The following is a 114078-nucleotide window of genomic DNA, read 5'->3' as shown; positions in this document are numbered from 1 at the left end:
ACCGGCCTCACGCGAGGGGGCGTAGCGCTGTCCCGCGCTGGCAGGCATGGAGAGGGCAGCTGGTGCTTTGCGGTTGACGAGGAGATTCTCCATGTGGCCGGCCCGGGCCCGTAGGCCCTGCCTGCACGTTCCGATCGCGTGCCTGCTGGCGGCGAGGTCGCCGGGAGAGAGGACACCATGCCGATCACCGATACCGACATCTCCTCGGTCGGGCCCCGGCTGCGGGCGGCATCTGCGGCCGGGCCGCCGAACTGGCCGCCCTTGATGTTGCTGACGGGGTTGCCGCAGCACCGGAAGTGCGCCCGGCCCGGTCCCGGATCGGGCCGAGGCTGAGAGGATGGGGGCATGAGCGCGCAGACAGTGCATCCCGCCGACGCCGGCCCCCCGCCGCTGCCCCGCACGCAGAACGCTGTGGCCCAGGCCCTGCCTCCGGCAGACCGGATGGAGTTCTACCGGGAGATGGGCGAGGCCGACGAAACCGAGCTGCTGGGCGTCCTGCGCCGCTGGTGGCTGCGGGCCCAGATGTACGCCGACCCGCTGCCGGAGGAGACCCGCACCGCCGTCGAAACCGACCGTGCGCCGGGCCGCTCGGCCTCGGCACTGGTCCGCGAGGGCCTCGCTGCACGTGAGACGAGGGGCCGTTGATCGACGACCAGCTCGGGCCGGATGAGGAAGACGAAGGTGAGGACCGCATCCGGCTCTCGCCGGCCGTCTACCCACTCCTTGGACCCGATGCCTCACCCTCGGTGTTCTCCGCCGTGGCCAACCTGCTCGTCGAGCTCCGCGCCAACCCCGTCCCGCCGCTGGCACAGCCGGTTCCCAGCCGGCCGGGCTGGTTCTCCACGCCGCTGGCCCGCGATATCGGGCTGGCCGAGTACTACGTCGGCGGCACCGAGCCGGAAGCCGACGGGCCAAACATCTACGTGGCCCGGATCGTGATCTCGGACGACTGGCCCGACCTCTGACACAGCCCACAAGGCCAGGCGAGTGGGCAGCACTCCTTTGGGAGCGTCACCGGTCTGGCCTCGACGGCATGACGGTTCAACCGCCGCGGCGTTGCCACAGCATGACCGCACGAAGCCTCACTCAGCTCCACCGCACCGCCCGTACCACAGCCGTGCGGGCGCAGGCCCGGCGCGAGGCCGAAGCCGAGGAAGCACGGCTGCGAGCAGCCCGCCAGCGGCCCCGGCGCCTGGGCAGACCGCGCGGGCCCCGACGCATCCCGCTGTCGGTGCGCATCCTGCCGGATACCGACGCCCAGCTCACCGCTGCCTGCGAGCAAACAGGCCGCCCACCCCAATACCTCGTCGAGGATGCCCTTGGGATCCTGTTCAAAAAGCTCCGGGTACCGAAGGCCCCCGGGGCCAGGAGTTCCGCCGAGCACGCTGCAGCCCCAACCATCTCACGTCAATCGTCCAAGCCGTCCTCACCCTCGAGAGACACCGCCAAAGAAGCTCGCTCATAAGATCATGTAAGCGACTCTCGACCGACCGGTACACAGTCAACCGATCGGGCGGTTGAGCCATCGGGAATCGAGCGAGAACGGGAGTGCGGTGTGAGCGGGGCTAGGGGGCAGGACGGTTCGTCCGTGCCTGAAGAGGAGTGGGAGCGGTTCCTGCGTGAATCGGTGACGGGTGCGGCCGGGGCCCCCGTGGAGCCGTCGGCGCGCGCCCGTGGGGTGGAGCGGCGGCTGCGGGAGGGCTCCGGGCAGCCGGAGAGTTGGCGTACGTATGCACCGGCCCGGCCCCGGCGCAGGAAAGGCTGGTACGTGACTGGGTGGGTGGCGGGCGCCGTCCTCCTGGTCGTGGGGCTCTTCCCGCAGCAGGTCGTCGGCTGGTTCGGTGGCAACGACGGCGGGCAGGACGGGGCGCCGTTGGCCGCCGAGTCGGAGAGTCCACGGGAGGCTCCCGGCGCCGTGCCGACTCTGCGCCCTACCCTCGCTGAACCCTTCCGGGGCTCGCCTGCCGGTCGCTGGGCCGACGGAGCAGCAGGGATCACGGTGCCAGCGGCCGAGGCGACCGGCTGGATGGATGCCGCCCAGGTCGAGCGGGCACTGCGGCAGAGCCGGGACTTCCTGGTGGCTGCGGGGCTCGACTCTCACGTGCTGCGCGGCGAGCGCCCCACGAAGGCGATTGCGCTGCTGAACCCGCACCAGAAGGACGTCCAGGAGTACCTCCGCACCGCACTGTCGTCGACAGCTCCTGCTCCCGAGACCAACCCGCTGCTGTTGTTCAGCCGCTTCCGGCCGGAGCAGACCCGGTTGGTCGGTGACACGGTCAAGACGCGCGGCCGGCTGACGTACCAGGAGGGGAAACGAGGGGCGGTCGAAGTAAGTGCGGACGTCACCTTTGTGTACCCGGTCACCCCAGCAGGCAACGGTGGGCGTGACGCCGAGGTCGTCCGTACGATCGTGCGGCGCAAGATGGTGATGAGCTGGGATAACCCGGCCAAGGTCATCACCGAACCGGGCACGATGTCCCTCGTCTCGTACGCGCTCGACATGACCAACGGCGGCTGCTCCGCCCCGACTGGCTACTTCGTGCCGCCCTTCGGCACGGCCAAGGAGCAGCCCGCCAACGAGGCCCACCAAGTCGATCCGTACGACCGCAGCAAGCCGATCGACGCGGGTAACGGTACGACGGCCACGGGCAGCGACTGTGCGACCGCCACTCGCTCCTAGTAGATCGTCGCGGCTAATGCTTGGGGTAGAGGTGGCGCAGTTTGATGCGTGCATCGTGGGTGGTGAACTGCCAATTCACCTGGCGTTGGTCGGTGTTGGTGGCGTTCTGCCAGGCTGTGAGTTCGGTGTTGAGTGTGTTGAGGTCGTCGATGCGGCGGTCGAGGCATTGCCGGGTGAGTGCGGAGAGTTCGATCTCGGCGATGTTGAGCCATGAGCCGTGTTTGGGTGTGTGGTGGATCTCGAGGCGTTGGGCCAGGGTGAAGGCTTCTTGCGGTTCGAATGCCTCATACAGTGAGGCGATGTTGTGGGTGTTGAGGTTGTCCATCACCAGAACCACGGTCTCGGCGTTGGGGTAGTCCACGTTCAGCAGCTGCTTGACCTGGCCGGCCCAGTCCATGCGAGTCCGTCGGGACAGTGCCTGGGTGCGACGCCATCCGCGTAAGGGCTCGGTCCACACGAAGATGGAGCAGGTGCCGCAGCGGATGTATTCACTGTCCTGGCAGGCGTCGTGACCGGGCCGGGCCGGGAGTGGGTCGCGGACGTGGCCGAGGAGTTGGTAGGGCTTCTCGTCCATGCACACCACCGGACGTGCCGGGTCATAGGGCCGGGCGTAGACGGCCAGGACGTCTTCCATCCGGGCTGCGAACTGTGCGTTCGCCCGTGGCGGGATGGTCCAGCACTTCTTCAGGTGAGGGCGCAGTTCCGTTTTTTAAGATCCGCCCGATGGTGGAGTGGTCCAGGCTGGGGATGTCCTCGACCAGTGCGACGTGCTTCTCCAGCAGTCGCAGCGACCACCGCGCATGACCCTGGGGCGGCTGGGAGCACGCCATCGCGATCAGCCGGGCTTCGACCTCACCCGTCACCGGAGAGGGAACCGGCGGCAGGTCACGCTTCTTCCGCGCGATCGTGGCGTGAACATCGCCACCGGTCTCGGCAAAACGCTTGGCGACCAACCGCAATGTCTCACCGGAGACGCCGAGCCGAGTCGCGATCACCTCTTTGGAATCCACCTCACCCACTGAGGTGTCCAGCGCAAGCAGCACCCGCGCACGCATGATCATCGAGGCCCCACGAACACCCGTCGTGGTCACCCGAACCAATTCCTCACGATCTTGCGTGGTCAACCTGACTGGCCGCTTCTTCTGCGAACCCATGACAACAGTCCTGTCTGGCAAAAGGGTTGAAACTTTTCAGATGTCAGTCTCCCAATCAGTCATGCCACAACTAAGCAGCGACGCGCCACTAGCTGGTACGTGCGAGGGGGTTGAGGAGTGGTCGGTTGCGCCATAGGACGAGTGCGCATCCTGCGGCGAAGAGGAAGGCGGCCTCGCTGATGCCGAGGAAGGACGTCGCGTCCTGGATGGGCCATGCCCACGGTTGGGCGGAGCCGCCGGGTCGCCGGCCGGCGGCCGCGCAGGCCAGTGGCAAGGCGGCGACGCTGATCATGGCGATGCCTGGGCCGAGCAGGGTGCGCACGATGAGGGCGCAGCCGAGGAATCCGGCACAGTTGCGCGCCAGCGAGACCGCTTCGGGGCGGTCCCAGATGAGATGGACCGTGGTCGCCAACACGATGGTGAGGGTGGCGAAGGCAAGGCACAGCGCGAGGTTGCGGCGTCCCGCGTGGCGCAGGGCGACCTCCTCGGCGAAGGCGTCGCCGCGGTCGATGCCGTGCAAGAGCAGGGCGACGGGCAGAACTCCCAGGATCTGGGTGACCAACAGTTGCCCGGAGGGGCCGACGACAGCCGGGACGGGGATGGCTTCCTGCCGCACCAAGATCGCCACGACGTAGGCGGTCAGAGTGGCCGCCGCTACCGCGGGAGCGCTCTTCGTCTTGAGCCACCAGATCACCGTGCGGCCTCCTGGGTCTGGGGCGAAGGGATCGGAGCTGGGTGGGTTGTGCAGTCGTTCAGGGCCCGGTTGTTGTGCTTGAACCACGCCAGTTGTTGGCCCAGCGGTGCTTTACGTACTCGGGTGGCGACCGCGCTGTCCTCGGGCCCGAAGCGTCCGGCGACATCCTGGGCGTCGGCGCCGGCGGTCAACGACAGCCATGCCGCCGTCGGTGCGTAGGCGTCGCCACCGGGGAATTGTTGGGATTCAGCACAGGCCGGCGAGTTGGAGGTCAACAACGCCCCGGCAACTGCCGTACGCACCTGCGACGGTGAGGCGTTGACCCACGCGCCCATGAACACGGCTCCGCGTCGGGGGCTGTTGCTGTCCATGGTCAGTTCGGTGGGGACGGTGAGGCCGGTCTGCTGCAGGCGGTGCAGGGCGTCCGAGGCGTTCTCGCGGACCATGGTGGTGTCGCTGGCCTCGGGCCACAGGCAGATCCGCGGTTGTTCTCCGGCGCAGCGCAGTTGCTCGGCAGAGCGTGCGTTGACAGGGTCAGCGGGCAGTCCGTAGGCCAGCCATCCGCTGGTGATCAATCCAACTGCCGCTGCTGAACTGGCGAGGATGATCCGTGCGCGTCGCGTCAGGGCGGTCAGTGCTGCCACGGCGGCGGCGATCACACCGAGGGCCAGAACGAGGGTACTTGAGGCGGCTTGCCAGCTGGGTGTCTGGTCCAAGGTGCAGCAGGCGGTCATGCCGCCAGTGACCATGTGCCGCAGCCACAAAGGCTCCAGTGCTGCCGGGTACGCGGTGAGCACGAAGCTCAGCAGGAGGGCCAGCGGCGCGCCGATGACCAGGGGCAGCCGCTTGCCGAGGAGGAAGCCCGCGAAGGAGTGGGCGGCCAGGACGATCAGCCAGACCGCGACCATGCCGACGGGTGGCATCCCGCCTGAAGGGTGGCCTTCGGAGATGGTCAGGGCCGAGGCGACGGCCATGCCGATGGCGCCCAGGGCGAAGACCGGCACGAGCAGTGGTAGGGCTACGCCGAGCCCGGAGCGGGTGGGTGCCCAGTGCGTCACTGCACCGCGTGTGCAACGGGCGCCTTCCCAGGCGCCGGCGGTGGCGCATGCCGGGGCGACGAAGTGCAGCGCGAAGGTGGCCGATCCCAGGGCGCTGGGCCAGTAGCCCGAAGTCACGTTGGCGGTGAGGTCCTTCGACAGCAGTACCGCGATGAATGCTGCTAGGAGGGGCGCCAGCCATGTGGCGGAGGAAGAGCGGAGGATGGATCGCCACAGCACGGTTCACACCTCCTTGGCGATGAGCCGTGTGTAGGCGGCTTCCGCGCGCCGTCCTTCGGGGGTGCCGGGGTCGGCCAGTGCGAGGAAGCCGTCGGTGTCGCCCTGGAACCGGACCTGCCCCTGATCGAGGATGACGACGTGCTCGTACAGGGCGTCGAGGTCTTCGGTCTGGTGGGTGGAGATGACGACGTGGATGTCGCAGAGAAGCTGTGTGACGAGATCCCGGAAGATCTGGCGCTGTGAGGGGTCCAGTCCCGCAGTGGGTTCGTCGAGCAGCACGATTTCGCTGCTATGGGCGAGAGTTCCGGCGATGCCCATCCGCCGAAGCTGTCCGCCGGAGAGCTGGTGGCTCTTCCGTTCTGCCAGGCTGCCGAGCTTCACACGCTCAAGCGCGCCTTTGGAGGCGTCCCAAGCGTCGGTTCGGGACATGCCCTTCAACCAGGCGATGTACGCGACGTTTTCGCGCACGGTGAGGCCGGGCATCGGCTTGACGTTCTGCGGGAGCCATCCAACCGCCTTGCGGTAGCTGGCCCGTGTCTTCGCGCGGGAGGGGTTGATGCCGCGCCAGGTGACCGAACCTCGGGTTGGGGATATCCAAGAGGCGGCGATGCCCATGAGGGTGGATTTCCCTGCACCATTGGGTCCAAGAAGGACGGTTGCTCGGTGGTCGACGGTGAGGTTGAGCCGGTTGAGGACAGGCACCTTCCGACCGTATTGGAAGGAGCATTGGGTGAATTGCAGAGACATGCCATCCTTGCTTCTACGGGCCGCATGAAAATGGCCGGGAGCAGAGTTCGCTCCCGGCCGACTTCATTGTTGCATTACCAAGTCATGGTGACGGGCTTGGCGTCGAGGAGGTGGCGCTGACTCCTCGCTCACGTAGAGGCGGCCGTAGCGGTCGGCGCGGAAGACACGGACCTTTGGGTATGCCGTCCTGCTTGCTCCGGAGACGCTCGGGGTAGTAACAGGCAACGATCTCGCGGGAAGGCGCGGCCCCGGGGCGTCACGCGGTCCGGCCGCAGGAGGAACAGCATTCACAGCGCATCTCTCCTCATCGGGGGTGGGAGGAGCCCTGTCCGCCCTCTCGGGGGATAGCGACGGTCAGGGCCGTACGCCGATCGGGGCACATGCGGATGGCGACCGACCCGGCGGGAAACCACTCCCAAGGCCGGGCGCCGGCCTGGAAGTTGCCCCATCCCGAACGTAGGGTCGCGACAAGCGCGGTAGGACTGACTACCAGTACGTGTTAGGTGGCAGAGCGCACCCGGGGGCCCTCATGACTGCCAGACCAACCAGCAGCAATCGCGCAGCTTCAGGCGCCGTCGCCGGCTTCGTGCTGCGCCTGACCAGGGAATCCATCTCCCTCACCCAGACAGCCATGGCCGAAGCCCTCAGCGTCGACCTCGGCACGGTGCAGGGCCGCGAGTCCGGACGCCGCCCGCTGGCCAATATGAAGGCCGGCGCGTTCCTCGACCTCAAGCGGCGACTGCTCGCCCTCGGCGCTGACCACGCTGCCCTGGGACTGCTGGGCGCTGCCATGGACGCCGACCGCATCATCGACGCAGGCCTTGCCCCGCCCGAGAAACTCGATCTCCACCCTCTCGCCGCGTGGGTCCACACCCGCAACACCGCCCACATGATCGCCTGGACGGTCAACGGCACCCCGCCAACGGCCTTACGCGGCCGGAGCCCCTCCCGCCGCGGCCCGGTGGCCACGGCACCCCTGATGGGCGCCCAGGACCGCGCCGCCTTCTTCGCGAATCTGCGGGAAGCCGTCGACGCCGCCGACGGCGGGGACAGCCGCGCGCTGCTCCGCCGCCAGGCGCTCTACCTCACCTCCTACGACCGCAGCCCCGAAGTCAACTCCTGGACCGCCCACGCCCTCCACGCCCGCCGAGGAATCACCTCCGCCCAGGGCGGCTCCCCGGGCTGGGCCGAGGCCCGCTCCACCGCGACCGCCCTCGCCCGCCGCGGCGACCCGGTCCCGCTCCTGGACTTCATCGACCGCGCCATGGCCGACGACGACGCGGCCGAGGCCGCCAACCTCAACTACTGGGCCTACTGGATGGGCGCCCTGCGCGAACCGCAGGCCAACGACCGCTTCATGGCCGACCGCGCCCTGACCGGCTGGGACCCGGTCACCCTCCACCGCGGTCTCGCCCGCGGCTTCGTCGAATCACCCGGCTACGTGGACCTCTACGCCCACTCCTTGTGGGCACTGCTCACCGCCCATCCCTGGTTGCCGCAGGCATCGCCAGCACTCGCCCACTCCCTCGCCGGCCGAGTGGCGCGGATACTCGATGACGGAGTGATCTCCTCACGATCCCGCCGCGAACTCGGCGCCGTGCACTACGTTCTACGCGATCAGCAGCATTGAAACCGGAGGGCACCATGGCGGACGAGACGACCAACGCGCGGGGCACGGCTGGATACCTTCTGGAAATGGGCATGCTCAAGCGCGCCAAGCGCACCGGCTGGTGGATCGCCGGCGTCAAGGACCCCGAGAGCATCGCCGAACACAGCTTCCGCGTCGGCGTCATCGGTGCCGTCCTGGCGATGATGGAAGGCGCCGACCCTGCCAAGGTCGCCCTGATGTGCCTCTTCCACGACACCCAGGAGACCCGCGTCGGCGACATCCCCCACATCGGCCGCCGCTACGTCGAAGCCGCCTCCAACGAGAAGGTCACCGCCGACCAGGTCTCCGCCGCCCACCCCGCGGTCGCCGCCGGCGTCCAGCGCGTGGTCGAGGAGTACGAGAACGGCGACTCCCTCGAAGTCGTCGTCGCCCACGACGCCGACAAGCTCGAATGCCTCGTCCAGGCCGTCGAATACCGCGAACAGGGCTGCGCCAACGTCCAGAACTGGATCGACACCAGCGTCGCCAAGCTCAAGACCGCCTCCGCGCAAGCCCTCGCCGAGGCCGCGCTGAACATGTCGTCGATCGAGTGGCAGAAGACGTACCTGGCCTGACTTGAGCCTGCTCTCCTGTGGCGGTTCACGTAAAGGACCGTTGCGGTCACGACCACACCCGCCCTGCATGCTCGGCGCTGTCTGGAATGTCGGGTTCTGGGCGCAGCCCGAACCCGACACATTCCAAGGGGAGTTCGGGTGGTTGACGCGCGGCCGAGCCAGCAGATGTGAGACCTCGGCGTCTTCCAGCACGGCACCGGCATCCTCGCTGAACCGGCCCGCGCCTTCGACCTGCCCGCGGAGCGCGACGAGGCTGAGCACGTCGGTGGTCCGGCCCGCTGCCTTTCCCGCCTCGTTGCGGGAGTGTCCGTAGCCGGTGTCGTGCTCGGGGAAGGGGAGTCCGAACGCTTCGTACCACTCGTCGGCGGTCCAGATCTGTTCGGTGCCGGCCACCCCGGCGATGTGGTCGTCCTGTACCCGGGTGAGGTGCCAGACCAGCCAGGCAAGGATCTGGCTCGTGTCAATCGTCGACGTTTTCCAGCCAGAACCCACTGTGCCGCAGCCATCCTGTCTGTCCCATAGCGGTGATCATGTGATTATTTCGCCGACGAGTTCGATCAACACGGGGAATACAGGGTTATGTCCAACGGCAGTATCTCGGTCTCACCCGAGGAACTGAGAGCGGCGGCCGGCGCGGCCGATGCCATCAGTCAGGATCTGCAGGGGCCCATAGCGGCGGCCAAGCGTGATATCGAAGCGGCCGGTACGGCGCTGAAGACCTGGCACATCGGCCCGGACATGGAGCGGGTGGGCCATGACTGGGGTACAGCGCTGGATGAGCTGAGCAAGCGGATCGGCGGCGGTGACCCCAAGAGCGCGGCGTCCCGGCTGCGGCGCACCGCCGACGGGCACGAGTACAACGAAGACCTCACGGCTCAGTCGTTCCGGGTGCGGTGACCGGTGCCCGAGAACTTCAAGGAACTCCTCAAGCAGGACTTCTCCGATTTGGAAGCCGCCGTCAGATCCTGGCGGAAGTTGGCCAAGGCGCTGGAGGAAGCCCAAGCCCGCCACCGACACAAGGTGACCGGACCCCTGCATGCCGGCGAATGGCAGGGGGCGGACGCCGGCAACGCCTTCATACAGATGGAGGCGAGCGAGACCCAACTCGGGACCGCGCAGTCCGATGTCACCTCCATCGCCACCATCTTGGACACCGTTCACACCAAGATGAAGGAAGCGCAGGAGGACTTGCGTCGGTGCGTGCGCACCACGGAACTGGACGGGTACGTCGTCGACGACCAGGGCAACGTTTCGGACGGCAGGCCTTGCCCCACCGGCGGCGCCGACGCGGCTGAGCAGGAAGAGCATCAGCTGCGCGTCGCCAAGCTGGAGGGCTACAAGAACGACATCCAGTTCTCCCTGGACGAGGCCGGCACCGCTGAGTGGGATGGGATGCAGCTCCTTCAGCAGATCGACGCCTTCAACCTCGACAAGGACTACGGGGCATCGAAGGCCAAAGAAGGCGCCCGCAAGGCCGCGGAGTTCGCCCATCTCGATGAGGATGACATCCCTTCGAAGAAGGACCCGAAAGAGAACGCCAAGTGGTGGTCCGGTCTCACCGAGCAGGAGCGGCAGGAATACCTCGATGCCTACCCCGAGAAGATCGGCTGGCTCGACGGCATTCCCAGTGCCGACCGCGACGAGGCGAACCGCAAGGTGGTGGATCTCCAGCTCGCGGAGTACGACATGAAGAAGCAGAGAGGCGAACTGAGCATCCGCGACCAGAAGCCGTACGAGGGCTTGCAGAAGCTGAAGGACGAGCTCGACAAGGGCGACGGTAATGACGCGAGCAAGCGGCTTTACGTGCTGGGGATCGATACCAAGACCTACGACGGGCGGGCCGTGGTGTCACAAGGAAATCCGGACACCGCACGCAACGTCGCCGTGCAAGTTCCGGGCACCGACAACGACTTGACCAACGTTGACGAGCAGATCGAGCGGGTGCGCCGTCTACAGGAGGCAGCCGGCTCCACGAGCAGAGAAAGCACGGCGGTCGTTTCCTGGCTCGGATACGACGCCCCCGAGCTCGACGGCACCATGGCCACGACCGGGCGCGCCGACGCAGCCGCCGGCGACCTGAGGAACTTCACCCACGGCTTGCGCGAGTCGCACAACGGCGAGCGTGCCCACATGACCGTGCTCGGGCACAGCTACGGCTCGACGGTGGTGGGTGACGCGGCATCCCACAGCAACGGCATCGACGCTGACGATGTCGTCGTGGTCGGCAGCCCGGGAATGGCGGTGGGCCGCGCCAAGGAGTTGCAGATGGATCCGGACCATGTCTGGGCCGGCTGGGCGCCGGACGACATCGTCTCCACTGTCGCCTCGAACAAGACCCTTGGCCAGAATCCCGCGGAAAAGGAGTTCGGAGGCAAGGTCTTCGACGTGGACACCTCGGGACACGGCGGCTATTGGGACAAGGGCAGTGAAAGTCTCGCCAACCAGGGGCGCATCATCGCGGGGAAGCGTCCCTCCGATGGGGAGTATCGCGAGCGGCCGCAGTACAACCCTCCCGGGACCACGGGACCGAAGTGGTGACCGACCGGAGCCGGCGATCCGGCCGTATCAGCGTGCTCGTACTCCTCACCTTGCTCGCATCTGGAGGATGCATGACCGACTCCGGTATGAACGATCCGCTGCCCGTCAAGAGCAGAGAAGGGGCGGAAGACGCGGCCCGTGCACTGATCGAGTCACTGGCCAGTCAGTATGGCCTGCAGGTTGACGGCAAAACGGTGCGCAAGGAATTCTTCGAATGCTTCGGTAAGAACCACGAACACGCCAGCGACGGGCGCTTCGACCTGTCCTACTCCATGCGGGCTCACCTTCCGGGGGACGAGCACGGAAAGGCTCTGCGCCCCATGCGCAAGAAGCTCGAAGCCGAGGGGTACAAGATCAGTGGTTACCGTGAGGACCCCTCGCAAGCCCTCATGGACGCCAAGGGCGGAAGTGACAACTTCTTTGTGTCCGTGGAAAGTTACCTGCCACCCACCGACCTCGTGTTCTCCGTGAACACACCCTGCTTCCTGCCTCCCGGTGTAAAGCAGGAACAGGTGTCGGCTCCCGCACCTGAGTCCGTCCCCGTCACGCCGAAGGACCCCCGCCTCGCACTGATGGCGCCCACCGGGCCCGCGCACCCCGATAGCCCTTTCGGATAGACGCCTCTCGGTGAAACGGTCGAGGGTCGGCCTGTGCCCGGAGCCTGTAAGGGGGCAGGCCGACCTGTCCGACGAAGGGGCCGCTGTGGCTCATCCGGCAATCGACGGCACAGCAGATCTCCGGGCCCCGTGCAGCTCACCCGGCCCTGCTCATTGGATGTCGAAGCAGCCCACGAACCGCCCGCCCCACAGCCCCCGCCAGTCATCCGACCGAAGCTCCGCCCCGCTGTCAGCGCCTCACCTCCCCAACAACCCCCGTACGTAGGCAGCCTGGCCCGCGTGCTGGAGGTCGTCGGTGAGGACGCTGATCAGGCGGACGCCCAGGGTGACTGGTGGGGTCCAGGAGGGGTCGACGATCTGGGTGAGGTCCTTTACCGCGAGTGAGCCGAGGAAGTGGACCGTGTTCTCGTGTACGGCGGCGTGGTAGCCCGTCAGGAGTTCGGCGGTCAGGCCGGTTACCTTTCCGACCTCGTTGCGGGAGTGTCCGTAGCCGGTGTCGTGCTCGGGGAAGGGGAGTCCGAACGCTTCGTACCACTCGTCGGCGGTCCAGATCTGTTCGGTGCCGGCCACCCCGGCGATGTGGTCGTCCTGTACCCGGGTGAGGTGCCAGACCAGCCAGGCGATGGAGTTGCCGTGCCCGTCGGGGCGGCTGTCCAGCTCCTTGGGGTCGAGGCCGTCGACCGCCTCCTCGACGGCCTCGCGGATCCGGCCGAAGGCGTCGACGAGCAGTTCGGTGCTGGCGGACATGGCGGCTCCGTACGGTGGGGGAAGGGGGGAGGGGCTGAGGTCGGCCCATCGTCGCAAGCCGGGGTGGGGGCCGGTGCGCGGCGCACCCGGGGCGGCGGGCCGCTCCGCCGCATGGCGCAAGCGCGTCGGTCCCGGCCGGGAGCGGGTACCCGGCCCGCAGGTCATGCCGCGCGGGCGGGTGGTGCGCGGCCCGCGGGCGTGCCACGCGGTGTGCGGGCGCGTGGTGTGCGGGCGGGTGGTGCCGTACGGGCGGGGGGCGCGCGGGTTGGTGGTGCGCGTGGGCGGTGCGTCAGGAGCGTGCGGACCGTGCGGAGCGTACGGCGAGGGTGTCGAGGAGGGCCTGGACGGGGCGCAGGGCGCGGTCGCCGGCGCCGACGATGCCGAGGATGCGGGGCAGCGGTTCGACCACGCGGACCAGGCGGCCGGCCCGGAGGTACGGATTGGGGTCGCGCAGTGCGACCTCCAGTGCGGGCCGGGTCCAGTACGTCCGGGCCAGGCCCAGCGCCCAGTGGTGCTCGTCCTCGTAGGGCAGCCAGCGGCCGGCGGTGTAGGCGTCCGCGAGGTCGTGGGCCTGACGGGACATCGCCTGCCAGCTGATGTCCTCCTCGATCAGCTCGCGGCGCCGGCGGCCCGGGCGGTCCTCGCTGCACGGTGCGCACAGCCGCACCTGCCGCTGCGGGGCGATCGGGGGCCGTACCGCCACGGTGGGTGCGTCGGCGGTGGGGCGTCGGTAATGGCACAGGTCGCAGGTGGCCGCGCCGGTGGTCGCGGGGTCCGGATAGGAGATCACGAAGGGCTCAACGACGCAGACGTGACCGGGTGGCGTGGCTCAGGGGTGACGGACTCCGGCAACGGCGAGGCGTTGAGGTACGGCATGCGAACAACCCTACCCGGCACAGGAGTTGGCCAACGCTTGACCATGCGGTGGTCACGATTGGGCATGTACACACCTTGTTCATCCGGGGGCGCTACCCGCATAGAGTGCTCGGTGGTGCCATGGCGTCACCCGCTCGGCATCAGCCGGGCCCACATCCCGGAGCCTCCATGCGATCGACACGTCGATGCGCCTCCGCGGCCACCGCGCTCGCCCTCGCCTCGGCCGGCCTCTTCCTGACCACCGGCAGCGCCCACGCCACCGGCAGCGCCCACGCCGTCGGCAGCGCCTACGCCGCCACCTGCTCGCAGTCCCGCCTCCCCCTCCCCGACCCGGTGTGCACCCCCGGCGCCGCCAACCCCGACGTCACCCAGTCCACCATCGACTCGACCATCTGCGTCCCCGGCTGGACCACGACCGTGCGCCCGCCGGTCTCCTACACCAATCCGCTGAAGATCCAGCAGATCGGTGAGTACGGCTACAGCGACACCGACACCGCCGACTACGAGGAGGACCACCTCATCCCCCTCGAACTCGGCGGCGCTCCCCGCGACCCCAAGAACCTCTGGCCCGAGCCTCGTTACGGCGACGAGACGGCCGCCAGCAAGGACAGCGTCGAGAACAAGCTGAAGACCGCCGTGTGCAACGGCAGCGTGCAACTCGACGACGCCCGCGACGCCATCGCCACCGACTGGACCACCGCACTATCCAGCCTGGGCCTCAGCTGACCGTCGGACGTCGGCGGCAGCTGCTACGGAAGCGGGATGTCTTCCGTCCGCAGACCTGGGGCGGCGGGCCACCTCGGCGGCCCGCCGCCCCCTCGCTCAGGCAGTGGGGGAGCCCGGCCGCGTCGCCACCACCAGACGGCACCGCGGACTGCCGTCCGCGCGCCGCCCCAGCTCCGGCAGCGCCCGCAACTCCACCGCGAACCCGGCCCGCTCCAACTCGGCGCGTACCTCGGTCAGTCGGAAGCCCCGGTAATACATCACGAACCGCGGATGCCACAGCGCGTTGCGCACCCGCATCGCGGCGTCGAAACCCAGCAGCGCCCAGTACAGCGGCGATCCGGGACGCGCCGGTGCCAGAACCGGGAACACGAACCGCCCACCGGGCCGCAGTACCGCAGCCACCTGACCGAACAACCCCGGACGCTCCCGCGGTAGGAAGTGTCCGAACGCCCCGAAGCTCACCACGACATCGAAGACCGGACCGAACGGCAGTGCTCGGGCATCCGCCCGAACCCACTCCCACCGCGGTCCGGCATCACCGGTCCCTCGGCTGTCTGCCGTCCCCTGCGCACGGGCCCGCGCCACCGCCAGCATCCCGGCACTGACGTCCACCCCGGTCACCCGCTCTCGGCAGACCTGCCCCAGCACCTCCATCCCCGCGCCGGTACCGCAGCACAGATCCAGGCCGTCGGCGAACGGTCCGAGGTCCCGCAACTCCCGCAGCACCGGCCCCAGCACCGCATCCGGCGTCCGGAACGGCGTGCGGTCGAACTTCGGCGCCAGCAGGTCGTAGCCCCGCTCCACCGACGACAGTGCCTGTACGGCGAGCTCACGCAACGTAGGACCTTCGGGTGCGAACATCGCGTCAGGATAAGGGCGTCGACGTGATCTAGGACCCCGCGATGTACGCGTGGATCGCGGGATCGCTGACCTTCGTGTACACCCCCGGGTGCCCCGCCGCGGCGCAGCCCGTTCCCCATGACGCGATCCCGGTCAGACGTCCGTTCACGACCAGCGGGCCCCCGCTGTCGCCCTGGCATGCGTCCTTGCGGCCCGCCTCGTAGCCGTAGCAGGTCATCCGCGGAGTGATGGCGGACGGTCCGTACGCCTTCTTGCAGTACGTGTCACTGAGCTTGGGCACCTCGACCCGTCGCAGATGCTCCGGGAGCGCGCCGCCGTCCCGCGTCGCGCCCCAGCCGGTGACGGTGGCCGGTGTGCCCGCGGCCGGCTCCTTGCCCGGCGCCGCCAGGGGGACCGCCCGCACCCCGTCCCCGAACTCCAGTGGCGAGGCCAGCACCAGCACCGCCACGTCGTAGTCGATCGTGGTGGCGTTGTACTTCGGATGCCGGAGCACCCGTGCCACCTGCACGACCTGCCCGCCCGACTCCCGGGCGCTGCTCCCCGCGCGGACGCTCAGGGCGGTCGCCGGTGCCCCCGCGATGCAGTGGGCCGCCGTCACCACCGCGTCGGCACGGAGGATCGAACCGCCGCAGACATGCGCCCCGTGGCTGCGCAGTGAGACCTGCCACGGTGCCTCCCGCACATCGGCGTCCGTACCGCCCACGATGCGGGTCTCCGGTGCCGTCCTGCTCGCTGTCGCGGTCGCGGGCTCCACCGCGACCAGCAGTGCGCCCAACGCCGCGGCCGCCGCCCCACCCCGCAGCCATGACCGTGCCATTCCGCCTCCCGAATCCGGATCGGCCAGGACCCCTCCTCGTCCGGCGATCCTTCAGGTACCACCCGGCGGACCGGGGTGAAGAGCCCGTGCATTCCACCGAATTGGTGGTCTTCGGTGCGGTGGTGTTTGAACGCTCCCGGGTGTTCCACCGGGAGCGCTGCCCGGCGTTCGCGGGCCTCGGCCGACGTGGCGGCACCCTTCGAGACACGACTCCCACCGCTCTGCGAACACCACGGCGAAGAGCGCGGATGTGCGTACGCTGAGCCCGCCGCCGTAACGATGGCCGGATCCTTTCGGTGTACGACAGGAGCACACGATGGCCGCCTCCGCCCCTGCCGGTGCTGCCAGGACCACCGTGCGGCACCGCCTCCGTGCCTGGATGCTCCAGGGGCTCGCCGACATGGGTGCGCCGGAGCAGCGCACCACCCCTCAAACCGTCCACCGCGGGCAACGCTGGTGGCGTGTGATGTGCCTGACGGGCGTCGACTACTTCTCCACCCTCGGCTACCAGCCGGGCATCGCCGCCCTCGCCGCCGGTCTTCTCTCGCCCATCGCCACGCTCGTCCTCGTCGCGGTCACCCTCGCCGGTGCACTCCCCGTCTACCGCCGTGTCGCCACCGAGAGTCCCCACGGCCAGGGCTCCATCGCCATGCTCGAACGCCTGCTGTCCTTCTGGAAGGGCAAGCTGTTCGTCCTCACCCTGCTGGGCTTCGCGGCCACCGACTTCCTGATCACCATCACCCTCTCCGCCGCCGACGCCGCCACCCACCTCGTGGAGAACCCCCACGTCCACAGCGTGCTCCAGGGCCGTCAGATGGTCATCACGCTGGTTCTCATCGCGCTGCTCGGTGCGGTCTTCCTCAAAGGGTTCCTGGAAGCGATCGGTGTGGCGCTCGTCCTCGTCGGCATCTACCTCGCGCTCAACGCGGTCGTCGCGCTCGTCGGCGTCTGGCATGTCGTCACCGCCGAGCATGTCGTCACCGACTGGTCCAGTGCGTTGACGACCCAGCACGGGAGCATCGCGGGCATGATCGCGGTGGCCCTCCTGGTCTTCCCGAAACTGGCCCTCGGCCTCTCCGGGTTCGAAACCGGCGTCGCGGTCATGCCACACATCGAGGGCGACCCCGACGACACCGAGGCACATCCCACCGGCCGGATCCGGGGCGCGAAGAAGCTGCTGACCACCGCCGCCGTCATCATGAGCATCTTCCTCATCATCACCAGCTTCGTCACCACCCTCCTCATCCCGGCCGCGGCCTTCCGGCCCGGCGGAGCGGCCAACGGCCGCGCCCTGGCCTATCTGGCGCACCAGTACCTCGGCTCCGCCTTCGGCACCGTCTACGACGTCTCCACCATCGCCATCCTCTGGTTCGCCGGTGCCTCCGCCATGGCCGGGCTGCTCAACCTGATGCCGCAGTACCTGCCGCGCTACGGCATGGCGCCGCACTGGGCCCGTGCCGTCCGCCCCATGGTGCTGGTCTTCACGGCGGTCGCGTTCCTCGTCACCTGGATCTTCAACGCCGATGTCGACGCGCAGGGCGGCGCCTACGCCACCGGCGTCCTGGTCCTCATCAGTTCCGCCTCGATCGCCGTCACCATCGCCTCGCACCGGGCCGGGCAGCACCGCTGGACCGTCGGATTCGCGGTGATCTCGGTGGTGTTCCTCTACACCACCGTCACCAATGTCATCGAGCGGCCCGACGGGGTGAAGATCGGCGCCTGTTTCATCACCGGCATCATCCTGCTCTCCTTCACCTCGCGCCTTGCCCGTGCCTTCGAGCTCCGCGTCACCGATGTCTTCCTCGACACCACCGCCGAACGCTTCGTCCGCGACATCGCCCAACGCCGTATCCGTTTCATCGCCAACGAACCGCACCGCGGCGACCTCGCCGAATACCGCGACAAGGCCCATCAGGTCCGCGCCGACAACGACATCCCGGCCGAGGACGACCTGGTGTTCGTCGAGGTGACCATCCGCGACCCCTCGGAGTTCGAATGCGAACTCCATGTCCACGGCCACGTCGTGCACGACCGCTACCGCGTCCTCAGCCTGGAGAGCGCCGCGGTCTCCAACTCCCTTGCCGCGCTTCTGCTCCATGTACGCGACACCACCGGGCAACGTCCGCACATCTACTTCGAATGGACCGAGGGCAATCCGTTCGCCCAGTTCCTCCGTTACTTCCTCTTCGGTCAGGGTGAAGTCGCCCCGGTCACCCGGGAAGTGCTGCGCGAGGCCGAACCGGACCGCAGCCGACGCCCCCGCGTCCACGTCGGCTGACCGCCGGCCCTTCCGGCGACCGGTCCGTCAGCCCAGCCCCGGAATCCCCGAGATCACCAGGTCGATCAGCTTGATCCCGAGGAACGGTGCCACCAGGCCGCCCAGGCCGAAGAACGCCAGGTTCCGGCGCAACAGGTCGTGTGCGGAGGCCGGCCGGTACCGCACTCCGCGCAGTGCCAGCGGAATCAGCGCGACGATCACCAGCGCGTTGAAGATGATCGCCGAGGCGATCGCCGATGTCGGGCTGTGCAGCTGCATCACGTTCAGCGCGCCCAGTCCCGGATACACCCCTGCGAACATCGCCGGAATGATCGCGAAGTACTTCGCCACGTCATTCGTGATCGAGAAGGTCGTCAACGCCCCACGGGTGATGAGCAGTTGCTTGCCGACCTCGACGATCTCGATCAGCTTGGTGGGATTGGAGTCGAGATCGACCATGTTCCCGGCCTCCCGGGCGGCGGATGTGCCGGTGCTCATCGCCACTCCGACGTCCGCCTGTGCCAGCGCGGGCGCGTCGTTGGTCCCGTCGCCGGTCATCGCCACCAGCCGCCCGCCCGTCTGCTCCCGGACGATCAGCGCCAGCTTGTCCTCCGGGGTGGCCTCCGCCAGGTAGTCGTCCACCCCGGCCTCCTGGGCTATCGCCCGGGCGGTGAGCGGGTTGTCGCCCGTGACCATCACTGTCCGGATGCCCATCTGACGCAGTTCGGCGAACCGTTCCCGAATCCCCTCCTTGACCACGTCCTTCAGATGCACCACGCCCAACAGCCGCGGCCCCTGCCGGTCCTCCATCGCCACCAGCAGCGGCGTGCCGCCGGCCGCGCTGATCGCGTCGCTGAACAGCCGTGCCTCCGCGGGCACTTCGCCGCCCAGCTGCGTCATCCACTCGATGATCTGCGCGGCCGCGCCCTTGCGGATCACCACCTCACCCGGATATCCGGACCGGCCGCCCGGCCCGGTCCCCTGCGCGTCCGGCGGCTCCGAACCGTCCGCCCACCGCAGATCCACCCCGCTCATCCGCGTCCGCGCGCTGAACGCCACATACCGCACGAACGCCAGCTCCTCCTCCGCCGGCGCCTCCAACCCGTATTTCTCCCGGGCCAGCGCCACCACCGAACGCCCCTCCGGCGTGCCGTCCGCCAGCGACGACAGCTGCGCGGCATCCGCGAGCGCCAGCTCGTCGCGCCCCGGCATCGGCACGAACGCCACCGCCTCCCGGTGACCGAGTGTGATCGTCCCCGTCTTGTCGAGCAACAGGGTGTTGATGTCGCCCGCGGCCTCCACCGCGCGGCCGGACATGGCCACCACGTTCCGCTGGACCAGTCGGTCCATCCCCGCGATGCCGATCGCCGACAGCAGCGCGCCGATCGTCGTCGGGATCAACGTCACCAGCAGCGCCACCAGCACCGCCGTCTGCTGGGCCGCCCCCGCATACGAGGCCATCGGCTGGAGCGTCACCACCACCAGGATGAACACGATGGTGAGCGCGGCCAGCAGGATGTGCAGTGCGATCTCGTTCGGTGTCCGCTGTCGCGCGGCGCCCTCCACCAGGGCGATCATCCGGTCCAGGAACGAGTGCCCGGAGCGCGAGGTCACCCGCACCACGATCCGGTCCGAGAGCACCGTGGTGCCGCCGGTCACTCCGGAGCGGTCGCCGCCGGCCTCACGCAGCACCGGCGCCGACTCGCCCGTCACCGCCGACTCGTCGACGCTGGCCACGCCCTCGACCACCTCGCCGTCCGCCGGCACCGGCTCGCCCGCCGCGACCAGTACGAAGTCGAACGGCCGCAGATCGGACGCCGGCACCAGCTCGGTGACCGCACTGTCGAGGTGCACGCCCACCCGCCAGTTGTCCCGCAGCCGCCGTGCCATGAGATCCGTCCGGGCCCGGCGCAGCGAGGCCGCCTGGGCCCGGCCCCGCCCCTCGGCGACCGCCTCCGCGAGCTGCGCGAACAGCACCGTCAGCCACAGCCACCCACTGATCACCCAGCTGAACACCGACGGATAGAGCACCGCGGACAACGTCGTCAGCAGCGAACCGCAGGCGACGACGAACAGCACCGGATTGCGGGCCAGCGACCGCGGATGCAGTTTGCGCAGGGCCTCCGGCAGGGCCGTCAGCAGCACCCGCGGATCGAACAACCCGGCCGAGGCCCGGTGCCGTCGGCGGTGGCCACCGGACCCGGCGGCACCATGGACGGGGACGCCCTCTCTGCCGTGCTCCGGGAGGGGGACGCGGGACGGGGCAACAGGCATCGCAGGCTTCCTGGAGCAGTGGACACGGGGGAGGGGCCAGGGAGACGTCCGTCCCGGAACTCCAGGCACACAGGGCCCGGGCACGCAGGTACAGGGGCGTTGACATGGGGGCATGAGACCGCCGCCGACCTGCGCGTCCGCCGTCCACGGCCGTCTCCCGGCCGGCACCGAATCTAGGCCCTCGTCCCCTCGCGCGGCCCCGGCCGCCGACGGAATTTGCGCCTCTCTTACGGCCTGGCCAGGGCTTCCCCGTGCACGCCGATCGCGGACGGGCGACGGTGGGCCGCCCGGAGGTAGCCTGAATCCACTGCTCCTGCTCGTTCCCCCAGCGCAGGGGAGGTCCGATGACGATGCAACCGGGGCTCCAGACGGCGCCCGCCGTGAGCCTTCGCCCCAGCAGGGCCGACGCCCCCCGCTACGTCCCGATCGCCGAACACGGTCTGATCGGCGACATGCGCACCGCCGCCCTCGTCGGCACCAACGGCACCATCGACTGGTACTGCTGCGCCCGTTTCGACGCCCCCAGCGTCTTCGCCGCCATCCTGGACGCCGACCGCGGCGGGGCCTTCGAACTCGCCCCCGACGTGCCGGCCCGCACCAAGCAGTTCTACTTCCCGGACACCAACATCCTCATCACCCGTTTCTTCGCGGACAACGGCGTCGGCGAGGTCCAGGACTTCATGCCCATCGTCGGTGACTCCCGCGAAGCGGACCGGCACCGGCTGATCCGGCGCGTGCTCTGCGTCCGCGGTTCCCTCCCGTTCCACGTGCGCGTGGCACCCCGCTTCGACTACGGCCGGCAGACGCACACCGTCACCAGCCACGACCAGGGTCTGACCGTCTTCGACTCACCGGAACTCTCCCTCGCGCTCACCTCCAGCGTGCCCGTCGACCTCGACGGACCGGACGTGCACGCCTCCTTCACCCTCGCCGAGGGCGAGGCCGCCGTCTTCGCGCTGGACCGGGTCGGGCAGGGCCTCGAACCGCGGTTCTGCGCCGTCCGGGAGGCCGAGCAGCTCTTCGAGGCCACCGTGCGCTACTGGCGCCGCTGGCTCTCGCACTCCCGTTACCGCGGGCGTTGGCGGGAGATGGTGCACCGCTCCGCGCTCACCCTCAAACTGCTCACCTACGCGCCGACCGGCGCCATCGTCGCCGCGCCCACCACCAGCCTGCCCGAGCAGATCGGCGGCGAGCGCAATTGGGACTACCGCTATGCCTGGGTCCGGGACGCCGCCTTCTGCATCTACGCGCTGCTCCGCCTCGGCTTCACCGACGAAGCGGAGTCCTTCGTGCACTTCCTCTCCTCGAAGGTCTGCATGAAGGGGTGCGCCCACGGCCCGCTCCAGATCATGTACGGCATCGACGGCCGCAGCGAACTTCCCGAAGAGGAACTCTCGCATCTGGAAGGCCACTTGGGGTCGGCCCCGGTCCGCATCGGCAACAACGCCGTCAACCAGCTCCAACTCGACATCTACGGCGCCCTCATCGACTCCCTCTACCTCTACGACAAATGGGGTCAGCCGCTCTCCAGTGACTACTGGGACACCATCTGCGGTCTGGTGGACTGGGTGTGCGGCAACTGGGACCAGCCGGACGAAGGCATCTGGGAGACTCGCGGCAAGATCCAGAACTTCCTCTACTCGCAGCTGATGTGCTGGGTCGCCATCGAACGGGCGATGCGCATCGCCCGCCACCGCGGCCTGCCCGCCGACATGCCCCGCTGGTCGCAGGCGCGCGATGCGATCTACCGGCGGATCATGCAGCGCGGCTGGTCCAGCGAACGCCAGGCGTTCGTCCAACACGAAGGCGCCGACGTCCTGGACGCCGCCGTCCTGATGATGCCGCTCGCCAAGTTCATCTCGCCGACCGACCCGAAGTGGCTCTCCACTCTGGACGCGCTCGGCGGAGAACTCGTCTCCGACTCCCTGGTCTATCGCTACGACCCCAAGCACAGCCCCGACGGACTGCGCGGCGAGGAAGGCACCTTCTCCATCTGCTCGTTCTGGTACGTCGAGGCGCTCTCCCGCGCCGGCCGGGTGGACGAGGCCCGGCTCGCCTTCGAGAAGATGCTCACCTACGCCAACCACGTCGGCCTCTACGCCGAGGAGATCGGCCACACCGGCGAACAGATCGGCAACTTCCCCCAGGCATTCACCCACCTCGCCCTGATCAGCGCCGCGTTCAACCTGGACCGGGCTTTGGGGTGAGGCGGGGCTGTACATGACTCCTGCGGATGCCGCCCCTGGGGGAACGCAGGGTCTCAGTGCCCCAAACCGGCTGCCTTGACCGCGCGTTGGGCGAAGACATCCTCCCGGCGGTCTGCCATCTGCCGCAGTGCCTCCTTGCGGTCCCGCTTGGCGAGCCGATCGAGATACGTGTGGCCCATGAGGTGATCGGTCTCGTGCTGCAGACACCGGGCGAAGTACCCCTGCCCCTCGATGACAAGGGGGTTGCCGTCCTTGTCGAATCCACGGGCGACAGCGTGGTCGGTGCGGGGTACCGCCATGGCGGCACCGGGGACGGACAGGCAGCCCTCGACGTCGTCGACCAGGCGCCGACTGCCTGGTTCGGGCAGGTCCAGAACCGGGTTGATGAGGTGACCGACATGCCGGATCCCCTGGTCGTCCGGGCAGTCGTACACGAACAACCGCAGGTCGACGCCCACTTGGTTGGCGGCCAGGCCGGCACCGTCGGCCACCTGCATGGTCAGGAACATGTCGTCGATCAACGCCGACAATTCCGGAGTCCCGAACTCGGTCACCTCCCGGCACGGACGGCTCAGCACCTCCTCACCCACCACCGTGACCCTGCGGACCGAGCCCCTTTCCGCCTCCGTCGGCAGAGCCGGATAGGTGTCCACGGGGCGGCCTTGCACCCGGACTCGCCGGCCGACGGGACGGGATCGCTCGTGACGAACAGACATGGCTGACTCCCTCTTGCGCACGCCGCAGAGGCCGCGGAGGCCACCGCAGCTGATGACTTCGGCAAGGACGTCCTGCTTGCCAAGGGCTTTGCAAAGTAGCAGACTTTGCAAAGTGACTGAAGATGACGTCAACTCCCAGGACGAACAGGCAGCCGGCACCGGAGAAGCGCTGCGCGAGCACGAAGTCCGCACGGCCTTGCTGGATCTGCTCGCCGAAGTCGGTACCGTCACGGCGACCGAGGCCGCCTCCCGGCTGGGCTACAGCTCCGGCCTCTGCTCGTTCCACCTACGGCAGCTCGCACGTCACGGATACATCGAAGAGGCCCCCCACAACGGGGGCCGCGCGCGTCCCTGGCGTCTGACGCAGTGCACCCCTGGGGCCGACAGGTCTATGGAGACGCAGTTCGGCGAACTGGCCCGCGGGTTGGAGGACGAGAGTTGGCAGCGGTGGCTGGCCCGGCGGGATGCCGCGCCGTCCGCATGGCGCCACGACGAGGCGTTCAGCGCCGTCGCCTATCTGACACCTGAGGAGATGAGTCGGGTCGCGAACGTCATCCGACAGGCGCTCAAGCCCTACCAGGACCGCGAACAACGCCCCCTGGCCCGGCCCGATGACGCTCGACCGGTGGCTCTCATCACCCGGCTGTTCCCCCTGCTTCCGCACCCAGCAGACGGTGTGGACCAGGGCTGAGGGATCGTCGGCGCTTTCCTGCCCGGCTTGAGGAGCGGGTTGCCCCTCGGAGGCATTCCCAGGGGCACCCCGCCGCCCACCGACCACCCCGCGCCCCCGCCTCCCTCATCACGGGCGGGGAACCCCCGTGGCCATGGCGGCCGTTGGTCAGCCGTCACCGGTCGGGCGTGCGGTCCCGATGATCGAGGGGGATGCCGGAGTCGGTCGTCCGCCGGGGCAGAAGTCGAACCGCCGCACGGTCTCGATCGTGAAGCCCGCCGTCCGGAGGGCGGCTTCCGTGTCCCGAGTGACGTTGCATCCTCCTCCCAACAGTCGCCACAGCGGGTTGAGTATCCGCTGTCGCCGGTAGGCGTGCGGCTCCTGTGCCCGGACGTGTTCGTAGAAGCGCAGTTCGCCGGTCGGCTTCAGGACCCGTCGCGCCTCGGCGAGCGCGGCGGGGACGTCCGCGATGGTGCACAGCACGAGTGAGGCGACCGCCACGTCCACGCTCGCGTCGTCGAGCGGCAGCCGCTCCGCACGGCCCGGCCGCACGTCTACCGGTACCCGTGCCGTCGATGCCGCCCGCACGGCGAGGCTCCGCAGCCTGGGCTCGGGCTCCACCGCGATCACCTGCTCCACCTCCGTCGGATAGTGCCGGAAGTTCGTCCCGATCCCCGCGCCGATCTCCACCACGCTGCCCCGGGCGCCCGCGAGCAGTTCCCGGCGGTGTTCGCGCGAACCATGGGCGTCCGCATAGGCGCTGATGCGTGGGTAGAGCCGTGCGAAGAGTGGGTGTGACACCTTTTCCGACATACTGCGCTCCCCGTGGTGTGTGGTGGGTGTGCGAGGGAAGCCCCCGCTTCCTGTCGCTGTCTCTCCTCCCCAACAATCGTTGGACGTCCGCCGTCACGCACCGCGGCGAGCGCTTGTCTCCTCACCTGCGTGTGAGCCCGCCTCCGGGCCCCTCTCTGAGCCCGCCTTTGAGCCCACTCCTGAGACCGTCCTGATGCCTGTGGTGGTGTCTGTCGCCGCGGCCTTCTCTCTGTCGCGTCCGGATCGGGTGCCGGTGTAAGGACATTGCATCAGTCGGCGGCGGTGTCGGGCATCGGAGCGTGGGGGGAACGTCGGGCTCCACCCACGGGTTGAGAGGCGAAGGGGCGTCAACTCACCGTATGCGTAGGCCGGTACGCGGGGTCGGGGTCTTGTCAGGCGTCTCCGGGCAGGAGGTGCTCGTTGATCTTGTGGAAGGTCCAGGAGCCCTTGCTCTGGGTGAAGACCCACACCAGGTCGAAGCGGTCGGGCCACTTGTGGGGGACATCGGTGTCGGAGGCGCCGAGCGCGGAGACGATGTCGGGTATGCGGCTGTGCTGCCAGCAGATCAGCACGGGCCCGGTGGCGGCGAGGGCGGCCTTCGCGAGGGCGTCCTCCTCGGTCTCCGCGTGGTCGGTGTTGACCTTGAGACCCATGTGCTGGGCGAGCGGGGTGACGGTCTGCCGCATCCGGTGGGCGCCGGCGTTCGGGCCCTGGTCGGTGGCGGCGTAGATCGTCCGCGGACGCTCGATGCCGGCCGGGAGCGGCGTCCCCGCCGGCGGGTCGAAGAGCTTGGGCAGCGCGTTGGCCCGGTCCCAGCCCCGCTTCGTGAGCGACTTGTGGTCCTCGTGGCCGTGCTCATCGATGCCCGGGTGATGCTTGTCCGGCTTTTCGCCGTGACGGATGATCATGATGACGGGGGACTTCCCGGATGCGGCGTTCCGGAAGTCGTGCGAACTGAGGGCGGCGGCAGCTCCGTTGCGTCCGCCGCAGGCCGCGAGTACCGCCGGGGCCGCCGCGGCCAGTCCGGTCAGTAACCACCTACGGCTTGGTGCCGGGCGGTCGGGTTCGGCAGCGGGCCGGGTGGGGGAGGCGTCGGCGGACGTCCGGTGGTGCGGCATGGGCGCAGTCTCCTTCGTGCAACGGAAGGGCGGGGGTGGTGCTGCGGCAGTAGAGCACGCTTCCCTGAGGATGCCCGTCCGGTGGTGGCGCCGAGGTGCATACGGTGGGGAGGGGAAGTGGAGGGGTGGCGAAGCCGGGCGCCAGGGTGGCGGTCGGCCCGTTCCACCACGCGGTAGTGAGCCAACTCCGTTAAGAATCAACTACGTTGCTGACGGCGCCCGGATCTCCCGCTTTCCGTTTCGCGCGGCACAGCCCGGCACAGCCCGGCGCGGCACAGTCCTTCAGGTGCTCAGGCCCGTCGCCGGCCAGTCCTGGAGTGCGGTGCGGAGGTCGTCGGGGAGCGGGACCGACCGGTGGGAGTCGAGGGAGGCGCACACCAGGATGGCCTTGATGCGCACCCGGACATCCGAGGGGTCCGGGCCCGTGCCGACCAGCAGGAGGTGGCACGAGCTCTCGCCGGTCCGTTGCACGGACAACGTGAAGCGCAGGGTGTCGCCCAGTGTGCTCGGCGCGAGGAAGTCACATTCCACGCGGGCGGTCGGCATGCCGATGCGCCGCTCCAGGAGGAGTTCGGGGTAGTCGACGGTCAGGCCGGCCTCGAACCACTCCTGGACGATCTCGTTCATGAAGACCAGGTACTGCGCGAAGAAGACGACGCCCGCGGGGTCGCAGTGGTGGAGGTAGACCTTCTTCTCGCGGATGAACTGCCGTGGGGCACCGTCGGCCGGCGTGCGCTGCACGATCCTCGTCCACCTCTCCCGTTCGCCCGTCGGCCGTCCGACGGGGTTGGCCCCGCCCCCAACGTCGGTGCTCCCGTAGGCGCTGTCAAACGGGGCTGCTGCGTCCGGTTCATGCGCGTCTCCACCCGCTCTCCCCTCAGGGCGAGTTGTGGCCGTTTTGGGCGGGCGGCAGGTGGTGGTCGAGGCGTCGGGCGGTGCCTGGTTCGGGTCAGTGGTCGGCGAGTTGGCGCATGTGGTGGGCGATGTCGTGCCATGCGCGTTCCGGCAGTTCGTGGCCGACCCCGGGGAGCGGGACGAAGCGGGCGCCCGGGATGCGGGCGGCGGTCGCGCGGCCCGCCGACGGCTTGATGAGGGGGTCGTCCAGGCCGTGCAGGACGAGGGTCGGTGCGGTGATGCGGTCGATGGTCGGGCCGCGCCATTGGGCGCCGATCTGGCGGCTCTGGCTGCGGGCGTCGACGATGCCGGGGTCGGGGGCGTCGGCGAGTTGGGCACGGACGGCCTGCTCGTCGAAGGGGTGGGCGGGGGAGCAGAGGAGGCGGGCGAGCGCCACACCGGCGTCGATATGGCCCTCGCGGGTGCTCGGGTACCTCATGCGGGAGAGCCTGGCGAGGGTGCGGAGTCGGACGTGGCGCAGGGTGGCCGGGCCGGCGAGGTCCCCGGGGACGGCCGATGCGGTGGTCAGGGTGCGGACGCGCCGGGGGTGGCGCAGTGCGATGCGCTGGGCGACCGCGCCGCCGAGCGACTGGCCGTAGAGGTGCGCGGAGTCCCAGCCCAGTGCGTCCATCACGGCGATGGCGTCGTCGGCCATGTCCTCGGCGGTGTAGGCGTCGCCGCGTCTGCGGAGGAGGGAGGAGATGGGGTTGGTGGTGGCGGTGGGGGGCAGGTGGGTGGACTCGCCTCCGTCCCGCTGGTCGTAGCGGGCGACCGCGAAGCCCTGGGCGGCCAGGAGCCGGGCCAGCCCGGTGGGGAACCACCGCCGGGAGGCGCCCAGTCCGGTCACCAGCAGCAGGGGTTCTCCTTCGGGGTGGCCGGGTGGCAGTCCTTCGGGCGTCAACTCGTCGTAGGCGAGCTGGACTTCCCCGTTGGTGGCCCATCGGGTCGGGCCCCATCCCGTCGAGGGGGCCTCTTCGTGTGGCGGGTGCTGCTCCGTCTGCGGTGGGGTGTCCGGTCCGGTCATTGCGGTTCCTTCGTCTCGGTGCCGCTGCGGTCAAAATACTGCGAACGGTGTTCGCGGTTACGTGGTTATGCTTATCACCGAGGGAACGGATGACGGAAGGGGCAGGTGAGGCGCGTTGGCCGGCAAGCGGGATCCGGAGGCGGATGCGGGGGATGCGGTGCTGGTGTGGGAGCGGCCCGAGCGCGGTGCGCGGGGGCCCGCGCCCGAACGGAGCCGCGAGCAGCTCACCGAGGCCGCGATCGGGCTCGCCGACGCGGGCGGGCTGGCCGCGGTCTCCCTCCGGCAGGTCGCCCGCGAACTGGGCACCGGGCCCGCCTCGCTCTACCGCTACGTCGCCGGCCGGGACGACCTGGTGGACCTGATGGTGGACGCCGCCACCGGGGAGATCGACCTCGAAGTCGCGCTGACCGGGGACCCGGTGGCGGACCTGGTCGCGCTCGCCGTCCGGACGCAGGAGGTCCATCTGCGGCATCCCTGGCTGCTGGAGGTGGCGCCGGAGGCCCTACGGGTGGGGCCGCGGGGGCTGGACTACCTGGAGTTCGCCCTGCGCGCACTGGAGCCGGTGGAGGGGCTGACCGGGCCGGGCAAACTGGAGACGGTGGCCGTGCTCAACGCCCTGGTCGCCATGCTCTCCGGCGTCGAACTCCGCGCCCGCCGGTCGCCAACGGGCCGTCAGGCGGCCCAGGTTGCCTACCTGGGAACGGTCGCCCAACGGGGCACGCACCCGCTGCTGGCGCGGGCACTGGCGGCCGGGGCGGCGGACGGCCCGGCCGGCGGGGGCGCGCACACGGCCGGGACCGGGGCCCGCTTCGCACGCGTCGTTCGCCGCGTGCTGACGGGCCTGCTCGCCCCCGAGCGGTAGGGCCGGTGCCCGCGGCGCCCCGCCGAGGCGGACGAGGCGGCCGCGACCGGCGCCGGCGACGCGGGCGCCTCGTGACGCAGGGACGGGTGAGGTGCGCGGTGCCTAACCGCGGGGGTGCCGTGGCGCCGGGGCAGGGGTGCAGTACGGGAGGTCCCGTACGGATTGGTCGCGCAGGAAGCGCGTGACCAGGTCCGCGTACTCGGCCTCGCGCTCCAGATGGGCCATGTGGTCGGCGTCGCGGAGGAGGACGAAGACGCAGTCCTCGATGGTGGCGGCGACGGCCTGGTTCTCGGCCGGTGAACTGGCGCAGTCGTGTTCGCCGGTGAAGACCAGCGCGGGGACGCCGGTGATGCCGCCGGGCGGGTAGAGGTCGGTGTCCAACAGGCGCTCGTGGCAGGCGGCGTAGCGCAGCGCGGCGCTCTGCGACGTCCGCATCAGCTGGCGTTCCAGGAGTCGGGCGGCCGCCGGGCCCTGGGTGACCTCGTGCCGGGTGGCGCCGTTGACGAGCATGTCGACGATGGTGCGGGCGTATGCGCGGCAGGCGGATTCGTCGGTCGGTCGGGCGTCCGCGGCTCCCATCAGCGCGAGGCCGTGGCGGACCACCGCGGTCAGTCGGGGGCCGACCCGGGGGGTGGCGCCGGCGAGCAGGAGACGGGCGATCCGGTCCGGGTGCGACTGGGCCAGGCGGTAGGCGACGGGGGCGCCGTAGGAGGCGCCGAGGAGGTTGACGCGGTCCGCTTCGAGGTGGTCGATGGCGTGCAGCGCGGCCTCGGCCAGGACGTCGAAGCCGGCGGAGGAGGCCAGGTCGTCGGCGCTCCCGGTGCCCGGCAGGTCCATCAGCACCAGGGTGGTGTGCGCGGTGAGGCGGCGTTCCAGGCGGGGCCAGGAGTACATGTCCTGGAGGGCGCCGCCGACCAGGACGAGCGGTTCGGTGCCGTAGGGATGCCGGGGGGTGAGGACCCGGCAGGCGTAGGACATGTCCCGCAGGGACAGGGGGATGAGGCGTTCGTCGGCCTCCATGGTTGCCATGGCGTGCCTCCCGGCTACGCGGTGGACGGGAGGGGCGCGGCCGCGGCGCGGTCGGCGATGAGCGCGGCGAGCGCGGCGACGGACGGTGCCGCGGACAGCTCGTCCTCGTCGATCACCAGGCCCAGGTCGTCCTCCAGCACCATGGACAGCACGGTGACGGCCATGGAGTCGATGCCGGCGGCGGCCAGCGACGCCTCCGGGACGATCGGCCGGCCGGGCAGCCCGGCGCGGGTGGTGAGGATGTCCTTCAGCTGGTCGTACATGGCAACTCCCTTACGGGGACGGAGCGTTGGGGCGGTGCCCCTGGTGAGGGGCGGTGCGGTCAGCGTTCGGGGCGGAGGCCGGCGGGCCACACCAGTGTGGTGGCGGCCCAGGCCAGGCCGCTGCCGAAGGCGACCAGCAGGACGCGGTGGCCGGGGCGGAGAGTGCCGTGGGCGGCGGCGTCCGCCAGGAGCAGGGGGATCGAGGCGGCGGCGGTGTTCCCCACCGCCGCGATGTTCGACGGCACCCGCTCCGGCGGAATGCCCAGTGCCTCGGAGACGGCGGCGCTGATCCGGGCGTTGGCCTGATGGACGATCAGCCGGTCGATGTCCTTCGGGGCCCAACCGGCCGCCGCTGCGGCCTGGTTCGCGGCGGTGGTCATGCGGCGGACTGCGTGTCGGAGCACCTCGTTGCCGCGCATCCGGACGTGGCGTTCGCTCTTCGGTGCGGCGTCCCGGCCGTCGCGGTTCCGTGCGCCGCCGACCGGGATCACGATGGCGTCGGTGCGTGCGCCGTCACTGCCCCACACCACCTCGCCCAAGGAGCCGGCCTGCCCGGGGCGGCCGGCCTCCAGGACGGCGGCGCCCGCGCCGTCCCCGAAGATCGGCGCGGTGCTCCGGTCCTCGGGGTCGATGATGGCGGACATCGTCTCCGCGCCGATGACCAGCACCCGCCCGGCCGTACCCGATCGGATCAGTCCGGCCGCCACGGTCGTGGCGTACAGGAAGCCCGAGCAGCCGGCGGCGATGTCGAACGCCGCGACGTTGCCCAGTCCGAGCCGGGCGGCGACGTCCGGGGCGGTGGCCGGGCACGGGTGGTCCGGCGTGGTGGTGGCCAGCACCACCGCGTCCGCCCCCGTCACGCCGGCGGACCGCAGGGCCCGGGCGCCGGCCTCGGCCGCGAGGTCGCCGGTGGCTGTCTTCGGGTCCGCGCGGTGCCGCACGGAGATGCCGATCCGCTCGCGGATCCAGGTGTCCGAGGTGTCCAGGTGGGCGCAGAGTTCGTCGTTGGTGACCTCGTGGGGCGGCAGCCAGGCCCCCAGCCCGGTCAGTACCGCGGTCGCGGGCCCGGGGGCCGGCGCAGTGTCCTCCGACTGATACATGGGATAAATGTAATCAATCGGACACGGGGTGAGAGGGCCAAGGTGGCGTTGGGGTGGTGCCCGGTGCGGCGGTCCCGGGCTCGCCCACCGGGCGCCCCGTCAGGTCGACTGCCTGGCAGGGGTCCCGGACGTCGCGCTCGGCGGCTGCGCCGCTAATGGACAGTCACCACCTCCCCGGTGGAGGCGGCGCAGCGGAATCGACGGCATGGTGCGGCCGCCGCCCTCGGTGTCGGCCTGGGGGAGGGAGGCGTTCCCGCCGTGCGCGAACCGGGTCCGTTTCCCGGCCCGGCCGGTTTCGGTGATCCGCGGACGGCGTGCGCTGGTACCGGAGTTGGGCGGGTGGGGGCGGTGCCCGGAGGGAGGCGGGATGCCTGCCGGCGCGGTCGACCGGGGTCTCGGCTACGGGCGGTGGACGCAGTCCGCCAGCCCTGCGCGCCGCTGCCAGCCGAGCGTCTCGTAGAGGGCGCGGCCGGCGTCGGTCGCGCCCAGGACGCCCAGGTGTGCGCCCTCGGACACGGCGTGGTCGGCGAGCGTCCGCATCACGAGGCTGCCCAGGCCGCGTCGGCGGTGGGCCTCTTCGGTGACGACCTTGTCGATGACGGTGGCCGGGCCCAGGACGGCCATCTGGCCCCGCGCGGCGAGTCCGCCGTCGGTGTCGTGGACCCGGACGTAGGTGACGCCGTCGGCCTGTTCCACGGTCGTGCGGTAGCCGTCGGGCGTCGTCGGGTGGGTGGCTCGCAGGTCGGTGGCCATCAGGTGTCCCGTTTCGGCCCGGTCCGCCACCCAGCCCGCCGGGAGCCAGGGCTCCGCCGTCTCCACCTCCACGGGCAGCGTGAGCCAGGTGTGCGGGGTGGTGACGGACGAGGTGGCGGCCCGCACCGAGGATGCGTCGGGATCGGGCAGCACATGGCGGCCCACCCGGTCGGGGCGGCCCACGTCGATGTAGTACCCCCAGGGGTGCTTGACCGCCGGTGGGCGCTGACGGGAGACGACCCAGCCCGCGACCCAGATGCTGACGAGTTCCGGAACCATGGAATTCCCTCCCCGAGTAAGTGCCACTCAACGGTTGGGGATATTACGGTTCGTGGCGGCGGGAGGCACCTCATTTACCGCGGCGGACGGCGGCTCCAGTCGCCGCGCGCGGCCGCCCGGCGAAGAATTGTCCGGGTACGGGCAATCGACTACGGCAGGCAGCACACCACCGTGGCGCTGTCCGGCCGGACGGGTGGTCATGGTGACGACTTCGCCTTTCGGGTCCAGCGACCCGTTCTCCGACCTCTTCAACCGCTTCTTCGGCACGAGTCCGGCGGCCTCCCCGCCGGCCGTCCAGCGCGTCCCCATCGGGCGGCTGCTCAGCGACTCCGCGCACGAACTCCTGTCGGCGGCCGGCAGCCGCGCCGCCGAGGACGGCGCCGACCTCGACACCGTCCACCTGCTGTGGGCCGCCACCCAGGTGCCGGCCTCCCGGCACCTCCTGGAACAGGCCGACGCCGACCCCGACGCACTGGCCGAGGACATCGGCCGGCACCTGCCCTCCGGCACCGGCAACGGGGAGCCCGCACTCACCCCGGCCGCCAAGCGCGCCCTGCTCGCCGCGCACGCCCGCTCGCAGGCGGCCGGCGCCTCCTACATCGGCCCCGAGCACATCCTGGCCGCACTCCTGGAAGACCCCCGCTCGGGCCTCACCCAGGTCCTCCGCCCCGAGGGCGCACGGGAACCCGGCGGCGACCGGCGGCCCGCGAAGGGCGGCCACGGCGAGACCCCGACCCTGGACGAGTACGGGCGGGACCTCACCGACGAGGCGCGCGGCGGCAGACTCGACCCGGTGGTCGGCCGGGCCGAGGAGATCGAGCAGACCGTCGAGGTGCTCTCCCGCCGTACCAAGAACAACCCGGTCCTCATCGGCGACCCCGGCGTCGGCAAGACCGCGATCGTCGAGGGGCTCGCCCAGCGGATCGTGGCCGAAGAGGTGCCCAAGGCGCTCCGGAACCGCCGGGTGGTCTCCCTGGACCTGGCCGGAATGGTGGCCGGGTCCAAGTACCGGGGCGAGTTCGAGGAACGGCTCAAGAAGGTGATCGACGAGGTCACCCGCTCCGAGAAGGGCGTCATCCTCTTCCTCGACGAACTCCACACCGTCGTCGGGGCCGGAGGCGGCGGCGAGGGTTCCATGGACGCCGGCAACATCCTCAAGCCCGCGCTCGCCCGCGGCGACCTCAGCGTCGTCGGCGCGACCACCATCGACGAGTACCGCAAGCACATCGAGAAGGACGCCGCCCTCGAACGCCGCTTCCAGCCGGTGATGGTGCCCGAGCCCAGCGTGGCGGAGACCGTCGAGATCCTGCGCGGCCTGCGCGACTCCTACGAGGCCCATCACCAGGTGCGTTTCACCGACGAGGCGCTGGACGCCGCGGCCGCCCTCTCCGACCGCTACCTCACCGACCGCTTCCTGCCGGACAAGGCCATCGATCTCATGGACCAGGCAGGTGCCCGGGTCGGACTGCGCAGTCTCGACGGTCCCGGCCCGGGCACCGAGATCGAGGAGCGTCTGACCAAGCTCCGCCGGGAGAAGGACGAGGCGGTCAGTACCGAGGATTATGAGCGCGCCGCCGAGCTCAAGGGACGCATCCAGGAGGCGGAGGAGGAACTCGCCGGCGTCGGCGAGGAGCACGAGCAGGCCGCCAGCGTCACCACCGAGGACATCGCCCAGGTGCTCTCGGCCCGCACCGGCATCCCCGTCGCCCAGCTCACCGAGACCGAACGCGAACGGCTGCTGAAGCTCGAAGACGCCCTGCACGAGCGGGTGATCGGCCAGGACGAGGCGGTCACCGCGGTCTCCCAGGCGGTCCGCCGCAGCCGCGCCGGGATGAGCGACCCCGACCGCCCCAGTGGCAGCTTCCTCTTCCTCGGGCCCACCGGCGTCGGCAAGACCGAACTGGCGAAGGCTCTTGCGGCCCTCCTCTTCGGCGACCCCGACCGGATGATCCGCTTCGACATGAGCGAGTTCCAGGAGAAGCACACCGTCTCCCGCCTCGTCGGCTCGCCGCCCGGATACGTCGGCTACGAGGAAGCCGGTCAACTCACCGAGGCCGTGCGCCGCAAGCCCTACAGCGTCATCCTCTTCGACGAGGTCGAGAAGGCCCACCCGGACGTCTTCAACCTGCTGCTCCAGGTGCTCGACGACGGGCGGCTCACCGACGCCCAGGGGCGGACCGTCGACTTCCGCAACACCGTCGTCATCATGACCAGCAACATCGCCTCCCAGCGGATCCTGGCGCACAAGGGGGCCGTCGACGAGATCCGCGACGCGCTGATGGGCGACCTCCAGGCGCACTTCCGGCCGGAGTTCCTCAACCGCATCGACGAGGTCATCGTCTTCCACGCGCTGACCCGCAAGGACCTGGTCGAGATCGTCGATCTGCTGCTGGAGCGCAGTCGGCGCCGGCTGCACGCCCAGCAGATCGGCCTCGAGGTGACCGAATCCGCCAAGGAGTGGCTGGCCAACCGTGGTTACCAGCCCGAGTACGGGGCCCGCCCGCTGCGCCGCACGATCCAGAACGAGATCGACAACCGGCTCTCCAACATGCTCCTCGAAGGCAGCATCAACCCTGGTGACACCGTTCTCGCCGACGTCGGGGACGGGCGGTTGACCCTCACCCTCGAAGAGCAGCCGGCCGGTGGGAAGTCCGCCGGCGCGACGGCCGAGTCCGGGTCCTGACGGGCACTCAGCGGCCCGCTGACGCCCCGGTGCCCTGTGAGACCAGCAGGTGCCGGGGCCCGCGCAGGATCGGGCTGTGCCGGTAGGGCGGCGGGTCCTCGACCAGGCGCGGGTCGAGGAGGTGGTGGAGCAGCTCGGTGAGCGCGACCTGGGTCTCCACCCGGGCCAGGGGGGCGCCGAAGCAGTTGTGGATGCCGCCGCCGAAGCCGAAGTGCTGGTTGTCCCGGCGGGTGGGGTCGAAGCGGTCGGGGTCCTGGAACTGCAGCGGGTCCCGGTTGCCGGACGCCAGCATCAGGTACAGCGGCGCGCCCTTGGGGACGGTCACCCCCGCCACCTCGATGTCGGTCAACGGCGTGCGTTGCGGCAGCATGTGGACCGGCGGCTCGTAGCGGAGCAGTTCCTCCACCGCCGAGGGCATCAGGTCCGGTTGTGCGCGCAGCCGCGTCAGCTCCTCCGGGTAACGCAGCAGGGTGAGCACGCCGTTGGTGATGAGGTTGACCGTCGTCTCGTGCCCGGCGATCGTCAGCAGGGTCAGCGAGGTCATCAACTCGGTCTGGGTGAGCCGCCCGTCGGGTCCGTCGTCGTGGACCAGGGCGGAGATCATGTCGTCGGCCGGGTGCTCCCGTCGCCGGTCGGCCAGCGCGCCCAGGTACTGGCCCATCGCCATCCGCGCCTCCACACCGGCGCGCCGTCTCCCCGCCGGGTCGTCGTCGGGGGAGCGGTCCAGGGAGGCGATGATGGTGTTGGTCCAGCCGCGGAGTTCGGGCATGTCCTCCTGGGGGACGCCCAGCAGCCGGCAGATGACGGTGACCGGCAGCGGGTAGGCGAAGTCGTCCACGATGTCGATCCGGTCGCGGTCGCGCAGCCCCGCGATCAGCTCCCGGGCGATCTCCACGATGTCCGTGTGCAGTTCCTCGACGCGGTACGGCGAGTGCGGCGGGCCGAAGGGGCGCATGGCCAGGCGGCGCAGTCGGTCGTGTTCGGGGTCGTCGACGCCGATGAAGGACGGCGGCAGCCCGCCCGTTCTGGCCAGGACGTCGTCGGGGTCGGTGCGGTGGCGCGTGTCGGAGCTGACGCGGGGATCGTGCAGCAGTGCGGTGATCTCGTGGTAGGTGCCGACGAGGTAGCTTCCGTCGTTCTGCCGTGCCACGCCGTGCTCGCGGAGTTCGGCGTAGAGCGGGTAGGGGTCGGGGCGGCTCGCGTAGGCGTTGATCCGCTCCAGCAGGGTCTCGGTGGACATGCGCGGGGCTCTCCTCGTCAAGGGCAGGGGGCGGGGTGGTGGGGCGGGTTCCGGCTGTCGGTCAGCCGGGCGGTCGCACCCACACCAGGCGCCGGTCCGGCAGATGGCCCGTCAGCGCGACGGTCGGGCCGTGCGAGAGCACCTTCGGGTCCGGGACGTCGGAGGGCACCACGCGCGGGGCCCCGGGTCGGTCGGCGGCGCCCGGTTCCGGGGGGAAGGGGGCCGCGGTCTCGATCAGGTGCTGGTAGTGGTCCAGCCACTTGGTGCGGTTGATGCTCACCGCGGCGGTGATCCGGCCGCGGTAGCCGTACGCCACCACCAGCCGGGCCTCCTCGACCGAGCCCTGGGCGATGGTCACGTGGTCGGAGAAGGTCGGTACGCCGACGGACTTGATGTTCAGGCCGAACTGGCTGGACCAGAAGGCGGGCACCGCCAGGTGCGGGCGCCGCAGCGGTCCCGGGTTGACCATGTTGTGGGCCGCGATCTCCGCCTGGGCCACGGCGTTGCCCCAGTGCTCCAGCGCGAGCATCTGGTACTCGAAGAGCGGGTGCGGGAAGCGGGCCACGTCTCCGGCCACGAAGACGTTGTCGGTGACGATCCCGTACATGTTGAAGACCCGGCAGCCGGCGTCGCAGGCCACACCGCGCGGGCCGGCGGCCAGTCCTGAGTCGGCCAGCCATTCGGTGTTGCGGACGGCGCCCAGTGCGACCACCGCGATGTCGGCGTCGATCCGGCTGCCGTCGGAGAGCTCGGCGCCGGTCAGTCGTCCGCCGCTGCCGGTCAGCGACATGACGGTCACCCCGCAGCGCAGATCGACGCCGTGCGCGCGCTGCAGCCGTGCGGCGAACGTGCCCAGCGCTCCGCCGAGTGCGCCGACCAGTGGTGCCGGGCCGCGTTCGACGACCGTGACCTCCAGGCCGCGTTCCCGGCAGGCGGAGGCGATCTCCGAGCCGGTGAACCCCGCCCCGATGACCAGGACGCGGCGCGGCCCGGCGTCCAGGCGCTCGGCGAGTGTGCCGGCCTCGTCCCTCGTCCGGAGCGTCAACACCCCGTCCAGCCGGGCCTCTTCGGGGTGGGGCCAGGGGCGGGCCCGGGTGCCGGTGGTGATCAGCAGGCGGTCGAACGGCAGTCGTTCGCCGTCGGCCAGCAGGACCTCCCTGGCGATGGCGTCCAGTCCGGCGGCGCGCACCCCCAGCTTCCACTGCGCGTCGACCGGTCGGCGGGCCGGCAGCCCGACCGTGTCCGCGGGCACCCGGCCCAGCAGTACCTGTTTGGACAGCGGTGGGCGGTCGTAGGGCGGGTGCGGTTCGTCCCCGACCAGGGTCAGTTCTCCGATGAAGCCCTCGGCCCGCAGTTTCTCGGCCGCGCGCAGTCCGGCCAGGGACGCGCCGACGATGACGATCCGGCCTTCCTTCAGCTCATCGGACATCGGTGATCGCCCCCTCGCCGGGGTCGGCGCCGGCCTGTTCGCCGACGAGGATGGCCTGGACCGGGCAGGCCGCGGCGGCCCGGTGCACGCGCTCGTGCTGCTCGGTGTCGGGCGTCGGGTGGTAGAGGAGCGCCTCCTCGCCGTGCAGCTCGAACACCTGCGGCGCGAGGAAGACGCACTGTGCGTATCCCTGGCATCTGTTGAGGTCGACCACGATCTGCATTCCGCACCATTCCTCCGCGCGATCCGTCGACTCCGTCCTACTCGTCCTCGGCGGGCGACGCGGGCGGTGCTGGGCCGGAGGGGTGTGCACGCGGAGTGAGGGGTGGTGGGGCGGTGGCGGGGTATGCGTCCGGCTCTGGTCGTTAAATTCGCAACGACCGTCGCGGTGGAATTCGGTGCCCGTGGTGAATATGTGCCGAACCCTTATGGTGCGGCATAGGAATACGGGGCGACGGGAAGGTGGTCGCGGGCCCGTGAACAGCGGAACGGCGGTGTCGGGAGGGGGTGGGCGGCGCGGGAAGCGGAAGTTCCAGGTGGTGTTCCGGCGGAGTTTCCGCCGCATGTAAAGATCCTATGACCGGCGATCTGTATCCGTAATGACCCGGATTGGCCGACGACACGCAGCATCGGCCGAAACGCGATTAACGCGGCGTCGTTGGTGCAATGGGGAGCAAATTTTTGCGATCCTTTCAAGCGAACTCGTCTCCCCTGGCTCACTCGTGAGATGGGATGGGGGGAACGTTGCCCTACGAACTGTGAGGAACCGCGGGATGCCCTTCGCTGCACCTGGAACTCTGGCCGTACCAGGGAAGGGCCAGGGGCAATCCAGACTCTATGTCCTCGACGGGCTGCGCCTCGTGGCGGCGCTGATGGTGCTGGCCTACCACTACATCACCCTCCGTGATGGCTGGGGCCACGATCCGCACGCTTTCTCGCCGAGCCTCTACCACCTCTCCCAATTCGGCTGGCTCGGCGTCGAGGTCTTCTTCCTCATCAGCGGATTCGTCATCTGCATGAGCACCTGGGGGCGCTCGCTCGGCGACTTCGTGAAGTCCCGGGTCTCCCGCCTCTACCCCGCGTACTGGGTCGGTGTCCTGCTGACCGCGGCGGTCCTGATGCTCTGGCCGCGGGTGCGGAGCGCGGACAACCTCGAAACGGTGCTCACGAACCTCACCATGCTCCAGCAGGGCGTGGGGGTCTCCGACGTCGACGACGTCTACTGGTCGCTCTTCGTGGAGCTGAAGTTCTACCTGCTCTTCGCCCTCGTCGTGTACCGCGGCGTCACCTACCGCAGGTGTGTGCTCTTCTGCGGTCTGTGGACGGTGGCCGGGGTCGTCGCGCTCAAGGCCGACAGCAACTTCCTCTCGGTCTGGGCCATCGCCCCGTACTCGCCGTACTTCATCGCCGGCATCGCCTTTTACCTGATGCACCGCTTCAAGCCGACCCTGCTGCTCTGGGCGATTGTCGCGGTCGAATTCCTGCTGGCCCAGCACTACGTCCGCGGTCGCCTCATCATGAACGTCGGCGCCAAGGCGAGCATGGCGCACGGCTGGCCGGCGCGGGTGGGCGTCATCCTGGCCTTCGTCATCATGGCGGCCATCGCCCTCGGGGCATTCGACAGGGTGCGCTGGAGCTGGCTGACGACCGCCGGTTCGCTGACCTATCCGCTGTATCTCCTGCACATGTACATCGGATTCACCCTCATCGACCTGCTGCGCAACCGCGTGCCGGCCCTCGTCCTGCTGCCCTCCATCGTCGTCTTCATGCTGCTGCTTTCCTATGCCGTGCACCGGCTGGTGGAGCGCCCTCTCGGCAAATGGCTGCGCAATGGAATACAAAAGGGTCTCCAGGAAATGCGCCGGAATTCCAAGAGCCAGGCGGCCTCGGAATCCGATACCGCGGGACCGGGTACGAGCGCCACGCCGCAGCCGGCCGTCGAGGACCGCCGGGTGGGGACGCAGCGGCCGCGTTGGTGAGGCGGGCCCCGGGGGTGTGAGGGGTCTCACCCCTGGCCTCGGTGGTCCCCGGAAGGCGGTGGCGTCATTGGGGGGACCGCTCCCGAGCTGGGGCTTTTCGTTCGGCTTCGGAGCCCGCTGATTGCCAGTGCGGTGCGGCACGGGGCACCCTTGCGGCATGTCATATGTACGACTCGAAGCATGGATCGGCGGGGAATGGCTGGAGGTGAACGCGGTCAGCGTCACTATCGAGGACTCCGCGTTGACCCTGTCCTTCGAGCAGCAGCGGACCGAGGCCGGGTACCGGAGCATGATCTGGCAGCCGCTGGAGCACTTTCTGCGTGAATACCGTGCCGAACCGATCGTCGTCGTCCCGTTGGGCCGCAGCCTGCCGGTGATGTACGCCCCAGGGGGAGCCGGACCCTTCCGGCTGGCGGAGGTGACGGAGTGAGGTCCGCGGGGCCGGGGCCGGCGGTGTGCCGGGCCCGGCCCCGCTTCTATCGCATCGACTCGGCCGGTGGGCGTTCGCGCACCGCGCCGTAGGCGAGGAAGTAGGCCGGTACCCGGTTCAGCCACCGGGAGGTGGTGAGGCGCTCCGCCGCCCGCTCCGCCCGCCGGGGGTTGCCGAACGGGGACTGGCCCGCCAGGAGGGGGGCGATGACCCGGGCGTGGGCGAGCCGCTGCAAGGCCTGTGTCAGCGCCGCGGTCGGCCACCGGCGGCGCTGGACGGCGCGGACGTCCCGCAGGCCCACCGTGCCGGCCCGCAGCGGGCCGACCAGATGCCGGGCGGCGGCCACCGCGTCCTCCACCGCGAGGTTGATGCCGATCCCGAAGACCGGCGACATCGCGTGCGCCGCGTCGCCGATGCACAGCAGTCCCGGGCGGTGCCAGCGCCGCAGCCGGTCCAGTCGTACGTCCAGCAGTTTCACCTCGTCCCAGGAGTGCAGCGCCCGCACGCGGTCCCCGATCCAGGGAGCGGCGGAGGCGAAGTTCACCGTGAACGCCTCCAGGCCGGCGGCGCGTTGGGCGGCGTCCGATCCCTTGGGGATCAGTGCCGCGCACTGCCAGTAGTCCCCGCGGTCGATCAGCGCGGACACCAGCCGGTTGCCGGCGCCGCCCACCAGGCCGTGCGGATCGCCGTCGTGCCGCGGCAGCCGGAACCACCAGGCGTCCATGGGGCAGTTGAACGCCCGCAGTCCGAGTTCGGGCAGCGTCCGGGCGAGCGAGCCGCGGCCGTCGCAGGCCACCGTGAGGGTCGCCCGCAGCTCGCCGGTCCGGCCCTCGGCCGTGCGGTAGCGCACCCCCACCACCCGGCCGCGTTCCGTGAGGAACGACGTGGCCTCGGTGTTCATCCGGACGGTGAACGACGGTTCGCGGCGGGCCTCGTCCGCGAGGAGGTCGAGCAGGTCCCACTGCGGGACCATGGCGACGTAGTTGAAGCGGCCGCCCAGTGAGGCGATGTCGCCCACCGTGGTCAGGGAGCCGTCCGGCCCGAGCGGCAGCTGAACGGTCGTCACCCGGCGTTGCGGCAGCCGGGCGAACTGTTCGCTCAGCCCGAGTTCGTCCAGGAGGGCCAGGGTGGAGGGGTGCACGGTGTCGCCGCGGAAGTCGCGGAGGAAGTCGCCGTGCTTCTCCAGGACCGTCACCGCCACCCCCGCCCGGGCCAGCAGCAGCCCGAGCACCATTCCGGCCGGGCCGCCGCCCACCACACAGCATGTCGTCCGCTCCACCACAACCGCTCCCTTCCGCCAGGCTCCGGGCCCCGCGCGGGCGGGGCACTGCACAGATACCCGGATCGCGGCGGAACGCAGCAGTGCTACCCGCCGTCGGACGATCCCCGCGCCTCGCACAGCGCGTGGTCGATCAGGTCGGTGGTGGCCCGGATCTGGCGGGTGGCGGTGTCCGGATCGCCGGGGCGGCTGTGCAGGGAGACGGTGACGGTGCTCCGGCCGTCGGCGGTGGTGGCGGGGTAGACCATGTACCCGTAGCCGTCGCCGCTGTGGCCCCAGTAGCCGCCGCCGCAGGAGAGCGGGGTCCAGGAGAGGCCGAGTCCGTAGCGGCCGCCCGGCGGGGTGCCCGGGTCGGCCGGTACCGCGACGGTCCGGCGCATCTGGGCGAGTTGGGCGGGGGCCAGCAGGCGGCCCCGCAGCAGTGCGGAGTAGAAGGCGCCGGTGTCCGCCGGGGTGCTGATCATCGAGCCGTCGGCGTCCCCGTCGAAGGGGAGGTAGGCGACGGTGGTGTCGGTCAGTGGGCCGCCGGGGGCGAACTGCTGGTAGTCGGTGGCGTGCGGGCGGGGGAGGTAGGGGTCGTCGCCCGGTGCGGAGGTGTGTGCCAGGTGGAGCGGGCGCAGGATTCTCGTGCGCACCTCGTGCTCCCAGGAACGGCCGGTGATCGTGTGGATCAGCATCCCGGCGAGGACGTAGTTGGTGTTGGAGTACTGCCAGCCGGTGCCGGGGGTGAAGGACGGCGGGTGCCGCAGGGCGAGGGCGATGCGCTGTGCGGAGGTGTAGGGGGTGAAGCGGTTGCGGTGGTATTCGGCGGCGCTGGGGTGCGGGGCGACCTCGCCGACGTAGTCCGGCAGTCCGCTGGTGTGCTGGAGGAGTTGGCGCACGGTGATCCGGCGCCCGTCGTTCCCGTGGCCGCGGACCAGGCCCGGCAGCCAGCGGTCGACGGTGTCGTCGAGCGACAGCCGTCCCTCGCCGACGAGTTGGAGCACGACCGTCGCCACGAACGTCTTGGTGTTGCTGCCGATCCGGACGTAGCCGCCTTGCGGGACGGGCCGTTCGGTGCGGAGGTCCGTGGTGCCGCTGCGGGCGGTCCCTATGCCCCGTGGTGTCTCCAGGCGTGCGGAGGCGCCGGTGACGCCGGTGGTGTGCAGGGCGTCGGTGTCCTGTTGGAGCCGGGTGGGGGCCGGGTGGGCGGTGGGTGTCGCGGCTCCGGCGCCGGTGGGGACCAGTCCCGACAGGACGGCGGCGGCGAGCAGCGCGGTGGCCGCCCGGCGGGGGAGGCGGCGCACGGCGGTGCGGCGGGTCTGCCGGGGTGCGCGGCGTCTCGTCGTGGGTGTCGGTGTCGGCATGGGCTCCACCGTAGGAAGGGCGGCAGGGGCGGGCCATGCTGCTGGCCGCCGTAGTCGTGGTGGGGCTCTCCCCAGGGCGAGCGATGTGGAGTGTTGCCTTCCGTTTCGTCCGGAATATCCGGCCTGTCCGAGGGGAACGCCCCGCACCGAATGTCCCTCTTATGGGGCAGGCGGGGCAGGGGGCCCGGCCCGTTTCAGGGGAGGAAAACGATGAAGAAGCAAGCAGAGAACGGACGGACCGTGCGGGGGGTCTTCGGACGTCGCGGCGCCCGCGTCGCGGCGGTGGGGGCGATGGGTGCGGCCGTGGCCGTCCTGGCCGTCACCCCGGCGTTCGCCAAGGGCAGCGCCACCCTCAGCGCCTCGCCCGGCACCGTGAAGGTCGGCGCGGTCGTGCACGTCACGGGGCACGGTGACAGCGACGCGATCCAGTACGGCAAGTTCTGTGCCGAGCAGCGCGTCGGCACCAAGGGTGCCTGGCACACCGTCAAGTGCGGTCCGGTCGTGGAGGTCGCCGCGGCGGATGCAAAGGTCGCGGCGTCGGTCAAGGCCGCGCACCGTGGCGTCGTCCAGTTCCGTGGCGTCCTCTACGGCGTCGACGGGCCGAAGGGCGGTCACCCGCGGGCCGACATCCACACCGCGGTGAAGACCGTCCAGGTGCGCTGACGGTACGTCTCATCCAGCCTCGGTTTTCCGTTGCTCGACCGCCGGGAGTGGGTTGGTCGAGGAGGCTGAGGAACGGTCGCCGCTCCTGGTAGCAGGGGCGGCGACCGTCCGCGTGTCAGGCGGAGGCGGTGCCTGCCGTCAGTACCCGGTCCGGGCGGATCGGCAGGTGCCGGTGACGGGTGCCGGTCGCGTGCCAGACCGCGTTGGCGACGGCCGCGGCGGCGCCCACGATGCCGACCTCGCCGATGCCCTTGATGCCGGTCGGGTCCTGCTCGTCGGGGTCGTCGATCCAGTCCGCCTCGACCAGCGGGACGTCGGCGTTGGCGGCGACGTGGTAGCCGGCGAGGTCGGCGCCGACCTGGCCGCCGGAGGCCGCGTCCCGGACGCCCTCCTCGTGCAGGGCCATGGACAGCCCCCAGATCATGCCGCCGACGAACTGGCCGCGTGCGGTCAGCGGGTTGATGATCCGGCCGGCCGCGAAGATGCCCAGCATCCGCCGGACCCGGACCTCGCCGGTGGCGACGTCGACCGCCACCTCGGCGAACTGCGCGCCGAAGGCGTGCCGTTCACGCTTCGGCAGTGCCTCCAGGGCCGCCTTGGAGTCCGACCGGACGGTGATCCCCTGCGGTGGGATGGTGCCGCCCAGGGCCAGCTTCTCGCGCAGTTCGCGGCCGGCGAGGGACACCGCCCAGGCCCAGGAGCGGGTGCCGGCCGAACCGCCGGCGATCCATGCCTGGCCGAAGTCGCTGTCGCCGATCCGGACCGTCACCCGCTCCGGCGCCACCTCCAGGGCGTCCGCGGCGACCAGGGTCAGCGCGGTGCGCGCCCCGGTGCCGACGTCCGCCGCGGTGATCCGCACGGTGAAGGTGCCGTCCGCCTCCGCCGTCACCGCGGCCGTGGACGGGCCGGCCAGGGTCGGGAACGAGGCGGCCGCGGTGCCCGTGCCGAGCAGCCAGCGGCCCTCGCGGCGCACCCCGGGGCGCGGGTCGCGGTCGGCCCAGCCGAACCTGCGGGCGCCCTCCTCGAAGCAGGTCAGCAGTCGGCGGCTGCTGAAGGGGAGCCCGGAGATCGGGCCCACCTCCGGCTCGTTGCGGGCGCGCAGCGCGATCGGGTCGACGCCGCACTTCTCGGCGAGTTCGTCCAGCGCGCACTCCAGCGCGAAGGAGCCGGGTGCCTCGCCGGGTGCGCGCACGAACGTCGGCGTCGGCACGTCGAGCCGGACCAGGCGGCTGACGGTGTGGTGCGCGTCGGCCTCGTACATCGCGCGGGCCACGTCGGCGCTGCGCTCGACGAAATCGTGGATCGTCGAGGTCTGGTTCCACCCCTCGTGCTGCAGGGCGCGCAGTCGTCCGTCGGCGTCGGCGCCGAGCCGGACCCGCTGTGCGGTGGCGCTGCGGTAGCCGATCAGCGAGAACATCTGACGTCGCGTCAGGACGAGTCGGACCGGGCGTTGCAGGAACGTCGCCGCCAGGGCGGCCGCCACCTGGTGCGGGCGGCATATCTTGGCGCCGAACGCGCCGCCGACGTGCTCGGCGCGCACCCGGACCGCGGTCGGGTCGAGCGAGAACAGCTTGGCCAGCTCCTGGGCCACGAGCATGCTGCTCTGGTTGGAGTCGATGATTTCGAGGCGGCCGTTCTCCCAGTAGGCGGTCGCGGCGTGCGGTTCCAGCGGGTGGTGGTACTCCTCCGGGGTGGTGTACTCGGAGTCCACCACGAAGGCGGACGCGGCGAACTCGTTCGCCAGGTCGCCCTTCTTCTTCTCGGAGGCGTCCGCGGGTTCCGGTATGAAGGCGTCCGGACGGTCGGCGCCGAACGCCACGTCGTGCGGTTCCTCGTCGTACTCGACGACGAGCGACTCGGCGGCCTCGCGGGCCTGTTCGGAGGTCTCGGCGATGACCAGCGCCACCGGCCAGCCGAGGTAGGGCACCCGGTCGTGCTGGAAGACCTGGAGCGCCGGGTCGGGCTTGCCCATCAGGCTGGTGTAGTCCGAGTTCAGCGTCTGGGCGTTGCCGTGGTGGAGGACGGCGACGACGCCGGGCATCGCCAGGACCGCGGCGGTGTTGAGGGCGCGGATCCGGCCGCGGGCGATGGTGGACACCGCCAGCCAGCCGTGGGTGAGTCCGGCCAGGGGGACCTCGCCGGCGTAGCGGGCGGCGCCGGTGACCTTGTCGCGGCCCTCCACGCGGGTGTGCGCGGTGCCGACGGCGGTGGGTGCCGCGGTGGTTGCGGTAGTCGTGGTGGTCATCGGGTGGCCTCCTCGGCCAGCTCGGTCAGCACGGCGACGACGAGGTTGCGGATCAGCGTCACCTTGTATCCGTTGTCGGACAGCGGCTCGGCGGCGGCGAGTTCGGCGTCGGCCGCGGCGGCGAACGCCTCGGCGGTCGCCGGTCCGCCGAGCAGCGCCTGCTCGGCCGCGTGGGCGCGCCACGGGCGCGAGGCGACCGCTCCGAACGCCAGCCGGACCGCGCGGACCGTGCCGTCGTGGAGGTCGAGGGCGGCGGCGACCGAGCCGATGGCGAAGGCGAACGACGCCCGCTCGCGCACCTTGCGGTACCGCGAGGTGGCGGCGACCGGTGCGGGCGGCAGGGTGACGGCGGTGAGCAGCGCGCCGGGCGGCAGCGCGGTCTCCTGGTGCGGGGTGTCCGCTACCGGGAGGTAGAAGTCCGCCAGCGGCAACTCGCCCGGTCCGGCGGCGGTTTCGTAGTGGACGACGGCGTCGAAGGCGGCCAGTGCCACGCCCATGTCGGAGGGGTGGACGGCCACGCAGTGCGCGGAGGCGCCCAGGATGGCGTGGTTGCGGTGCTCGCCGGTGACGGCCGGGCAGCCGCTGCCGGGCCGGCGCTTGTTGCACGGCCTGGACACGTCGGCGAAGTAGCCGCAGCGGGTCCGCTGGAGGAGGTTGCCGCCGACGGTGGCCATGTTGCGCAGCTGCCCCGAGGCGCCGGCCAGGACGGCCTGCGCCAACGCCGGGTAGCGGCGCCGTACTTCGGGGTGGACGGCCAGATCGCTGTTGGTGACGGTCGCGCCGATCCGCAGGCCGCCGTCGTCGGTGACCTCGATCCTGTCCAGCGGCAGCTCCCGTACGTCGACCAGGAGCGCGGGCCGCTCCACTCCGCACTTCATCAGGTCGACGAGGTTGGTGCCCCCGCCGAGGTAGCGCGCCTCCGGGTCGGTGCCGAGCAGCGCCACCGCGCCCGGTACGTCGGACGCCCGCTGGTAGTCGAACTCCTTCACGCCGTGGCCTCCACGTCCGTCGCCGCCGATTCCCCTGCCGCCCGGGCGACCGCCCGGACGATCGACACATAGGCACTGCAGCGGCAGAGGTTGCCGCTCATCCGCTCCCGGATCTCCTCCGCGGTCAGTGGCGGAGGGCCGGCCTCCGGCCGGACGTCCTCGGTGACCGCGCTGGGCCAGCCCGCGGCGTGCTCCTCGATCGCGGCGACGGCGGAACATATCTGCCCCGGTGTGCAGTAGCCGCACTGGAAGCCGTCGAGGTCGAGGAACGCCTGCTGGACGGGGTGCAGTCGGTCCCCGTCCGCCAGGCCCTCGATGGTGGTGATCTCCCGCCTCTCGGCGGCCACCGCGAGCTGGAGGCAGGACACCACCCGGCGCCCGTCGAGCAGCACCGTGCACGCACCGCACTGCCCTTGGTCGCAGCCCTTCTTGGTGCCGGTCAGGTCGAGCCGCTCGCGCAGTGCGTCGAGCAGGGTGGTGCGGTTGTCGACGGGCAGCGTGTGCTTCTCGCCGTTGATGGTCAAGGTGATGGCACCGGCCGTCGATGGGGCCATGGTCAGCCTTCTTTCGCGTCTCACACGGGCGAACGGGCGCGGTGAACCCATGGGTGGGGGTTCGTGGCCCGCCGCGGTCGGTCAACGGATGGGGTCGGCCCGGCCGGACGGGGTCGTCCGACGGAGCCGGAAAGTCCGGGCGGAGGAAAGGTGGGGGGAAGGAATGGTGTGGTGCGTCGCGACGTCGGAAACGGGTGGTGCGGACGGGTTCGGCGGGGGTGGTGGGCGGAGCGTCGGTTGCGATGGCCGCCGGGCTCCCCACCTGGTCGGATCCTGTGATGCGTCGGCCGCTAGGGTGTTCCACAAGCGGACAACGGTCCGCTACCGTTGAAATTTAACGGACAGGTGTCCGGTTAGCAAGGTTGATTGTCCGGCACGGGCTGGTCGCCCAACAAGCCCCGTCCGCCGGCGTTTTCGGGGAGGAGAACGCGTGCCCCGGCCCAACGAAGCGCCCCTGCGCACGGACGCGCAGCGCAATCGCGACCGCATCCTGGAAGTGGCCCTGGCCGAGCTGACCCGCTCCGCCGATGTCCCGCTCAGCACGATCGCCAAGAAGGCCGGGGTCGGACAGGGCACCTTCTACCGCAACTTCCCCAACCGCGAGGCCCTGGTCCTGGAGGTCTACCGCCACGAGGTCCAGCAGGTCTGCGACGCCGCGGCCCACCTGTTGGCCACCCGCCCGCCGGACCGGGCGCTGCGCGCCTGGATGGACCGCCTCGCCCAGTACGCCATGGCCAAGGCCGGCCTGGCCGCCGCCCTGCGCAAGGCCACCACACCGCACGGCGCCTTCGCCGCCGTCGCCCGCGGCCCCCTCTGCGTCGCCATCACGCTCCTCCTGGACGCCAACGAGGAGGCCGGCACCATCCGCCCCGGCGTCACCTCCGAGGACTTCCTCCTCGCCATCGCGGGGCTGTGGCAGCTCGATCCGCACACGGACTGGCGAGCCCGCGCCGGCCGCCTCCTCGACCTGGTGATGGACGGCCTCCGGGCGGGCGCGGGCGGGCGCTGACGGGGCGCGCCGCGCGGGTTGCCGGGCTGCTCGACGCCCACAACGGGTACTTCCGCGAGGGGCCCGACACGGCGGGTACTTCCGCGAGGGCCCGACAGAGCCCGCCCAAGGCGACGCCCCTCCCGGCGGCGGCGAGCCGGGAGGGGCGTCGTACAGGCCGGCGGTCGGGTCCGCCCGGCCTGCGGGCCGGCCGGTCGGGTCAGTCGACGAGCAGGGTCTCCCGCAGTCGTTCCAGGTCCTGCTTGTTCAGGCCCAGTCCGTCGCGCAGATAGGCGTCGAAGGTGCCGAAGCGGGTCTTGACCTCGTCGAAGGCCCTGTTCAGGTACGTGGCCCTGGTGTCCAGGATCGGCTTGAGGCGGGCGGCCATCTCCGGGGTCTGCGAGGCGAGGACGGCGGCGTTCCGCTCCGCGAGGTAGTCGTTGGAGGCCAGGTAGTCCCGCATGACCGTGTCGCGGTCCACGCCCAGGGCCGTGAGCAGGGCGGCGTTGCCCCAGCCGGTACGGTCCTTGCCGCCCTCGCAGTGGAAGACCAGCGGGGCGGAGCCGGCGTCGTCGGCCAGGTGGAACAGTGAGCGGTAGGCGTCGAGCGCGGAGGGCTTGGAGACGTACACCCCGTAGGACTCGGCCATCATCCGCGCGGATTCCTCGGCCGTGGGGGGCAGGTCGCCCTGGACGTCCCCGCCCAGGACATCGGCGGAGACGTAGCGCGCGCCCGCGGGCACGCGGTCCGGGGACTTGGCGCGCTCGCCCGGCATGCGCAGGTCCAGGTCCACACGGATGCCCAGCCGCTGGAGCTTGGCCAGGTCGGCGTCGGAGAGGTCGTGCAGGCCGTTGGAGCGGTACAGCACGCCCATCTTCACCCACCGTCCGTCGGTGGTGCGGTAGCCGCCCGCGTCGCGGAAGTTGGGCGCGCTCTCGAGGTGCAGCGAGCGGTCGGCGAGGGTGAGCGGGTCGCCCCGGTCGGGGACGAGGCGGAACCACTGCCGGTCGGCGGCGGGCAGTCCGCGTACGGTGACGGTGGCCTCGTTGCCGCCGTGGGCCACGACCCGGTCGCCGACGTAGACGGTGACCGAACCGGCCGCGGGCGCCTTCCAGGACACGGTGAACGAACCGTCCGTCCGCTGGGTGACGTTGGCGTCGGTGAACGGTATGCCCTCCGCGGCGAGCGGTGCCTGCGGCGCCTGCCGGGCCACTGCTTCGGCGGGCGCGGTGTGGGGCTCGGCCGAGGCGAGGGGGGCGGTGAGCCCCACTGCCGACACGGCGGCCACGAACGATACGGCGATCTGGCGCGCGGTCAACACCGCTGCTGCGGAAGGGGAGTTCATGGCGGGACCTTACGGTCCCGAATGGTGTGGAATTTTCTAGTTTTGGAGCGGGGGCGGGGTGCCGGTGGTGAGCATCGGGAAGCCCGCGACGGGGGAGGCCCGCTACCGGGACAGCCGCAGTCCGGTCACCAGGTCCGGGCGGATCCGTAGCGCGTGCGTCATCTGGTGGTCGCTCCACGGGTGCAGCAGGGCCTGGTAGTGCGCGAGGTCGTCGGGGTCCGTCACCAGGCGGCAGTAGCCGGTCACCACCACGCTCCAACCGCAGTGCGTGGCCGGATCGATGGAGTCGGCCTCATAGGCGACCACCACGCCCTCGACGTCCTCCTGCTCGGTCAGGGTGGCCAGCGCCGCGCCCTCGTGGGTGCGGATGATGACCTCGCCGTGGTGCAGCAGGTGGTTCACCGGGCGGATCGCCGGCAGCGCGTCCTGGGTGAAGACGATCCGGCCCAGCGAGACGCTGCCCAGCAGCCGCAGCGCCTCGGTGCGGTCCAGTTCGGTGCTGCGGCGGGAGGCTTCGCGGTCCGCCCAGGCACCCCACACGGGGTCGATGGCTGCGGGGCCGGCGGCCTGCCGGGTCGGGAGGTCGTTCACGGCGTGCTGCTCCTCGTGCTCTTGACGCGGGTGGTGAGCGGTCCTGCCGGACAGTAGACGGCCCCCGGCGGTCGTCCGCCAGGGGCCGTTCGGCCCGTCCCGCAGTGCCTTCCGTGCCCGTTTGCCGAGCGCGGCCCGGTGCACCGCTCATGGCCCGTCCGCGTCAGCGTGCCGCCTCGGTGATGGCCCGGGCGCCGGTGTACGCGGCGGAGCCGCCGGCGGAGTCGCCGGTGGAGCGGGGGAGCACGTCCGGGACGGGGTCGTGGCGGATCTGGTCGGCCGGCATCCCGGAGGCGATGAGCCGTGCGACCGTGGCCCCGACCATGGCCGCCGGGCCGCTGACGAACGCCAGGCGGCCGGACCACTGCGCCTGGCGGGCCACCGCCTCCGCCAGCGGGCCGTACTCGGTCAGCGCCCCGTCCGCCCCCGGGACGGCGTCCTGGTCCAGGATGCGGACCACCTTCAACTGGTTGTGCCGCGCCGCCAGTTGGGACAGCCATCCGGCGTCGTACAGTTCCGCCTCGCTGCGGGCGCCGATGAAGAGCTGGACGCTGCCGGCCGGGCGCACGGAGAGGCCGCCGGCCCCGCGGCGGCGGCCCGCCCACTCCTCCAGCAGCGCCTTGAACGGGGCCCAGCCGGTGCCGCCGGCGACCATCAGCAGGTCGTGGACCCGGTCCTCCGCGGGGAGCGTCATCGTGCCGTGGGCGGGCCCGAGCCGCAGGACGTCGCCGACCTGGGTGTGGCTGACCAGTGCCTCGCTGACCCCGCCCGGGCCGGTCTGGCGGACATGGAGCTCCACCTCGCCGTCGGGCCGCGGCGCGGACGCCAGGGAGTAGTGCCGCCATGCCTGGGGCATCAGCGAGGAGGCCACCGCCGCGTACTGGCCGGCCCGGTACGGGTACGGTTCGTGCATCCGGACCCGGAGGACGGCGAGGTCCGGGCGGCGCCGCTCGTGGGCGGTCACCGTGCCCTGCCAGTACGGGGGTTCGGCCAGCGCCGCGTCGGCGCCCTCGACCATCGAGGCGACCGCGAAGCGCAGCATCCGCACCCACGCCTGCTCCACCGCGTCGACCCAGCGGGGCCCGGCGGAGCGGCGCAGCGCCGCGCACAGGGCGGCCTCGAATGCCTGGTAGTGCGCCGGTCGCACGCCGAGCTTGCGGTGGTCGTGGCCGAGCTGCCGGAAGTAGGCGGCCACCTCGTCCGGTCGGTGCAGGTTCTCGATGAGGTACCAGAAGGCGCGGGCCAGATGCGAGCGCTGGAACTCCATGGACTCCGGGAAGAGGGAGCGCAGGTAGGGCCAGCGGGCGAACATCTCGTCGTAGAGGTGGGCGATCAGGTCGCCGAACGGGGTGACCAGGTCGAGGTACTGGGTGATCAGTCGCTGGTCGCCGGCGCCGTCGTACGAGGTGGGGGCCGGCTCCTGTGCGGGTTCCTGGCCCTGGCCGAGGATCCGCTGCCGCAGCCGCTTGGCGTCGTGCCGGGCGAGTAGGGCATGGTACTCACCGCCCACGGTACCGGGGGCGGGCGACCCGGTCGGCGCGGGCGACGCGGAATGCGCGGAATGCGCGGGCTGGCAGGGACGCTGCATGGAAATGGAACCTCCTGACGGGAGGCGCCAGTATCGCAACGTGACAGGGTGCCCGAAGGGCCCCGTGCCCCCAGGGCCGTTCGGCCCTTGCGCCGACGGCCGGAGCCGACGACCCTCGTGGTCGGGCCCCTTGCGCCCCGGCGATCCGCGAAGAACCACAGAGCGAGAGTGCATGAACCAGCAGCCCGTTCCTCCTGCCACCACGCCCGCCGCCAGTGCACCGGACGGCCCGCTGCGCGTCTTCATCCTCGATGATCATGAGGTGGTGCGCCGCGGCGTACGGGACCTCCTGGAGGCGGAGGACGACATCGAGGTCGTGGGGGAGGCCGGGGATCCCCGGCAGGCCCTCGCCCGGGTGCCGGCGGTCCGGCCGCAGGTGGCGATCCTGGATGTCCGGCTCGGCGGTGCCGACGACGACCACGAGGGGATCGAGGTCTGCCGGGAGCTGCGGGCCCGGATGCCGGAGCTGGCCTGTCTGATGCTGACGTCCTTCGATGACGACGAGGCGCTGTTCGACGCCATCATGGCGGGGGCGGCCGGCTATGTGCTCAAGCAGATCGACGGGTCGGCGCTGATCAACGCGGTCCGCACGGTCGCGGCGGGGCAGTCGATGCTGGACCCGCGCACCGCGTCGCGGGTGATGGAGCGGCTGCGCGTGCCGCAGCAGGAGGCGGCCCCCGAGGAGTCGTCGTCGGAGCTCGACCGGCTCTCGCCGCGGGAGCGGGAGGTGCTGGACCTGATCGGTGAAGGACTGACGAACCGTCAGATCGCCGATCGGTTGTTCCTCGCCGAGAAGACGGTCAAGAACCGGGTGTCGGCGATCCTCTCCAAGCTGGGTGTGGGCCGCCGGGTCCAGGCGGCGATGATCGCCGAACGGCTGAAGGAACCGCGGGCGTAAGCGGCGCACCGGGCCGGCAGCGCGGGACGAGGGGCTGAACGGCCCTCCTCGTCCCGCGGTGCCGGCCCTTTTGCTGTCCCGTGGGGCCGGCCGCGGCGTCCGCGGGGCCGGTCAGTCGGTCAGCGGGACGGACCAGACGATGCGGGTGCCGCCGCCCTCCGGCGTCTCGATGTCCAGTCGGCCGCCGTGCATCGCGGCCCGGGCCCGCATGTTGGCCAGGCCGCCCGTGTGCGGGGCGGCGCCGACTCCGACCCCGTCGTCGGCCACCGTCAGCGTGACCTCGTCCGCGGTCACCGCCAGTGCCACGTCCAGGCGGTGGGCGCCGGCGTGCCGGGCGGCGTTGCTCAGGGCCTCCGCGGTCACCGCCACCAGGTGCTGGGCCAGGTCGTCGGGGACCGCGGCGTCCACCGGGCCGTCGATCTGCAGTGCCGGGGGGAAGCCGAGCGGGCCGGCCGCCCGCTGCACGGCGTCGGTGAGGTCGCGGCGCAGGCTGCGGTCCTTGCCGTCCCCGGTGGTGCGCAGCCCGAAGATCGTCGAGCGGATGATCTTGATGGTGGTGTCCAGGTCGTTGACCGCGCGGCCGACCCGTTCCGAGGCCTCCGGCCGGTCGATCAGCCGGGTCACGCTCTGGAGGGTGATGCCGGTGGCGAACAGCCGCTGGATGGCGAGGTCGTGCAGGTCCCGGGCGATCCGGTCGCGGTCGTGCAGGACCGTCAGCTCCTCGGACTCATCGCGCCGGCGGGCGAGTTCGAGGGTGATCGCGGCCTGGTCGGCGAAGCCCGAGATCAGCCGGACCTCGGCCTCGTCGAACGGCGGCCGGCCGGCCAGCCGGCTCAGCCGCAGCGCGCCGCGCCCGGTGTCCACCTGGAGCGGGACCGCGACGGCCGGCCCGTACACCGCACCGGCCTGCTCCGCCGCCCCGTTCACCGCGGCCTCCCCGGGGGCCGCGTCACCGGTGTCCACACCCAGGGGGTAGGCCCGTGGGTCGGAGCGCAGGTCCGTGCTGACCGCGGGCTGGTCGCTGCGGACGGCGATACCGGGCAGCGAGCCGTCGAGCGGCACATGCAGCCCGGTGATCCGGCTGGCGCCGGTGCCGCAGGCCACCGCCACCGTCAACTGCTCCGTCGACGAGGCCACCGGCAGCAGGACCGCCACGCAGTCCGCGCCGGCCACCTCCATCGCCCGCTCGGCGATCAGGCGGAGCACCTCGTCGGCGTCGGTACCGGACAGCAGGCTGCGGGTGATCTCGCCCAGCGCCTCCAGCCACCGCTCGCGGCGGCGACTCTCGTGGTACATGCGGGCGTTGTCGATCGCGACGCCGGCCGCGATGGAGAGGGTGGTCACCACCTCCTCGTCCTCCGCGTCGAACGAGCCGCCGCCCCGCTTCTCGGTGAGGTAGAGGTTGCCGAAGATCTCGTCGCGGACCCGGACCGGCACCCCGAGGAAGGTCCGCATCGGGGGGTGGTTGGCCGGGAAGCCGTAGCTGTGCGGATGGCTGCTCAGGTCGGTGAGCCGCAGCGGCGAGGGGTTGCGGATCAGCTCCCCGAGGATGCCCCGGCCGCACGGCGACGGCCCGATCGCGGAGATCAACTCGTCGGACATCCCCACGGGAAGGAACTGCGAGAGCGCTCCGTCGCCGACGACGCCCAGCGCCCCGTATTCGGCGTCGGTGAGGGTCACCGCAGCCTCGACGATGCCCCGGAGCACCTGCGGGAGCTCCAGCCCCCGCCCCAGGTCCATCACCGCCTCAAGCAGGCTGCGCATCCGGTCCGGTGCGCGGAGCTGCGGCTCCTGCGGTTCGACCGCGGCCGGTGCGTACTGCTGTGATTCGGACATTCCCCTGCTGCTCCCAAAGATCCGTACACCTGCTCGGCAGCGTACGTGATCGGCGCGGCGGGTCCGACGGGGACCGGTGCCGACCGGCCATGTACGGGTCCCGTCCGGTGGGGCCGGCCGTCCCGCTGAGCAGGGCCCATCGCGGTCGGTGAGGGGCTGTTCGGCCCCTGGGGTGTGCGGTTTCCGCCGGCCGACGATGGGTGAGCCGGGAAGGGCCGGGTCTCCCCCCGTGTCGAAGGCTCTTCCCGGTCCCTGGCCGCTTCCCGGCTCAGTTCACGTTTCAAGGTGGAGGACAACAGCACCGTGGATGGTTGGGAAGTTCAGACGACGGCGGCCAGGGAACCGGCGTCCGGTCGGGCCCTTGAGGCCCGGCCGCGGCGCCGGAACAAGGCGGTGGAGTGGCTCACCACCACCGACCACAAGCAGATCGGCACGCTCTATCTCGTCTCGGCGTTCGTCTTCTTCCTCGTCGGTGGCGTGATGGCCCTGGTGATGCGCGCCGAACTGGCCCGGCCGGGCATGCAGATCCTCTCCAACGAGCAGTTCAACCAGGCGTTCACCATGCACGGCTCGGTGATGCTGCTGCTCTTCGCGATGCCGCTGTTCACCGGTTTCGCCAACTGGATCATGCCGCTCCAGATCGGCGCGCCCGACGTGGCGTTCCCGCGGCTGAACATGCTCGCGTTCTGGCTGTTCCTCTTCGGCTCGCTGATCGCGGCGGCCGGTTTCCTCACGCCGCAGGGCGCCGCCGACTTCGGCTGGTTCGCCTATGCGCCGCTGTCGGACGCCGTCCACTCGCCCGGTGTCGGCGCCGACATGTGGATCATGGGTGTGGCGCTCTCCGGCTTCGGCTCCATCCTGGGCGCGGTCAACTTCATCACCACCATCATCTGCATGCGCGCCCCCGGTCTCACGATGTTCCGGATGCCGATCTTCACCTGGAACGTGCTGCTCACCGGCCTGCTGATCCTGATGGTCTTCCCGGTCTTCGCCGCCGCCCTGCTGGCCCTGGAGATGGACCGCAAGTTCGGCTCCCACATCTTCGACGCGGCCAACGGCGGCGCCCTGCTGTGGCAGCACCTCTTCTGGTTCTTCGGCCACCCCGAGGTCTACGTCCTGGCCCTGCCGTTCTTCGGCATCGTCTCCGAGGTCATCCCGGTCTTCTCCCGCAAGCCGATGTTCGGCTACATCGGCCTGATCGCCGCGACCATCTCCATCGCCGGCCTGTCGGTGACGGTCTGGGCGCACCACATGTACGTCACCGGTGGCGTCCTGCTCCCGTTCTTCTCCTTCATGACGTTCCTCATCGCGATCCCCACCGGCGTGAAGTTCTTCAACTGGATCGGGACGATGTGGAAGGGCTCACTCTCCTTCGAGGGCCCGATGCTGTGGGCCACCGGCTTCCTGGTCACCTTCGTCTTCGGCGGTCTGACCGGCGTCATCCTGGCCTCCCCGCCGCTGGACTTCCACGTCTCCGACTCCTACTTCGTCGTCGCGCACTTCCACTACACGCTCTTCGGCACCGTGGTCTACGCGATGTTCGCCGGATTCCACTTCTGGTGGCCGAAGTTCACCGGCAAGATGCTCGACGAACGGCTCGGCAAGATCACCTTCTGGACGCTCACGGTGGGCTTCAACCTCACCTTCCTCGTCCAGCACTGGCTCGGCACCATGGGCATGCCCCGCCGCTACGCCGACTACCTCGCCGCCGACGGCTTCACCGCCCTCAACACCCTCTCCACCATCGGCTCGTTCCTCCTCGGCCTCTCCTTCCTGCCGTTCTTCTACAACGTCTGGAAGACCGCCAAGTACGGCAAGAAGGTCGACTGCGACGACCCTTGGGGCTACAGCCGCTCCCTGGAGTGGGCCACCTCCTGCCCGCCGCCGCGCCACAACTTCGTCTCCCTGCCGCGGATCCGCAGTGAATCCCCCGCCTTCGACCTCCACCACCCCGAGGTGGAGAACCTTGCCCTGGACCGTCCCGCGGCCCACGTCTGAGGAAGGAGCGGCCGTGCTGTCTCCCGCCGTTCTCGCCCTGGGGGCCACCGCCCTGTGCGCCGCCGGCTGTGTCTGGTACCTGCCCGCCGTGGCCGACCTGCGGGCCGGCGCCGACCGCCCCGCCTCCCGGCGGCTCGCGGCCGCTGCCTGCCTGACGGCCTGGGCGACCCTCGCGCTGTCCGCGCCGCTGCTGCTGGCAGCCGCCTCCTGGACCGCGCTCGGCGCCCTCACCGTCATCGGTGCGGCCGCCGCCCTCCTCCTCGCCGGGCTCGCCCGGGCCCGGCGGGGCCAGGAGGAGCGCGCGACCCGCAGGGCCTGGGCCGCACTGCGGGTGTGGCCCTCCGCCGCCGGGCGGGCCCGCCCCACGCGGGTCTTCCTCCGGTGGTTCATCCCGGGCTACGTCGTGACCGCCGGCGCGCTGGCTGTGGTCGTGATCGGAGGGACGATGGGCCGATGACGCGTGGGGGAGCGGCGGGACGGTGCGGTCCGCCCACCTCACCCGGACCGCGCCCGGTCCGCTCCCTCACCGCACTCAGCCGATCCGCCGTCACCCGTGCACGTCGACATGGTGGCGGCGGATCAGCACGTTGCAGTCGCTCGCGGCGCTGCGGTCTCCCCGCTGGATGGCCAGGGCGCGCTGTTGCCGCAGTACACGGCACCGTTCGCAGCCGGCGACGGGACGGGGGACGTCCGGCCAGGTGGGCATCGGGAGGTAGATCACTGCGGCCTGACTCCGGTATCGGGGGTGGCTTCCTGGATTGCTCCCGTACTTGTCGGCCGATTGCCGCCCTCCCTTGAGGACGGGTGCACCGGACAACGGCGAGGGACACCGGATCGGCCCCGCGGCTCTCGTCCGCGTACGGATGCCGGATCGTCGGCCGGGCACGTGCCAGGCACCCGCACCGGGCGGTCAGCGCAGCCGGAGGTCGACCCAGTCGATGGTGTCCCCCGGCAGCAGATAGCGGTCGATCTCCGCGAAGCCGTGCTGCTCGGCGAACCGCAGCCCGTCCTCGTTCGACGACAGCACGCAGGTCTCGATCACTCGCGCGCCCAACTCCCGCGCCCGGTCCAGCCCGCGCGCATACAGCTCCGTCCCGAAGCCGCGCCCGCGGTGGGCGGGGAGCACGCGGGCGATCACGGTGGCGGTCCGGGTCTCGTCGGCCGGCGGGCGGACCGTGCTGCACCCCACGAGTTCGTCGCCGAGGTAGGCGACCTCCAGATGGTTGCGCCCGGCCCGCTCCCGCACCTCGTCCAGGGACAGGAGGTGGGTCGGGACGAGGGTGTTGTGGACGTGCTGCCAGTGTGTGAGCGCGGTGTCGTCGACCGGCTGCACGAGGCGAAGTTGCGACATCGTTGAAGGAAATCCTCGACGGCCCGGATCGTCAACGCGTTTACCGGGCCCCGCAGTCGGCGCGCGCCGACCGGACCGTCCCAAAGCGGACAGCGTCCGACCTACTCGCTCCCTAACGTGCCTCCGGGCGCCCGGACGACAGCTGTCCCGCCGCCCCCGCACACCCTCTTCCCTTCCTCCCGCACGAGTGGAGCGCTTCGTGGACGTCACCCCCTTCCGCATCGAGATCCCGCAGGCCGACCTCGATGAGCTGCGAGACCGGCTGCTGCGGACCCGTTGGCCCGACGCGTTGCCCGGTGCGGGCTGGGACTACGGGGTCGCGCTGCCGTATCTGAGGGACCTGGTCGACCACTGGGCGCACGGCTATGACTGGCGTGCGCACGAAGCCCGGCTCAACGAGATACCGCAGTTCACCACGGTCCTCGACGGACAGCGGGTGCACTTCCTGCATGTCCGCTCGCCGGAGCGGGACGCCCTGCCGCTGATCCTCACGCACGGCTGGCCCAGCACCGTCCACGACTTCCTCGACGTCATCGGGCCGCTCACCGACCCCCGCGCCCACGGCGGCGACCCGGCCGACGCCTTCCACCTCGTGGTGCCCTCGCTCCCCGGCTTCGCCTTCTCCGGGCCCACCCGGGAGGCGGGTTGGGGATGCCGGCGCATCGCCCGTGCCTGGGCCGCGCTCATGCACCGCCTGGGCTACCACCGCTACGGCGCCCAGGGCGGTGACTTCGGCGCCCTGATCGCGCCCGAACTCGGCCGGGTGGCGCCGGACGACGTCATCGGCGTCCACGTCAACGCCCTGGCGAACGCCTCGACGGCGACGAGCCCGGAGGAACTGGAGCAGCTGTCGGCGGCCGAGCGCCGCCAGGCACGGGACAACCAGTCGTGGTGGTACGCGCACTCCGGATACGCCACCCAGATGTCCACTCGCCCGCAGACCGTGGCCTACGCGCTCAACGACTCGCCGGTCGGCCAACTGGCCTGGAATCTTGAGTGGTTCGTGGACCACGATCCGACCACGACCCGGCAGTCGCTGCCCGACCGGGACGCCGTGCTGACCAACACCACCCTCCTGTGGCTCACCGGTACCGCCGGGTCGGCCGCGCGACTGTACCGGGAGGCGGCCGTGGACGGCTGGGGCCGGCCCGCCCCCTCGGGCGTCCCCACCGGCGTGGCCTGCTTCCTCGGCGACCGGGCCGTGCGGGGTCTGGCCGAGCGGTCGCACCGCATCACCCACTGGTCCACCTTCGACACCGGCGGCCACTTCGCGTCCCTCCAGGCCCCCGACCTGCTCGTCGCCGATGTGCGGGACTTCTTCAGGACGGTGCGCTGAGCCGGTCCGGTGGGGAGTCGACGGCCGCGGGGGTGCAGGGGCGCGGACCGTGTGCGGGGCCGTGCGGGGCCGTTCAGTCCGGGCGGCGGGTGCTCAGACCGGTGAGGCCGATCAGTACCGGTCCGGTGGGTGACGCCACCACCTCGGACACCGTGAGCGGATCGAGCGTGGCGTAGAACGCCTCCTGTGCGTCGCGCAGTGCCCGGCGCAGTCGGCAGGCCGCGCGCAGCGGGCACGGGGCGTCGCCTTCGCAGGCGACGACCTCGTCCGCGCCCTCCAGCTCGCGCACCAACCAGCCCATGGAGGCCCGGTGCCCCAGTTCGGTCAGTTCCAGTCCGCCGCCGCGTCCGCGCCGGGCCTCGACCACCCCGAGGTGCTGGAGCCGGCTGATCGCCTTCGCCATGTGCGTGTACGGCACGTTCATCACCTCGGCCACCTCGCGGGTGGTCAAGGAGATGCCCTGCTCCGCGACGGCCAGGCGCATGACCGCGCGCAGCGCCAGATCAGTGAACTTCGTCAAACGCACCCGCGCGACGCTATCAAATGCGCATGTCAAGTTCGCCGTGCGGAATCCGGCCCGCCGGCCTTCCGGTCCGCTCACGGGCCGGCCCCGGTCCGGTGCGGGCCCCTCGGAGCCCGCGTTCCTCGGGTCAGCCGTCCTGGTGGCCGGCGGCGGGGGCGCCGCCCATCATGCGGAGCATGTTCCGGCCGCCGGTGCGGAAGAACCGCACGAGGAGGGCGGCGGCCAGGACGAGGAAGGCGATGTTCAGCCAGGTGGTGTAGTTCCAGGAGAGGCCCTCCTCCGGGATCCTCGCCCGGGCCTGGTCCGGGACCAGCCCGAGGCCGCTGAAGGCGAACTCGACGACGTAGCCGGCGACCACGATCGCGAGGTAGAAGGTGCCGAGCAGGAACAGCGCGGTCCGGATGCCGTAGTACTTCCGGTAGATGTTGAGGATCGGCAGGATCAGCAGGTCGGCGAAGACGAACGCGACCACCCCGCCGAAGCTGATGCCGCCCTTCCACAGCACCACGGCGAGCGGCACGTTGCCGATGGAGCAGACGAACGAGGCCATCGCGACCAGCGGGCCGATGACCGGCCCCCAGAGTTTGGCGGCGAGCGGATGGCCCTCGAAGAAGAACGTCCGCCAGAAGGCGTCGGGCACCCATGCGGCGATGGCGCCGGCGATGAGCAGCCCGACCACCAGATCCCGCATGATCGCCGCCCACTCCATGACGAAGACGTGCGCGGTGGCCGTCGCGCCCTTGGGGGAGAGCAGTCTGCGGAGGAAGGAGCCGGGGCCCTGGACGGACATGTCCATCGCGGCATGCCCCTCCATCGCGCCGGCCAGCCCGCGGTCGGCCTGCGCCCGCGCCTCGCGCACCAGGGACTCGCGCAGGAACAGCCGCAGCAGCACCGCCAGCACCGCGATCATCACCGGACCGCCCACGAACTCCGCGACCGTGAACTGCCAGCCCATCAACAGCGCCAGAATGACGCCGAGTTCGATGACGAGATTGGTGGAGGCGATCTCGAAGGCCATCGCGGCGGTGAAGTTCGCCCCCTTGCGGAACAGCGAGCGGGCCAGCGCGACCGCGGCGTAGGAGCAGGAGGACGAGGCCGCGCCCAGCCCGGCGGCGATGGCGAGGGTGCGCGGTCGGTCGTCGCCGAGCAGCGCAACGACAGTGGACCTGCGGACCACCGCCTGGACCACGGCGGACAGGGCGAACCCCAGGATCAGCGCCCAGGTGATCTCCCAGGTCATCGAGCCGGTGATGGACAGTGCGTGCAGGACGGCGTGCATGGCGGCATCCTTCCCGGGGCGCGCGTCCAGCCGTTGCCGGACACGCGCGGGCGCCCGGTCCCGGACGCGCGCCGGCGCACGGACAACCGAGGGACCGCATGCTGACGGGCCGTATGTCATGGGCGGAACGCCGTCGGCCCGCACGCGGGACGCACGTCACACCGACAGACCGGAACCTCCCTTTCCGGATATCCCTCTTCATCCGTTGGACGATCATGCGCGCCGAGCGGTGCGGGAAGGGGCTGACATGGGCCACCGAGTGGGGAACGGCACGCGTGCCGTGCTGACGTTGGCCCTGGCGGCCGCGGTGACCGGCTGCGCGACCGGCCAGGGCGCCGCGGCACCCGACGCGGTGGACGCCTCGGACTCCTCCCGGCGCGGTCACGGCAAGGGCGGTCCGGGCGGCTTCACCGTCCAGTACCGCACCGGCGGCAAGGCGGCACGCGCCACCGCCTACCTCCGCTCCCGGCGCGTACTGGAACGGGCCGCCGGCCGGCTCAACGACACCGTCGACGTGCCGCACCGCATACCGTTCGCGGTCCGCTCGTGCGGTGCCGCCGAACCGGCGTACGACCCGGAGACCGGCACCGTCGACTTCTGCGTGGAGCACGTCGATGAGATACGCGAGCGCATCGAGCACGCCGCTGACGGAGCCGGCCGCCCGCGCGCTGCCGGGGACCGCGACGCCCATGTGGCCGCGGTCCTGGAGGAAACCGCGTACCACGAGGGCGCCCATGCCCTGATCGACCGCCTGGGGCTGCGCTTCACGGGGCGGGAGGAGGACGTGGCCGACCAGTTCGCCGCGGTGATGCTGATCGGCCAGGGCCCCGCCGGTGACGCCAAGACCCTTGCCGCCGCCAGGGATTACACCCTGTCCGCCGAGGAGTCCCCGTTCGACGCGTCCGATCTGCTCGACGAGCACAGCCTGGACGGCCAGCGCGCGGCGAACTACGCCTGCTACGTCTACGGCGCGCACCCCACCCGCCACGAGGACCTCGTCGCCGACGACGGGCGGGTCACCGAAGACCGCGCCGAAGGCTGCCCCGAGGAGTGGGAACAGGCACGGAAGGGCTGGCAGCGGCTCCTCGACCGCTATCTCAAGCGCGACCTGTGACGGCCTCGGCGGGCGCGATGTCGCTGTCGGTGATCAGTGCGGTGAGCTCCGGCGCCCAGCCGTCGAACTCTGCCGCGATCCGTGCGGTGGCCGCGTCGGCGTCGGCGAAGTCGAAGGCGGCGAACCAGTCCTGTGGCGCGGACAGTCCCACGTAGGCGTGCGGGGTCCCGCACTTCTCCCGGTGGGCGAACCGTCCACCGCCGACAATCAGCCGACGCCGGCCGCGGTGGGAACATCGGTACAGCGGTCGCCGCGAGGGCCGGCTGATAGGGCCGGATGAGGGTGAGCTCCGTCCTCTCCCGGTCTTGGGGAGGGGGCCGGACCGGCTCCAGGTGCGAGCCGCCCGGTCACGCCTCTCGCGTCACGCCCGCGAGGACCGTCGTCACGACCTTGTGGACGGCCGCGGCCGTGGGAGGGCCGCCCTCCCGGTCGGCGAACAGCAGGTGTCCGGCCCCGATCAGGGTGGGGGCCAGGGTGTCGACGTCGGCCTGCGCCGCGATGCGGCCCAACTCGCGTTCCGCGGCCAGGTATTCGGCGATCATCGCGGTGGCCTCGCCCAGGACCGGGACACCGGACGAGCCGGCCTGCCGCAACCGGGCGCGCAGTCCGTCCCGGGAGATGACCAGCCCGACGATCGTCACGGCGACCGTGCCGAACACGGTCATCAGCGCGTCGGTGACGGTGTCGACGACCGCGCCGCTCCCGGCGGACGCGCGCAGGGCGGCGGCCTGACCGTCGATCCGGCCGATGCGGTCCCGTACGAGTGCGGCGAGGAAGGCGTCGAAATCGTCGAAGTGCCGGTGCAGCACGCCCTTGGCGCAGTCCGCTTCGGTGGTGACCGCCCGGCTGGTCAGGGCGTTGGGCCCGTCCCGGAGCAGGATGCGTTCGGCGGCGGCGAACAACTGCTCCCGCGCATCGCGGAGGGCGACCCCGGTCGGCACCATGCACTCCATCCCCGGTGCTCCGCACCGGATTCTCGTCGACGGCCACACGATTGACGAGTGGGCATGTGCCCACCATGGTGGGCACATGCCCACTATGCCGCCCTCGGGGCGTGAACCCCATCAACTCCGGGCGCTGGCCGAGTCGTTCGGCACCGATGCCGAACGCTACGACCGCGCCCGGCCCCGCTACCCCGACGCCTTGGTGCGACGGATCACCACCGGCCGGTCCGGTCTCGACGTGTTGGACGTCGGCTGCGGTACGGGAATCGTCGCCAGGCAGTTCCGGGCGGCCGGCTGCGCGGTGCTCGGGGTCGAACCGGACGCGCGGATGGCCGAGATCGCGCGGCGAGACGGCGGCGCCGTCGAGGTGGCCACGTTCGAGGACTGGGACCCGGCGGGCCGGGAGTTCGACGCGGTCGTCGCCGGCACCGCCTGGCACTGGATCGACCCGGTCGCCGGTGCCGCCAAGGCCGCCCGGGTGCTGCGCCCCGGCGGCCTGCTGGCACCGTTCTGGAACGTCTTCCGCTTCCCGGCCGCCCTCGCCGAAACGGTCGCCTCGGCGTGTCAACGGGCCCTGCCCGACTCGCCGTTCGACTTCACGGAGATGACGACGGGCGCCTTGGAGGCGTACCAAGGGGCGTTCGCCAAGGTGGCCGACGGAATCCGGGCGGCGGGCGGGTTCGGCGAGCCGGAGCAGTGGCGGTTCGACTGGGAGTGGACCTACACCCGGGACGCCTGGCTGGATCAGATGCCTACCCAGGGGCCCTTCACCCGGCTCCCGCCGGAGGCGTTGGAGCAGGTGCTGGCGGGCGTCGGCGCCGCCATCGACGCGGTCGGCGGCGGTTTCACCATGCGGTACGCGACGGTGGCGGTCACCGCGGTGCGGGGCGGCTCGGCGTAGTCGGGGCGGGATGCCTGTGCTCGGGCAACCTCGGGGACTGGCAGGGGTGTTGGGGTTGCCCCGGGAGCTGGGTGATCCCGGCGGGGCCGGTGGGCGTCGAGGAAGCCGGCCACGCCAGCCACACCGGCCACCGGCCACCGGTCAAGTCGACCGGTGGCCGGGAGCGTTGGCCCGCGGGCCGCTCAGTCGCCCTTGTCGCGGCACCATTCGGGCGCGGCCCCGATGGGCTCGATGTAGCGGGCCGAGGCAAATGCGTCGCGGCGCCAGTCGAGCTTGTACCAGCGCGGATTGCCGTGGATGTTCTGGCCGTTGACCTTGCAGACGAGAGTGATGACCTCGCCGTAGGGGAGCGTGGTCATCGCCGGGTGCTCGGTGCCGGGGCCGGTGCGGACCACGAGGCCGGTCCTGGCGATGATGCGGCCCTTGTATGCGCCGTGGCCGTGACCGCTGTCCCCGACGCGGGGGGCGTGCGACGGGCTTGCGGCGGTGGCCGTACCACTGCCGAGGACACCGCAGAGGAGTCCCACGCTCGCCAGCACGGCGGCGCCCCTGCGGAACTGGGATAGCTGCGTCATGGTCATCCTCCTGGTCGCGGTCCGGACGTGTCGGTCCGAAGCCAGGCTTCCCCCGCTGGGGCCCGGGCCCCTTGCCGACGGCCGAATTCACCGTCACGGGGAGGCGTCGAATGTCTGCCCGGACGTGACCGTAACCGGGCGAGTAAGTGACCGTTAACCGGCCATGAGTGAAATGAACGACCGCCTGCTCAGCCTCGTCGACGGAGTGGTGGACCTGGACGAGGAACGGCTGCCGTTGCTGACCCTGCGGGAGGCCCGGGCCGCGATCGAATTGCTGCGGTTGCTGGCCTCGGGAAACGGTGAAGGGTCCTACGCCGCACGGCACTTGGCGCGGAATCTGGTGCGGCGGCTGCCGACCGAGACATGAGCGGTGGCGGGGTCCGCGGCCGCGGTGGACGAGGGGCGGGGCCCGGGAGGAAAACCCGGCAGCGATAGGATTTTCGACATGGCGAAACACTTGCTCTTCGTGGCCATCTTGGGCCACGGGCACGTCAATCCCACCCTGCCCTTAGTCGAGGAACTCGTACGGCGAGGCCATCGCGTCGACTACGCCACCAGTGCGGAACACGCCGAGATGGTCACCAGATCCGGCGCCCGCTGGGTGGAACTCCCGTCGCTCCCGCCGTTCGACATACCACCCCCTTCCGCGTTCGGCCCCGAGACCTTCGGTGTCTTCATGCGCGTACTCTTCGCCGGAATGCGCGAGGCGTACCCCGTGCTGCGGGACCACTGCGCCGCCGAATCGGTGGACGCGATCTGCTTCGACACGATGAACTGGTCCGCCCGGGTCGTCGCCGAGCAGCTCGGCCTGCCGGCCGTTCGCCTCATCCCCAACTTCGCTTCCAACGAGACCTTTTCGCTGTTCACCCAGTTCCTGGAGGCCGCCGGCGGCGAGAATCCGTTCCCGGCCATGCTCGGGCCCTCCTGCGAGGAGTTCGCCGCGGAGTTCGGCGTCCCCCTCGACCCGGCGAACCTCCTGGACGTCCCCACCGAGGTCAACCTGGTCTCCATACCGAGGGAGTTCCAGCCGGCGGGTGACTCCTTCGACGAGCGTTTCCACTTCATAGGCCCCTCGGTGGGCAGTCGTGAGAACGAGCCCTGGTCGCCGCCGGACCCCGAGGCGCCGGTGCTGTTCGTCTCCCTGGGGACGGTCTTCAACGACCGGCCCGACTTCTACCGCACCTGCATCGAAGCCTTCGCCGACGGGCCGTACCACGTGGCCATGTCCGTGGGCGGGATGGACCCGGCCGCGCTGGGGACCATTCCTCCGTCGTTCGATGTCCGCCCCCGGTTCCCGCAGTTGGCCGTGCTCCAGCGGGCCAGCGCGTTCGTCTCGCACACCGGTATGAACTCCACGATGGAGGCCCTGTATTACGGCGTCGGGCTGATCGCCTTCCCGCAGATGCCGGAGCAGGCCGCCAACGCCGGGCGGGTGCAGGAACTCGGGCTCGGTGAGCAGCTCGACTCCGACACGGTGACGGCCGAGTCGCTGCGCGCCGCGGTCGCCCGGGTCTCCTCCGACCCCGCGATCCGCAGCAACCTCGCGCGGATGCGCAAGGTCGTACGGGAGAGCGGTGGCGCGGTGCGCGGTGCGGACGTCATCGAGGGGTGTCTGCGCTGAGCAGCCGATCACCTGGGTGAGTTGAGCAGGTGAGCGGGAGGTCGCCGGCGTGTGCCGCGCGCCGTGATCTCCTGCGTGTGGTGCGTCGTGGCCCGGTCCGCCCGCCTGTGGAGCGGGGGCCGGGTCATGGCGCGGGCGCGGGATCGCTGAGCATGCCGGTGCGGAGCGTGGACAGGGTGCGGTTCAGCAGCCGCGAGACGTGCATCTGGGAGATGTCCAGCTCGGCGCCTATCTGGGACTGGGTCATCTCCTGCCCGAAGCGGAGCTCGATGATCCGGCGTTCCCGGGGCGCCAGTTGCCGCAGCAGCGGCGCGAGGGCGTGGAGGTCCTCGATGGTCTCCAGGGCTGGGTCGTCGCCGCCGACGATCTCTGCGAGCGGGCGGCGCGCGCCGAGCGCGTCGGGTTCGTCCGGGGTGTCCAGGGAGTCCGCGGCGTAGCCGTTGGCGGCGAGGAGGCCTTCGAGGACCTCTTCCTCCGGCAGTCCGAGGTGGGTGGCGAGTTCGGCCACGGTGGGGTTGCGGTCGAGTGCGGCACGCAACTGCTCCTTGGCCTTGGCCAGTTCGATGCGCAGCTCCTGGAGGCGGCGGGGGACGTGCACGGCCCAGCCGGTGTCCCGGAAGAAGCGCTTCATCTCGCCGAGGATGTAGGGGACGGCGTAGGTGGAGAACTCCACCTCCCGGGAGACGTCGAAGCGGTCGATGGCCTTGATCAGGCCGATGATGCCGACCTGGACGATGTCGTCCATGTCGCCGCCGCGGCTGCGGTAGCGGCGGGCGACGTAGCGCACCATCGACATGTTCATCTCGATGAGTGTGTTGCGTGCGTACTGGTAGGCGTGGGTGCCCTCTTCGAGTTCCCGGAGCCGGTCGAAGAACTGCCTGGAGAGTTCCCGGGCGTCCTGGGGAGCCATGGCCGTGGGGCGCCGTATCTCCGGTAGGCCGCCGCGGTCCGTGGTGGGCGTCGGCAACGGGCCGCCGCTCGTCGGGACGGTCATGATGCCTCCCTCCGCACCCGGCCCCCGCGGGCACTTGTGCGGCCGCCTACCCGTCGGGGGGCAGGGCATGCCCGGAGGGTGGCGAAAATCGGCAGGGATGAGGGGACCTCATGCCGCGGGGAGGGGACCGAGGTAAGGGCTGGTGTGCAGGGGCGTGGGGGGTGCCCGTGGGGAGTGGTGTCAGCTCAGCCGCAGGGCCGCGTTGATGCTTTTGCCGGTCGGCGTCGTGGTGATGGCGACGGAGGTGGCGAGCCGGCGGATCAGGGACCAGCCGTAGCCGCCGATCCGGCCGTCCTGGAAGTCGGTCGGGACGAAGGGGCGGAGCGGGCTGGCGTCCTCGACGGTCACCACGAGGCGTCCGCTCGTGACGCGGGCGGCGAAGCCGGTGACGCCGCCGGCGTGCCGCAGGGCGTTGGTGACCAGCTCCGAGGTGACCAGCAGGGCGTCGGCGACCACGGTCTCGTCGACGTGCGGGTGGTGCGCGCGCAGCAGTTCGTGCACGCGGTCGCGTGCTGCGGCTGACGTGGCGGGGAGTTCCGCGGTACGAGCCACCGTCCACCTCCCTGGCGGTGCGGGATCCGGCCTTGGGGGTGCGGGTACCCGCCGTGGCGCGAATCGTGCATCCCCGGGCCACTCTGCCACACGGGCGAGGGTTGCCGGGCCGCTCCCCGCCGGTGGGTCGTGGCGGGGGAGGTGGGGTGGGGGCCGGTGGTCAGGCGGGCCGTTCCACCAGGTCCAGGGCGATGTCCTCGATCAGGTCCTCCTGGCCGCCGACCAGTCGGCGGCGGCCGGCCTCGACCAGGAGGCTGCGGGTGTCCAGGCCGTGGCGGCGCGCGGCGTCCTCGGCGTGCCGGAGGAAGCTGGAGTAGACGCCCGCGTACCCCAGGGAGAGGGTTTCCCGGTCGACCCGGACGGGGCGGTCCTGGAGCGGGCGGACGAGGTCCTCGGCGGCGTCCATCAGCCGGAAGGTGTCGCAGCCGTGCCGCCAGCCCATGAGGTCGGCGACGGCGGTGAACGCCTCCAGGGGGCAGTTTCCGGCGCCCGCGCCCATGCCCGCGAGGGAGGCGTCGACGCGGCGGACGCCGTTCTCCACCGCGACCACGGAGTTGGCGACGCCCAGTGCGAGGTTGTGGTGGGCGTGGATGCCGATTTCGGTGTCGGCGTCCAGTACGTCCCGGTAGGCGCGGATGCGGTCGCGTACCCCGTCCATGGTGAGGCGGCCGCCGGAGTCGGTGACGTAGACGCAGTGGGCGCCGTAGGACTCCATCAGCTTGGCCTGGGCGGCGAGGGTGGCCGGGTCGGCCAGGTGCGCCATCATCAGGAATCCGGCGACGTCCATGCCCAGTTCGCGGGCGGTGCCGATGTGCTGGGCCGCGATGTCGGCCTCGGTGCAGTGGGTGGCGACGCGGACGGAGCGGACGCCGAGGGCGTGGGCGCGCCGGAGTTCGGCGAGGGTGCCGATGCCGGGCAGGAGGAGGGTGGTGAGGGTGGCGCGCCGGACGACGTCGGCGGCGGCCGCGATCCACTCCTCGTCGGTGTGCGCGCCGGGTCCGTAGTTGACGCTGGAGCCGGCCAGGCCGTCGCCGTGGGCGACCTCGATGGCGTCGACCCCGGCGGCGTCCAGTGCGCCGGCGATGGCGCGGACGTGATCCAGGCCGTACTGGTGCCGGATGGCGTGCATGCCGTCCCGGAGGGTCACGTCCTGGACGTAGAGGTCGTGGGTCATCGGGTGGCCAGCCTTTCCGCGACCCGCAGTGCTGCGGAGGTCATGATGTCCAGGTTGCCGGCGTAGGCGGGCAAGTAGTGGGCGGCGCCCTCGACTTCGAGGTAGGCCGAGACCAGGGATCCGGTGCCGCCGGCGAGGGTGGTGAGGGGGTCGTCGGGGCCGATCGGGCGGATCTGGACGCGTTGTTTGAGGCGGTATCCGGGGACGTAGGCGGCGACCTCGGCGACCATGGCGTCGATGGACGCGGTGAGGGCGGCGGCGTCGGCCCGGTCGTCGACCACGCAGTGGACGGTGTCGCGCATCACCACCGGTGGGTCGGCGGGGTTGAGGACGATGACCGCCTTGCCGCGGGCCGCGCCGCCGACGGTCTCCAGGGCGCGGGCGGTGGTCTCGGTGAACTCGTCGATGTTGGCGCGGGTGCCGGGGCCGGCGGAGCGGGCGGCGATCGAGGCGATGATCTCGGCGTAGCGGACGGGGGTGATCCGGGTGACCGCGGCGACGATCGGCACGGTGGCCTGGCCGCCGCAGGTGACCATGTTGAGGTCGGGTGCGTCGAGGTGCTGGTCGAGGTTGACCGGCGGGACGACGTAGGGGCCGAGGGCGGCCGGGGTGAGGTCGATCAGCTGCTTGCCGTGGGGGCGGAGCACGGTGGCGTGGTGCTGGTGGGCGGCGGCGGAGGTGGCGTCCAGGACGATGGCGATGTCGTCGAAGTCGGGCCGGGCCAGCAGGCCGTCGACGCCGCGGTCGGTGGTGGGGATGCCCAGGCGGCGGGCGCGGGCCAGTCCGTCGGAGGCGGGGTCGATGCCGGCCAGGGCGGCGACGGTGAGGACGTCGGAGGTTCTGCGCACCTTGATCATCAGGTCGGTGCCGATGTTGCCGGAGCCGAGGATCGCGATCTTGGTGCGGGGCGGGGTGGGGGTCATCGGGTGTGCGCCTCCGCTGTGGGCTCCAGGCCGAAGAAGCGGCGGGCGTTGCCGCCGAGGAGGGCCGCGCGGTCGGCGTCGGTGAGGCCGGTGCAGCCGCGGATGGCCGTGCCGGGCTGCTGTTCGCCGAGGGGGAAGGGGAAGTCGGTGCCGAGCATGACGCGTTCGGTGCCCATCACGTCCAGCAGCAGGCGCAGCGCTCTGGGGTCGAAGACCGCGGAGTCGACGAAGAAGCGGTCGGTGTAGGCGGAGGGCGGGTGGGGGGAGTCCTTGCGGACGATGTCGCGCTGGTGCCAGGCGTTGTCGGCCCGGCCGAGGAGGTAGGCGAAGCTGCCGCCGCCGTGGCAGAAGCACATCCGCAGCGTGCGCGGGAGCCGTTCGAACCCGCCGGAGAGGATGAGGGAGAGCAGCGACAGCTGGGTTTCGGCGGCCATGCCGACCAGCCAGGGGAGCATGTAGCCGCGGCCCATCCGGTCCGCGCCGAGCATGTCCCAGGGGTGGACGAGGACGGGCATGTCGGCCTCGGCGCAGTGCGCGAGGAACGCCAGGAGGTCGGCGTCGTCGAGGTAGCGCTGGCCGACGTGGTTGCCGATGTGGACGCCGCGGTGGCCGGCCGCCTTGGCGCGGGTGACCATTGCGGCGGCGGCCGGGGCGTCCTGCAGCGGGACCTGGCACAGCGGCAGCAGGCGGTCCGGTGCCTGGGCGCAGAAGTCGAGGATGCGTTGGTTGACCAGCTCGCACCAGTCGGTGGCGCGGGCCGGGTCGGCGTCGTAGCCGAACAGCAGGGGGGTGGAGGAGACGGCCTGGACGTCGATGCCGGTGCGGTCCATGGCGGCGAGCCGGGCGCCGGATTCCCACAGTTCGGGGCGGACCGGGCGGTAGTCGGCGGCGCCGCTCATCATCATCCCGGAGCCGTCGCCCAGTTCCCGCAGCCAGGGCTCCCCGGCGCCGGCCAGGATGCGGCTCTCGGCGCGGGAGATCCGCGGGAAGAGGTGGGTGTGGACGTCGATGACCGCCTGCTGCCGGGCACGGTCGGTGGGGGTGCGGGGGTGGACGTCGGTGACGGTCACGGGACTCCGTTTCATGGGCCCGTGGGCAGGCCGGGGCCGTGTGGCCTGCCCACGGGAGCGTGGTGTGCCCCGCAGCGGGGCAGGAGCGGCGAGGTCAGCCGTGCGTGCGGAGCAGGGTCCGCGGTCGCTGGTGCTCGGGCCACTCCTCGCCGGGATGGCGGGCCCCGCAGCGCGGGCAGGTGCGCTCACCGGCGTAGAAGCCGCGGAAGATCGGCGGCAGGTCGGTGACGATCGACCGCATTTGGAGCTCGGCGCGGTAGACGAGGTGGAAGCACTCGGTGCAGTACCACTCGACGGCGTCCTTGCTGCCCCTGGGCCGGGCGAACTCCACCACCAGGCCGATCGAGCCGGGTTCGGGTCGCTGCGGGGAGTGCCGTACGTGCGGTGGCAGCAGGAAGACGTCGCCCTCGTTGATCTGCACGTCGACGGGGGGCTTGCCCTCCTCCTCCATCACCCGCAGGACCATGTTGCCCTTGAGCTGGTAGAAGAACTCCTCGATCGGGTCGTCGTGGAAGTCGGTGCGCTGGTTGGGGCCGCCGACGATGGTGACCAGCACATCGGTGCCCTCCCAGACCTGGACGTTGCCGACCGGCGGGCGGAGCAGGCCGCGGTGTTCCTCGATCCACCGCTCGAAGTTGAACGGCAGTCCTAACGACAGCTTGGGCAGGGTCATCCTCGTGCCCTCCTTGAGGACTCGTGGGCCGATGGCGCGGGAACGCGGTCCGGTCCCTCCGGACGGCCGGCCTCGCGCGGAAGATACGCGGTGCAGGAGATCTCGACGAGCAGGTGCGGATGGGGGAGTTGGTGGACCGCGACGGTGGTGCGGGCCGGACCGGACTCGTCGAAGTACTCGCCGTAGACCTCGTTGTAGCCCCCGAAGTCATGCATGTTGACCAGGTAGGCGGTGAGGCTGACCGCGTCGTGGAGGTCGCCGCCGGCCGCCCGCAGCAGATCGCGGAGGTTCTCGATGACCGCACGGGTCTGCTCGCGGATGTCGACGCGGGTGACGCCGAGATGGTCGGCACTCGCGCCGGCGAAGGTGCCGTCGGGGCGGCGGGAGCTGGTGCCGGAGACGAAGACGAAGTCGCCGGCCCGCCGCACGTGCGGGAAGCGTCCGCGGGGTGCGGCCTTGCCCTCGACCAGGATCGCGTCGCTCATGCCGTGGTCACCTCCACGCTGCCCAGGCCCGCGGCGGTGACCCGGACATGGGCGTTGCGGGGGAGGGGGACGGCGGCGGTGGCGGCGCCGGCGAGCACCACCCAGCCCGGTTCCAGGGGGATGCCGGCCTGTTCCGCGAGGCGAGCCGCTGCGCGCAGGGAGCGCATCGGGTCGCCCAGGATCGCGGCCGAAGAACCGGTCTGGGTGAGCCGCCCCTCGATCTCCATCACCAGGCCGATGTTGGCGATGCCACCGAGGTCATGGGGGTCGTGCCAGGAGCCGACGCCGAAGGCGGCGGCCGAGGCGTTGTCGGCGATCACGTCGGGCAGGGTGAACGCGAAGTCGCGGTAGCGGGAGTCGAGGACCTCGTAGCCGACCGCGACACCGGCGACCGCGGCGTCCGCGTCGGCGACCGAGCGGACCGGGGAGCCGATGAGGAAGGCGATCTCCGGCTCGATCCGGGGCTGGATCAGCCCGCCGAGGTCCAGCCTCGACTCGACCAGCATGGTGTCGGTGAGCAGTCCCCAGATGACGTCGTCGACGCCCATCTGCACCATCTTGGCCCGGCTGGTGAAGCCCATCTTGACGCCGATGATCCGCTCGCCGCGGGCCTTGCGGCGGGCGACGACGGCCCGTTGCACCCGGTAGGCGTCGGTGACGTCGAGCGGCCCGGCGTCGGTGAGCGGGGCGATGGCCCGCACGTCCCGCACGGCGTCGTCGAGCGTCGTGGCGAGCTGCTGGATGTCGGTCATGCCGTGCGGCCTTCCTCGCGCGTGGCGTCCTCCCGGGCGAACGCGACCCGTACGTCCCCCAGGCCCTCGATCCGCGCCTCCAGTACGTCCCCGGGGGCGGTGGGGACCATCGGGCCCAGCGCGCCGGTCAGCACGGTGTCCCCGGCCCGCAGCGGGTGGCCGCAGCGCACCAGGGTGTCGGCCAGCCAGAGTGCGGCGTTGAGGGGGTGGCCCAGGCAGGCCGCGCCGGTGCCGGTGGAGACCTGCTGTCCGCGGCGTTCCAGGACCATGCCGCACAACCGCAGGTCCACGCCGGCCAGTTGGACCGGGCGGTTGCCGAGTACGTACATCCCGCAGGAGGCGTTGTCGGCGATGGTGTCGGTCAGCAGGATGTCCCAGTCGCGGATGCGGCTGCCGACCACCTCGATCGCCGGCAGCGCGAACGCGGTGGCGCGCAGCAGGTCGGCGATGGTGTGCCGCTCGTGGGTCAGGTCCCGTTCCAGTACCAGGGCGACCTCGGCCTCGGCCCGGGGCTGGAGGACTGCCCCGGCGGGGATCTCCGCGCCGTCCGGCACCGCCATGTCGGCGAAGAGCATCCCGAAGTCCGGGCTGTCGACGCCTAGTTGGCGCTGGACGCTCTGCGAGGTCAGTCCGATCTTGCGGCCGACGGGTCGGCGGCCGGCGGCCAGCCAGGAGCGGGTCAGGCACTCCTGGACCGCGTACGCCTCGTCCGTGCCGTCGATCAGCTCGCGCACCGGGGAGCACGGCGTCCCGGTGGCCTGGGCGTCGAGCAGCAGCCGGGCGGCGGCGCCGACGCCGATGTCGAGGGCGGTCGTCACCGTGCTCATGCTCCGATCCGCACGCAGATGTTGGTGGGCTCGGAGAAGAAGTCCAGGGAGTGCTCGCCGCCCTCCCGGCCGACGCCGGATGCCTTCCGCCCACCGAACGGGGTGCGCAGATCGCGCAGGTTCCAGCAGTTCACCCAGACGATGCCGGCCTCGATGCGGGGCGCCACTCGGTGCGCGCGGGACAGGTCGCGGGTCCACACCGTCGCCGCCAGGCCGTAGGGGCTGTCGTTGGCGAGCCGGACCGCCTCCTCCTCGGTGTCGAACGGGGCGATGTGGCAGACCGGTCCGAAGACCTCCTCGCGGACCGCGCGGGCGGTCGGCGGCAGTCCGGTGAGCACGGTCGGTTCGGCGTAGAAGCCGTTGTCCCGGTCGTCGCCGAAGACCGGGGCGCTGCCGCCGGCGACGACCTGCGCGCCCTCCTCGACCGCCAGCCGGAAGTACGAGAGCACCTTGTCGCGGTGGCGCGCGGAGATCATCGGCCCGTAGCCGGAGAGCTTGCGGGCCTGTGCGCCCAGCGCGGTGACGAAGGCGTCGAAGAGCGGCCGCTCGACGTAGACCCGCTCGGTGCACAGGCAGATCTGCCCGGAGTGGGTGAACGCCGACCGGATCGTGCCGGCCACCGCCTCGTCGAGGTCGGCGTCGGCGAAGACCAGCGCCGGGTTCTTGCCGCCGAGTTCGAAGGAGACCGGGGTGACGTGGTCGGCGGCCGCGCGCATGATGGCGGCGCCGGTGGCCGACTCGCCGGTGAAGGCGATGGCGTCCACGTCCGGGTGGGAGGTGAGGAACTCGCCCGCAGCGCCGGGCCCGTGGCCGTGCACGACGTTGAACGCGCCGTCCGGCAGCCTGACTTCGTCGATGACGTCCGCCAGCAGCGTCGCCGTCGTGGGCGTCTCCTCCGAGGGCTTGGCGACGACCGCGTTGCCGGCCGCCAGCGCGGGGGCGACCTTCCAGGTGAGCAGCAGCAGGGGGAGGTTCCAGGGCGCGACGACGGCGACCACGCCGAGCGGGCGGCGGACGGTGTAGTTCAGTGCCTGTCCGGCGCCGCTGCTCCAGCCGGGGACGTCGGAGAGGTAGGCCCGCTCGGACTGGGCGTAGAGCAGGTCGGCGTAGGCGCGGAAGTTGCCGATGGCGCGCGGGATGTCGACGGTGGCGGCCAGTTCGCGGGGCTTTCCGGTGTCGGCCGACTCCGCGGCCACGAACTCCTCGAAGCGCCGCTCGATGCCGTCGGCGATCATCCGCAGCGCGGCGGCCCGCTCCGACGCCCCGGTCGCGCCCCACAGGCCCCGCAGCGACTGCCGTGCCGCACGCACCGCCGCGTCGACGGTCTCGCGGGACGCCTCCGGGACCCGCCCGACGACCGCCCCGTTCGCCGGGTCGACGAGCGGGAATCCGCCGCCGGTGGCCTCGGGCTCCGGGGCGTGGAACGCCCCGCCGATGTAGTGCGCCGGCTGCATACCGATGCCGCTCCTCTCGGGTGGGTCCCGGGTCGGTTCGCCCACCGGCCCGTCCGCCCATCATTGGCCGCCCCAGGTATGCTCGTCCAATACCAATTCGCAAGCTGGCTATAGCGATTCGGGTATGACTGTGGGGCGGGCCCGGTGGGGGAGTGCGGGATGGATCTGCTGAACGGACGGCTGAAGCTGCGGCATCTGATGCTGGCGGTGGCCATCGAGGAGCACGGCAGCGTGCTGCGCGCCGCCGAGCATCTGCGACTGGCGCAGCCCGCGGTGACCCGGAGCCTGCGCGAACTCGAGGACATCCTGGGCGTGGAGCTGTTCCACCGGGGCCCCCGGGGCGCGACCCCGACGCTGTTCGGCACGGCCTTCACCGAGCACGCCCGTTCCGTCCTCGCCGAACTGCGGCGGGCCGGCGAGCGGATCACCGGCCTGGCCGACGCGGAGGTGGGCACGGTCACCGTCGGCACCCTCGTCGCCGGCACCAACGTGCTGCTGCCCCGGGCCATCGCGGCGCTGAAGGCGGCCCGGCCCGGCGTCACCGTGGTCGTCCAGGAAGCCCCCTTCGACACCCAGGTGCCGCGCCTGCTGGGCGGCGAGGTCGACCTGATCCTGGGCCGCCTCAACCCCATCGACGACCAGCCCGCGCTGCGCCAGATCACGCTCTACCGCGAGCCGGTGCTGCTCGTCGCCCGCCCCGACCATCCGGCCCGCTCCCGCCCCGGCCTGACCCTCGCCGACCTCCTCGACCACCCCTGGGTCCTCCCGCTCCGCCAGACCGCGCTACGGCACGAGCTGGAGCAGGTGTTCCGCGATGCGCGCCTGCCGCTGCCCGCCAACCGCGTCGAGTGCTCCTCGGCGCTCACCGTCCGCACCCTCGTCCGCCACACCGACATGATCGCGGCGCTGCCCGAGCTGGTGGCGCGGATCGGCGGGGAGGTCGCTCCGCTGCCCGTCCCGTTGGAGACGGTGCGCCGCGCGGTCGGCGTCACCCTGCCCGACCGGCGCCCGCTCACCCCCGCCGCCCAGCTGATGCTCGATCATCTGGAGGAGGAGGCAGGCGAGTTGACGGGCGGACGGGCCGAGGACGGCGCGAGGTAGGAACAACCCGGCGCCGGCGGGGTGTCCGAACGCGGCCCGGTTGCGGCGGTCGCCGCCCGAGTGGGTAACGTGCGGGAGACGGCGTGCACGGCAGACGCGAGGAACGGTCGACACGTCTCGCCGGCGCGTGACCGGTGGCGTCGTCGTGACGGCCGCCGGCCCGGATCGCCGCATCCGGGAGAGCACGTCCGCGGCGGTGCACGGCTTGTGCACGTCGCGTGCGGGGAACAGTTCAGCCACGAAAGGTGAGCACGATGACGCAGGACAGCGACCAGATCGTGGCCACGCGCCAGGGCCGGCTCCGGGGCCGGGCCGAAGGGGAGGCGGTCGCCTTCCGGGGAATCCCCTACGCCGCCTCCCCGGTGGGCGCGTTGCGGTTCGCCCCGCCGCAGCCCGGCCCGCAGTGGTCGGGGACGCGGGACGCGCTGCACGCCGGCCCCGCCGTACCCCAGGGGCCGTCCCGACTGGAAGCGGTCATGGGACGTCGCACCCCTGACTGGAACGAGGACGGCTGCCTCACCCTCAACGTCCACGCCCCGCGGTCGGCGCACGAGGGCGGCACGCCCCGCCCGGTCCTGCTGTGGTTCCACGGCGGCGGGTTCAGCAGCGGCTCGGCCGGCTGGGACTGGTACGACGGCTCCCGCCTCGCCGCCCGCGGCGACCTGATCGTGGTCACCGCCAACTACCGCCTGGGCCCGTTCGGTTACCTCCACCTCCCGGAGATCGGCGCGGACAACCTCGGCTGCCAGGACCAGGCGGCGGCGCTGCACTGGGTGCGGGACAACATCGCGGCGTTCGGCGGCGACCCGGACGCCCTGACCGTCGGCGGCCAGTCCGCCGGCGCGTTCTCGGCCCTGGCGCTCGCGACCGACCCGCGCACCGGCGGACTGGTCCGCCGCGTCCTGCTCCAGAGCGGCCCCTGGGGCCTGCCGCCGCAGGACCCCGCGCTGGCCGCCGAGCACGCCCAGGCATACCTCCGCCTCCTCGACGTGGCCGACCGCCCCGCCCCCGGCAAGGCCCTACGCGCCCTGCCCGCCCAGCAACTCCTCACCGCCTACGGCACATTGGCCGTCCAACTCGCCCAGTCCGGCAGCGTCGCCCCCGCGATGTACCCGGTGCTCGGCGGCGCAGGCACCCCGCATGCCTGGCGTGACGCCCTGGCTGCCGGCGCCCTGAACGGCAAGGACCTGCTGATCGGCACCACCCGCGACGAGATGACCTCCTTCATGGGGCTCGACCCGAACATCCGGTCCCTCACCCGCGCCGGCGCCCTGGCCCTCCTCGCCCACCAGGCCACCGGTGAGGGAGAAGCCGAGCGGCTCTACGAGCGATACGCCGAACAGCTCCCCGAGGCCACACCCGGCCAACGCGTCATTGCCGCCCAGACCGACGCCCAGTTCCGCGACCCCGCCCTGGCGATCGCCGACCACCACGCCACCGCCCAGAACCCCACCTACGTCTACCGGTTCGACTACGCCGCCCCCGGCGACGACAACCCGCTCGGCGCCTGCCACTGCGTCGAACTCCCCTTCCTCTTCGGCACGTTCGACGCCTACCCCGACAGTCCCATGCTCGGCCGCCCGGACGCCGCCGCCCATGCACTCGGCGACGCCTTCGCCGGCGCCGTCGCCACGTTCGTCACCACCGGCTCCCCTCAGGGCATCCCCACCTACGCCCCCGCCACCCCCACCCGCATCCGCCACTTCGCACCGACACCGGCGGCATAGGACCGCGCGCGCCGTGGGCCGCCCCGCTCACGTTCCGCCTGCCTGTGATCACGTTCAAGCGGCCTCCCCGCGGCGAACGCTCCAGGTGATCAGCAGGGCGGCCAAGCACTCCGATGAACCACTCAAGTCTTCCGAACCACTCAAGTCTTCCGAACCACTCAAGTCTTCCGAACCACTCAAGTCCTCTGAACCACTCAAGTCCTCTGAACCACTCAATTCTTCCGAACCGGTCGATTCCACCGAACCGATCGAGTCCTTCGCGCGTGGGTTACGGTGACCGTCACCGACAGGACCAGCGCCGAGGAGGCAGCGGCATGACCGATGCGCACGAGACGGGCGGCAACTCCGCCCTCCCGCCCACGCCCCCTCCGCTGCCGCCGCAGGTGGCGGACGCCGGCCCCCGGCCCGTCCCGACGAACGAGGGCGAAGCGCTCGACATCGGCCGCCGGCTCTTCCCCGAGGTCGGCTCGCCCGGCGGCCCCGCCAGCCTGCACGTCCACGAATTCGACCTGGGCTACCTGATCCAGGCAGGTTGGCCGCTCCCCGTGGACCCCACCGCGCTGCCCGCGGAGCCCGGCGGGAGCAACATCATCATCGCGAAGGGCACCGGCGAGGTGACCTACATTCCCAACTTCCCCCCGAAGCACGCGGTGGAGCACTACCACCGCCTTCGTCGCCGCAAGGCTGACGCGGGGCAGTAGCTCTGCAAGGGTGTCACCGCCGCCCCGTAGGCGTTATCTTGAACGTCGCATTAGGCAATCGTTACGAACGCGGGGGGCGTTGTGGCCGGAGCGGGTGGCTTCCAGACGGATGTGGAGTCCCTCAAGGCCGAGGGGACGAACTTCACCAAACTCGGCGAGGACTTCTACCGGTCCGTCGCGCGGCTGATGAACGGCCTGAGCGCGCTCGGCGCGGGCCCGCCGGCCGACCCCTCCAACCAGCCCCAGCCGGGACAGAAGTCCTTCGGCCAGCAGTTCATGAGCGGGCTTACGACGTTCGACAGCAAGGACGGCGCTCCGCCGTGGGGCGACGACGACATCGGTGAGAAGTTCGGCGTCGCCTACGAGGGCGTGCGCGACGGCATGTACGAATCCATGGGCCACCTCTCCGCGAAGCTCCAGGAAATCGGCAATGCGCTGACCGACATGTCCAAGAACCATGCGGAGAACGAGGACTTCAACGACGCGCTGATCAAGCAGCACGTCGACAACCAGCAGGCGTGGCAGGACCCGACGAAGCAAGCCGGAGAGGCCACCGTCACCACCTCCTGGTCACCGGCCGGGCGCTGACTGGTGCGATCGGATCCCATGCCCAGTCGGTTACGTCCTTCTGAACCCTGACGAGGGGCTTTCGGCGAGCCCCCGCATCCACGTCATGCCGAGATGTGCACATTTCACGGGGGAGCTCCACCTTGTCCATGATGCTGCCGAACGCTCTTGAGTGGGTTCTCGAGATGCTCGGCTTCAACTGGCCGACCGCCGACGAGGACAAGCTGATCGAGTGCGCCGGTGTCTGGCGTCAGTTCGCCTCGGAGGTCGAGGGCCACCATGCCCGCGGCGTCACCGCCGCGTCGAACGTGCTCAGCCAGAACGCCGGCGACTCCATCGAGGGCTTCAGCGCGGCATGGGACAAGTTCGGCGAGGGTTCGGGCTACTTCAGCGACGCCCGTGAGGCGGCGGAGGTCATCGCCTTCACCCTGGAGGCCGCGGCCACGCTCGTCATCGGCATGAAGATTGCCGTTATCGCCCAATTGGCGATATTGGCGGCCGAAATCATCGCCGCGCAGGCCGCGGCACCCTTCACCCTCGGCCTCTCGGAAATCGGCGGCGCCGCGGCGACCCTGGCCACCCGCGAGATGGTCCGCAAGATCCTCAAGGAGGTCGCCAAGCAGCTGCTCGACGCGATCCTGGAGGCCGCCAAGGAGCCGGTGATCTCCGCCCTGGAAGCGATGGTCTCGGACCTCATCGCCCAGACCGTCAACCAGAACTTCGGCGCGCAGAACGGCTACAACGTCAACCGGACCCTCAAGGAGGGGCAGAGCGCCGCCACCGACGCCCTCAAGAGCACCGGCGAGACCCTCGGCGAGAACCTGCGCGACGGCGCCGGCCACCGCGCCGGCCACCGCGCCCGCGGCGGACTGGACTCCGCCGCCGGCCATGGCAACGGCCATGGTGGCGACGGCGGTTCGGGCTCCGGGGAGCACGCAAGTTCCGGGACGGGAGCCGGATCGGGAGCCGGTTCGGGGTCGGATTCCGGTGGGTCGCACGACGGCGGCTCCGGCAGTGGAGGTTCCGGCGGCGGCTCCGGCGGCTCGGGTACGGGCGGCGGCTCTGGCGGCGCGGGTTCGGGCAGTGGCTCCGGCAGCAGCTCCTCCTCCCACGACTCGGCCGGCGGCTCCCACGGCACCGGTGGCCACGGCGACAACGGTGGCCACGGCGACAACGGTGCCTCGGACGGCAACTCCTCAACGGGCGGCAGCCACACTCCCCGTCCGTCGGACACCACATCGGCCTCGGGCAACACACCGGCCTCGGACAACCCCCGGGCCTCGAACGGCGCTCCGCACCGCGCCGAGAGCTCTCCCGCCTCCGACGGTTCCGGCCCCTCCCCGGACGGCTCGACGCCCCGGTCCGACCTCCCGCCGGCCCAGCCACTGCCGCCGCAGGACCAGCGCTCCCCCTTCGACGAGGGCTACGCGGGCGGCAACACCAGCCCCTACGACTCGTCCCCGTCCCACACCCCCGACTCCGGCCCGAGCACCGACGGCGTCACGACCCAGCCCGCGCACGACAACTCGCCGGATGCTGCTCGCCCGAGCACGGACGGTGCCACGACCCACCCTGCGCACGAGAGCACTCCGGACGCCGCTCGCCCGAGCACCGACGGTGTCACCGCTCAGCCCGCGCGGGACACCAGTGCCCACGCCTTCGGGCGGCCGGAGGGGGAGGGCGTCACCACTCAACCCGCGCACGGCGCTCCCTCGGACGCGATCCGCCCGGACACTGGCAGCGTCGGCCCCCATCCGACGCCGGCGGCGCCGCCCGCCGACGCGGTCGCGGGCAACCCGCCGTCGTACAGCGACAATTCCCCCGGCCCCGGCCCCGGCCCCGGCCCCGGACCTGCCTCCCACGACGGTACCGGCACGGCCAACGGGGACAACTCCAGCAGCGGCGCAGGCGCCGGCCGCCCTTCCATGCCGCACGTCAGCGCCCCGCCGCAGGGCGCCCCGGTCCAGCACGCGCCGTCCAGCCAGCCCATCCAGCATCGCGACCCGGCACCCGACAACCCCATGCCCACCATGGACGGCAGCCACGACACCACCGTCACCACCCAGTCCGCAGACGCCGCCACCCTTCCCCCGCCCACCCGACACGCCGCCGACGCCGCCCCGGGCAGCACCACCCCGTCCGCCCACCAGGCCCAGCCCAACACCCCCCAGGGCAACGGCCCGATGATGATGGGCGCAGTCCCTCATCAGGGCGGTGCCCAGACGGCCGGCAGTACGCCGCACGCCGCCGGCGCCAGGCCCGGAACCCCGCCGCGCGCCGCCACCTCGCCCAAGAACACCAACACCACCCCGCCCAGGAGCACCGGCGCCACCTCGCCCAACCGCGGAGACGCCTCCCCACGCCCCACCAACCGCCGCCCTGACACCTCCCAGGCCGTTCAGGACCGCACCCGGCGGCCCGCCCAGGACGGCCCCTCGCGCAACTCCGGCTTCGACGGCCCACGCCGAGACGACGCCTCCCGCCCCGAAGGCACCGAGAAGGCCACCACTTCGCATCCGACTGCGGCCGATCGGGACACGACACGCTCGGACGCGAGGCGCTCGGATGCGACGCGCCCGGACCCGACGCGCCCGGACCCGATGCGTCCGGATACGCGGCAGCAGTCTGACCCGCCCCGGTCGGACCGTCCCGGATCCGACACACGGCAGCAGCCCCCGGCTACCCCAGGCACGCAGGCGCCCGCTGCCCCCGTCCCCAACGTTCCCCACCAGCAGCCGCAGAACCAACAGCCCAACCAGCAATCACAACCGCAGTACCAGCAGCACTCGCCTCAGCAACCCCAAAACGGGCCCCAGCCCCAGCCCGTACCTCAGAGCAACACCCCCATTCAGCAACAGTCCCCGCAGCAGCACGTCCAACCACACCAGCAGTTCCAGAACCATCCGCAGAATCAGCACCAGCAACACCAGCAACACCAACCCTCACCCCAACATCAACCGACGCCGGACCCGCAGCAGCACCCACAGCAGCAACCGCAGCACCAAGCGCCGGTGCAGCAGCCTCCTCACCTGCGCAGCCACACGGACGTCCGCATCGGCCTCAACATCCAACCGAACGGGCTGTATTCGCCTTTCCCGCACGACCAGCAGGCGCTGGAAGCGAGCTTTCCGCGGAATCCGGACGGCACCCCGCGGGCCTTCAACGACCCGTTCCAGTCCTGGGCCCAGCTCCAGAACGACGGCGGTACCGATGTCCTCGGCCGTTCGAACAACTGCGCCGACTGCACCCGCTCATTCATGGAGTCCTGGTACGGCAACCCGCAGGTGTCCGCCGTGCGCACCTACGACCCCGACGGCCACGGAGGCATCGACCGCTACTCCGGCGAGCGGAACGGTACTGCCAACATCGAGCAGTACGCGGGCACCAGCTTCCGAAACTCCGGTCCGAACTCCAAGGACGGCTACGACCGCATAGCCGGCGAACTCCGCCAGGCAGGGCACGGCGCGGCTGCCGCAGTGCTGGTCACCTGGCCGAAGGCCGCCGACGGCACCGGCGGCGGTGCGCACGTCTTCAACGCCGTCAACCACGACGGTCGCGTCATCTGGGTCGACAGCCAGTCCGGCGAGGTCAGCGAACACCCCATCAACACCGAGGCCGCCGGGGTCTGGCACCTCGTCCTCGACGCCAACCGCCAGCCCTTCGACCCCACCACCCAGCAGCACCAGACCCCTCAGCACCAGACCAACCAGCAGCAACCGCAACCGCAGCAGCAGCCAAGCCCGCAACAGCAGCCTCATCCTCAGCAGCCGCAGCCAAACCTGCAGCAACAGCAGCCTCAACCTCAGTATCCAAACCCGTACACCCAGCAGCCCCACCAGCAACAGCAGCCGACCCCACAGCAGGTCGCCCCTCACGCCCAGCCCTACCAGCAGCCCGGGCCGTACCAACAGCAGCAGCCCGGCCCGTACGCCCAGCCGTACCAACAGCAGCCTGGCCCCTACAGCCAGCACCCTCAGCAACAGCCGGCGCCTCAGCAACAGCCCGGCCCGTACGCCCAGCAGCCCGGTCCCTACGCGCAGCCGTACCAGCAGCAGGCTCCGTACAGCCAGCACCCTTACCAGCAGTCGGCGCCTCAGCAGCAGCCCGGGCCGTACGCCCAGCAGCCCGGCCCGTACGCGCAGCCGCATCAACAGCAGGCTCCGTACAACCAACAGCCTCAGCATTCGCAGCCGGGTCCCTACGCCCAGCAGCCCGGCCCATACCAGCAACACGCGTACAACCAGCAGCAGCCGAACCAGCCTGGGCCGTACCAGCAGCAGCCCCACCAGCAGCCGAATCCGTACACCCAGCAGCCGCCGCAGCAGCCGACTCCGCAGCAACAGCATCCTGGGCCGTACACCCAGCAGCCGCAGAGCCCTCAGCCTCACCAGCAGGCACAGCAGCAGAGTCCGCAGCCTCTGCAACAACCGCATCCGCAGCAGAGCCCGCAGCCCCAGCAGCAGCCGAACCAGCCGAGGCCGTACCAGCAGCCTCAGCATCAGCCGAACCCCTACACGCAGCAGCCGCAGCAACAGCCGACCCCCCAACAGTCGACTCCGCAGCAACAGCAGCAACCTGGGCCCTACGCCCAGCAGCCGCAGAACACCCAGCCTCAGCAACAGGCACAGCAGCCGACCCCGCAGCCGCAGCAGCAGAGCCCGCAGCCGCAGAACACCCAGCCTCAGCAACAGCCGCATCAGCAGCAGGCCCAGCAGCAGAGCCCGCAGCCGCAGCAGCAACAGAACACCCAACCCCAACAACAGCCGCATCAGCAGCAGTCGGCCCCCCACGCCGAGCCCCATCAGCAACCGCAGTCGGAGAAGCAGCAGCACCCCGAGCAGGGGCAGTCGCTGTCCCCGGAGCAGAGCACGGCGAACCAGGACAGTAGCGAGTCGGACCCCAACGGCCTGAGCGCGATCCGGAACGACCTCAACCAGGACACCGGCGGCCTCCTCCCGCCCGCCCCCAGCGATCAGCAGGCGCTGGAGAACGCGCACCCGACCAACCCGGACGGCACGCCGCAGAGGTTCGCCGACCCGTTCGCCGACTGGGCGCAGCTCCAGAACGACGGCGGGAACACCGTCCAAGGCCGCAGCAACAACTGTGCCGACTGCTCCCGTTCGTTCCTTGAGACCTGGTACGGAAACCCTCAGGTCTCCGCCCCGCGCACGCCCGACACCGACGCACACGGAAACCCGGACACCTGGTCTCCCGAGAACAACGCCAACGAGAACCAGATCCGTTGGAGCGGTGCCACTCACACCTACGCCGGACGAGGCGACGACCCCAACACCCCGGCCCGGATCGCGCACGACCTCCAGCAGGCCGGCCATGGTGCAGCCGCGATCGTGCAGGTCGGCTGGCCGGACAACGGTGGTGGCCATGCCTTCAACGCGGTCAACCACCACGGCAAGATCGTCTGGATCGACACCCAGACCGGACAGGTCAGCACCGACCCCATCCACATCTCACAGGCAGAGCACGTCTGGCACATCCCCCTCGACGCCGACCGCCGGCCGCTGCACGCCGATCACGTCGTGTCCAAGTCCGACGACACCCCCAGCGAGCAGGCCGACGCCAAGCAGCCTGACACCAAGCAGGCCGACACCAACCAGGACACCTCCTCGGCCGAACACACCGAGACCAACCCCGCAGACACGACCTCTCCCCACACGGAAACCCCGTCCGACCACTCGGACGGCGTTCCCAACGATCACGACCACACTGCTCCCAGCCATCCCGCACCGAACGAGCACCCTGCGGACCAGCCCACCCCCGACCAGGCCCACGCTCCGAGCGACCACGGCCCCGACCAGGACCACGGCCGCGACCAGGACCACGGCCGCGACCAGGACCACGCTCCGAGCGACCAGGACCACACACCGGGCGAGTCCGACCCCACACACCCCGACCCCGACCACACGCCGGCGGATCAGAGCAAGGCGGACCCTGAGCACGCCGCCACCGATCAGCAGGGCTCTCCCACCCCAGGCGACGGCGACGGAGCGGACAAGAAGCCCCAGACGAGCATTTCCCAGTACCTCACCAAGGCGCTGGGCGATGACAGCAACCCGCTGATCTACGGCAATCAGCACTCCGAAGCACAGGGGCCGGCCAACCCTCAGGCCACCACGCACGTTCCGCCGCAGCAGCACGGCGCAACCGCGCATCCCGCGGACCAGTCGCCCCGGCCTTCCGAGGCCGAGTCCGCCAGGCCGACGACGCAGCAGCACACCGAAGGCCCCCAGCGGGCCGACGGCCATGGCAGCAACGGCAACACCCCCACCGACCGCACCTCGACACCTGCCGCTGATCGGCAGACCGCATCCGAGACGCATCCCGAGACGCATCCCGAGGCGCATCCCGAGGCGCATGGTCAGGAACGGCCGCACCCCTCCGACGAGCCCCACCACCCGGAAGACCCGGCGGGCACCCCGCAGAGTAATTCCGACGACGATGCGGTCAAGCGGCGGAAGCAGCTTGAAAAGGCCAACACGGACAAGGAGTGGTTCAAGAGGTATTACCACAAGAACGGGTACCGGATCCGCAAAGACCGGTTGGACGAAAACGGCGACAGGGTTCCCCAGTTGCACCCCACGGGAGATCCCAACCGGCCGTGGATGCTCGCCAGTGACGTCGCGGATGCCGACCCCGAGTCGTACATAGATTCCGGGGCGCGTGACAGCGATCGGGAAACCGACGTCTCGAAGGAGAACCTCAAGCGGCTCGATGAGGCGGCGGAGCGGCGCCAGAAGGCGATCGACGATGATCGCGGGCCGCATAAGAAGAGGCGGGAGGCCAAGGAGGCCTACGAGAAGAACAAGACACCTGAGAACCAGGCGAAATTCGAGGCAGCCGACGCCGAACACAGTCCGCTGCACGGAGAGATGACGAAGGCCAGCGAGGACTACGGCGAGGCCGTCGCCGAGTACCATGCCATCCCCGCCAACTTCGAGGGCGCGGTTCGCATCGATGACCGGGGAACCGGAAACAATCGATTCGACCAGGTATACAGGCTGCCGAACGGTCATTTCGTCGTCGTCGAGGCCAAGGGGTCACCCGAAGCCGACCTCGGTGAGCGTCGAGGTCTACCGCTCGAAGCCGACGACCCGGACCGCGAGGCGCAGGGGCAAGGCGACCGACGGCAAGGTGACCAGGACGGCTCCGACCAGCAGGATTCCGACACCTCCGAGGGCCCAGCGGTGCCGAAGGTCCGGCAGGGTACCCGCGAGTACTTCAAGGTAATCTTGCACGAGATGGAGACGCGGGGAAACAGGAACCTCCTCAAGGCCAATACCGACGCGGAAGCCGATCACGCCGCGGCGGAACTGGCCCTGGCCGCCGAACTGAGGACGGCCCTGAAAGCCAAGCCGAGCCACATCACCTACGTGCTGGTCAAGGGGGTCTCGGACGGCAAGAAGCACGACGGTTATGAGATGAAGCAGTTCGATATCCGGACAGAGCAGGAGAAAGAGAATGATTCAAATTCCGCGACATGATGTCCCGACACGGAATGTGAAGCGTCTCCTGGCGATTCTGGAACCGGACCTGCAGGGCAAGATCGATGACCTTGAGGAGGATGCGGAATGGTTCAGCATGACGCTGGGTTCGGCTCTTCGGGTCTTCGGGGTCCGGTGCGCCGAGGACCCTGCCGTCGCAGAACTGGAGACATGGGAATCCTGCGTCACGGCGATGCAGGTGAGCTCTGCCCTCTTCGCATCGGCGCGTGCCACCACTGACACCGTCGAATGCCTCATCGACCACAAGAAGCGCGCCATCCGGTCCGGTGCGGGCCCCTGGGCCCATGCGGGGAACTGGCTCACCGCCTTCTGGCTCGCCGCCCTATGCCGTGAGAAGCGCCGGCTCAACGAGCTGTGCGAGGTTCCCGTTGCGCAACTACGCAACGCCGGTGGGGTCTTCGACAGCTACATCTACGACTGGGTGGAGGCGCTCCAGGCGTACTGGCTGAAGCAGCCGCAGCTCGGCGACAAGCTGGTGGCCGCCGTGGACGGCACCGACCCCGACGTACTTCGCCATGCCGACGCCGACGGTGTTCTGCGCCTGATGTATCCGCCGATGAACCTGCTGACGCAGCTTGCGCGCGGCGATGCGGAGAAGTTCAACGCGGAACTCGCCAAGGCCATCAGGTGGCACAAGGAGTACTGGACCGACGACGAGGACCGGGAGCTCGACGCGCAGGGTTTTGTCGCGTTGGGACTCACGGCCGTCAGCTGTCTTGCTCGCGACGCCGGTTTCGCCCTGACCGTCGAGTCCGAGTACCTGCCTGAGGGCCTGCTCGACGCCGGATGGGTCGGCGAGTTCCCGACATAAGCGCGGGGGAGATCCGCCCGCCGCAGTTCACGAAGGCCAGGAGACCCGACTCGATGACCCCGGACCGTTCCACACCGCCGAACACCCCTCCCACCACGCCCGAAGAAGCACTCGCCATCGTCCGCAGCCGCTACGCCGAGCCCAAACTGGCGGACGGCTCCCCGGCGCCGATGCACGTGCATGAATTCGACATCGGCTACCTGGTGTACGCCACCTATCCTCGCACCACCGACGCATCCGGAACTCCGCAACCGCCACCGCCCGGCGGAGCGAAGATCGTCGTGGCCAAGGACACCGGTGAAACCGTCACCGTCCCCAACTTCCCCACGGAGTCGGCCATCGCCCTCTACCGCCGGCAGCATCCCGGCTGAAAGATCTGGTCAGGCCGGCCGCACCGCGTGTGCCACGTGACGAGAGTCAGGTGGTGGCCAGCAGGATGTCCTCGCCGCTCGACGGGCGGAGTCCGTCGGTGCGATCGGCGAAGTAGCGGTGGGCAAGCGAAGTTCCCGACAGATGTTGGGCGTCTGGGAAGCCCGCTCCGCGGGCCAGTGCCAGCATCTCGGGCGGGGTGTAGAAACTGACGAACGGTGTTCCGGATGCTTGCGCGCTTTCCTTGGTCGCGCGGAGGGCGGGGCCGTCGGCTTCGTCGAGGAGTTCGGTGGGCAGCAGGAAGGTCATGGCGAGCGTCGAGCCGGGGGCGAGAGCGGCGATCTGACGCAGGGTGGCCGCGGTGGCGTTTTTGGTGAGGTACATGGTGACGCCGGTGGAGACGATGACCGCCGGCCGGCCGGCATCGAAGCCGGCGGCGGCCAGCTGCTGCAGCCAGTCCTCGCTCGCCTCGAAGTCGACCGGCACCAGGTGCAGCCAGTCGGGGATGCCGTAGCCGAGCTCGACCAGACGATGGCGCTTCCATGCCTGCGGGCCGGGCTGGTCGACCTCGAAGACCTGGAGGCGGGCGGCGACCTCCGGCCTGCGCTGGGCGAAGGTGTCCAGGCCGGCTCCCAGGATGACGTACTGGGTGACGCCGCGGTCGACCTGCTCGACGATCAGGTCCTCGAGCGTGATGCTCGCATCCTAGCAAGCTAGTTCAGCTCCCGGTCGGGCACGAGCCCTCCCGCTTGTCCATCCCGCGACGTCGGGGTGGTGAGTGCTGAACTCGCCCCCGCGCGGCAGCCGTTGCGCTTGCTCGGCAGCGGCTTGCCGGCCGCACCACCCCTTGCGAAACCGTTCGCGCTCCTCCCGCGCGAGAGTGCGGAGGGTGCGCGTGCGCGGCCCTTCGCTTACGATCTTCCATGGACTTATGGAGGAAGGTGGGGCGGGGCCATGACGACTGATGCGAAGGCTCGGAGATCGTCGTCTACTACCGGGGAGGGTGCCGCGCTCTTTCCCGCGATGCGGTGCGGTTGTTGAACGAAAAGGGGCGGCGGGCGATCCGGCTGACGGACGGCATGTTGGAGTGGCGCCCGGCCGAACTTCCCGTCCATGCCGGAGAGTTGGGATGACGTTCGGCGCCTCCGTGTGGCGTCCGGACTGTTGCGACTGCCGCCTGTCCGGTCCCAGGCGGCGGCTCGGCCGAGCCGCCGTGTCGCCCCTCTCTGCTATCTGTCCTGGCCGCCAGGGGATTTGACCCGGCAGCCATGCGTGAGTTCCGGCCAGGCATGGTCCGGACCTGCGAAGACGGGCCGTGCGCGAGCTTACGAAGAGTCTGATGTGAGAAAGAGACCGGTGTGAGAGCACGAAGAGAGGGTGAGGCATGACGGACACCACCGGACCGCCGTTATGCGCCCGCGCTGTGGAGACCGGGGGAGGTGGTGCCCCTTTCGACAGCACCTCGCGCACCCTTGGACAGGCGCGCTGCGCGAGCGTCCGCAGCGGCCGACTCCGGCGCGGACGACCGCAGGACGGGCGGCCCGTTCATCCGGTACGGCCTCGGTCCCACTGCCCTCTCCGCGGGCGCGAGCCCACCTCCGGGCACCCCCGACGGCACACCGCGCCGGACTGCCGTACCGGCATTGGCCCGTGACGGGGCCGACCCGCGGCCCTTCCTGACTGCCCGGCGATCCGGCCAGGGCGCCGGCTTCCCGCAGCGGCGCGACCGACTCCGAATTCCCGTCTCCATCCCTAGCAAAGGAACCACGTTGACGAGCACGACCACCGCCCCGACAGAGATACCCCAGCCCGCGCACGTGCAACGGCGTATCTTGACTGTCCTGGTCATCGCGCAGATCCTCAGCGGTGCCGGCCTTGCCGCCGGTATCACCGTGGGTGCCCTGCTCGCCCAGGACATGCTCGGCTCCACCGGCCTGGCCGGCTTACCCAGTGCGCTGTTCACCGCGGGGTCCGCCCTGGCCGCCGTAGCCGTCGGCCGCATCTCCCAAGCCCGCGGCCGCCGTCCCGGCCTTGCCGCCGGGTACCTCGTGGGGGCGATCGGCGGTGCCGGCGTCATCGTCGCCGCCCTTGTCAACAACCCCGTCGTGCTCTTCCTCGCGTTGTTCGTCTACGGCGCGGGCACGGCAACCAACCTCCAGGCCCGATACGCGGGCGCGGACCTCGCCGACCCCGCCCACCGGGGACGTGCCGTCTCCACCGTCCTGGTCGCCACCACGCTCGGCGGTGTCGTCGGTCCCAACCTCACGTCCCCCATGGGGAGTCTGGCTCACGCCCTCGGCATTCCCCGCCTCGCCGGCCCCTTCATCCTGGCCACCGTCGCCTACGTTGCCGCTGCCCTGGTCCTGGCGATCTGGCTGCGCCCCGACCCCCTCCGCCTCGCCCGGACGCTGGAGACCCAACGTGCCGTCACCGACGCCGCCCCGGCCGGGGACGCGGCGGAAGCGCCGCAGCCCGCCTCGACCCGAGGGCGCAGCACCGGGGTTGTGCTGGGGACGATGGTCATGGTCCTCACCCAGCTCGTCATGGTTGCGATCATGACGATGACGCCCGTCCACATGCACGACCACGGCCACACCACCGCCGCCTCCGGTCTCGTCATCGCCGTCCACATCGCGGCGATGTACCTGCCCTCGCCGCTGACCGGGCGCATGGCCGATCGCTACGGTCGGATCAAGGTGGCCGCTGCCTCCGGCGTCACGCTGCTGGCGGCGGGCGTTCTCGCGGCCACCGCCCCCGCCGGCTCCGTCGTCCTGCTCGCCCTGGCCCTCGCCCTGCTCGGTCTGGGGTGGAACTTCGGCCTGGTGGCCGGCACGGCGATCATCGCCGACACCGTGCCCCTGGAGACCCGAGCCAAGACACAGGGGATGGTCGACGTCGCGATCGCGATCGCGGGCGCGGCCGGTGGCCTCGCCTCCGGCCTCGTCGTGGCCGCCGCGAGCTTCCCCGTCCTCGCGCTCACGGGGGGCGTCATCGCCCTCGCCGTCCTCCCCGCCATCGCCGCCTCGGCGAAGCGCCGGTGACCGCCGCCCCGTCATGTGCCTGGCCCCGGACCCCGTGACCGGCACCGGCGACGACCAGGCCGTTTCGCGATCGGCCGGCGGGCGCGCAGGCGGAGTGCCTGGCAGTGCCCCGATGCCTTCGCCTTGGCGACGGGGCCTGTCCCGGCGCCCGTCCCGTCCTACGGAAGCGGTCCGGTCGACGCGCGACTGACCGGCTGCTGCCCCTGCCCCGCCCGGACTTGGATGTTCCGGGCGGGGCCTCGTCGTTCCTGCACGGGTGGCAGCGGAGAATTCAAGGCTTCGGTGCACTGGGCGCGCAGACATGGTCTGCCTGGCGCTGCCAGAACGGTGCTCCATGTGGTGGTGACGGCGGTCACAGACGTCTTCGGTGCGTTATCGGGTGGTGGTTGTTGTCGGGGAGTCCGGTTTCGGCCAGGCAGCCGTCGACGAGGTGAGGGCGGTACTGCATGTTCCGTCGGCCTCGACGCAAGGTTCTGGTCAGGTGGTTGGCATCGGTTGAGGTCGCGTTCGCCGGCGGCCCGCGGCGCGGTAGGGACCAGATGCCTTGGACGGAGCTGAGGTCGGTGCCGTAGGCGGGCAGTTGGACCATGGTCGACCAGTCACGTTCCGGGGCGCGCGGGAGAGGTCGGGTTGGGTGGGGTGCGTCGAGGTCGCGGGTAGTCAGCGGCGTCTCGGAGAGAGTCCTGATCTTGTCCTGACCTCTGTCCGCTCCGTGTTGATATCGTTTTGTTAACCGGATGTAACAACGATATGTAGCAACGAAGGGTTTCCTCTGTGGACATTCGTGACTCCGAACGCCGTCCTGACAGGGCGGCGTTCCGCGTGAGGGGCGTTGACGGGCGCGCACTGCTCGGGGCCGGTGAGAGGTGGCTCGATCCAGAACAGTGGGCGCGGCTCTGTATGAGCGCGCGGGAGCACGGCATTGCGCCTGCGACCGCGGTCCTGGCCTGCTCGGCCTTCGTGCTCCGGGCATGGGGCGGGCGGGAGGGGGTGCGACTGTCCCGGGAATCCGGGGACGTCGCGGAGACGCCGATGGAGGTGGTTGTTCCCGCCTCGGCGCACAGAGGCTTAGTCGACTTCACCGCGGAGTTACAGGCGGGAATGGGCGAACGGCCCGGCGCCCTGCCGGCGCTCGGTACCGCCACGCTCACGCTGGAGGGCGAGGGCGAGCCCGTCGAACTCCGTTATGTGATAGGGGAGCCCGAGGACGGGAGCGGTCTGCTCGGCCGGTGGGAGGCGACGGAAGTCGGCGGGGCGCACGTGGCCGACGGCGTGGCGGCGGCCTGTCGCCGACTGCTTGCGGAGTTGGCCGCGTCGGACGCCACGTGGGAGCGCGCCGACCTGGGCTACGAGCCCCACTTCGCCCATCTTCCCCTGCCGTTGGGGGCGACGGTCGCCAACACCGAGGGGCCGCTGGGGCCTTTGGGCGCGCTCGATGAGGGCGTGCGTCAGGCGATGTCGGACCGCGCGGAGGAAACCGCGCTGTGCGGCACCGCGGGGGAGCTGAGCTACGGCGAACTGGCGCGTCGGGTGGGGGCTGTTGCTGCCTGGCTGCGGGGCCAGGAGACGGCTGCCGGAAGCCCCGTCGCCATTGTGATGCACAAGTGTACCAACCAGGTTGCCGCGGCGTTGGCCGTGGTTGCGGCCGGGGCCGCGTACGTGCCCGTCGACGCCGCCTGGCCGCCCGATCGCGTGGCTCAGGTCATCAAACAGGCCGGGGCGCGCACCACCCTGACCTCGTCGGACGTCCTCGAAGCCGGCGTGCTGAGCGACGGCCCCGGCGTCCTGGCAGTTGACCGGTGCGCCGCCGTGGACGACCTTCCCCAGGCAGCTCCCGTTGCGCCCGAGGACCTCGCCTACATCATCTACACCTCGGGCTCCACGGGGATGCCCAAGGGTGTCGCCCTGAGCCACGGGGCCGCGCGCAACACCAACGACGACATCAATGACCGCTTCCGCGTCGGCCCCGACGACCGGGTGCTGGGAGTGTCCTCGCTCAGCTTCGACCTCTCGGTCTACGACATCTTCGGTGTGCTCGGCGTCGGCGGCCGCCTCGTGCTGCCGGACGCCGCCTCGCAGCGCGACCCCGGGCACTGGCGCGAGCTGATGGCCGAGCACGGCGTGACCATCTGGAACAGCGCACCGGCGCTCCTGGAGATGCTCGTCGACTACAGCGAGGCCGACCCCGAGCAGGCCCGCCGGGATCTGGCCTCCCTGCGGCTGGTGATGCTCAGTGGTGACTGGATTCCCGTCACCCTGCCCGATCGGCTGCGCGCACTCGCGCCCCAGGCGCAGATCGTCAGCCTGGGCGGTGCCACCGAGGCCGCGATCTGGTCCGTCCACTACCCGATCGGCGAAGTCGACCCCGAGTGGCAGAGCATCCCCTACGGCGTTCCGCTGAGCGGACAGTGGTTCCACATCCTCGACGAGGAGCAGCGCCCCGTCCCCGTGGGCGCCGCGGGTGAGTTGCACATCGGCGGGCTCGGCCTGGCACAGGAGTACTGGGCTGACCCCGAGCGTACGGCGGAACGTTTCTTTACCCACCCCGAAACCGGTCACCGCCTGTACCGCACGGGCGACCTCGGGCGCTGGCGGACCGACGGCACCATCGAGTTCCTCGGCCGCAACGACCGTCAGGTGAAGGTCCGCGGCCACCGCATCGAACTGGGCGAGATCGAAACGCTGTTGAACCGGCACCCGTTGGTCCGCCAGTCCACGGTCAGTGCCCTGCGCGACGCGACGCGCGGTGCGCGCCTGGTCGCCTACGTGGCGCTGTTCAAGCAGGCTCCCAAGGCTGCGGAGGTTCTGCGCGACCACCTCGCGGCCGCGCTCCCCTCGTACATGGTTCCCGGCGCGATGGTCCTGCTCGACGCGTTGCCGACCACCGCCAACGGCAAGATCGACTACGCCGCGCTGCCCGACGCGGACGCGCTCCCCGACGCGGCGGCACCGGCCGCCGCGGACCAGGACGTTGCGGCCGAGGAGTTCCGCGAGCCGACGACGCCGTCCGAGCTGGCGCTCGCCGACATCTGGTCGGAGATCCTGGGCATCGACGACATCGGGCTCGACGAGGACTTCTTCAGCCTCGGCGGGGACTCGCTGCTCGCCGTGCGCATGGCCAACACCGTCAAGGCGCACACCGGCGTGGCGATTCCGCTCACCCGGGTCTTCGAGGGCGACACCCTGGAGCAGTTCGCCCGGTTCATCGACGGCGGCGGCACCCAGGCGGAGGAGACCGCGCCGGAGTCCCTGACCGCCGAGGACGCCGCCGTCCCGTTCCCCCTCACCGACCTGCAACAGGCGTACTGGATCGGCCAGCAGCACCTGTACGACCTCAGTCACGACTCCGCCCACTTCTACCTCGACTTCGAGGCGGAGGGGCTCGACGTGGCAGCCCTGCAGACCGCCGTCGACCGCATCGTGCGCCATCAGCCGATGCTGCGCAGCACCGTGCTGCCCGACGGCCGGCAGGAGATCCTCGACGAGGTTCCCTCGTACCCGCTGCGCTCCCGCGACCTGTGCGGTCGGCCGGAGGACGAGCAGCGCGAGGCCGTCGAGCGCACCCGCGAGGAGATGACCCACGAGGGGCCGCGCCCCGAGTCCTGGCCGCTGTTCGACCTGCGCGTGGACCTGCTCGACGGCGACCGGGCCAGGCTGTACCTGTGCTGCAGCCTGCTGATCGCCGACGGCTGGAGCTTCAACCTCTTCTTCGAGGAGCTCTTCGCCGCGCACCAGGACCCCGAAGCGGAACTCGAACCGCTGGCCATCTCCTTCCGCGATTACGTCCTCGCCCGCGAGGAGAAGCGCGACGGAGCGGAGTACGAGCAGGACCGCGCCTACTGGCACACCAAACTCGACACCCTCGCCCCCGCCCCCCAGCTCCCGATGGTCGACGACCCGTCACAGGCGCGCACCGACCACATGACCCGTAGGACGGGCGGCCTCGACGCGGAGCGTTGGAAGGCGTTCCGCGGCCGGTGCTCGGAGCGCGGACTGACCACCTCCACGGTGCTCGCGGCGGCCTATGCGCAAGTGATCGCCGAGCCGGCGGCGTCCCCGGACTTCAGCTTGACGGTCCTCTACTTCAACCGGCTTCCGCTCCACCCGGACCTTGAGCGCATGCTCGGCCCGTTCGCCTCCACCACCTTGCTGGAGGTCAACGGCGCCGGCAGCACCTCCCTGACCACTCGCGCGCAGCGGCTGAGCAGCAACCTCGGCGAGGCCATCGAGCACGGCTTGTTCTCCGGCGTCGACGCGGTACGCGAACTGGCCCGCAGGAAGGGCGGGACCACCGAACCCCTGATGCCGGTGGTCTTCACCAGCACGATCGGGTTCAGCTCCTGGTACCGCAGGCCGGAGACTCAACAGATCCAGGTCCGGGACGTGTTCGAGCAGGTGCGCACGCCCCAGGTCCACCTGGATCTCCAGGTGTACGAGCAGGACGGCGGGATGCGCTACAACCTCGACGCCATCGAGGAACTGTTCGTGCCCGGCACGGTCCCCGCGATAGCCACGGCCTACCAGGAGTTGCTGGAACGGCTGGCGGACGACGACGCACAGTGGGAGAAGGTGACGGAGCAGCACCGGCAGGTCTCCGGCCGTGCTGTCGCCGCATCCCCCGCCCCGCTCCTGCCGACCGCCGAGTACGAGGCGCCCGCCGACCCCGTCGAGGCCGGACTCGCCGAAGTCTGGCAGGAACTCCTCGACGTGCCCCGGGTGTCGGCGACGGCCAACTTCTTCCAGCTCGGCGGCGACTCCCTGCTCGCCATCCGCATGCTGGCGAAGGTCATGCAGAGGTACGGCCAGCGGGTGCGCCCCGCCGAGCTCATGGCGCGGCCCACGGTCCGCGCGCTGGCGGAGCGGCTGCGGGGGCTGGACGTGGCGGGTGGACAGCCGGACACCACGGAGGTGTTGCTGCGGGACGGTGACGCCGCGCTCGCCCCGCTCTTCCTCGTCCACCCCTCGGGCGGCGACGTGATGTGCTACGCCGAGCTGGCCCGGCTCGTCGAGGACGGGCGACCGATGGTGGCCCTCCAGGACCGGGCCCTGGCCGGCGCCGAGGGCATCCCGGGGATGTCGGGCATGGCCGAGGAGTACCACCGCATCATCAAGGCACGTCAGCCGCAGGGCCCGTACTTCCTCGCGGGGTGGTCGCTCGGTGGAGACCTCGCCCACGAGATCGCCTGTCGTCTCCAAGAGGACGGTGAGCGGGTCGCCCTGCTGGCGATGATCGACTCCAACGCCCCCGGGGCCATCACCGCCACCGAGTGGGTCACCGCGGACGACGACGTCTACCCCATGCTCCGCTTCGTGCAGTCGCTGGAGGCGTACCAGGCCCGCACGTTGCTCACCGAGACGCCACAGGCACTGGCCGCCCTGCCGCCCGCCGAGCGCGCCAGGCGCATCGCGCGCTGCCTCTCGGCTGCCGGGCTGCTCCCGCAGCAGGACGCGGAGGCGGAACTGGCGGCCCGGACCCGGATGTTCGACCGGCATCTGCGGGCCCTGCTCGGCTTCCGGCCGCGCACCTTCCACGGTGACGTGCTGCTGTTCCGCGCCACCGAGGAGTCTCCCCGCAACTCGCGGATGGGCATGGGCGTCGACGACGCCCAGCACGCGGCGAACCTGGGCTGGACCGAGCACGTCGACGGCACCATCAAGGAGTTCACGGTGCCCGGCCACCACTACAACGTCATCCAGGCACCAGGGGTCAAGAAGATCGCCGAGGTGCTCAACGAAGCTCTGGAGAAGCAGGGAGCGCAGTGAACACCATGAACGCCATGAACAGTTCCCCGGGCACGTTCGGCGACGTGGAAAGCGCGTTGCTCTCCCTCGACGCGGTGGAAGCGGTCCAGGTCACCGTGGAGGCGGACCGCCGCGGGCGCAGTCGTCCGGTGGCCCGCGTGGTCCTCGCCCCGGGCGCCGCCCAGGCACCCGAACTCCAGGAATCCGGTGAGGGCCAGGGGACGTCGGCGAGCGACGAACTCGTACAGGGGTGGCAGGACGTCTATGAGCTGACGTACAGCGAGAGCGCCCTGAAGGTCGCCGACGACCTCAACCTCAGTGGCTGGCGGGACAGTTACACCGGTCGCCCGATCGAGCGCCGGCAGATGGAGGAGTGGATCGACCAGACTGTGCGGATGGTCGAGGGCACCGGCCCGCGGCGCCTTTTGGAGATCGGGTGCGGTACGGGCCTGTTGATGTTCCGACTGGCCGCCGGCACCGACTGGTACGTGGGCCTGGACCTGTCCGCCACCGCCGTCGACTACCTCATGGAGCGACGGGGGCCGCTCGCGGACCGCGTCCGACTGCTCCAGGCACCCGCCGACGAGATCGGCCGGGCCGACTTCCCGGACCGCTGCGCGACCCTGCTGGAGGGGGTGCCCGGCCCGCATCGGCCCGACTGCGTCCTCATCAATTCCGTGACGCAGTGCTTCCCTTCGGCGGACTACCTCATCGACGTCCTCGACGCCGCCGTCCGGCTCTTGGAACCGGGGGGCTCCCTGGTGGTCGGCGACATGCGCAGCCTGGCGACCCAGCGGGCCTTCGCCACCTCCGTCGAACGGGTCGCCGATCCCGACGCCGGCCACGAGGAACTGGCCCGCCGCGTGGAGGACCGGGTGCGCGGCGACCGCGAACTGGTCATCGACCCGGCCTTCTTCGCGGCCTGGGCGGCCACGCAGAAGCGTCCGGTCAGCATCTCGGTCCGGCCCAAGCTGGGAGCGGCGGACAACGAGCTCAACCGCTTCCGCTACGACGCCGTGGTGACCGTCGAACCGTCGGAGCCGGGTGATCCCGGAACGAAGTGGCTGAGCTGGGGCGACGTCGGTCGTTCGGTGGAAGGGCTGCGGTCGGCCGTCCGCGCCGCGGTGGCCGAGGGCGCCGCGGTCGGCGTCACCGGCATCCCCAATCGCCTGGTGCGGCCCTTCACGTCCGCCGGACCGCTGCCCGAAGGCGAGGAGACCACCGCGGCCGAACTCATCGAGAAGCTGGACGGATATCCGGCCCGGGTGCTGCTCTCTTCCTCCCGTCGTGAGGAGGGTGAACTCGCCGTCGTGTGCGGCCCGGAGTCGATGAGCCAGACGCTGTGGGACCAGGCCCACGAGGGCGCCGACCCGCGGCGCTTCGTCAACGATCCGCTCACCGCGTTCGTGGAGCGCAAGGCCCCCCAGATGCTCCGTCGGTACCTCGCCGGCCGGCTGCCCGCCGCATCCGTGCCCAGCCGCATCCTCGTCGTCTCCGAACTGCCGGGGACAGGCAGCGAGGAGGCCGCGGCGGCACACGGCGCCTGACCCGCGACAACCACGGCGGTAGGCCCAACATCCCCTGTCCCGACCGCCGTTGATCCATGTACCCGCCCTCGCACCGCGCCCCGGTGCGAGGGCGGGCTCATAGGTCGGGGTCGGTGAAGTCCAACCTCGGCCGGACCTGGGCGGCAGCGGGTGCGGCGGGGATCATCACGACGGTCCTGGCCGTGCGGCACGGTGTCCGGCCGAGGACGTCGCTGTTCAACTGCCGTCTGCCGGCGGGGGCTCGGTGAAGGCGCCGGCGGCTGCGGCGAGGGTGGTGGTTCTGGCTGCCTGGCGGGGGAGTTGCGGGTCGTGGGGTGTGCGGAGGAGCAGTAGTTGGTGGTACAGGGGTGCGGTGGCGGCGATGAGCAGCCGGCGGGCGTCGGTGTGCGGGGGGAGTTCGCCGCGGCGGACGGCCCGGCTGACGACGATCTCGCAGCGGGCGTACCGGTCGTCCCAGAGCCGCTGTTGGGCCTCGGCGGCCTTCTCGGAGCGGAACGAGGCGGCTATCAGTGCTGCCACGACCGGTGGTTGCGCGGTCAGGGCCGAGTAGATCTCCTGGTTGAGTCCGGTCAGGTCGTCCTCCAGTGAGCCGGTGTCCGGTGGCTGCCAGTCGTCGTCGCTCGCCGCGTCGAGGACGTCGGCGAGCAGGCCGCCGACGTCTCCCCAGCGCCGGTACACCGTGGTGCGGTGCACGCCGGCGCGGGCGGCGACGACATCGGTGGTGAGCCCGTCGTAGCCGTGTTCGCCGAGCTCGGCGAGGACCGCGTCGAGTACCTGCCGGCGGATACGGGCGGTGCGGCCGCCGGGGCGGCGTCGGGTCGGGGGCGGGCGGGTGTCTTCCGGTTCCGGGTCTGTGGGGGTCGTCACGGGAAAGTCCTTTGCTCGGGCGGCGGGGTTGTGGCAACATCTTAAAGCAGCAGTTGTCGCACTAGTGGAGTTGATCGATGTTCTTCCAAAGCGTTCGCCCGGCCGCACGGCCCATGACCGTCGCCTCGTTCCCGAATGCTTTGGAGACCCTGTATGCCCACTCAGATCAGTGCCCTCGCGGTCAGCAAGTCCTTCAACGGCAGGATCGTCCTTGACTCGGTGACCTGCTCGCTCGCCGCGGGCGAGCGCACCGGGATCATCGGTGAGAACGGATCCGGCAAGTCCACCCTGCTCCGCCTGCTCGCCGGATGCGAACAGCCCGATCAGGGCGAGATCGTCGTCCAGGCAACCGGCGGGGTCGGCTATCTCGCCCAGGACGAGCGACTGGCGCCGCAGGCGACCGTCCAGCAGGTCATCGACCGGGCGCTGAGCGATCTGCGTGCGGTCGAGCAGCGCATGCGCCGCCTGGAGGCCGCGATGGCCGACGGCGACGAGTCGGGCATGGCCGAATACGGGGAGCTGATGACCGTCTTCGAGCTGCGCGGCGGCTATGACGCCGACGCCCGGGTGGAACGTGCTCTGCACGGTCTCGGCCTGGGACTGGTGGGCCGCGACCGCACCGCGGGCAGCCTGTCGGGCGGCGAACGGGTCAGGCTGCGACTGGCGGCCGTCCTGGCGGCCGCGCCCGAGGTGCTGCTGCTGGACGAGCCGACCAACCATCTCGACGACGACGCCCTGAGCTGGCTGGAAGAGCATCTGCGTACCCGGCGGGGCACCACGGTGGCGGTCTCCCACGACCGGGTCTTCCTCGAACGGGTCGCCACCAGCCTGCTGGAGGTGGACGCCGACCGGCGCCACGTCGTCCGGTACGGCAACGGCTACGCCGGCTACCTCGCCGAGAAGGCGGCTGCCCGGCAGCGCTGGGCCCAGGCGTACGACCAGTGGCGGGCGGATATCGACCGGCTCCGGGAGGCCGCCGCGACCACCGCCCGTCAGGTGGCTCCCGGTCGTGCGATGAAGGACGGCAACAAGATGGCCTACGACCGGGCGGGCGGCCGGGTGCAGCAGTCGCTGGCCAGCCGGGTGCGCAACGCCGAGGAGCGGCTGCGCCGCCTCCTTGCCGACCCGGTCCCGTCCCCGCCGGAGCCGCTGCGCTTCACCCCCGTACTGCGGGCCCGCAGCCTGGAGGGCGTCGTGCTCGACGCCGCCGACCTCGCCGTCACGGACCGCCTTGCCCGCACCGGCCTCGCCCTCAAGGCGGGCGAGCGCCTGCTGATCACGGGGCCGAACGGAGCGGGCAAGAGCACCCTGCTCCGCGTCCTGGCCGGGCAGCAGACGCCCGACAGCGGGAAGGTCGCCTGCCGCGGCAGGATCGGCTACCTCAGTCAGGAGCCGCAGCCCGGGAAGCCGGACGAGACCGTGCTGGCCGCCTTCGCCCGCGGACGGGCGGGGGAGGCCGCCGACCACGCCGAACGGCTGCTGTCGCTCGGCCTGTTCGACCGCGAACAGCTCACGGTGCCGGTCGGCCGGCTGTCCACCGGCCAACTGCAGCGGCTCGCACTGGCGCGACTGGTCAGCGAGCCGTCCGACGTCCTGCTGCTCGACGAACCCACCAACCATCTGTCGCCCGCGCTCGTCGAGGAGTTGGAAACCGCTCTGGCCGGGTACGACGGCGCCCTCGTCGTCGTCAGCCACGACCGCCGGCTGCGCCGGCGCTGGCGGGGCGCCCACCTGGCCCTCCAAGCGGTCGAGACGTCCCCCGCCACGTGCTGAGTGAGGGCCTCCGGCCCCGCAGACATCCCGCAGACACCCCTCGACATTCCTCGACTTCCCCAGGAAGGAAACACCTCGTGACGCCGCCTGTTCCCGCCGACCCGACCGTGCTGCACCCGATGCCCGAGCAGCCGCGAGTGGTGCTGCTCAAGCCGCTCATCACCTCGCCGCTGATCGAGGTCGGAGAGTTCTCCTACTACGACGACCCGGACGACCCGACCGCCTTCGAGACCCGCAACGTGCTGTACCACTACGGGCCGGAGAAGCTGGTCATCGGCAAGTTCTGCGCGTTGGGCGAGGGCGTGCGGTTCATCATGAACGGCGCCAACCACCGCATGGACGGCCCCTCGACATTCCCGTTCCCCATCATGGGCGGTTCCTGGTCCGAGCACTTCGACCTGATCACCGGCCTGACCGGACGCGGCGACACGGTGGTGGGCCATGATGTCTGGTTCGGCTACCGGTCCATGGTGATGCCCGGCGTCCGCATCGGCCACGGAGCGATCATCGCGTCCGGATCCGTCGTCGTCGACGACGTCCCCGACTACGGCATCGTCGGCGGCAACCCCGCCCGCCTCATCCGCCGCCGCTACAGCGACGAAGACATCGACCGCCTGCTCGCCCTGGCCTGGTGGGACTGGCCCCTCCAACACCTCACCGAACACGTCCGCACCCTCATGTCCGGCAGCATCGACGACCTGGAGAACGCGGCGCCCGAGCAGAGGTGAACGTCGCTAAAGCCCCTCGACTTCTTCACCGTCCACCAGCGGCTGCGTGCTGCGGGCAGCGGGCAGCGGGCCGACAGGAAGCTGAAACAGCGCGACGGACGCCCCGGCATCTCGCCCGCCCCATTGGCCACCGTCTGCGTGCTGGAGTTCCTGCTCGGCCTGTCGGACCGTCAGGTGGCGGAGGCGGTCCGCTGCCGCATCGATTTCCCATACGCCTTGGCCATGGAGCCGGACGATTCCGGCTTCCGTCACAGCGTGCCGGCCGACTTCCGCGAACACCTCGCCCAGGACAACCGCGCCGACCGACTGCGCGATCGATACGTCGGCGTTCGCGTGCAGGGGAACGCTGGTTGCTGTGGCCAGGCGGGAAGCAACTTCGATCCCGACGAGTAGGCGCCCGCCAGTGGTTGTGGCACTGGCGCTGGGGGCGACAGGAGGCAAGCGTGTACGGAACGATGTCGGCTCGGCTTCACGACGGAGCCGGGGCTCAAGGGGGGAAGCGCCACTGGCCCGATGATTGCCACTACCGCGCATGGCGACCCTTGGATCGGGTGGTGGGGGCCGATCGGCCGGTGCCGTATGCCGGCACCGGCCGACGGATCCAAAACCCTCTACCAGGGACGCCCATTCGGCTTCAGAGCCAAATCGTCACCAGGCTCGAGACCTGGCTGACGAGTAGGCCAGACGCCGCTCCCCGGAGAGGGTGGGCGGCCCACCGGTTGGATATCACTAGTTACCCATGCGGCACGGCGGGCTACAACCGTCGGGCGACAAGGTCACCCTTTCGGAGCAGCGTGAAGAAAACGAACTCGTATCGACGTGCATGGTGATCTTGTTGTGTCGGGCGGTGGTGGTCTCGCTGGAGCGCCCGGGCTTGGCCGCCGAGAGCCACACCAAGTTGCCGCGCTCGTCGGTCAGAGCCAGGAACAGCAGGCCACGGGCTTGTGCTTCCTGCTGGAGTTCGGCCGATTCTCGTCCCCGATACGGCGGCGGGTGCGGACCAGGGCGCCGTCGAGCAACACCGAGACGCCACCCTTGCGGGCGATTGTCTTCAGGAGGCAAGCCAGGCGCGGAGCACGCGCTGCGAGCAGCTTGACGGGCACCTCAACTTCCGTCGAAGGCCTGGGTGTTACTCCGAGATTCGGCCAAGACCAGTCATGCGGGAGGGTGCGGCAGGGCGGTGAAGCGGCCGGCCGGAGATGCGGTGGAGCCACCCCCGGTCTGCCAGCCGCCGCAACGCGTCACGGACTGGCTCCACCTGCCCAGGCCCGGTGCCCCCGCCGAACTGGACGCCGAGGTCTTGGACAGGCACCGGCTCCGACGCCGCAGTCACAATCTTCATGAGTGCCTGGTATTTGGCGGGCAGTGCGCTTTCGTCCATGACCGGCAGCAGCACCCCGACCCCCAGCCCACACCAGGCCCGTAACCTGCAACTTCGAGATGAAACGGGCTCATTGGTTGACGACAGCGCAACGTCTGCAGATGGACGCGTGGACACAGGTCGGCCTGACCGGTTACCGAAGCTCCTGCCGCTGACCGCTGTGAACGCCGTGACCAGCCGCCCGCACACGCGACCGTTCCGTGTGCTCCCGGTGGGGCGAGCACACGGAACGGCGGTGGTGCGATGCAGGCAAGTCCGGTGTGGCTACGGCTCGATGATGCCTGCGGTGGCGGTGGAGGGCAGCAGGTCGGGGGTGCCGGCGAAGGTGGCGGTGTAGCCGCCGTTGGCGAGGATCAGCGGGAATGTGATCGCCTCGGAGAGCTGGGCGGTGCCTTGGGCGTTGGTGAGGGCGGTGCCCAAGGTCCGGTTGCCGGTGCTGAAGGTGATGGGCTGGCCGGGCACGGGCCGTCCGGTGACGAGGTCGACCAGGGTGGCGTAGAGGAACGGGTAGAACACCTTCGGCGGGATCAGCCTGGACAGCGCCGGGGTCGCGGTCAGCGAGGTGGCGTCGGGCAGGTAGGTGAAGCCGTTGACCAGGCTGGCGGTGCCGCTGAGGGTGGCGACGGTGACGGTGGCCGGTCCGGCCGCCCCGGGCGGGGTGGTGGCGGTGATCTGCGTGCCGGCGGCGTTGACGACGACGTTGGTGGCGGGGTTTCCGCCGATGGTGACGCTGGCGCCGGTCAGGTTGGTGCCGGTGATGGTCACCGCGGTGCCGCCGGTGGTGGGTCCCTGGTTGGGGCTGATGCCGGTCAGCGTGGGCGCGCCCTGGAAGGAGCTGACGCTGTTCGCCCCGAAGTTGGCGACATAGATCTTGCCATTGGGGGCGACCGCCACGTCGATCGGCTCGTTGCCGACGGGGATGGCGGCACCCACCACGGTGTTGGTGGTGGTGTCGATCACCGTGACGTCGTTGGCCCCGAGGTTGGCCGTGTAGGCGAGGCCGTTGGGGGCGACCGCGATTCCCCATGGGGTGGCGCCGACGGGGATGCTGGGGACCAGGACGGTGTTGGTGGTGGTGTCGATGACCGTCACGTTGCTGGATGCGATGTTGGCGACGTAGGCGTTGCCGTTGGGGGCGATCGCGATGAAGTTCGGCTGGGTGCCGACGGGGATGCTCGGGACCAGGACGGTGTTGGTGGTGGTGTCGATCACCGTGACGTTGTTCGACCCTCGGTTGGCGACGTAGGCGTTGCCGTTGGGGGCGACGGCCATTCCGACGGGGTTGGAGCCGACGGCGATGGGGCCGCCCGCGACGGTGTTGGTGGAGGTGTTGATCAGGGACACGCTGTTCGCGAAGAACTGGCTGACGTAGACGTTGCCGCTGGGAATGACCACCGCCGCAGCCGGACCGCCGCCAAGTGGGATCGGGGCGCCCACGAGGGTGTTGCTGGTGGTGTTCAGCACCGACACGTTGGCCGAGCCGTTGTTGGGGATGTAGGCGTTCCCGTTGGGAGCGATCGTCAGCCAGCTCGGGGTGGTGCCGCCTTCGGGGATGCTCGGGATGGTGACGGTGTCGGTGGCGGTGTCGATCACCGTCACGTCGTTCGAGCCGCTGTTGGTGACGTACAGGCTGCCGCTGGGGGTGAACGCCAGCCCGACAGGACTGGTGCCGACAGGGATCGTCGGGTCTTCGGGGCCTGCCGCCGCAACCTGGCCGGTGGCGGCGTGGCCAACAGAGGTGGGGATCTGCAGCAGTTCCCGCACTGGTGTCTGAACGTCCGTACTCATGCGGACCCCTTCGGTAGGGGCCGCCCTGGTCCCGTCGAGCCGCCGTGTGGGGCTCGTTCAGAACCGCGGGTCCCGCTCTGGGGCACGTCGACAACGGACTGCACGCTGGGCAGGACGCGCTGCTGCTCACCCCGAGGAGGGATGGGCAGCCCGCCGGTTGAATTACCCCAATCATCCCCACAGCGCCGGTGGGTGAAACGCGTCTTCGGGCGCACCCCGCTACGTGAACCCCGGTAGTCGAGCTGTTCGCAGCGCGTGCTCCGCGCTTGGATCGCTGCGGCGGTTGACGAGGTCCTCGACGCGTTCGACGCCGTCCCCCACACCCCGACGTCCACCGTCATCGACAACCTCGAAACCGCCTGACACCGGCCGGCTGCCGGGGAGGCGAGGCCGGCTCAGGGGAACATGACGGGGCCGTGCCGTCGTTGTGCTGCTCGTCCAAATCGACGATTGGCAAGTGGTGTTCGTCTTCGCCGCGGTCCTGACGGCGGCGAAGACGGCTCACGCGAACCGAGAGGCACCACCTCGTGGCAACGCAAGCGCAGCACACCCCGACGGACAGCGCCGAGGACGGCGACGACTCGGGATTCCGGCTCCCCACCCTCTGGACGCGCACCCTGGGCGAACTCACCTTGAGCTACGTTCCCGACGCGGGCGTCGAGATGATCCCGACCCGGGTCTACCCCGCCTCCGTCGAGGCGGACTGGGCCGGACACCGCACGCACATGACCCCGGCAGGCCATCTGCCCATGGGGTGCGGGGCGCTGCTCGTCGAAAGGGGCGGCACCCGGATGCTCATCGACGCCGGCCATGGCCGTATATCGGGGGAGGACCTGAAGCACTTCCAACACGCCTTCGGCCATGTGCAGGACCTGCCCGCGTCGCTGGCGGCGCTCGGCGTGGACCCGGGCGAGCTGGAGATGGTCGCCTTCACGCATTTCCACGGTGACCACACCGGATGGGCCCGGCCGGACGCGGTCGAGGATCCGCGGAGCCTGTTCGCGAAGGCGCGGTGGATGGTGGGGGAGGGCGAGTTGGGGAGCGTCCCGCCCGGGGCGGGTCCGATCCTGGCCGGCCAGGACGAACGCACGGTGCTCGTGGCCGACGGGGACGAGATCGCCGACGGTATCCGCGCCTGGGCCCTGCCCGGGCACACCCCCGGGCACACTGCCTGGATCCTCGACACGGGCGATGGCCGCCAGGTGGTGGCCTTCGGCGACGCCATGCACTCACCGGTCCAGGTCCAGCACCCGGACTGGGAAGTGATTCTGGACGCCGATAGGGACGGCGCCGAACGCTCACGGCGCCGGCTCGTGGACTTCCTGGCCCGGGACGGGGTCTACGGTTTCGGCGTCCACTTCGCCGACCGACAACTGGGAACCGTCGATGACTCCGGCCGCTGGCGCCCCTGGGACGAGGAGACCGACGGTTCCTGACGCCGGCCGCGGCCGCGGCGACGGGTGGTCGGGGCCGCGATGTCCCCACGGAGTGGGTGCGGTGGTCCGCACCGTTGCCACGAGCGCACGGCCGACCCCGTCGCCGCCGTCGCCGGCGCGTCCTCTGCTACCGCGGAGGCGCCGACGGCGACACCGCTTCGAGCCAGGTGGTCAGCAGGCGGTTGACCTCGTCGGGGCGTTCCTGCTGGAGCCAGTGGCCGCACCCGTCCAGGAGGTGGGAGGAGACCAGCCCGGGAAGTGTCGTCGGATAGGCGTGGATCGCGTCGGCCATCCAGGTCGTGGAGGCGTCCAGGCTTCCGCCGATGAACAGGGACGGCTGCCTGATCGGCGAGCCGTTGAGGTCGGCGAGGTCTTCCCAGTCGCGGTCCATGTTGCGATAGCGGTTGAGTGCTCCGGTCATGCCGGTGCGTTCGAACTCCCCGGCGTAGAAGTCGAGATCGGCATCGGTGAGCCAGGAGGGCAGCCGGCCCTGGGGGAACCGTTCGCGCAGTGTTCCGCCGCGGCTGACGAAGTGCGGGTCGGGCTTCCCCTGCGCCGGCATGGTGTCGGCGGACAGGGCCGCGTAGAAGCCCGCGAGCCAGTCCCGGACGTCGGGCTCGATCTCGGCCTCGGCCCGGCCCGGCTCCTGGAAGTACGAGACGTAGAACTCCTCGTCCCCGCCCATCCGCCCGAAGATGTCGCTGGGGCGCGGGCCACCGGGCGGAGCATAGGGAACGCTCAGCAGGCCCACCGCACGGAAGACCTCAGGGTGGAGCAGGGCGGAGGCGGCAGCGATGTTCGCGCCCCAGTCATGGCCGATGATCACGGCTGTCTCCTCGCCCAGGGCGTGCACCAGGGCGACGTTGTCCGCGACCAGGGCCCGCATCCGATACTCCTGCGGTGCGGACGGCCTGGAGGAGCGGCCGTAGCCGCGCACGTCGAGTGCGACCGCCCGGTAGCCCGCCGCCGCGAGTGCCGGAAGCTGATGACGCCAGGAGTACCAGGACTCGGGGAAGCCGTGGACGAGCAACACCAGTGGTCCGGTGCCCTGTTCGACCAGGTGCAGCCGCCCTGCGGGTGCGGGGACGGTGCGGTGGCGCAGCTGCGTGGACGGCGTGGGCTGATGCATGGCTACTCCGTAGGAATCTAGGTGGCCGTGGTTGCGCACCGATCATGCGTCGCGATGCCTGGCGCATGCGATCAGCCTTGCCGATTTGGCAAACTGGCAGGTCAACAGGGGGCGCACAGGGGCTGCTCGGAGAGGGGCGAGGCCGATGACGGACGACGCTGTTGCTCGTGAACTGGCTGGGGTGGGGCCACGGCTGCGGGCCGCGCGTGAGCGGCGCGGCGTCACGCTCACCATGGTGAGCCGCGCGACCGGTATCTCCCTCAGCACGCTGTCCCGGATCGAGAACGGCCGACGCAAGCCGACCCTGGAGCTGCTGCTGCAACTGGCGAAGGAGTACGGCGTCTCGCTGGACGAGCTGGCCGGCACCGTCTCCGCCACGGCGGAGAAGCCGCCCAGCCCCTCGCCTCCGCGTCCGGCATCGGACAAGGCGATGTTGCCGCTGACCCGGTACGTCGGGGGCCTGCACGCCCACAAGCACGTCCTGCCCGCGACCGGCGAGCAGCCGCCACGGCCACGGCAGGTGTCGCACGAAGGCTATGCATGGCTGTGTGTGCTGTCCGGACGACTGTGGCTGGCGCTCGGTGACCGGGACGTCGCCCTCGCCGCCGGGGAAGTCGCCGAGTTCGACGCCCGCACCCCGCATGGAGTCGCCAACGCCAGTCCCCTCAGGCCGGTCGAGTACCTGATCATGTTCGGGCCGCAGGGCGAACGCCTCCGACGGCGCGTCCATCCCACCGGCAACTGACACCACACGACTTCGAACGGGGTGAACCACCGGCATCGAGCTGTCCGGCTGTCCGGGGCGTTGGGGGATCGCCATGAGGAGCGCGCCCGGCGGAGGGCCCCGGACGAGGCCGTGGCACCAGGGGGCAAGGCGTCATGTGGCGTACCTGGGCGGGCTGTTCGGGGCCGGGGCCCTTCCGGTTGCCGGGTGGCGGTCGCTGTGACGTAGATCATTGTCCGTGCGGTACGGAATGGACTTGGGGCCCGTGACGGTCATGGCACCATCAGTGCACCCTGCCGTTACTTGTCGGTAATTGCAGCATTTCTGATCCCCCATGCGCCCCTGAGGAACCAACTTGCGCAATTCTCACAGGAATGTGCTTTTCTCCACCCTGACCGTTGCCTCCCTCGCTTTGACGGGATGCTCGGCAGGATCACCGGACGCGTCGAAGGACTCCGCGGACCCGGCCGCCATGTCGTCCCCTGCCGCTGCCGCCGCGACACCCCTCGCCCAGGCGCCCCAACTCGCCGTGGTCGATGCGGCGGACGGCGCCGGCGCTCCCAGCGCCGTGGCGCACCCGACGGCGAGCGGCTCGAAGGCGAGCGGCGCACCGGCGCAGAAGTCCGGGCTGAAGGTCGACTCCTTCGACAAGCGGACCGGACGGGCCGTCATATCCGGTCCACCGAAGGGCTCCAAGCCGTCCCCGGCGAAGGTCTCGGCCGGCGACGTGATCGCCAGCGCACCGGCGCCCGGCGCGCCCAGCGGCGTCCTGGCCAAGGTCACCGAGGTGGTGGGCACGACCGACCACGGCACCGAGGTTCACACCGAGCCCGCCACCCTCAACGCCCTGCTGGGCGCGTCCAAGGCGGAGGGGAAGGTCGCGGTCGACCCGGCCGCCGTCGAGGTCGAGCCGCTTCTCTCCGGGGTCAAGGTCTCCTGGGCGAAGCGCGGCGACATCCACTTCGGCCCGGAGGGCGCGAAGCTGCCGATGGGCAACCTGCGGGTCGACGTCGGTACGTCGATCGCCACCGCCGAGGGCGCACCGGCGTCCGCCGGCGCGTCGGTCCACGGCTTCGTCCAGTTGGCGCCCGAGGTGAACTTCTCCTACGACGGCCGTGGGACGGACGGGCGGGCACCGGGCATGGCCTCGCTCGGGCTGTCCGGCGACTGGTCCGCCCAGTGGGAGCTGAAGGGCCGGGCGGCGGCCTCCACCGAGGCCGCACCGCTGCGCATCCCGTTCGCCAAGCTGCACGCGGACCCGGTGATCAACGTGGGTCCGGTGCCGGTGGTCGTCAACCTCGACCTCACCTGCTACCTCCAGGTGGACGGCGACGGCAAGATCAGCGTGGACGTCGAACAGGGCGTCAAGGGCGACTTCACGGTCGGCGGCTCCTACAGCCGGGCCAAGGGCTGGACGCCGGTCAGCGAGTCGGACATCAAGGGCACCCCGGTGAAGGCCACGGCGACGGCCGAGGGCCAGGTCAAGGCCGCGCTCGGCGCGGAGGCGTCCGTGGGCCTGTACGGGCAGGTGGGTGTGACCGGTAGCGTCGCGCCGTACCTGCGGGCCCAAGGGTCCGTGCAGGCGAGCACCGGCGCCGGCAAGCCTTCGGTGGACGGCAAGTGGGCCGCGTTCGGCGGTGTGGACGTGAACGGGGCGCTCCAACTGCACCTGTCCATCTTCGGTACGCCGCTGTTCGAGCGCTCGCTGCCGCTGCCTGGCATCCACAAGGAGTGGCGTCTGGCGGGTTCCCGCTAAGGGACGTCGCAATACCCCGGCACGTCGCAGCACCCCGGTTCAAGGGGCGTGGTGGGCTGCAACGTCCGCGCCCCATCGGTGAGTCGGGGGAGGGCGGGCGTTGACGGAGGAGCGGCGGCCTCACGTGTGGCGCGTGCAAGTGGGCGCGAGCCACCGGGAGGCCGCCGCGGTCGTCGGCATCACCCGGCGGACCGGCGGGTGTTGGCGCAGCGGAGCCACCGTCTCGGGCCGCATGAGCGCACGAGGCTCACGTGGCGGGTGTCGTCAAGGCTCCGCGTCAGGGCAGGGCGCAGACGCAGAACTCATGGCCCTCCGGGTCGGCCAGACACGTCCACGGGACGTCGCCCTGGCCGAGGTCGAGGTCGGTGGCGCCGAGGGCCCACAGCCGGGCCACCTCCGCTTCCTTGTCGTCGCCGGGGTAGGGCAGCAGGCCGAGATGGACGCGGTCCGGCACGGTCTTCACGCCGGGCGTGCGGAGGAATTCGAGATACGGGCCGACGCCCTTGGCGGAGCGCAACGCCGCCTGGTTGTCGGTCACCTTGTGCAGGGTCCAGTCCATCGCCTCGCCCCAGAACCGGGCCATGGCCCGCGGATCCGCGCAGTCGATCACCACCGCGGCGATCGGCCCGGTGTCCCGGTAGATCTCCCGGGGCTCCAGCACACAGAACTCGTTGCCCTCCGGGTCGGCGAGGACCGTCCACGGCACCTTGCCCTGGCCCACGTGGGCGGGCGTCGCACCGAGGGCCTTCAGGCGCGCGACCAACTCCGCCTGATGGTCCGGGGAGGTGGTGGCGAGATCGAGGTGCACACGGTTCTTCGTCGTCGTCTTGGGTTCCGGGACGGGAACGACGTCGACGCAGACGGCGGCCGGGTCCGGCCACACGGGGCCGCCGGCCGGTCCCACGTAGGTGGTCACGCCGGTGCTGTGGGCACTCCAGCCGAGGGCCGCCGCCCAGAACCTGCCGACCGCCGAGGGGTCAAGAGCCTTGATGTTCACCTGAACAGGTCGCAGTGCCATGCCGGAGATCCTATGCGTCCGCTCTGCGGCGATCTTCGCGGCCACCGTCGCCAGGCAGGGATCGGCTCTTCGACCGACGCACGGGTCGCCTCGCGCGGGCGGACAGCCCCACGCGGACCCGTATCCCTTCCAAGTCAACTGTGCCTGCCGGAGCGGGTATCGACACGGTCGCCCGTGCCCATCGGCCCGGTCAGCGGCCGGTCAGGCCTGCCACAGCCGCCCGCCTCACCAGCACCAGCTGCTGTGCCAGCAGCACCACACCGAAGTAGAACAGCACGGTGACCGCGCCGAGTTGGGCCGCGACCGCGGTGTCGATCAGGAAGTGCTGAGCGAGGCCGAGGATCCACAGTGCCGCGGTGAGGGCCGTGCCCTGTCGCATGATCCGGCCTTCGCGCACGGACAGTCGCACGGTGAACGCGCGCACCGCCGCGAGCAGCACCCCGGCGGCCAGGCTTGCAGCCACCAGGGCGCCGTCCCGCCAGGTCAGCGGGTAGGAGGTGACGTACCAGCCGGTCTCGACCGCGCCGATGGCGATCAGCACCAGACCGACCGGCGACCGCTCCCGCAGCGGCCGTTCCGTGAGCTGCCGGGACAGCAGCCACACCAGTACGAGGGCGGCGATGGCGAGATTGTCGGCGGTGGGGTTGTTCATGGCTCCGGGACCTTCCTGCGGCGACGCGGACGAGCGAGGTGGGCGGCGCACACCGCCCACCTCCTCACCCTGCGCCCCGGCCCCTCGCCCGCGGATCGGTCACCGGGATGGAGAAAAGGGTGGAGATCACGCCACCCGGACCCGCAACTCCGCCCGGCAGCCCGCAGGATGGACCCGTGCGCAACGATCACGACATACCCGGGCGAGGGGTCGGCGCGTTCCGGGGCGGCCTCGACGCGGCCCGGCTCCGCCGGCTCGCCCTGCACGCCCTGGCCCTCGCCCTCGCCGTGGTCTTCCACACCTTCACCGCCCATCCGCTCTGGAACAGCGTCCTGTTCGGTGCGCTGCTCGCCCTGTGGTCGGTGACCACAACCGTCCGGCACGTACTGGCGCGGCCCTGGCCGGAGGTGGCCTGGAGCGTGCTGCTCGTGGGGGGCGCGGTCTGTGCCGGGCTCAGCCCGAACGACCCGTCGGCGCCGGCGTTCGTGGGCGCGGCCGGTCTGTTCATGCTGATCTCGGCCGCCGAGACCTCGGCGCGCTGGATCAGTGGCGCCCTCGTGGTCGGCATCGCCGGGTTCGTCCTCGCCCACGAGGCGGCCGGCGGCGGTCCCCGGGTGGGCGTCTCGGCGCTGATCTCCGCCGTGACCAGCGGCGGCTTCGGCTTCCTCGCCCGGCTGAACGCCCTGGACCGGCGGACCGAGCGCGGTGCGGCGGAGCGGCGCGCCGAGAACGCCGTGCGGGAGGAACGGGCCCGGATCGCCCGGGACATCCACGACGTGCTCGCCCACTCGCTCGGCGGCCTGGTGATCCAACTCGATGCCCTGGAGGCGGTGTCGGTGGCCCGTGGCGCGGACGCGGACGTGCTGGGCCGGGTCCGCGGCGCACGCGACCTGGCGGCGGACGGCCTGGTGGCCGCCAAGCACGCCGTGGACGCGTTGCGCAGGCTCCCCGCCGGGATCGACGCGGCCCTCGGCGAGATCGTCAGCGGTGTGCGTGCGCAGGGCATGACGGTGGACGTCGATGTGCGGGGCGAACCGGCGCGGGTGCCCGAACCGGTCGGTGAGGTCATCGCCTCCCTCACCGTCGAGGCGCTGACCAACGCCCGCAAGCACGCACCGGACGCCCCCGTCACGGTCGCCGTGACGGCCGGCCGGGACGCAGTCGAACTGCGTGTCACCAACCGGTTGGCGCCGCCCGAAGAGGCCGGCCAGGCACCTCGTACCTCGGGCGGCCACGGCGTACCGGGCATGCGGGAACGCGCGGAGATCGTCGGTGGCAGACTGACCGCCGGCGCAGTGGACGAGGAGTGGATCGTGGAATGCCGGGTGCCCTATGAGTGACCGACCGGTCCGGGTGATCGTCGCGGATGACCAGGCAGCGGTGCGCGACGGTCTGGTGACCATCCTCGACCACGAGCCCGACATCGAGGTCGTCGGCTCCGCGGCCGACGGCGCCGCCGCCGTCGCCCTCGCCCGGCGACTCGCCCCCGCGGTCGTGCTGATGGACCTGCGGATGCCCGGCGTCGACGGCATCACCGCCACCCGCACCCTGACCGCACTCGACCCGGCCCCCGCGGTGCTGGTGCTCACCACCTACGCCGACGACGAGTCCATCGTCGGCGCCCTCAAGGCCGGCGCCGCCGGCTACCTCACCAAGAGCGCCGGGCGCGCCCAGATCGTCTCCGCCATCACCGCGACCGCCGACGGGCACCGCACCTTCGCCCCGGAGATCGCCTCGGTCATGGTGCGCGGGCTGACCCACCGCACGGCCCTGGAACGCCTCGCCGCGGCACACGCCCTGACGGTGCAGGAGACCCGGGTCCTCCAACTGCTCACCGAGCGCCGCACCAACCGCGCCATCGCCGAGGCCTTGTACGTCTCCGTCGCCACCGTCAAGACCCACGTCAACAACCTCTTCGGCAAGCTCCATGTGACCAGCCGGGCAGAGGCGGCGGCCCTGGTGGAACGCGTCCGGGACCGCGGTCTGTGATGTATGACGGGCCCGCGGCGGGCCGCCCGGGCCCGCGGGTGTTGAACCCCACCAGCCCGCCTATAGCGGACTCGGCCCCAGGCCCCTTCCGCGCTACCGCACCCGGCCGGTGTCCTTGCGCGAACACGTGCTGGCCGCAGGGCGAGGCCAGGGACGGATCCTGACCTGGCGCAAGGGCTCCAAAGCCGCGATGAGCTCCCACTTTGTGCTGTTGCGGGTCCGTCTTGCAGGGCGGCGGCCTCAACCCGCCGCGGACGGCACGATCGGTCTGAGCTGGCTGATCGCCCAGTGGCCCGAAGGCGAAGACGAGCCGGTCAAGTACTGGATCTCGAACCTGCCCGCCAACATCCCCGCCCGCGACCTTGTCCGCATCGCGAAGTTGCGGTGGCGCATCGAGCACGACTACCGCGAGTTGAAGACCGCTCTGGGGCTGGACCACTTCGAAGGACGCTCGTTCATCGGCTGGCATCGCCACGTCACCCTCCTCACCGCTGCCCACCTCTTCCTGACCGAACAACGGACCTGCCCAAAAGCCCCTGCCAGGGCCTGACCCTCCACCAGGCCCTGGACCTCCTCCAACACCTACTGGCCACCTGGACAGGCACCTGCCCCACCTGCCACCAACCCACCCCCTGGCAGCCCTACGACACCACCTGACAAAGCACTTACTAGGGCGCGTATTTGGTTGTGATCAATCTGTGGGACTTGCTCCCGCAGTCGGGGGTGATCCGGTAAGCCATTACGTATGACGCAGAGGCAACTGACGGATGCGGAGTGGGAGTTCATCGAGCCCTACCTGCCGATAGGCAGGTTCGGCCCGTACCCCGAGCGGCTGCGCAAACAGTTCGAAGGCGTGCTCTGGCGGT

Annotated in this window: 99 protein-coding genes and 2 pseudogenes; 47 read left to right on the top strand and 54 right to left on the bottom strand. The window is 70.9% G+C overall.

Annotated elements, in window-relative coordinates:
• Nucleotides 1–345 precede the first annotated feature (345 nt).
• From ACIQE0_RS21310 to ACIQE0_RS21300, 3 genes are all read left to right on the top strand, one after another.
• Nucleotides 346–645, top strand: a complete 300-nt coding sequence (locus tag ACIQE0_RS21310; protein WP_402334434.1) for a hypothetical protein — start codon at nt 346–348, stop codon at nt 643–645.
• Nucleotides 642–965: a hypothetical protein gene (locus tag ACIQE0_RS21305; protein WP_402334432.1), complete on the top strand. Its 324-nt coding sequence runs from the start codon at nt 642–644 to the stop codon at nt 963–965. The genes ACIQE0_RS21310 and ACIQE0_RS21305 overlap by 4 nt, the downstream gene beginning before the upstream one ends.
• Nucleotides 966–1588: 623 nt before the next feature.
• Nucleotides 1589–2680, top strand: coding sequence for a hypothetical protein (locus tag ACIQE0_RS21300; RefSeq protein WP_402334429.1), 1092 nt, complete (start codon nt 1589–1591; stop codon nt 2678–2680).
• Between the two features lie 13 nt (nt 2681–2693).
• Here ACIQE0_RS21300 and ACIQE0_RS21295 read toward each other — a convergent pair whose 3' ends face one another.
• The 5 genes from ACIQE0_RS21295 to ACIQE0_RS21275 all read right to left on the bottom strand — a co-directional run bounded on the left by ACIQE0_RS21295 (nt 2694) and on the right by ACIQE0_RS21275 (nt 6507).
• Nucleotides 2694–3350: an IS630 family transposase gene (locus ACIQE0_RS21295; protein WP_402334741.1), complete on the bottom strand. Its 657-nt coding sequence runs from the start codon at nt 3348–3350 to the stop codon at nt 2694–2696.
• Nucleotides 3277–3834 (bottom strand): helix-turn-helix domain-containing protein, encoded by a 558-nt coding sequence (locus tag ACIQE0_RS21290; protein WP_402334427.1) that lies wholly within the window; start codon nt 3832–3834, stop codon nt 3277–3279. Before ACIQE0_RS21290 ends, ACIQE0_RS21295 begins: the two co-directional genes overlap by 74 nt.
• Nucleotides 3835–3922: 88 nt before the next feature.
• Nucleotides 3923–4528: a hypothetical protein gene (locus ACIQE0_RS21285; RefSeq protein WP_402334424.1), complete on the bottom strand. Its 606-nt coding sequence runs from the start codon at nt 4526–4528 to the stop codon at nt 3923–3925.
• Nucleotides 4525–5805, bottom strand: coding sequence for a hypothetical protein (locus ACIQE0_RS21280; protein ID WP_402334421.1), 1281 nt, complete (start codon nt 5803–5805; stop codon nt 4525–4527). The genes ACIQE0_RS21285 and ACIQE0_RS21280 overlap by 4 nt, the downstream gene beginning before the upstream one ends.
• Nucleotides 5806–5808: 3 nt before the next feature.
• On the bottom strand, nt 5809–6507 hold the full coding sequence (locus ACIQE0_RS21275; protein ID WP_402334419.1) for an ATP-binding cassette domain-containing protein: 699 nt from the start codon (nt 6505–6507) through the stop codon (nt 5809–5811).
• A gap of 574 nt (nt 6508–7081) precedes the next feature.
• On the opposite strand from ACIQE0_RS21275, the gene ACIQE0_RS21270 reads away from it, so the two are divergent.
• The 5 genes from ACIQE0_RS21270 to ACIQE0_RS21250 all read left to right on the top strand — a co-directional run bounded on the left by ACIQE0_RS21270 (nt 7082) and on the right by ACIQE0_RS21250 (nt 11930).
• Nucleotides 7082–8182 (top strand): XRE family transcriptional regulator, encoded by a 1101-nt coding sequence (locus ACIQE0_RS21270; protein ID WP_402334416.1) that lies wholly within the window; start codon nt 7082–7084, stop codon nt 8180–8182.
• A gap of 14 nt (nt 8183–8196) precedes the next feature.
• Complete coding sequence (locus tag ACIQE0_RS21265; protein ID WP_402334414.1) at nt 8197–8775, top strand: HD family hydrolase; 579 nt, start codon at nt 8197–8199, stop codon at nt 8773–8775.
• Nucleotides 8776–9354: 579 nt separating this feature from the next.
• A complete protein-coding gene (locus ACIQE0_RS21260) occupies nt 9355–9672 on the top strand; it encodes a hypothetical protein (RefSeq protein WP_402334411.1) in 318 nt (105 codons plus the stop codon).
• 3 nt (nt 9673–9675) lie between these two features.
• Nucleotides 9676–11313 carry an alpha/beta hydrolase gene (locus ACIQE0_RS21255; RefSeq protein ID WP_402334408.1) on the top strand — a complete coding sequence of 546 codons (1638 nt, stop codon included), beginning with the start codon at nt 9676–9678 and terminating at the stop codon, nt 11311–11313.
• 71 nt (nt 11314–11384) lie between these two features.
• Nucleotides 11385–11930 (top strand): hypothetical protein, encoded by a 546-nt coding sequence (locus tag ACIQE0_RS21250; protein WP_402334405.1) that lies wholly within the window; start codon nt 11385–11387, stop codon nt 11928–11930.
• Nucleotides 11931–12167: 237 nt separating this feature from the next.
• Here ACIQE0_RS21250 and ACIQE0_RS21245 read toward each other — a convergent pair whose 3' ends face one another.
• Both ACIQE0_RS21245 and ACIQE0_RS21240 read right to left on the bottom strand, forming a co-directional pair.
• The gene (locus tag ACIQE0_RS21245) at nt 12168–12677 is read right to left on the bottom strand and encodes a DUF664 domain-containing protein (protein ID WP_402334402.1); all 510 of its coding nucleotides are present in this window, start codon (nt 12675–12677) and stop codon (nt 12168–12170) included.
• Nucleotides 12678–12966: 289 nt separating this feature from the next.
• Nucleotides 12967–13467: a hypothetical protein gene (locus tag ACIQE0_RS21240; protein ID WP_366333688.1), complete on the bottom strand. Its 501-nt coding sequence runs from the start codon at nt 13465–13467 to the stop codon at nt 12967–12969.
• 254 nt (nt 13468–13721) lie between these two features.
• On the opposite strand from ACIQE0_RS21240, the gene ACIQE0_RS21235 reads away from it, so the two are divergent.
• The gene (locus ACIQE0_RS21235; RefSeq protein ID WP_402334399.1) at nt 13722–14279 is read left to right on the top strand and encodes a hypothetical protein; all 558 of its coding nucleotides are present in this window, start codon (nt 13722–13724) and stop codon (nt 14277–14279) included.
• A 96-nt stretch (nt 14280–14375) separates the two neighbouring features.
• Here ACIQE0_RS21235 and ACIQE0_RS21230 read toward each other — a convergent pair whose 3' ends face one another.
• Nucleotides 14376–15140 (bottom strand): class I SAM-dependent methyltransferase, encoded by a 765-nt coding sequence (locus ACIQE0_RS21230; protein WP_402334396.1) that lies wholly within the window; start codon nt 15138–15140, stop codon nt 14376–14378.
• Between the two features lie 28 nt (nt 15141–15168).
• On the bottom strand, nt 15169–15957 hold the full coding sequence (locus tag ACIQE0_RS21225; RefSeq protein ID WP_402334393.1) for a serine protease: 789 nt from the start codon (nt 15955–15957) through the stop codon (nt 15169–15171).
• Between the two features lie 316 nt (nt 15958–16273).
• On the opposite strand from ACIQE0_RS21225, the gene ACIQE0_RS21220 reads away from it, so the two are divergent.
• On the top strand, nt 16274–18235 hold the full coding sequence (locus ACIQE0_RS21220; protein ID WP_402334390.1) for an amino acid transporter: 1962 nt from the start codon (nt 16274–16276) through the stop codon (nt 18233–18235).
• A gap of 27 nt (nt 18236–18262) precedes the next feature.
• Here the strand turns inward: ACIQE0_RS21220 and kdpB are convergent, their stop codons facing one another.
• Nucleotides 18263–20488 carry a potassium-transporting ATPase subunit KdpB gene (gene kdpB, locus ACIQE0_RS21215; protein WP_402334387.1) on the bottom strand — a complete coding sequence of 742 codons (2226 nt, stop codon included), beginning with the start codon at nt 20486–20488 and terminating at the stop codon, nt 18263–18265.
• A gap of 350 nt (nt 20489–20838) precedes the next feature.
• Here kdpB and ACIQE0_RS21210 point away from each other — a divergent pair, with 350 nt between their 5' ends.
• Nucleotides 20839–22695 (top strand): glycoside hydrolase family 15 protein, encoded by a 1857-nt coding sequence (locus ACIQE0_RS21210; protein ID WP_402334738.1) that lies wholly within the window; start codon nt 20839–20841, stop codon nt 22693–22695.
• 53 nt (nt 22696–22748) lie between these two features.
• Here ACIQE0_RS21210 and def read toward each other — a convergent pair whose 3' ends face one another.
• On the bottom strand, nt 22749–23411 hold the full coding sequence (def, locus tag ACIQE0_RS21205; protein WP_402334384.1) for a peptide deformylase: 663 nt from the start codon (nt 23409–23411) through the stop codon (nt 22749–22751).
• Nucleotides 23412–23523: 112 nt separating this feature from the next.
• Between def and ACIQE0_RS21200 the strand changes: the two genes are divergently transcribed.
• A complete protein-coding gene (locus ACIQE0_RS21200; protein WP_402334381.1) occupies nt 23524–24102 on the top strand; it encodes a winged helix-turn-helix domain-containing protein in 579 nt (192 codons plus the stop codon).
• Between the two features lie 147 nt (nt 24103–24249).
• Here the strand turns inward: ACIQE0_RS21200 and ACIQE0_RS21195 are convergent, their stop codons facing one another.
• The 4 genes from ACIQE0_RS21195 to ACIQE0_RS21180 form a co-directional block, all read right to left on the bottom strand.
• The gene (locus ACIQE0_RS21195; protein WP_402334379.1) at nt 24250–24894 is read right to left on the bottom strand and encodes a class I SAM-dependent methyltransferase; all 645 of its coding nucleotides are present in this window, start codon (nt 24892–24894) and stop codon (nt 24250–24252) included.
• Nucleotides 24895–25286: 392 nt separating this feature from the next.
• A complete protein-coding gene (locus ACIQE0_RS21190; protein ID WP_402334376.1) occupies nt 25287–26012 on the bottom strand; it encodes a hypothetical protein in 726 nt (241 codons plus the stop codon).
• 282 nt (nt 26013–26294) lie between these two features.
• Nucleotides 26295–26753: an acyl-CoA thioesterase gene (locus ACIQE0_RS21185; RefSeq protein WP_402334373.1), complete on the bottom strand. Its 459-nt coding sequence runs from the start codon at nt 26751–26753 to the stop codon at nt 26295–26297.
• A 208-nt stretch (nt 26754–26961) separates the two neighbouring features.
• On the bottom strand, nt 26962–27930 hold the full coding sequence (locus tag ACIQE0_RS21180; protein WP_402334370.1) for an alpha/beta fold hydrolase: 969 nt from the start codon (nt 27928–27930) through the stop codon (nt 26962–26964).
• A gap of 115 nt (nt 27931–28045) precedes the next feature.
• Here ACIQE0_RS21180 and ACIQE0_RS21175 point away from each other — a divergent pair, with 115 nt between their 5' ends.
• Nucleotides 28046–28792: a TetR/AcrR family transcriptional regulator gene (locus ACIQE0_RS21175; protein ID WP_402334367.1), complete on the top strand. Its 747-nt coding sequence runs from the start codon at nt 28046–28048 to the stop codon at nt 28790–28792.
• 102 nt (nt 28793–28894) lie between these two features.
• Here ACIQE0_RS21175 and ACIQE0_RS21170 read toward each other — a convergent pair whose 3' ends face one another.
• The 4 genes from ACIQE0_RS21170 to ACIQE0_RS21155 all read right to left on the bottom strand — a co-directional run bounded on the left by ACIQE0_RS21170 (nt 28895) and on the right by ACIQE0_RS21155 (nt 32216).
• Complete coding sequence (locus ACIQE0_RS21170) at nt 28895–29821, bottom strand: alpha/beta hydrolase (RefSeq protein ID WP_366333665.1); 927 nt, start codon at nt 29819–29821, stop codon at nt 28895–28897.
• A 14-nt stretch (nt 29822–29835) separates the two neighbouring features.
• Nucleotides 29836–30084 carry an acyl carrier protein gene (locus ACIQE0_RS21165; RefSeq protein WP_366333663.1) on the bottom strand — a complete coding sequence of 83 codons (249 nt, stop codon included), beginning with the start codon at nt 30082–30084 and terminating at the stop codon, nt 29836–29838.
• A gap of 59 nt (nt 30085–30143) precedes the next feature.
• The gene (locus ACIQE0_RS21160) at nt 30144–31184 is read right to left on the bottom strand and encodes a beta-ketoacyl-ACP synthase III (RefSeq protein ID WP_402334363.1); all 1041 of its coding nucleotides are present in this window, start codon (nt 31182–31184) and stop codon (nt 30144–30146) included.
• Nucleotides 31185–31583: 399 nt separating this feature from the next.
• A complete protein-coding gene (locus ACIQE0_RS21155; RefSeq protein WP_402334360.1) occupies nt 31584–32216 on the bottom strand; it encodes a GNAT family N-acetyltransferase in 633 nt (210 codons plus the stop codon).
• 199 nt (nt 32217–32415) lie between these two features.
• Here ACIQE0_RS21155 and ACIQE0_RS21150 point away from each other — a divergent pair, with 199 nt between their 5' ends.
• A complete protein-coding gene (locus ACIQE0_RS21150; RefSeq protein WP_402334358.1) occupies nt 32416–34899 on the top strand; it encodes an ATP-dependent Clp protease ATP-binding subunit in 2484 nt (827 codons plus the stop codon).
• Nucleotides 34900–34906: 7 nt separating this feature from the next.
• Here ACIQE0_RS21150 and ACIQE0_RS21145 read toward each other — a convergent pair whose 3' ends face one another.
• The 3 genes from ACIQE0_RS21145 to ACIQE0_RS21135 form a co-directional block, all read right to left on the bottom strand.
• A complete protein-coding gene (locus ACIQE0_RS21145) occupies nt 34907–36139 on the bottom strand; it encodes a cytochrome P450 (RefSeq protein ID WP_402334356.1) in 1233 nt (410 codons plus the stop codon).
• A gap of 61 nt (nt 36140–36200) precedes the next feature.
• Nucleotides 36201–37568, bottom strand: a complete 1368-nt coding sequence (locus ACIQE0_RS21140; protein ID WP_402334353.1) for an NAD(P)/FAD-dependent oxidoreductase — start codon at nt 37566–37568, stop codon at nt 36201–36203.
• Complete coding sequence (locus tag ACIQE0_RS21135; RefSeq protein WP_366333651.1) at nt 37558–37791, bottom strand: ferredoxin; 234 nt, start codon at nt 37789–37791, stop codon at nt 37558–37560. The genes ACIQE0_RS21140 and ACIQE0_RS21135 overlap by 11 nt, the downstream gene beginning before the upstream one ends.
• A 550-nt stretch (nt 37792–38341) precedes the next feature.
• On the opposite strand from ACIQE0_RS21135, the gene ACIQE0_RS21130 reads away from it, so the two are divergent.
• Both ACIQE0_RS21130 and ACIQE0_RS21125 read left to right on the top strand, forming a co-directional pair.
• A complete protein-coding gene (locus tag ACIQE0_RS21130) occupies nt 38342–39547 on the top strand; it encodes an acyltransferase family protein (RefSeq protein WP_402334350.1) in 1206 nt (401 codons plus the stop codon).
• 157 nt (nt 39548–39704) lie between these two features.
• Entirely contained in the window at nt 39705–39977 is a 273-nt protein-coding gene (locus ACIQE0_RS21125) for a hypothetical protein (protein WP_366333647.1), read from the top strand.
• Between the two features lie 46 nt (nt 39978–40023).
• Here the strand turns inward: ACIQE0_RS21125 and ACIQE0_RS21120 are convergent, their stop codons facing one another.
• Nucleotides 40024–41256, bottom strand: a complete 1233-nt coding sequence (locus ACIQE0_RS21120; protein WP_366333645.1) for an FAD-dependent oxidoreductase — start codon at nt 41254–41256, stop codon at nt 40024–40026.
• Nucleotides 41257–41342: 86 nt separating this feature from the next.
• Nucleotides 41343–42602: a serine hydrolase domain-containing protein gene (locus tag ACIQE0_RS21115; RefSeq protein WP_402334345.1), complete on the bottom strand. Its 1260-nt coding sequence runs from the start codon at nt 42600–42602 to the stop codon at nt 41343–41345.
• Nucleotides 42603–42812: 210 nt separating this feature from the next.
• On the opposite strand from ACIQE0_RS21115, the gene ACIQE0_RS21110 reads away from it, so the two are divergent.
• Nucleotides 42813–43265 carry a hypothetical protein gene (locus ACIQE0_RS21110; RefSeq protein ID WP_402334342.1) on the top strand — a complete coding sequence of 151 codons (453 nt, stop codon included), beginning with the start codon at nt 42813–42815 and terminating at the stop codon, nt 43263–43265.
• Nucleotides 43266–43380: 115 nt separating this feature from the next.
• On the opposite strand, the gene ACIQE0_RS21105 is transcribed toward ACIQE0_RS21110, so the two are convergent.
• Genes ACIQE0_RS21105 through ACIQE0_RS21095 form a run of 3 tightly spaced genes read right to left on the bottom strand, consistent with a single transcriptional unit; the run spans nt 43381 to nt 47053 of the window.
• Entirely contained in the window at nt 43381–45510 is a 2130-nt protein-coding gene (locus tag ACIQE0_RS21105) for a xanthine dehydrogenase family protein molybdopterin-binding subunit (RefSeq protein WP_402334340.1), read from the bottom strand.
• On the bottom strand, nt 45507–46499 hold the full coding sequence (locus ACIQE0_RS21100; protein ID WP_402334337.1) for an FAD binding domain-containing protein: 993 nt from the start codon (nt 46497–46499) through the stop codon (nt 45507–45509). The genes ACIQE0_RS21105 and ACIQE0_RS21100 overlap by 4 nt, the downstream gene beginning before the upstream one ends.
• Complete coding sequence (locus tag ACIQE0_RS21095; RefSeq protein ID WP_402334334.1) at nt 46496–47053, bottom strand: (2Fe-2S)-binding protein; 558 nt, start codon at nt 47051–47053, stop codon at nt 46496–46498. The genes ACIQE0_RS21100 and ACIQE0_RS21095 overlap by 4 nt, the downstream gene beginning before the upstream one ends.
• A 430-nt stretch (nt 47054–47483) precedes the next feature.
• Here ACIQE0_RS21095 and ACIQE0_RS21090 point away from each other — a divergent pair, with 430 nt between their 5' ends.
• A complete protein-coding gene (locus ACIQE0_RS21090; protein WP_366333633.1) occupies nt 47484–48062 on the top strand; it encodes a TetR/AcrR family transcriptional regulator in 579 nt (192 codons plus the stop codon).
• Nucleotides 48063–48261: 199 nt separating this feature from the next.
• Here ACIQE0_RS21090 and ACIQE0_RS21085 read toward each other — a convergent pair whose 3' ends face one another.
• The 3 genes from ACIQE0_RS21085 to ACIQE0_RS21075 form a co-directional block, all read right to left on the bottom strand.
• Complete coding sequence (locus tag ACIQE0_RS21085; protein WP_402334331.1) at nt 48262–49386, bottom strand: tyrosine-protein phosphatase; 1125 nt, start codon at nt 49384–49386, stop codon at nt 48262–48264.
• A gap of 102 nt (nt 49387–49488) precedes the next feature.
• Complete coding sequence (locus ACIQE0_RS21080) at nt 49489–49926, bottom strand: pyridoxamine 5'-phosphate oxidase family protein (protein WP_384091764.1); 438 nt, start codon at nt 49924–49926, stop codon at nt 49489–49491.
• 214 nt (nt 49927–50140) lie between these two features.
• On the bottom strand, nt 50141–51565 hold the full coding sequence (locus ACIQE0_RS21075) for a globin domain-containing protein (protein ID WP_402334328.1): 1425 nt from the start codon (nt 51563–51565) through the stop codon (nt 50141–50143).
• A gap of 172 nt (nt 51566–51737) precedes the next feature.
• Between ACIQE0_RS21075 and ACIQE0_RS21070 the strand changes: the two genes are divergently transcribed.
• A complete protein-coding gene (locus ACIQE0_RS21070; RefSeq protein ID WP_402334325.1) occupies nt 51738–52463 on the top strand; it encodes a response regulator in 726 nt (241 codons plus the stop codon).
• Between the two features lie 111 nt (nt 52464–52574).
• On the opposite strand, the gene ACIQE0_RS21065 is transcribed toward ACIQE0_RS21070, so the two are convergent.
• Nucleotides 52575–54227 carry a GAF domain-containing protein gene (locus tag ACIQE0_RS21065; protein ID WP_402334735.1) on the bottom strand — a complete coding sequence of 551 codons (1653 nt, stop codon included), beginning with the start codon at nt 54225–54227 and terminating at the stop codon, nt 52575–52577.
• 375 nt (nt 54228–54602) lie between these two features.
• Here ACIQE0_RS21065 and ctaD point away from each other — a divergent pair, with 375 nt between their 5' ends.
• On the top strand, nt 54603–56297 hold the full coding sequence (gene ctaD / locus ACIQE0_RS21060; protein ID WP_384091758.1) for a cytochrome c oxidase subunit I: 1695 nt from the start codon (nt 54603–54605) through the stop codon (nt 56295–56297).
• A 13-nt stretch (nt 56298–56310) separates the two neighbouring features.
• Complete coding sequence (locus ACIQE0_RS21055) at nt 56311–56754, top strand: hypothetical protein (RefSeq protein ID WP_402334322.1); 444 nt, start codon at nt 56311–56313, stop codon at nt 56752–56754.
• 90 nt (nt 56755–56844) lie between these two features.
• On the opposite strand, the gene ACIQE0_RS21050 is transcribed toward ACIQE0_RS21055, so the two are convergent.
• Together ACIQE0_RS21050 and ACIQE0_RS21045 are read right to left on the bottom strand one after the other, a co-directional pair.
• Nucleotides 56845–57018: a hypothetical protein gene (locus tag ACIQE0_RS21050; protein WP_366333621.1), complete on the bottom strand. Its 174-nt coding sequence runs from the start codon at nt 57016–57018 to the stop codon at nt 56845–56847.
• Nucleotides 57019–57207: 189 nt separating this feature from the next.
• On the bottom strand, nt 57208–57648 hold the full coding sequence (locus tag ACIQE0_RS21045) for a GNAT family N-acetyltransferase (RefSeq protein WP_402334319.1): 441 nt from the start codon (nt 57646–57648) through the stop codon (nt 57208–57210).
• Between the two features lie 199 nt (nt 57649–57847).
• On the opposite strand from ACIQE0_RS21045, the gene ACIQE0_RS21040 reads away from it, so the two are divergent.
• Nucleotides 57848–58984, top strand: a complete 1137-nt coding sequence (locus ACIQE0_RS21040; protein WP_402334316.1) for an epoxide hydrolase family protein — start codon at nt 57848–57850, stop codon at nt 58982–58984.
• 73 nt (nt 58985–59057) lie between these two features.
• On the opposite strand, the gene ACIQE0_RS21035 is transcribed toward ACIQE0_RS21040, so the two are convergent.
• Nucleotides 59058–59510 carry an Rrf2 family transcriptional regulator gene (locus ACIQE0_RS21035; protein ID WP_366333615.1) on the bottom strand — a complete coding sequence of 151 codons (453 nt, stop codon included), beginning with the start codon at nt 59508–59510 and terminating at the stop codon, nt 59058–59060.
• A 124-nt stretch (nt 59511–59634) separates the two neighbouring features.
• A complete protein-coding gene (locus ACIQE0_RS21030; protein ID WP_402334312.1) occupies nt 59635–60786 on the bottom strand; it encodes a permease in 1152 nt (383 codons plus the stop codon).
• 247 nt (nt 60787–61033) lie between these two features.
• Here ACIQE0_RS21030 and ACIQE0_RS21025 point away from each other — a divergent pair, with 247 nt between their 5' ends.
• The gene (locus ACIQE0_RS21025; protein WP_402334309.1) at nt 61034–61900 is read left to right on the top strand and encodes a DUF4344 domain-containing metallopeptidase; all 867 of its coding nucleotides are present in this window, start codon (nt 61034–61036) and stop codon (nt 61898–61900) included.
• 10 nt (nt 61901–61910) lie between these two features.
• Here the strand turns inward: ACIQE0_RS21025 and ACIQE0_RS21020 are convergent.
• Nucleotides 61911–62096: pseudogene (locus ACIQE0_RS21020) on the bottom strand (FAD-dependent monooxygenase); the annotation flags it as partial.
• Between the two features lie 151 nt (nt 62097–62247).
• The gene (locus ACIQE0_RS21015; protein WP_402334732.1) at nt 62248–62841 is read right to left on the bottom strand and encodes a TetR/AcrR family transcriptional regulator; all 594 of its coding nucleotides are present in this window, start codon (nt 62839–62841) and stop codon (nt 62248–62250) included.
• Between the two features lie 88 nt (nt 62842–62929).
• Here ACIQE0_RS21015 and ACIQE0_RS21010 point away from each other — a divergent pair, with 88 nt between their 5' ends.
• Nucleotides 62930–63745 carry a class I SAM-dependent methyltransferase gene (locus tag ACIQE0_RS21010; protein WP_402334306.1) on the top strand — a complete coding sequence of 272 codons (816 nt, stop codon included), beginning with the start codon at nt 62930–62932 and terminating at the stop codon, nt 63743–63745.
• Nucleotides 63746–63927: 182 nt separating this feature from the next.
• Here the strand turns inward: ACIQE0_RS21010 and ACIQE0_RS21005 are convergent, their stop codons facing one another.
• Nucleotides 63928–64320: an SH3 domain-containing protein gene (locus tag ACIQE0_RS21005; RefSeq protein ID WP_402334303.1), complete on the bottom strand. Its 393-nt coding sequence runs from the start codon at nt 64318–64320 to the stop codon at nt 63928–63930.
• Between the two features lie 163 nt (nt 64321–64483).
• On the opposite strand from ACIQE0_RS21005, the gene ACIQE0_RS21000 reads away from it, so the two are divergent.
• Nucleotides 64484–64687 carry a hypothetical protein gene (locus ACIQE0_RS21000; protein WP_366333605.1) on the top strand — a complete coding sequence of 68 codons (204 nt, stop codon included), beginning with the start codon at nt 64484–64486 and terminating at the stop codon, nt 64685–64687.
• A gap of 78 nt (nt 64688–64765) precedes the next feature.
• A complete protein-coding gene (locus ACIQE0_RS20995; protein WP_402334300.1) occupies nt 64766–65941 on the top strand; it encodes a macrolide family glycosyltransferase in 1176 nt (391 codons plus the stop codon).
• A gap of 124 nt (nt 65942–66065) precedes the next feature.
• On the opposite strand, the gene ACIQE0_RS20990 is transcribed toward ACIQE0_RS20995, so the two are convergent.
• From ACIQE0_RS20990 to ACIQE0_RS20945, 10 genes are all read right to left on the bottom strand, one after another.
• Nucleotides 66066–66935, bottom strand: coding sequence for an RNA polymerase sigma factor SigF (locus ACIQE0_RS20990; RefSeq protein WP_366333601.1), 870 nt, complete (start codon nt 66933–66935; stop codon nt 66066–66068).
• A gap of 180 nt (nt 66936–67115) precedes the next feature.
• Nucleotides 67116–67487: an ATP-binding protein gene (locus ACIQE0_RS20985; protein WP_402334297.1), complete on the bottom strand. Its 372-nt coding sequence runs from the start codon at nt 67485–67487 to the stop codon at nt 67116–67118.
• Nucleotides 67488–67647: 160 nt separating this feature from the next.
• Nucleotides 67648–68661, bottom strand: a complete 1014-nt coding sequence (gene dmpG / locus ACIQE0_RS20980; RefSeq protein WP_402334294.1) for a 4-hydroxy-2-oxovalerate aldolase — start codon at nt 68659–68661, stop codon at nt 67648–67650.
• On the bottom strand, nt 68658–69584 hold the full coding sequence (locus ACIQE0_RS20975; protein ID WP_402334291.1) for an acetaldehyde dehydrogenase (acetylating): 927 nt from the start codon (nt 69582–69584) through the stop codon (nt 68658–68660). Before ACIQE0_RS20975 ends, dmpG begins: the two co-directional genes overlap by 4 nt.
• Nucleotides 69581–70654: an amidohydrolase family protein gene (locus ACIQE0_RS20970; RefSeq protein WP_402334289.1), complete on the bottom strand. Its 1074-nt coding sequence runs from the start codon at nt 70652–70654 to the stop codon at nt 69581–69583. The genes ACIQE0_RS20975 and ACIQE0_RS20970 overlap by 4 nt, the downstream gene beginning before the upstream one ends.
• A gap of 94 nt (nt 70655–70748) precedes the next feature.
• Nucleotides 70749–71327 carry a 3-hydroxyanthranilate 3,4-dioxygenase gene (locus ACIQE0_RS20965; RefSeq protein ID WP_366333591.1) on the bottom strand — a complete coding sequence of 193 codons (579 nt, stop codon included), beginning with the start codon at nt 71325–71327 and terminating at the stop codon, nt 70749–70751.
• Nucleotides 71324–71812, bottom strand: coding sequence for a RidA family protein (locus ACIQE0_RS20960; protein WP_402334286.1), 489 nt, complete (start codon nt 71810–71812; stop codon nt 71324–71326). Before ACIQE0_RS20960 ends, ACIQE0_RS20965 begins: the two co-directional genes overlap by 4 nt.
• Nucleotides 71809–72564: a 2-keto-4-pentenoate hydratase gene (locus ACIQE0_RS20955; RefSeq protein ID WP_402334283.1), complete on the bottom strand. Its 756-nt coding sequence runs from the start codon at nt 72562–72564 to the stop codon at nt 71809–71811. Before ACIQE0_RS20955 ends, ACIQE0_RS20960 begins: the two co-directional genes overlap by 4 nt.
• Nucleotides 72561–73391 carry a 2-keto-4-pentenoate hydratase gene (locus ACIQE0_RS20950; protein WP_402334280.1) on the bottom strand — a complete coding sequence of 277 codons (831 nt, stop codon included), beginning with the start codon at nt 73389–73391 and terminating at the stop codon, nt 72561–72563. The genes ACIQE0_RS20955 and ACIQE0_RS20950 overlap by 4 nt, the downstream gene beginning before the upstream one ends.
• On the bottom strand, nt 73388–74845 hold the full coding sequence (locus ACIQE0_RS20945; RefSeq protein WP_402334277.1) for a 2-hydroxymuconic semialdehyde dehydrogenase: 1458 nt from the start codon (nt 74843–74845) through the stop codon (nt 73388–73390). Before ACIQE0_RS20945 ends, ACIQE0_RS20950 begins: the two co-directional genes overlap by 4 nt.
• Nucleotides 74846–75004: 159 nt before the next feature.
• On the opposite strand from ACIQE0_RS20945, the gene ACIQE0_RS20940 reads away from it, so the two are divergent.
• From ACIQE0_RS20940 to ACIQE0_RS20910, 7 genes are all read left to right on the top strand, one after another.
• Nucleotides 75005–75946: a LysR substrate-binding domain-containing protein gene (locus ACIQE0_RS20940; protein ID WP_402334275.1), complete on the top strand. Its 942-nt coding sequence runs from the start codon at nt 75005–75007 to the stop codon at nt 75944–75946.
• A 254-nt stretch (nt 75947–76200) separates the two neighbouring features.
• Nucleotides 76201–77673, top strand: a complete 1473-nt coding sequence (locus ACIQE0_RS20935) for a carboxylesterase/lipase family protein (protein ID WP_402334272.1) — start codon at nt 76201–76203, stop codon at nt 77671–77673.
• A gap of 314 nt (nt 77674–77987) precedes the next feature.
• Nucleotides 77988–78374, top strand: coding sequence for a hypothetical protein (locus ACIQE0_RS20930; RefSeq protein WP_402334269.1), 387 nt, complete (start codon nt 77988–77990; stop codon nt 78372–78374).
• 111 nt (nt 78375–78485) lie between these two features.
• The gene (locus tag ACIQE0_RS20925) at nt 78486–78962 is read left to right on the top strand and encodes a hypothetical protein (protein ID WP_402334266.1); all 477 of its coding nucleotides are present in this window, start codon (nt 78486–78488) and stop codon (nt 78960–78962) included.
• Between the two features lie 128 nt (nt 78963–79090).
• The gene (locus ACIQE0_RS20920) at nt 79091–86440 is read left to right on the top strand and encodes a toxin glutamine deamidase domain-containing protein (RefSeq protein WP_402334729.1); all 7350 of its coding nucleotides are present in this window, start codon (nt 79091–79093) and stop codon (nt 86438–86440) included.
• A complete protein-coding gene (locus ACIQE0_RS20915; protein WP_402334263.1) occupies nt 86418–87272 on the top strand; it encodes an immunity 49 family protein in 855 nt (284 codons plus the stop codon). Before ACIQE0_RS20920 ends, ACIQE0_RS20915 begins: the two co-directional genes overlap by 23 nt.
• Nucleotides 87273–87325: 53 nt before the next feature.
• Nucleotides 87326–87643, top strand: coding sequence for a hypothetical protein (locus ACIQE0_RS20910; RefSeq protein ID WP_366333571.1), 318 nt, complete (start codon nt 87326–87328; stop codon nt 87641–87643).
• Between the two features lie 46 nt (nt 87644–87689).
• Here the strand turns inward: ACIQE0_RS20910 and ACIQE0_RS20905 are convergent.
• Nucleotides 87690–88331, bottom strand: a pseudogene (locus ACIQE0_RS20905) (class I SAM-dependent methyltransferase); the annotation flags it as partial.
• A gap of 1079 nt (nt 88332–89410) precedes the next feature.
• Between ACIQE0_RS20905 and ACIQE0_RS20900 the strand changes: the two are divergent.
• From ACIQE0_RS20900 to ACIQE0_RS20885, 4 genes are all read left to right on the top strand, one after another.
• A complete protein-coding gene (locus ACIQE0_RS20900) occupies nt 89411–90682 on the top strand; it encodes an MFS transporter (protein WP_402334260.1) in 1272 nt (423 codons plus the stop codon).
• A 1032-nt stretch (nt 90683–91714) separates the two neighbouring features.
• Complete coding sequence (locus ACIQE0_RS20895) at nt 91715–96445, top strand: amino acid adenylation domain-containing protein (RefSeq protein ID WP_402334258.1); 4731 nt, start codon at nt 91715–91717, stop codon at nt 96443–96445.
• Nucleotides 96446–96459: 14 nt separating this feature from the next.
• Nucleotides 96460–97971: a methyltransferase gene (locus ACIQE0_RS20890; protein WP_402334256.1), complete on the top strand. Its 1512-nt coding sequence runs from the start codon at nt 96460–96462 to the stop codon at nt 97969–97971.
• Nucleotides 97972–98027: 56 nt separating this feature from the next.
• Nucleotides 98028–98219, top strand: a complete 192-nt coding sequence (locus ACIQE0_RS20885) for a hypothetical protein (RefSeq protein ID WP_402334253.1) — start codon at nt 98028–98030, stop codon at nt 98217–98219.
• Here ACIQE0_RS20885 and ACIQE0_RS20880 read toward each other — a convergent pair.
• The gene (locus ACIQE0_RS20880) at nt 98188–98838 is read right to left on the bottom strand and encodes a TetR/AcrR family transcriptional regulator (RefSeq protein WP_366333561.1); all 651 of its coding nucleotides are present in this window, start codon (nt 98836–98838) and stop codon (nt 98188–98190) included. The genes ACIQE0_RS20885 and ACIQE0_RS20880 overlap by 32 nt on opposite strands.
• A 153-nt stretch (nt 98839–98991) precedes the next feature.
• On the opposite strand from ACIQE0_RS20880, the gene abc-f reads away from it, so the two are divergent.
• The 3 genes from abc-f (at nt 98992) to ACIQE0_RS20865 (ending at nt 101732) form a co-directional block, all read left to right on the top strand.
• Nucleotides 98992–100611, top strand: a complete 1620-nt coding sequence (gene abc-f / locus ACIQE0_RS20875) for a ribosomal protection-like ABC-F family protein (protein WP_402334250.1) — start codon at nt 98992–98994, stop codon at nt 100609–100611.
• A gap of 119 nt (nt 100612–100730) precedes the next feature.
• Nucleotides 100731–101339 carry a CatB-related O-acetyltransferase gene (locus ACIQE0_RS20870; protein WP_402334727.1) on the top strand — a complete coding sequence of 203 codons (609 nt, stop codon included), beginning with the start codon at nt 100731–100733 and terminating at the stop codon, nt 101337–101339.
• A gap of 42 nt (nt 101340–101381) precedes the next feature.
• Entirely contained in the window at nt 101382–101732 is a 351-nt protein-coding gene (locus tag ACIQE0_RS20865; protein ID WP_402334724.1) for a transposase, read from the top strand.
• Nucleotides 101733–102984: 1252 nt separating this feature from the next.
• On the opposite strand, the gene ACIQE0_RS20860 is transcribed toward ACIQE0_RS20865, so the two are convergent.
• Complete coding sequence (locus tag ACIQE0_RS20860) at nt 102985–104508, bottom strand: YncE family protein (protein ID WP_366333557.1); 1524 nt, start codon at nt 104506–104508, stop codon at nt 102985–102987.
• Nucleotides 104509–105035: 527 nt separating this feature from the next.
• Between ACIQE0_RS20860 and ACIQE0_RS20855 the strand changes: the two genes are divergently transcribed.
• Nucleotides 105036–105944 (top strand): MBL fold metallo-hydrolase, encoded by a 909-nt coding sequence (locus ACIQE0_RS20855; protein ID WP_402334246.1) that lies wholly within the window; start codon nt 105036–105038, stop codon nt 105942–105944.
• A gap of 127 nt (nt 105945–106071) precedes the next feature.
• On the opposite strand, the gene ACIQE0_RS20850 is transcribed toward ACIQE0_RS20855, so the two are convergent.
• Nucleotides 106072–107073 carry an alpha/beta fold hydrolase gene (locus ACIQE0_RS20850; RefSeq protein ID WP_402334243.1) on the bottom strand — a complete coding sequence of 334 codons (1002 nt, stop codon included), beginning with the start codon at nt 107071–107073 and terminating at the stop codon, nt 106072–106074.
• Nucleotides 107074–107218: 145 nt separating this feature from the next.
• Here ACIQE0_RS20850 and ACIQE0_RS20845 point away from each other — a divergent pair, with 145 nt between their 5' ends.
• Together ACIQE0_RS20845 and ACIQE0_RS20840 are read left to right on the top strand one after the other, a co-directional pair.
• Nucleotides 107219–107818 carry a helix-turn-helix domain-containing protein gene (locus ACIQE0_RS20845; RefSeq protein ID WP_402334240.1) on the top strand — a complete coding sequence of 200 codons (600 nt, stop codon included), beginning with the start codon at nt 107219–107221 and terminating at the stop codon, nt 107816–107818.
• Between the two features lie 334 nt (nt 107819–108152).
• Complete coding sequence (locus ACIQE0_RS20840) at nt 108153–109553, top strand: hypothetical protein (RefSeq protein ID WP_402334238.1); 1401 nt, start codon at nt 108153–108155, stop codon at nt 109551–109553.
• Between the two features lie 277 nt (nt 109554–109830).
• On the opposite strand, the gene ACIQE0_RS20835 is transcribed toward ACIQE0_RS20840, so the two are convergent.
• Both ACIQE0_RS20835 and ACIQE0_RS20830 read right to left on the bottom strand, forming a co-directional pair.
• Nucleotides 109831–110571, bottom strand: coding sequence for a VOC family protein (locus ACIQE0_RS20835; RefSeq protein ID WP_402334235.1), 741 nt, complete (start codon nt 110569–110571; stop codon nt 109831–109833).
• Nucleotides 110572–110761: 190 nt separating this feature from the next.
• Nucleotides 110762–111223, bottom strand: a complete 462-nt coding sequence (locus ACIQE0_RS20830; protein ID WP_402334232.1) for a hypothetical protein — start codon at nt 111221–111223, stop codon at nt 110762–110764.
• 176 nt (nt 111224–111399) lie between these two features.
• On the opposite strand from ACIQE0_RS20830, the gene ACIQE0_RS20825 reads away from it, so the two are divergent.
• The 4 genes from ACIQE0_RS20825 to ACIQE0_RS20810 all read left to right on the top strand — a co-directional run.
• Complete coding sequence (locus ACIQE0_RS20825) at nt 111400–112563, top strand: sensor histidine kinase (RefSeq protein ID WP_402334230.1); 1164 nt, start codon at nt 111400–111402, stop codon at nt 112561–112563.
• On the top strand, nt 112556–113212 hold the full coding sequence (locus ACIQE0_RS20820) for a response regulator (protein ID WP_402334227.1): 657 nt from the start codon (nt 112556–112558) through the stop codon (nt 113210–113212). The genes ACIQE0_RS20825 and ACIQE0_RS20820 overlap by 8 nt, the downstream gene beginning before the upstream one ends.
• Nucleotides 113213–113321: 109 nt before the next feature.
• Nucleotides 113322–113762, top strand: coding sequence for a transposase (locus tag ACIQE0_RS20815; RefSeq protein ID WP_402334224.1), 441 nt, complete (start codon nt 113322–113324; stop codon nt 113760–113762).
• A gap of 195 nt (nt 113763–113957) precedes the next feature.
• Nucleotides 113958–114078, top strand: a 121-nt coding sequence (locus ACIQE0_RS20810) for a transposase (protein WP_402334721.1), incomplete at its 3' end; no start/stop codon positions are given.

The organism is Streptomyces sp. NPDC093097 (assembly GCF_044754325.1).
Taxonomy (GTDB): Bacteria; Actinomycetota; Actinomycetes; order Streptomycetales; family Streptomycetaceae; genus Streptomyces.
This window is presented reverse-complemented; position numbering and strand designations above follow the sequence as displayed.

What these genes read in the sequence shown, in the direction of transcription:
- ACIQE0_RS21310 (WP_402334434.1), top strand. Translation starts at nt 346, where the DNA reads ATGAGCGCGCAGACAGTGCATCCCGCCGACGCCGGCCCCCCGCCGCTG.
- ACIQE0_RS21290 (WP_402334427.1), bottom strand. Translation starts at nt 3,834, where the DNA reads ATGGGTTCGCAGAAGAAGCGGCCAGTCAGGTTGACCACGCAAGATCGT.
- ACIQE0_RS21270 (WP_402334416.1), top strand. Translation starts at nt 7,082, where the DNA reads ATGACTGCCAGACCAACCAGCAGCAATCGCGCAGCTTCAGGCGCCGTC.
- ACIQE0_RS21265 (WP_402334414.1), top strand. Translation starts at nt 8,197, where the DNA reads ATGGCGGACGAGACGACCAACGCGCGGGGCACGGCTGGATACCTTCTG.
- ACIQE0_RS21260 (WP_402334411.1), top strand. Translation starts at nt 9,355, where the DNA reads ATGTCCAACGGCAGTATCTCGGTCTCACCCGAGGAACTGAGAGCGGCG.
- ACIQE0_RS21250 (WP_402334405.1), top strand. Translation starts at nt 11,385, where the DNA reads ATGACCGACTCCGGTATGAACGATCCGCTGCCCGTCAAGAGCAGAGAA.
- ACIQE0_RS21245 (WP_402334402.1), bottom strand. Translation starts at nt 12,677, where the DNA reads ATGTCCGCCAGCACCGAACTGCTCGTCGACGCCTTCGGCCGGATCCGC.
- ACIQE0_RS21235 (WP_402334399.1), top strand. Translation starts at nt 13,722, where the DNA reads ATGCGATCGACACGTCGATGCGCCTCCGCGGCCACCGCGCTCGCCCTC.
- ACIQE0_RS21230 (WP_402334396.1), bottom strand. Translation starts at nt 15,140, where the DNA reads ATGTTCGCACCCGAAGGTCCTACGTTGCGTGAGCTCGCCGTACAGGCA.
- ACIQE0_RS21225 (WP_402334393.1), bottom strand. Translation starts at nt 15,957, where the DNA reads ATGGCACGGTCATGGCTGCGGGGTGGGGCGGCGGCCGCGGCGTTGGGC.
- ACIQE0_RS21220 (WP_402334390.1), top strand. Translation starts at nt 16,274, where the DNA reads ATGGCCGCCTCCGCCCCTGCCGGTGCTGCCAGGACCACCGTGCGGCAC.
- kdpB (WP_402334387.1), bottom strand. Translation starts at nt 20,488, where the DNA reads ATGCCTGTTGCCCCGTCCCGCGTCCCCCTCCCGGAGCACGGCAGAGAG.
- ACIQE0_RS21210 (WP_402334738.1), top strand. Translation starts at nt 20,839, where the DNA reads ATGCAACCGGGGCTCCAGACGGCGCCCGCCGTGAGCCTTCGCCCCAGC.
- def (WP_402334384.1), bottom strand. Translation starts at nt 23,411, where the DNA reads ATGTCTGTTCGTCACGAGCGATCCCGTCCCGTCGGCCGGCGAGTCCGG.
- ACIQE0_RS21195 (WP_402334379.1), bottom strand. Translation starts at nt 24,894, where the DNA reads ATGTCGGAAAAGGTGTCACACCCACTCTTCGCACGGCTCTACCCACGC.
- ACIQE0_RS21190 (WP_402334376.1), bottom strand. Translation starts at nt 26,012, where the DNA reads ATGCCGCACCACCGGACGTCCGCCGACGCCTCCCCCACCCGGCCCGCT.
- ACIQE0_RS21180 (WP_402334370.1), bottom strand. Translation starts at nt 27,930, where the DNA reads ATGACCGGACCGGACACCCCACCGCAGACGGAGCAGCACCCGCCACAC.
- ACIQE0_RS21170 (WP_366333665.1), bottom strand. Translation starts at nt 29,821, where the DNA reads ATGGCAACCATGGAGGCCGACGAACGCCTCATCCCCCTGTCCCTGCGG.
- ACIQE0_RS21165 (WP_366333663.1), bottom strand. Translation starts at nt 30,084, where the DNA reads ATGTACGACCAGCTGAAGGACATCCTCACCACCCGCGCCGGGCTGCCC.
- ACIQE0_RS21160 (WP_402334363.1), bottom strand. Translation starts at nt 31,184, where the DNA reads ATGTATCAGTCGGAGGACACTGCGCCGGCCCCCGGGCCCGCGACCGCG.
- ACIQE0_RS21155 (WP_402334360.1), bottom strand. Translation starts at nt 32,216, where the DNA reads ATGGTTCCGGAACTCGTCAGCATCTGGGTCGCGGGCTGGGTCGTCTCC.
- ACIQE0_RS21150 (WP_402334358.1), top strand. Translation starts at nt 32,416, where the DNA reads ATGGTGACGACTTCGCCTTTCGGGTCCAGCGACCCGTTCTCCGACCTC.
- ACIQE0_RS21145 (WP_402334356.1), bottom strand. Translation starts at nt 36,139, where the DNA reads ATGTCCACCGAGACCCTGCTGGAGCGGATCAACGCCTACGCGAGCCGC.
- ACIQE0_RS21140 (WP_402334353.1), bottom strand. Translation starts at nt 37,568, where the DNA reads ATGTCCGATGAGCTGAAGGAAGGCCGGATCGTCATCGTCGGCGCGTCC.
- ACIQE0_RS21135 (WP_366333651.1), bottom strand. Translation starts at nt 37,791, where the DNA reads ATGCAGATCGTGGTCGACCTCAACAGATGCCAGGGATACGCACAGTGC.
- ACIQE0_RS21130 (WP_402334350.1), top strand. Translation starts at nt 38,342, where the DNA reads ATGCCCTTCGCTGCACCTGGAACTCTGGCCGTACCAGGGAAGGGCCAG.
- ACIQE0_RS21125 (WP_366333647.1), top strand. Translation starts at nt 39,705, where the DNA reads ATGTCATATGTACGACTCGAAGCATGGATCGGCGGGGAATGGCTGGAG.
- ACIQE0_RS21115 (WP_402334345.1), bottom strand. Translation starts at nt 42,602, where the DNA reads ATGCCGACACCGACACCCACGACGAGACGCCGCGCACCCCGGCAGACC.
- ACIQE0_RS21110 (WP_402334342.1), top strand. Translation starts at nt 42,813, where the DNA reads ATGAAGAAGCAAGCAGAGAACGGACGGACCGTGCGGGGGGTCTTCGGA.
- ACIQE0_RS21105 (WP_402334340.1), bottom strand. Translation starts at nt 45,510, where the DNA reads ATGACCACCACGACTACCGCAACCACCGCGGCACCCACCGCCGTCGGC.
- ACIQE0_RS21095 (WP_402334334.1), bottom strand. Translation starts at nt 47,053, where the DNA reads ATGGCCCCATCGACGGCCGGTGCCATCACCTTGACCATCAACGGCGAG.
- ACIQE0_RS21085 (WP_402334331.1), bottom strand. Translation starts at nt 49,386, where the DNA reads ATGAACTCCCCTTCCGCAGCAGCGGTGTTGACCGCGCGCCAGATCGCC.
- ACIQE0_RS21075 (WP_402334328.1), bottom strand. Translation starts at nt 51,565, where the DNA reads ATGCAGCGTCCCTGCCAGCCCGCGCATTCCGCGCATTCCGCGTCGCCC.
- ACIQE0_RS21070 (WP_402334325.1), top strand. Translation starts at nt 51,738, where the DNA reads ATGAACCAGCAGCCCGTTCCTCCTGCCACCACGCCCGCCGCCAGTGCA.
- ACIQE0_RS21065 (WP_402334735.1), bottom strand. Translation starts at nt 54,227, where the DNA reads ATGCGCAGCCTGCTTGAGGCGGTGATGGACCTGGGGCGGGGGCTGGAG.
- ACIQE0_RS21045 (WP_402334319.1), bottom strand. Translation starts at nt 57,648, where the DNA reads ATGTCGCAACTTCGCCTCGTGCAGCCGGTCGACGACACCGCGCTCACA.
- ACIQE0_RS21030 (WP_402334312.1), bottom strand. Translation starts at nt 60,786, where the DNA reads ATGCACGCCGTCCTGCACGCACTGTCCATCACCGGCTCGATGACCTGG.
- ACIQE0_RS21025 (WP_402334309.1), top strand. Translation starts at nt 61,034, where the DNA reads ATGGGCCACCGAGTGGGGAACGGCACGCGTGCCGTGCTGACGTTGGCC.
- ACIQE0_RS21010 (WP_402334306.1), top strand. Translation starts at nt 62,930, where the DNA reads ATGCCCACTATGCCGCCCTCGGGGCGTGAACCCCATCAACTCCGGGCG.
- ACIQE0_RS21005 (WP_402334303.1), bottom strand. Translation starts at nt 64,320, where the DNA reads ATGACGCAGCTATCCCAGTTCCGCAGGGGCGCCGCCGTGCTGGCGAGC.
- ACIQE0_RS21000 (WP_366333605.1), top strand. Translation starts at nt 64,484, where the DNA reads ATGAGTGAAATGAACGACCGCCTGCTCAGCCTCGTCGACGGAGTGGTG.
- ACIQE0_RS20995 (WP_402334300.1), top strand. Translation starts at nt 64,766, where the DNA reads ATGGCGAAACACTTGCTCTTCGTGGCCATCTTGGGCCACGGGCACGTC.
- ACIQE0_RS20990 (WP_366333601.1), bottom strand. Translation starts at nt 66,935, where the DNA reads ATGACCGTCCCGACGAGCGGCGGCCCGTTGCCGACGCCCACCACGGAC.
- dmpG (WP_402334294.1), bottom strand. Translation starts at nt 68,661, where the DNA reads ATGACCCACGACCTCTACGTCCAGGACGTGACCCTCCGGGACGGCATG.
- ACIQE0_RS20975 (WP_402334291.1), bottom strand. Translation starts at nt 69,584, where the DNA reads ATGACCCCCACCCCGCCCCGCACCAAGATCGCGATCCTCGGCTCCGGC.
- ACIQE0_RS20965 (WP_366333591.1), bottom strand. Translation starts at nt 71,327, where the DNA reads ATGACCCTGCCCAAGCTGTCGTTAGGACTGCCGTTCAACTTCGAGCGG.
- ACIQE0_RS20960 (WP_402334286.1), bottom strand. Translation starts at nt 71,812, where the DNA reads ATGAGCGACGCGATCCTGGTCGAGGGCAAGGCCGCACCCCGCGGACGC.
- ACIQE0_RS20955 (WP_402334283.1), bottom strand. Translation starts at nt 72,564, where the DNA reads ATGACCGACATCCAGCAGCTCGCCACGACGCTCGACGACGCCGTGCGG.
- ACIQE0_RS20950 (WP_402334280.1), bottom strand. Translation starts at nt 73,391, where the DNA reads ATGAGCACGGTGACGACCGCCCTCGACATCGGCGTCGGCGCCGCCGCC.
- ACIQE0_RS20945 (WP_402334277.1), bottom strand. Translation starts at nt 74,845, where the DNA reads ATGCAGCCGGCGCACTACATCGGCGGGGCGTTCCACGCCCCGGAGCCC.
- ACIQE0_RS20940 (WP_402334275.1), top strand. Translation starts at nt 75,005, where the DNA reads ATGGATCTGCTGAACGGACGGCTGAAGCTGCGGCATCTGATGCTGGCG.
- ACIQE0_RS20935 (WP_402334272.1), top strand. Translation starts at nt 76,201, where the DNA reads ATGACGCAGGACAGCGACCAGATCGTGGCCACGCGCCAGGGCCGGCTC.
- ACIQE0_RS20930 (WP_402334269.1), top strand. Translation starts at nt 77,988, where the DNA reads ATGACCGATGCGCACGAGACGGGCGGCAACTCCGCCCTCCCGCCCACG.
- ACIQE0_RS20920 (WP_402334729.1), top strand. Translation starts at nt 79,091, where the DNA reads ATGATGCTGCCGAACGCTCTTGAGTGGGTTCTCGAGATGCTCGGCTTC.
- ACIQE0_RS20915 (WP_402334263.1), top strand. Translation starts at nt 86,418, where the DNA reads ATGATTCAAATTCCGCGACATGATGTCCCGACACGGAATGTGAAGCGT.
- ACIQE0_RS20910 (WP_366333571.1), top strand. Translation starts at nt 87,326, where the DNA reads ATGACCCCGGACCGTTCCACACCGCCGAACACCCCTCCCACCACGCCC.
- ACIQE0_RS20895 (WP_402334258.1), top strand. Translation starts at nt 91,715, where the DNA reads ATGGAGGTGGTTGTTCCCGCCTCGGCGCACAGAGGCTTAGTCGACTTC.
- ACIQE0_RS20890 (WP_402334256.1), top strand. Translation starts at nt 96,460, where the DNA reads ATGAACAGTTCCCCGGGCACGTTCGGCGACGTGGAAAGCGCGTTGCTC.
- ACIQE0_RS20885 (WP_402334253.1), top strand. Translation starts at nt 98,028, where the DNA reads ATGTACCCGCCCTCGCACCGCGCCCCGGTGCGAGGGCGGGCTCATAGG.
- abc-f (WP_402334250.1), top strand. Translation starts at nt 98,992, where the DNA reads ATGCCCACTCAGATCAGTGCCCTCGCGGTCAGCAAGTCCTTCAACGGC.
- ACIQE0_RS20870 (WP_402334727.1), top strand. Translation starts at nt 100,731, where the DNA reads ATGCCCGAGCAGCCGCGAGTGGTGCTGCTCAAGCCGCTCATCACCTCG.
- ACIQE0_RS20860 (WP_366333557.1), bottom strand. Translation starts at nt 104,508, where the DNA reads ATGAGTACGGACGTTCAGACACCAGTGCGGGAACTGCTGCAGATCCCC.
- ACIQE0_RS20850 (WP_402334243.1), bottom strand. Translation starts at nt 107,073, where the DNA reads ATGCATCAGCCCACGCCGTCCACGCAGCTGCGCCACCGCACCGTCCCC.
- ACIQE0_RS20845 (WP_402334240.1), top strand. Translation starts at nt 107,219, where the DNA reads ATGACGGACGACGCTGTTGCTCGTGAACTGGCTGGGGTGGGGCCACGG.
- ACIQE0_RS20835 (WP_402334235.1), bottom strand. Translation starts at nt 110,571, where the DNA reads ATGGCACTGCGACCTGTTCAGGTGAACATCAAGGCTCTTGACCCCTCG.
- ACIQE0_RS20830 (WP_402334232.1), bottom strand. Translation starts at nt 111,223, where the DNA reads ATGAACAACCCCACCGCCGACAATCTCGCCATCGCCGCCCTCGTACTG.
- ACIQE0_RS20820 (WP_402334227.1), top strand. Translation starts at nt 112,556, where the DNA reads ATGAGTGACCGACCGGTCCGGGTGATCGTCGCGGATGACCAGGCAGCG.